General features: G+C 62.3%; 99 protein-coding genes (2 of these 99 running past the window's edge). 42 read left to right on the top strand and 57 right to left on the bottom strand.

Features of this window, described 5'->3' with window-relative positions:
* From ATH90_RS12580 to ATH90_RS12600, 5 genes are all read left to right on the top strand, one after another.
* Positions 1-450: the final stretch of an MdtB/MuxB family multidrug efflux RND transporter permease subunit gene (locus tag ATH90_RS12580; protein ID WP_034104734.1), read on the top strand. It extends 2,652 nt beyond the left edge of the window; only the last 450 of its 3,102 coding nucleotides appear in the window; its start codon lies off the left edge, out of view; the stop codon is at positions 448-450.
* The gene (locus ATH90_RS12585) at positions 447-3,554 is read left to right on the top strand and encodes an efflux RND transporter permease subunit (protein ID WP_098466389.1); all 3,108 of its coding nucleotides are present in this window, start codon (positions 447-449) and stop codon (positions 3,552-3,554) included. The genes ATH90_RS12580 and ATH90_RS12585 overlap by 4 nt, the downstream gene beginning before the upstream one ends.
* Entirely contained in the window at positions 3,551-5,020 is a 1,470-nt protein-coding gene (locus ATH90_RS12590; RefSeq protein ID WP_098466390.1) for an efflux transporter outer membrane subunit, read from the top strand. The genes ATH90_RS12585 and ATH90_RS12590 overlap by 4 nt, the downstream gene beginning before the upstream one ends.
* 280 nt (positions 5,021-5,300) lie before the next feature.
* On the top strand, positions 5,301-7,397 hold the full coding sequence (locus tag ATH90_RS12595) for a putative bifunctional diguanylate cyclase/phosphodiesterase (RefSeq protein ID WP_098466391.1): 2,097 nt from the start codon (positions 5,301-5,303) through the stop codon (positions 7,395-7,397).
* A gap of 54 nt (positions 7,398-7,451) precedes the next feature.
* A complete protein-coding gene (locus tag ATH90_RS12600) occupies positions 7,452-8,198 on the top strand; it encodes an SDR family oxidoreductase (protein ID WP_034104742.1) in 747 nt (248 codons plus the stop codon).
* 30 nt (positions 8,199-8,228) lie between these two features.
* Here ATH90_RS12600 and mapR read toward each other — a convergent pair whose 3' ends face one another.
* The 3 genes from mapR to ATH90_RS12615 form a co-directional block, all read right to left on the bottom strand.
* Positions 8,229-9,638, bottom strand: a complete 1,410-nt coding sequence (gene mapR, locus ATH90_RS12605; RefSeq protein ID WP_098467668.1) for a GntR family transcriptional regulator MpaR — start codon at positions 9,636-9,638, stop codon at positions 8,229-8,231.
* Positions 9,639-9,798: 160 nt separating this feature from the next.
* Positions 9,799-11,208, bottom strand: a complete 1,410-nt coding sequence (gene ccoG / locus ATH90_RS12610) for a cytochrome c oxidase accessory protein CcoG (protein WP_098466392.1) — start codon at positions 11,206-11,208, stop codon at positions 9,799-9,801.
* Positions 11,209-11,392: 184 nt separating this feature from the next.
* Entirely contained in the window at positions 11,393-11,632 is a 240-nt protein-coding gene (locus ATH90_RS12615; RefSeq protein WP_034104745.1) for a DUF3203 family protein, read from the bottom strand.
* 120 nt (positions 11,633-11,752) lie between these two features.
* On the opposite strand from ATH90_RS12615, the gene ATH90_RS12620 reads away from it, so the two are divergent.
* Entirely contained in the window at positions 11,753-12,244 is a 492-nt protein-coding gene (locus tag ATH90_RS12620; RefSeq protein WP_034104747.1) for an MgtC/SapB family protein, read from the top strand.
* Here ATH90_RS12620 and ATH90_RS29365 read toward each other — a convergent pair.
* Entirely contained in the window at positions 12,222-12,398 is a 177-nt protein-coding gene (locus tag ATH90_RS29365) for a hypothetical protein (RefSeq protein WP_164403582.1), read from the bottom strand. The genes ATH90_RS12620 and ATH90_RS29365 overlap by 23 nt on opposite strands.
* Before the next feature lie 205 nt (positions 12,399-12,603).
* Here ATH90_RS29365 and ATH90_RS12625 point away from each other — a divergent pair, with 205 nt between their 5' ends.
* From ATH90_RS12625 to ATH90_RS12640, 4 genes are all read left to right on the top strand, one after another.
* Entirely contained in the window at positions 12,604-14,598 is a 1,995-nt protein-coding gene (locus tag ATH90_RS12625) for an alpha-1,4-glucan--maltose-1-phosphate maltosyltransferase (protein ID WP_034104749.1), read from the top strand.
* 146 nt (positions 14,599-14,744) lie between these two features.
* Positions 14,745-18,092 carry a maltose alpha-D-glucosyltransferase gene (gene treS, locus ATH90_RS12630; protein WP_098466393.1) on the top strand — a complete coding sequence of 1,116 codons (3,348 nt, stop codon included), beginning with the start codon at positions 14,745-14,747 and terminating at the stop codon, positions 18,090-18,092.
* On the top strand, positions 18,089-20,326 hold the full coding sequence (glgB, locus tag ATH90_RS12635; protein WP_034104753.1) for a 1,4-alpha-glucan branching protein GlgB: 2,238 nt from the start codon (positions 18,089-18,091) through the stop codon (positions 20,324-20,326). The genes treS and glgB overlap by 4 nt, the downstream gene beginning before the upstream one ends.
* 90 nt (positions 20,327-20,416) lie before the next feature.
* A complete protein-coding gene (locus ATH90_RS12640) occupies positions 20,417-21,544 on the top strand; it encodes a GGDEF domain-containing protein (RefSeq protein ID WP_098466394.1) in 1,128 nt (375 codons plus the stop codon).
* A gap of 3 nt (positions 21,545-21,547) precedes the next feature.
* Here the strand turns inward: ATH90_RS12640 and ATH90_RS12645 are convergent, their stop codons facing one another.
* The 3 genes from ATH90_RS12645 to ATH90_RS12655 all read right to left on the bottom strand — a co-directional run bounded on the left by ATH90_RS12645 (position 21,548) and on the right by ATH90_RS12655 (position 26,029).
* Positions 21,548-23,728, bottom strand: coding sequence for a GAF domain-containing protein (locus tag ATH90_RS12645; protein WP_098466395.1), 2,181 nt, complete (start codon positions 23,726-23,728; stop codon positions 21,548-21,550).
* Between the two features lie 153 nt (positions 23,729-23,881).
* Complete coding sequence (locus ATH90_RS12650) at positions 23,882-24,733, bottom strand: CAP domain-containing protein (RefSeq protein ID WP_034104759.1); 852 nt, start codon at positions 24,731-24,733, stop codon at positions 23,882-23,884.
* An 81-nt stretch (positions 24,734-24,814) separates the two neighbouring features.
* Positions 24,815-26,029: an MFS transporter gene (locus tag ATH90_RS12655; RefSeq protein WP_098466396.1), complete on the bottom strand. Its 1,215-nt coding sequence runs from the start codon at positions 26,027-26,029 to the stop codon at positions 24,815-24,817.
* Between the two features lie 114 nt (positions 26,030-26,143).
* Here ATH90_RS12655 and ATH90_RS12660 point away from each other — a divergent pair, with 114 nt between their 5' ends.
* Together ATH90_RS12660 and ATH90_RS12665 are read left to right on the top strand one after the other, a co-directional pair.
* Positions 26,144-27,049 (top strand): LysR family transcriptional regulator, encoded by a 906-nt coding sequence (locus tag ATH90_RS12660; protein ID WP_098466397.1) that lies wholly within the window; start codon positions 26,144-26,146, stop codon positions 27,047-27,049.
* A 21-nt stretch (positions 27,050-27,070) separates the two neighbouring features.
* The gene (locus ATH90_RS12665) at positions 27,071-27,742 is read left to right on the top strand and encodes a GNAT family N-acetyltransferase (protein WP_098466398.1); all 672 of its coding nucleotides are present in this window, start codon (positions 27,071-27,073) and stop codon (positions 27,740-27,742) included.
* A gap of 64 nt (positions 27,743-27,806) precedes the next feature.
* Here the strand turns inward: ATH90_RS12665 and ATH90_RS12670 are convergent, their stop codons facing one another.
* Positions 27,807-28,400: a TetR/AcrR family transcriptional regulator gene (locus ATH90_RS12670; RefSeq protein ID WP_034104767.1), complete on the bottom strand. Its 594-nt coding sequence runs from the start codon at positions 28,398-28,400 to the stop codon at positions 27,807-27,809.
* Positions 28,401-28,469: 69 nt separating this feature from the next.
* Between ATH90_RS12670 and ATH90_RS12675 the strand changes: the two genes are divergently transcribed.
* Positions 28,470-29,069 carry an NAD(P)H-dependent oxidoreductase gene (locus ATH90_RS12675; protein WP_034104769.1) on the top strand — a complete coding sequence of 200 codons (600 nt, stop codon included), beginning with the start codon at positions 28,470-28,472 and terminating at the stop codon, positions 29,067-29,069.
* Position 29,070: 1 nt separating this feature from the next.
* On the opposite strand, the gene ATH90_RS12680 is transcribed toward ATH90_RS12675, so the two are convergent.
* The 4 genes from ATH90_RS12680 to ATH90_RS12695 form a co-directional block, all read right to left on the bottom strand.
* A complete protein-coding gene (locus ATH90_RS12680; RefSeq protein WP_034104772.1) occupies positions 29,071-29,460 on the bottom strand; it encodes a hypothetical protein in 390 nt (129 codons plus the stop codon).
* Between the two features lie 32 nt (positions 29,461-29,492).
* On the bottom strand, positions 29,493-30,749 hold the full coding sequence (locus ATH90_RS12685) for a 3-phosphoshikimate 1-carboxyvinyltransferase (protein ID WP_098466399.1): 1,257 nt from the start codon (positions 30,747-30,749) through the stop codon (positions 29,493-29,495).
* A gap of 294 nt (positions 30,750-31,043) precedes the next feature.
* Complete coding sequence (locus ATH90_RS12690; protein WP_034104774.1) at positions 31,044-31,598, bottom strand: UPF0149 family protein; 555 nt, start codon at positions 31,596-31,598, stop codon at positions 31,044-31,046.
* Positions 31,599-31,695: 97 nt separating this feature from the next.
* Positions 31,696-32,943 (bottom strand): chloride channel protein, encoded by a 1,248-nt coding sequence (locus tag ATH90_RS12695; protein WP_098466400.1) that lies wholly within the window; start codon positions 32,941-32,943, stop codon positions 31,696-31,698.
* Between the two features lie 192 nt (positions 32,944-33,135).
* Here ATH90_RS12695 and ATH90_RS12700 point away from each other — a divergent pair, with 192 nt between their 5' ends.
* Both ATH90_RS12700 and nudC read left to right on the top strand, forming a co-directional pair.
* Positions 33,136-33,948, top strand: a complete 813-nt coding sequence (locus ATH90_RS12700; protein ID WP_098466401.1) for a crotonase/enoyl-CoA hydratase family protein — start codon at positions 33,136-33,138, stop codon at positions 33,946-33,948.
* A 5-nt stretch (positions 33,949-33,953) separates the two neighbouring features.
* On the top strand, positions 33,954-34,787 hold the full coding sequence (nudC, locus tag ATH90_RS12705; protein WP_098466402.1) for an NAD(+) diphosphatase: 834 nt from the start codon (positions 33,954-33,956) through the stop codon (positions 34,785-34,787).
* On the opposite strand, the gene ATH90_RS12710 is transcribed toward nudC, so the two are convergent.
* The 3 genes from ATH90_RS12710 to ATH90_RS12720 form a co-directional block, all read right to left on the bottom strand.
* On the bottom strand, positions 34,755-35,534 hold the full coding sequence (locus ATH90_RS12710) for a TSUP family transporter (protein ID WP_034104782.1): 780 nt from the start codon (positions 35,532-35,534) through the stop codon (positions 34,755-34,757). The genes nudC and ATH90_RS12710 overlap by 33 nt on opposite strands.
* Before the next feature lie 115 nt (positions 35,535-35,649).
* Entirely contained in the window at positions 35,650-36,369 is a 720-nt protein-coding gene (gene pcsA, locus ATH90_RS12715) for a phosphatidylcholine synthase (RefSeq protein WP_034104783.1), read from the bottom strand.
* Positions 36,370-36,518: 149 nt separating this feature from the next.
* Positions 36,519-37,433: a class I SAM-dependent methyltransferase gene (locus tag ATH90_RS12720; protein ID WP_098466403.1), complete on the bottom strand. Its 915-nt coding sequence runs from the start codon at positions 37,431-37,433 to the stop codon at positions 36,519-36,521.
* A 191-nt stretch (positions 37,434-37,624) separates the two neighbouring features.
* Here ATH90_RS12720 and mdeB point away from each other — a divergent pair, with 191 nt between their 5' ends.
* Entirely contained in the window at positions 37,625-40,291 is a 2,667-nt protein-coding gene (mdeB, locus tag ATH90_RS12725) for an alpha-ketoglutarate dehydrogenase (protein WP_098466404.1), read from the top strand.
* Between the two features lie 67 nt (positions 40,292-40,358).
* Here the strand turns inward: mdeB and ATH90_RS12730 are convergent, their stop codons facing one another.
* Positions 40,359-40,847 (bottom strand): DUF1289 domain-containing protein, encoded by a 489-nt coding sequence (locus tag ATH90_RS12730; protein ID WP_034104790.1) that lies wholly within the window; start codon positions 40,845-40,847, stop codon positions 40,359-40,361.
* A 91-nt stretch (positions 40,848-40,938) separates the two neighbouring features.
* Complete coding sequence (locus ATH90_RS12735; protein ID WP_034108883.1) at positions 40,939-42,189, bottom strand: ribonucleotide-diphosphate reductase subunit beta; 1,251 nt, start codon at positions 42,187-42,189, stop codon at positions 40,939-40,941.
* Positions 42,190-42,510: 321 nt separating this feature from the next.
* Between ATH90_RS12735 and fae the strand changes: the two genes are divergently transcribed.
* The 4 genes from fae to ATH90_RS12755 all read left to right on the top strand — a co-directional run bounded on the left by fae (position 42,511) and on the right by ATH90_RS12755 (position 47,028).
* On the top strand, positions 42,511-43,023 hold the full coding sequence (gene fae / locus ATH90_RS12740; protein ID WP_098466405.1) for a formaldehyde-activating enzyme: 513 nt from the start codon (positions 42,511-42,513) through the stop codon (positions 43,021-43,023).
* A 10-nt stretch (positions 43,024-43,033) separates the two neighbouring features.
* A complete protein-coding gene (locus ATH90_RS12745) occupies positions 43,034-44,068 on the top strand; it encodes an aldo/keto reductase (protein WP_098466406.1) in 1,035 nt (344 codons plus the stop codon).
* Positions 44,065-45,498 (top strand): NAD-dependent succinate-semialdehyde dehydrogenase, encoded by a 1,434-nt coding sequence (locus ATH90_RS12750; protein ID WP_098466407.1) that lies wholly within the window; start codon positions 44,065-44,067, stop codon positions 45,496-45,498. Before ATH90_RS12745 ends, ATH90_RS12750 begins: the two co-directional genes overlap by 4 nt.
* A gap of 153 nt (positions 45,499-45,651) precedes the next feature.
* The gene (locus ATH90_RS12755) at positions 45,652-47,028 is read left to right on the top strand and encodes an MFS transporter (RefSeq protein ID WP_098466408.1); all 1,377 of its coding nucleotides are present in this window, start codon (positions 45,652-45,654) and stop codon (positions 47,026-47,028) included.
* Here the strand turns inward: ATH90_RS12755 and ATH90_RS12760 are convergent.
* The 8 genes from ATH90_RS12760 to ATH90_RS12795 all read right to left on the bottom strand — a co-directional run bounded on the left by ATH90_RS12760 (position 46,975) and on the right by ATH90_RS12795 (position 56,817).
* Positions 46,975-47,850 (bottom strand): LysR substrate-binding domain-containing protein, encoded by an 876-nt coding sequence (locus ATH90_RS12760; RefSeq protein ID WP_098466409.1) that lies wholly within the window; start codon positions 47,848-47,850, stop codon positions 46,975-46,977. The two genes, ATH90_RS12755 and ATH90_RS12760, sit on opposite strands and share 54 nt — an antisense overlap.
* A gap of 137 nt (positions 47,851-47,987) precedes the next feature.
* Positions 47,988-49,157 carry a hypothetical protein gene (locus tag ATH90_RS12765; protein WP_098466410.1) on the bottom strand — a complete coding sequence of 390 codons (1,170 nt, stop codon included), beginning with the start codon at positions 49,155-49,157 and terminating at the stop codon, positions 47,988-47,990.
* Between the two features lie 84 nt (positions 49,158-49,241).
* Positions 49,242-50,882 carry a dipeptide ABC transporter ATP-binding protein gene (locus ATH90_RS12770; protein ID WP_098466411.1) on the bottom strand — a complete coding sequence of 547 codons (1,641 nt, stop codon included), beginning with the start codon at positions 50,880-50,882 and terminating at the stop codon, positions 49,242-49,244.
* 2 nt (positions 50,883-50,884) lie between these two features.
* Positions 50,885-51,721 carry an ABC transporter permease gene (locus tag ATH90_RS12775; RefSeq protein ID WP_098466412.1) on the bottom strand — a complete coding sequence of 279 codons (837 nt, stop codon included), beginning with the start codon at positions 51,719-51,721 and terminating at the stop codon, positions 50,885-50,887.
* Complete coding sequence (locus ATH90_RS12780; RefSeq protein WP_098466413.1) at positions 51,718-52,671, bottom strand: ABC transporter permease; 954 nt, start codon at positions 52,669-52,671, stop codon at positions 51,718-51,720. Before ATH90_RS12780 ends, ATH90_RS12775 begins: the two co-directional genes overlap by 4 nt.
* A 57-nt stretch (positions 52,672-52,728) precedes the next feature.
* Complete coding sequence (locus ATH90_RS12785; RefSeq protein ID WP_098466414.1) at positions 52,729-54,363, bottom strand: ABC transporter substrate-binding protein; 1,635 nt, start codon at positions 54,361-54,363, stop codon at positions 52,729-52,731.
* A gap of 294 nt (positions 54,364-54,657) precedes the next feature.
* On the bottom strand, positions 54,658-55,884 hold the full coding sequence (locus tag ATH90_RS12790; protein WP_098466415.1) for a M24 family metallopeptidase: 1,227 nt from the start codon (positions 55,882-55,884) through the stop codon (positions 54,658-54,660).
* Between the two features lie 51 nt (positions 55,885-55,935).
* Positions 55,936-56,817, bottom strand: a complete 882-nt coding sequence (locus ATH90_RS12795) for a HalD/BesD family halogenase (RefSeq protein WP_098466416.1) — start codon at positions 56,815-56,817, stop codon at positions 55,936-55,938.
* A gap of 105 nt (positions 56,818-56,922) precedes the next feature.
* Here ATH90_RS12795 and ATH90_RS12800 point away from each other — a divergent pair, with 105 nt between their 5' ends.
* The gene (locus tag ATH90_RS12800; protein ID WP_098466417.1) at positions 56,923-57,837 is read left to right on the top strand and encodes a LysR family transcriptional regulator; all 915 of its coding nucleotides are present in this window, start codon (positions 56,923-56,925) and stop codon (positions 57,835-57,837) included.
* On the opposite strand, the gene ATH90_RS12805 is transcribed toward ATH90_RS12800, so the two are convergent.
* Positions 57,775-59,007 carry an MFS transporter gene (locus ATH90_RS12805; protein WP_098466418.1) on the bottom strand — a complete coding sequence of 411 codons (1,233 nt, stop codon included), beginning with the start codon at positions 59,005-59,007 and terminating at the stop codon, positions 57,775-57,777. The genes ATH90_RS12800 and ATH90_RS12805 overlap by 63 nt on opposite strands.
* A gap of 285 nt (positions 59,008-59,292) precedes the next feature.
* Here ATH90_RS12805 and ATH90_RS12810 point away from each other — a divergent pair, with 285 nt between their 5' ends.
* The 5 genes from ATH90_RS12810 to ATH90_RS12830 all read left to right on the top strand — a co-directional run bounded on the left by ATH90_RS12810 (position 59,293) and on the right by ATH90_RS12830 (position 66,104).
* On the top strand, positions 59,293-60,222 hold the full coding sequence (locus ATH90_RS12810) for a LysR substrate-binding domain-containing protein (RefSeq protein ID WP_098466419.1): 930 nt from the start codon (positions 59,293-59,295) through the stop codon (positions 60,220-60,222).
* 210 nt (positions 60,223-60,432) lie between these two features.
* Positions 60,433-61,857 carry an aldehyde dehydrogenase gene (gene aldA, locus ATH90_RS12815; RefSeq protein ID WP_098466420.1) on the top strand — a complete coding sequence of 475 codons (1,425 nt, stop codon included), beginning with the start codon at positions 60,433-60,435 and terminating at the stop codon, positions 61,855-61,857.
* Positions 61,858-61,933: 76 nt separating this feature from the next.
* On the top strand, positions 61,934-63,244 hold the full coding sequence (locus ATH90_RS12820) for an MFS transporter (protein WP_098467669.1): 1,311 nt from the start codon (positions 61,934-61,936) through the stop codon (positions 63,242-63,244).
* Between the two features lies 1 nt (position 63,245).
* A complete protein-coding gene (locus ATH90_RS12825; RefSeq protein ID WP_098466421.1) occupies positions 63,246-64,463 on the top strand; it encodes a mandelate racemase/muconate lactonizing enzyme family protein in 1,218 nt (405 codons plus the stop codon).
* A 27-nt stretch (positions 64,464-64,490) separates the two neighbouring features.
* Positions 64,491-66,104: a GMC family oxidoreductase gene (locus ATH90_RS12830; RefSeq protein ID WP_098466422.1), complete on the top strand. Its 1,614-nt coding sequence runs from the start codon at positions 64,491-64,493 to the stop codon at positions 66,102-66,104.
* A 120-nt stretch (positions 66,105-66,224) separates the two neighbouring features.
* Here the strand turns inward: ATH90_RS12830 and ATH90_RS12835 are convergent, their stop codons facing one another.
* On the bottom strand, positions 66,225-67,328 hold the full coding sequence (locus ATH90_RS12835) for a DSD1 family PLP-dependent enzyme (RefSeq protein WP_098466423.1): 1,104 nt from the start codon (positions 67,326-67,328) through the stop codon (positions 66,225-66,227).
* Positions 67,329-67,398: 70 nt separating this feature from the next.
* Between ATH90_RS12835 and ATH90_RS12840 the strand changes: the two genes are divergently transcribed.
* On the top strand, positions 67,399-68,025 hold the full coding sequence (locus tag ATH90_RS12840) for a helix-turn-helix transcriptional regulator (RefSeq protein WP_069023593.1): 627 nt from the start codon (positions 67,399-67,401) through the stop codon (positions 68,023-68,025).
* Here the strand turns inward: ATH90_RS12840 and ATH90_RS12845 are convergent.
* Both ATH90_RS12845 and ATH90_RS12850 read right to left on the bottom strand, forming a co-directional pair.
* Entirely contained in the window at positions 68,013-68,393 is a 381-nt protein-coding gene (locus tag ATH90_RS12845) for a RidA family protein (RefSeq protein WP_034108879.1), read from the bottom strand. The genes ATH90_RS12840 and ATH90_RS12845 overlap by 13 nt on opposite strands.
* Positions 68,390-69,355 carry a threo-3-hydroxy-L-aspartate ammonia-lyase gene (locus ATH90_RS12850; RefSeq protein ID WP_098466424.1) on the bottom strand — a complete coding sequence of 322 codons (966 nt, stop codon included), beginning with the start codon at positions 69,353-69,355 and terminating at the stop codon, positions 68,390-68,392. The genes ATH90_RS12845 and ATH90_RS12850 overlap by 4 nt, the downstream gene beginning before the upstream one ends.
* A gap of 113 nt (positions 69,356-69,468) precedes the next feature.
* On the opposite strand from ATH90_RS12850, the gene ATH90_RS12855 reads away from it, so the two are divergent.
* Positions 69,469-70,083, top strand: coding sequence for an LbetaH domain-containing protein (locus ATH90_RS12855; protein WP_098466425.1), 615 nt, complete (start codon positions 69,469-69,471; stop codon positions 70,081-70,083).
* On the opposite strand, the gene ATH90_RS12860 is transcribed toward ATH90_RS12855, so the two are convergent.
* The 9 genes from ATH90_RS12860 to ATH90_RS12900 all read right to left on the bottom strand — a co-directional run bounded on the left by ATH90_RS12860 (position 70,080) and on the right by ATH90_RS12900 (position 79,513).
* The gene (locus ATH90_RS12860) at positions 70,080-71,402 is read right to left on the bottom strand and encodes a carbohydrate porin (RefSeq protein WP_098466426.1); all 1,323 of its coding nucleotides are present in this window, start codon (positions 71,400-71,402) and stop codon (positions 70,080-70,082) included. The genes ATH90_RS12855 and ATH90_RS12860 overlap by 4 nt on opposite strands.
* 187 nt (positions 71,403-71,589) lie before the next feature.
* The gene (locus ATH90_RS12865) at positions 71,590-72,360 is read right to left on the bottom strand and encodes an L-rhamnose 1-dehydrogenase Lra1 (protein WP_034108871.1); all 771 of its coding nucleotides are present in this window, start codon (positions 72,358-72,360) and stop codon (positions 71,590-71,592) included.
* Between the two features lie 29 nt (positions 72,361-72,389).
* Positions 72,390-73,448, bottom strand: coding sequence for an L-rhamnose/proton symporter RhaT (rhaT, locus tag ATH90_RS12870; RefSeq protein ID WP_098466427.1), 1,059 nt, complete (start codon positions 73,446-73,448; stop codon positions 72,390-72,392).
* Between the two features lie 40 nt (positions 73,449-73,488).
* Positions 73,489-73,809, bottom strand: a complete 321-nt coding sequence (gene rhaM, locus ATH90_RS12875) for an L-rhamnose mutarotase (protein WP_174555856.1) — start codon at positions 73,807-73,809, stop codon at positions 73,489-73,491.
* The gene (locus ATH90_RS12880) at positions 73,809-74,690 is read right to left on the bottom strand and encodes an amidohydrolase family protein (protein ID WP_098466428.1); all 882 of its coding nucleotides are present in this window, start codon (positions 74,688-74,690) and stop codon (positions 73,809-73,811) included. Before ATH90_RS12880 ends, rhaM begins: the two co-directional genes overlap by 1 nt.
* Before the next feature lie 70 nt (positions 74,691-74,760).
* Positions 74,761-76,194 carry an aldehyde dehydrogenase gene (gene aldA / locus ATH90_RS12885; protein WP_098466429.1) on the bottom strand — a complete coding sequence of 478 codons (1,434 nt, stop codon included), beginning with the start codon at positions 76,192-76,194 and terminating at the stop codon, positions 74,761-74,763.
* Positions 76,195-76,205: 11 nt separating this feature from the next.
* On the bottom strand, positions 76,206-77,006 hold the full coding sequence (locus tag ATH90_RS12890) for an aldolase/citrate lyase family protein (RefSeq protein WP_098466430.1): 801 nt from the start codon (positions 77,004-77,006) through the stop codon (positions 76,206-76,208).
* Positions 77,007-77,016: 10 nt separating this feature from the next.
* Positions 77,017-78,201 carry an L-rhamnonate dehydratase gene (gene rhmD, locus ATH90_RS12895; protein ID WP_034108861.1) on the bottom strand — a complete coding sequence of 395 codons (1,185 nt, stop codon included), beginning with the start codon at positions 78,199-78,201 and terminating at the stop codon, positions 77,017-77,019.
* A gap of 16 nt (positions 78,202-78,217) precedes the next feature.
* Positions 78,218-79,513 (bottom strand): MFS transporter, encoded by a 1,296-nt coding sequence (locus tag ATH90_RS12900; protein ID WP_098466431.1) that lies wholly within the window; start codon positions 79,511-79,513, stop codon positions 78,218-78,220.
* Positions 79,514-79,629: 116 nt separating this feature from the next.
* On the opposite strand from ATH90_RS12900, the gene ATH90_RS12905 reads away from it, so the two are divergent.
* The 3 genes from ATH90_RS12905 to ATH90_RS12915 all read left to right on the top strand — a co-directional run bounded on the left by ATH90_RS12905 (position 79,630) and on the right by ATH90_RS12915 (position 82,104).
* The gene (locus ATH90_RS12905; protein WP_098466432.1) at positions 79,630-80,571 is read left to right on the top strand and encodes a LysR family transcriptional regulator; all 942 of its coding nucleotides are present in this window, start codon (positions 79,630-79,632) and stop codon (positions 80,569-80,571) included.
* Positions 80,572-80,662: 91 nt separating this feature from the next.
* Positions 80,663-81,181 (top strand): sigma-70 family RNA polymerase sigma factor, encoded by a 519-nt coding sequence (locus ATH90_RS12910; RefSeq protein WP_034108858.1) that lies wholly within the window; start codon positions 80,663-80,665, stop codon positions 81,179-81,181.
* Positions 81,178-82,104, top strand: a complete 927-nt coding sequence (locus ATH90_RS12915; RefSeq protein WP_098466433.1) for a FecR domain-containing protein — start codon at positions 81,178-81,180, stop codon at positions 82,102-82,104. Before ATH90_RS12910 ends, ATH90_RS12915 begins: the two co-directional genes overlap by 4 nt.
* A 33-nt stretch (positions 82,105-82,137) precedes the next feature.
* Here the strand turns inward: ATH90_RS12915 and ATH90_RS12920 are convergent, their stop codons facing one another.
* From ATH90_RS12920 to ATH90_RS12930, 3 genes are read right to left on the bottom strand one after another with little or no spacing between them, the layout of a single operon-like run.
* Positions 82,138-82,854, bottom strand: coding sequence for an ABC transporter ATP-binding protein (locus ATH90_RS12920; RefSeq protein ID WP_098466434.1), 717 nt, complete (start codon positions 82,852-82,854; stop codon positions 82,138-82,140).
* Positions 82,851-83,672 carry an ABC transporter permease gene (locus ATH90_RS12925; protein WP_069023566.1) on the bottom strand — a complete coding sequence of 274 codons (822 nt, stop codon included), beginning with the start codon at positions 83,670-83,672 and terminating at the stop codon, positions 82,851-82,853. Before ATH90_RS12925 ends, ATH90_RS12920 begins: the two co-directional genes overlap by 4 nt.
* A 10-nt stretch (positions 83,673-83,682) precedes the next feature.
* Positions 83,683-84,639: an aliphatic sulfonate ABC transporter substrate-binding protein gene (locus ATH90_RS12930; protein ID WP_098466435.1), complete on the bottom strand. Its 957-nt coding sequence runs from the start codon at positions 84,637-84,639 to the stop codon at positions 83,683-83,685.
* 317 nt (positions 84,640-84,956) lie between these two features.
* On the opposite strand from ATH90_RS12930, the gene ATH90_RS12935 reads away from it, so the two are divergent.
* Complete coding sequence (locus tag ATH90_RS12935; protein WP_003173733.1) at positions 84,957-85,172, top strand: TOBE domain-containing protein; 216 nt, start codon at positions 84,957-84,959, stop codon at positions 85,170-85,172.
* Between the two features lie 229 nt (positions 85,173-85,401).
* Here ATH90_RS12935 and ATH90_RS12940 read toward each other — a convergent pair whose 3' ends face one another.
* The 7 genes from ATH90_RS12940 to ATH90_RS12970 form a co-directional block, all read right to left on the bottom strand.
* Positions 85,402-86,553, bottom strand: coding sequence for a MalY/PatB family protein (locus ATH90_RS12940; protein WP_098466436.1), 1,152 nt, complete (start codon positions 86,551-86,553; stop codon positions 85,402-85,404).
* Positions 86,554-87,180: 627 nt separating this feature from the next.
* Positions 87,181-88,257, bottom strand: coding sequence for a nucleoside hydrolase (locus ATH90_RS12945; protein WP_098466437.1), 1,077 nt, complete (start codon positions 88,255-88,257; stop codon positions 87,181-87,183).
* A 28-nt stretch (positions 88,258-88,285) separates the two neighbouring features.
* Positions 88,286-89,596: an MFS transporter gene (locus ATH90_RS12950; protein ID WP_034108844.1), complete on the bottom strand. Its 1,311-nt coding sequence runs from the start codon at positions 89,594-89,596 to the stop codon at positions 88,286-88,288.
* A gap of 319 nt (positions 89,597-89,915) precedes the next feature.
* The gene (locus tag ATH90_RS12955; RefSeq protein WP_098466438.1) at positions 89,916-90,548 is read right to left on the bottom strand and encodes an N-carbamoylsarcosine amidohydrolase; all 633 of its coding nucleotides are present in this window, start codon (positions 90,546-90,548) and stop codon (positions 89,916-89,918) included.
* 13 nt (positions 90,549-90,561) lie between these two features.
* On the bottom strand, positions 90,562-91,314 hold the full coding sequence (locus ATH90_RS12960) for a maleate cis-trans isomerase family protein (protein ID WP_098467670.1): 753 nt from the start codon (positions 91,312-91,314) through the stop codon (positions 90,562-90,564).
* A 14-nt stretch (positions 91,315-91,328) separates the two neighbouring features.
* Positions 91,329-92,126, bottom strand: coding sequence for an alpha/beta fold hydrolase (locus ATH90_RS12965; RefSeq protein WP_098466439.1), 798 nt, complete (start codon positions 92,124-92,126; stop codon positions 91,329-91,331).
* Positions 92,123-93,256 (bottom strand): FAD-dependent monooxygenase, encoded by a 1,134-nt coding sequence (locus ATH90_RS12970; protein ID WP_034108836.1) that lies wholly within the window; start codon positions 93,254-93,256, stop codon positions 92,123-92,125. The genes ATH90_RS12965 and ATH90_RS12970 overlap by 4 nt, the downstream gene beginning before the upstream one ends.
* 307 nt (positions 93,257-93,563) lie before the next feature.
* Here ATH90_RS12970 and ATH90_RS12975 point away from each other — a divergent pair, with 307 nt between their 5' ends.
* The 4 genes from ATH90_RS12975 (at position 93,564) to ATH90_RS12990 (ending at position 99,398) form a co-directional block, all read left to right on the top strand.
* Positions 93,564-94,616 carry a 2,5-dihydroxypyridine 5,6-dioxygenase gene (locus ATH90_RS12975; RefSeq protein WP_098466440.1) on the top strand — a complete coding sequence of 351 codons (1,053 nt, stop codon included), beginning with the start codon at positions 93,564-93,566 and terminating at the stop codon, positions 94,614-94,616.
* Positions 94,617-94,805: 189 nt separating this feature from the next.
* The gene (locus ATH90_RS12980) at positions 94,806-95,240 is read left to right on the top strand and encodes a MarR family winged helix-turn-helix transcriptional regulator (RefSeq protein WP_034108832.1); all 435 of its coding nucleotides are present in this window, start codon (positions 94,806-94,808) and stop codon (positions 95,238-95,240) included.
* Positions 95,241-95,382: 142 nt separating this feature from the next.
* Entirely contained in the window at positions 95,383-95,865 is a 483-nt protein-coding gene (locus ATH90_RS12985) for a (2Fe-2S)-binding protein (RefSeq protein WP_034108830.1), read from the top strand.
* Positions 95,866-95,870: 5 nt separating this feature from the next.
* A complete protein-coding gene (locus ATH90_RS12990) occupies positions 95,871-99,398 on the top strand; it encodes a molybdopterin cofactor-binding domain-containing protein (RefSeq protein WP_098467671.1) in 3,528 nt (1,175 codons plus the stop codon).
* Positions 99,399-99,465: 67 nt separating this feature from the next.
* Here the strand turns inward: ATH90_RS12990 and ATH90_RS12995 are convergent, their stop codons facing one another.
* Positions 99,466-100,113 carry a TetR/AcrR family transcriptional regulator gene (locus ATH90_RS12995; protein ID WP_098466441.1) on the bottom strand — a complete coding sequence of 216 codons (648 nt, stop codon included), beginning with the start codon at positions 100,111-100,113 and terminating at the stop codon, positions 99,466-99,468.
* A gap of 160 nt (positions 100,114-100,273) precedes the next feature.
* On the opposite strand from ATH90_RS12995, the gene ggt reads away from it, so the two are divergent.
* Both ggt and xth read left to right on the top strand, forming a co-directional pair.
* Entirely contained in the window at positions 100,274-101,998 is a 1,725-nt protein-coding gene (ggt, locus tag ATH90_RS13000; RefSeq protein ID WP_098466442.1) for a gamma-glutamyltransferase, read from the top strand.
* 121 nt (positions 101,999-102,119) lie between these two features.
* The gene (gene xth, locus ATH90_RS13005; protein ID WP_098466443.1) at positions 102,120-102,914 is read left to right on the top strand and encodes an exodeoxyribonuclease III; all 795 of its coding nucleotides are present in this window, start codon (positions 102,120-102,122) and stop codon (positions 102,912-102,914) included.
* Here the strand turns inward: xth and ATH90_RS13010 are convergent.
* From ATH90_RS13010 to ATH90_RS13025, 4 genes are all read right to left on the bottom strand, one after another.
* A complete protein-coding gene (locus ATH90_RS13010) occupies positions 102,911-104,416 on the bottom strand; it encodes an FAD-dependent oxidoreductase (protein WP_098466444.1) in 1,506 nt (501 codons plus the stop codon). The genes xth and ATH90_RS13010 overlap by 4 nt on opposite strands.
* A gap of 69 nt (positions 104,417-104,485) precedes the next feature.
* Positions 104,486-105,007, bottom strand: a complete 522-nt coding sequence (locus ATH90_RS13015; RefSeq protein WP_098466445.1) for an AAA family ATPase — start codon at positions 105,005-105,007, stop codon at positions 104,486-104,488.
* Positions 105,004-105,567 carry a nicotinamide riboside transporter PnuC gene (gene pnuC, locus ATH90_RS13020; protein ID WP_034108819.1) on the bottom strand — a complete coding sequence of 188 codons (564 nt, stop codon included), beginning with the start codon at positions 105,565-105,567 and terminating at the stop codon, positions 105,004-105,006. The genes ATH90_RS13015 and pnuC overlap by 4 nt, the downstream gene beginning before the upstream one ends.
* Positions 105,568-105,713: 146 nt before the next feature.
* On the bottom strand, positions 105,714-107,348 hold the full coding sequence (locus ATH90_RS13025) for a methyl-accepting chemotaxis protein (protein ID WP_098466446.1): 1,635 nt from the start codon (positions 107,346-107,348) through the stop codon (positions 105,714-105,716).
* Positions 107,349-107,569: 221 nt separating this feature from the next.
* Here ATH90_RS13025 and ATH90_RS13030 point away from each other — a divergent pair, with 221 nt between their 5' ends.
* Together ATH90_RS13030 and ATH90_RS13035 are read left to right on the top strand one after the other, a co-directional pair.
* Positions 107,570-108,400: an undecaprenyl-diphosphate phosphatase gene (locus tag ATH90_RS13030; RefSeq protein WP_034109370.1), complete on the top strand. Its 831-nt coding sequence runs from the start codon at positions 107,570-107,572 to the stop codon at positions 108,398-108,400.
* Positions 108,397-108,780 (top strand): DUF1294 domain-containing protein, encoded by a 384-nt coding sequence (locus tag ATH90_RS13035; protein WP_098466447.1) that lies wholly within the window; start codon positions 108,397-108,399, stop codon positions 108,778-108,780. The genes ATH90_RS13030 and ATH90_RS13035 overlap by 4 nt, the downstream gene beginning before the upstream one ends.
* A gap of 496 nt (positions 108,781-109,276) precedes the next feature.
* Here ATH90_RS13035 and ATH90_RS13040 read toward each other — a convergent pair whose 3' ends face one another.
* The gene (locus tag ATH90_RS13040; RefSeq protein ID WP_034103560.1) at positions 109,277-109,633 is read right to left on the bottom strand and encodes an MmcQ/YjbR family DNA-binding protein; all 357 of its coding nucleotides are present in this window, start codon (positions 109,631-109,633) and stop codon (positions 109,277-109,279) included.
* Positions 109,630-110,538, bottom strand: coding sequence for a LysR substrate-binding domain-containing protein (locus tag ATH90_RS13045; protein WP_098466448.1), 909 nt, complete (start codon positions 110,536-110,538; stop codon positions 109,630-109,632). The genes ATH90_RS13040 and ATH90_RS13045 overlap by 4 nt, the downstream gene beginning before the upstream one ends.
* Before the next feature lie 192 nt (positions 110,539-110,730).
* Between ATH90_RS13045 and ATH90_RS13050 the strand changes: the two genes are divergently transcribed.
* Together ATH90_RS13050 and ATH90_RS13055 are read left to right on the top strand one after the other, a co-directional pair.
* Positions 110,731-111,342, top strand: coding sequence for an FMN-dependent NADH-azoreductase (locus tag ATH90_RS13050; RefSeq protein ID WP_034103549.1), 612 nt, complete (start codon positions 110,731-110,733; stop codon positions 111,340-111,342).
* 207 nt (positions 111,343-111,549) lie between these two features.
* Positions 111,550-112,587: an alpha/beta hydrolase family protein gene (locus ATH90_RS13055; protein ID WP_098466449.1), complete on the top strand. Its 1,038-nt coding sequence runs from the start codon at positions 111,550-111,552 to the stop codon at positions 112,585-112,587.
* Here the strand turns inward: ATH90_RS13055 and ATH90_RS13060 are convergent.
* Together ATH90_RS13060 and ATH90_RS13065 are read right to left on the bottom strand one after the other, a co-directional pair.
* Positions 112,581-113,756, bottom strand: a complete 1,176-nt coding sequence (locus tag ATH90_RS13060) for an MFS transporter (protein ID WP_069023934.1) — start codon at positions 113,754-113,756, stop codon at positions 112,581-112,583. The genes ATH90_RS13055 and ATH90_RS13060 overlap by 7 nt on opposite strands.
* Before the next feature lie 188 nt (positions 113,757-113,944).
* Positions 113,945-115,343, bottom strand: partial view of an ABC-F family ATPase gene (locus ATH90_RS13065; RefSeq protein WP_010210624.1) — the 3' portion only. Its footprint extends 188 nt past the window's final position; only the last 1,399 of its 1,587 coding nucleotides appear in the window; its start codon lies beyond the right edge, outside the window; the stop codon is at positions 113,945-113,947.

Consider the following 115,343-nt stretch of genomic DNA (forward strand, 5'->3'; position numbering starts at 1 on the left):
ACCATCCTCTCGACCTTGCCGTCGGCAGCGGTGGGGGCGTTGCTCGCCTTGCTGCTCAGTGGCAACGACCTGGGCATGATCGCGATCATCGGTATCATTCTGCTGATCGGTATCGTCAAGAAAAACGCGATCATGATGATCGACTTCGCCCTCGACGCCGAGCGCAACCAGGGCCTCGACCCGCAAACCGCTATCTACCAGGCGGCGTTGTTGCGTTTCCGGCCCATTCTGATGACCACCCTGGCCGCACTGTTCGGCGCGGTGCCGTTGATGCTGGCCACCGGTTCTGGCGCGGAATTGCGCCAACCGCTGGGCCTGGTGATGGTCGGCGGTTTGCTGGTGAGCCAGGTATTGACCCTGTTCACTACGCCGGTGATCTACCTGTACTTCGATCGCCTTGGTCGCCGCTGGCGCAAAGAGCCGCAAAGCCTGGAGCCGGTTGAGTCATGAACCTGTCCGGACCTTTCATTCGCCGGCCGGTCGCGACCATGCTGCTGAGCCTGGCGATCCTGTTGCTCGGCGGTGTCAGCTTCAATCTGCTGCCGGTGTCGCCGCTGCCGCAGATCGACTTCCCGGTGATCGTGGTGTCGGCCAGCTTGCCCGGCGCCAGCCCGGAGGTGATGGCATCTACCGTGGCCACGCCCCTGGAGCGCTCGTTCGGCGCGATTGCCGGCATTACCACCATGAGCAGTTCGTCGAGCCAGGGGTCTACCCGGGTGATCCTCGCGTTCGACTCCGACCGCGATATCAACGGCGCGGCGCGGGAGGTGCAGGCGGCGATCAACGCCTCGCGTAACCTGCTGCCCAGCGGTATGCGCAGCATGCCCACCTACAAGAAGATCAACCCGTCCCAGGCGCCGATCATGGTGCTGTCGTTGACCTCGGACGTGTTGCAGAAGGGCCAGCTGTACGACCTGGCCTCGACCATTCTGTCGCAAAGCCTCTCGCAAGTGCCCGGTGTGGGCGAAGTGCAAATCGGCGGCAGTTCCCTGCCAGCGGTGCGCATCGAGCTGGAGCCCAAGGCCCTCGACCAGTACGGTGTGGCCCTCGACGATGTGCGCAACACCATCGCCAACGCCAACCAGCGCCGGCCCAAAGGCTCCCTGGAAGACAGCCAGCGCAACTGGCAGATCCAGGCCAATGACCAGTTGGAGAAAGCCAAGGACTACGAGCCACTGCTGATTCGCTACCAGAATGGCGCCGCCCTGCGGTTGGGCGACGTCGCCCGGATCAGCGACGGCGTGGAAGACCGTTACAACAGCGGCTTCTTCAACAACGAACCGGCCGTGCTGCTGGTGATCAACCGCCAGTCCGGCGCGAACATCATCGAGACCGTCCGGCAGATCAAGGCCCAGTTGCCGGCGTTGCAGGCGGTGCTGCCGTCCAGCGTCAAGCTGAGCCTGGCCATGGACCGCTCGCCGGTGATCACCGCCACCTTGCACGAAGCCGAGATGACCTTGCTGATCGCGGTGGGGCTGGTGATCCTGGTGGTGTACCTGTTCCTGGGGAATTTCCGTGCTTCGCTGATCCCGACACTGGCGGTGCCGGTGTCGCTGGTGGGCACCTTCGCGGTGATGTACCTGTACGGGTTCTCGCTGAACAACTTTTCGCTGATGGCATTGATCCTGGCCACCGGCCTGGTGGTGGACGATGCCATCGTGGTGCTGGAGAACATTTCCCGGCACATCGACGAAGGTGTACCGCCGATGAAGGCGGCCTACCTGGGCGCCCAGGAGGTCGGCTTTACCTTGCTGTCGATGAACGTATCGCTGGTGGCGGTGTTCCTGTCCATCCTGTTCATGGGCGGGATTGTCACCAACCTGTTCCGCGAGTTCTCCATCACCTTGTCGGCCGCGATCATCGTGTCGCTGATTGTCTCGCTGACCCTGACCCCGATGCTTTGCGCGCGCTGGCTCAAGCCCCATGTCAAAGACCAGATGACCGGCTTGCAGCGCTGGAGCCAGAAGATCAACGACCGTATGGTCGCCGGCTATGCCACCAGCCTGGACTGGGTGTTGCGCCATCGTCGCCTGACCCTGCTCAGCCTCTTGCTGACCATCGGCATGAACGTGGCGCTGTACGTGGTGGTGCCGAAAACCTTCATGCCCCAGCAGGATACCGGCCAATTGATCGGCTTTGTGCGAGGCGATGACGGCCTGTCCTTCAGCGTGATGCAGCCGAAGATGGAAACCTTCCGCAAGGCGGTGCTCAAGGACCCTGCGGTGCTCAGCGTGGCCGGCTTCATCGGCGGCAACAACGGCACCAACAATGCGGTCATGCTGGTGCGCCTCAAGCCCATCAGCGAGCGCAAGTTTTCCGCCCAGGCGGTCATCGAGCGCCTGCGCAAGGACGTACCGCTGGTGCCGGGCGGGCGGTTGTTCCTGATGGCCGACCAGGACCTGCAGTTCGGCGGCAGCCGCGACCAGACCAGCGCACAGTATTCCTACATCCTGCAAAGCGGCGACCTGGCGGCACTGCGCCTGTGGTACCCGAAAGTGGTGGCGGCCTTGCGTGAGCTGCCGGAACTTACTGCTATCGACGCCCGCGAGGGACGGGGCGCGGCGCAGGTTACGCTGGTGGTCGACCGCGACCAGGCCAAGCGCCTGGGCATCGACATGGACATGGTCACGGCGGTGCTTAACAACGCCTACAGCCAGCGGCAGATTTCCACTATCTACGACAGCCTCAACCAGTACCAGGTGGTGATGGAGGTCAACCCCAAATACGCCCAGGACCCGATCACGCTCAACCAGATGCAGGTGATCACCGCCGAGGGTGCACGGGTGCCGTTGTCGACCATTGCCCATTACGAGAACAGCCTGGCAGACGATCGCGTCAGCCACGAAGGTCAGTTTGCCTCGGAAAACATCGCCTTCGACATGTCGCCGGGCGTGACGGTGGAGCAGGGCACGGCCGCCATCGAGCGGGCAATTGCCAAGGTCGGCTTGCCAGAGGACGTGATCGCCAAGATGGCCGGCACGGCCGACGCCTTTGCGGCCACGCAGAAAGGCCAGCCGTTCATGATCCTCGGCGCGCTGGTGGCGGTGTACCTGGTGCTGGGCATTCTCTATGAAAGCTACATCCACCCGCTGACGATCCTCTCGACCCTGCCGTCGGCGGGCGTTGGCGCCATGCTCGCCATCTACCTGACGGGAGGCGAGTTCAGCCTGATCTCCTTGCTGGGCCTGTTCCTGCTGATCGGGGTGGTGAAGAAGAACGCGATCCTGATGATCGACCTGGCCTTGCAACTGGAGCGTAACGACGGCCTGGGCCCGCAGGAGTCGATCCGCAGTGCTTGCCTGCTGCGCTTGCGGCCGATCCTGATGACCACGCTGGCGGCGATCCTCGGTGCGTTGCCCTTGCTGCTGGGCACGGGCGATGGCGCGGAAATGCGTCGTCCCCTGGGCCTGACCATTATCGGCGGCCTGGTGTTCAGCCAGATCCTGACCCTCTACACCACCCCGGTGGTTTACCTTTATCTCGACCGCGCGCGCCATCGCTTCAACGCCTGGCGCGGCGTGCGTACCGATGCTGCCCTGGACACTGCGCTATGACCGATTCAACCTTTGCCCGATTGGCCCTGTTCCGCGGTTCCCGCGTGGCGAGCCTGGTGCTCTGCGGCGCGCTGCTCAGCGCCTGCGCCGTCGGCCCCGACTACCAGCGCCCGGAAGTCGTGGAGCCGGCGCAGTTCAAGGAAGCCCAGGGTTGGCGCCAGGCAACGCCCAGCGATTCACTGGCCCGTGGCGCCTGGTGGGAGTTGTACGGCGACCGCCAGCTCAACGACCTGGTACTGCGCTTGAACTCATCCAACCAGACCGTGGCCCAGGCCGAAGCGCGTTTTCGCCAGGCCCAGGCGCTCGTGCGCAGTTCCCGCGGTGCGTTTTACCCCACCGTCGACCTGAGCGCCGGGAAAACCCGCGCCAGCCAGGGCACCGGCAGCAGCAGCGCCAGCCTCAGCAGTTCCAGCAGCGGCATCCGCGACACCCTCAATGCGCAGTTGGGCGTGAGTTGGGAAGCGGACATCTGGGGCAAGTTGCGCCGGGGCCTCGAAGCCAACGAGGCCAGCGCCGAAGCCAGCTCGGCGGACCTGGCGGCGATGCGCCTGAGCCAACAGTCGGAACTGGTGCAAAGCTACCTGCAACTGCGGGTCATGGATGAACAGACACGCCTGCTGCAAGCCACGCTGGAAACCTATCAGCGTTCCTTGCAAATGACCGAAAACCAGTACCGAGCCGGGGTGTCCGGCAAGGATGCGGTGGCCCAGGCGCAAACCCAACTGAAAACCACCCAGGCCAGCCTGATCGACCTGATCTGGCAGCGCGCCCAACTGGAAAACGCGATTGCCGTGTTGATCGGCGAGGCGCCAGCCAACTTCAACCTGGCGGTGAGCCGGGACATCCCGGCGCTGCCGCAGATTCCAGTGAGCCTACCCTCGCAACTGCTGGAGCGTCGCCCGGACATCGCATCGGCTGAACGCTCGGTGATCGCCGCCAACGCCAATATTGGCGTGGCCAAGGCCGCCTACTACCCGGACCTGAGCCTGAGCCTGGCCGGTGGCTACTCCAGCAGCACCTACGCCAACTGGATCAGCTTGCCGAACCGGTTCTGGTCGGTGGGGCCGAAGCTGGCCATGACCCTGTTCGATGGTGGCCAGCGTTCGGCGGAAGTCGACCGCACCGTGGCCTCCTATCACGAGACCGTCGCCAAGTACCGCCAGACCGTGCTGGATGGTTTCCGCGAAGTGGAAAACTACATGGTGCAGCTCAAGGTGTTGGAAGACGAGGCAGTGGTCAGCAATGAAGCGCTGGAGGCGGCGCGTGAATCGCTGCGCCTGACCCAGAACCAGTACAAGGCCGGGCTGATTGCCTACCTGGACGTAGTCACCGTGCAAGCCACGGCCTTGAACAACGAGCGCACGGTGCTGACGTTGCTGCAGACGCGCCTGGTCGCCAGTGTGCAACTGATCGCCGCACTGGGCGGTGGCTGGGATGGGCAGACACCGATCGCCGACAAACGGTAAAGCCGAACGCGTTCCAATGTGGGCGCGGGCGTGCCCGCGAATGTGGAGTGTCAGCCACTGACGATGTGACGGACTCACCGCCTTCGCAAGCAAGCACGCTCCCACATTTGGCTGCAACCGACCCCCGGTTTCGAATCGTCCCTGAGCCAGACGATTGGCGTCAAAATGCCACTAATGGCCCTCTGATAATTAATCAACTGCTCAAGAATTATTCTCGCTACAATCGCCCGCTTTGCCATTTGGCACGGGCCTCTCGGGCCCGCTGCGCACGAGAAGTCCCATGCTCATCGGTAGTTATTCACCCTCACTGGTCGTGATCTCGCTGTTTGTCGCGATTCTGGCTTCCTACACCGCGCTGGACCTGTCCGGCCGCATTGCCACGGCCAAGGGCCGCGCTGTCTATGTATGGATAGCCGGTGGCGCCATGGCGATGGGGGTGGGGGTGTGGTCGATGCACTTCATTGGCATGCTGGCGTTGCGTTTGCCGTTTGCCCTGGGCTTCGACCTGGGGATCACGGCGCTGTCGCTGTTGATCGCGGTGCTGTCCAGCGGCTTTGCGTTGTGGCTGGTGAACCAGCCGCGCTTGCCTGCATGGCAGTTGGCGTTCGGCGCATTGATCATGGGCGCGGGCATCGCCAGCATGCATTACACCGGGATGGCCGCGATGCGCATGACGCCGGGCATCGACTACGACCCGACCTTGTTTGGCGCCTCACTGGTGATCGCGGTTGTGGCGTCCGGCGCGGCGCTGTGGATCGCGTTCAATTTGCGGCGTAACACACCTTACGTGCGCCTGGCGCGCGGTGGCGCGGCGGTGGTAATGGGGTTTGCCATCGTCGGCATGCATTACACCGGCATGGCGGCGGCGCAGTTTGCCGATGAGAGTTTCTGTGGGGCGGCACTGACCGGCTTGAGCGGCAAGGGCCTGGACAACCTGGTGCTGGTGACCACCCTGGCGGTGTTGGCCATCGCTCTGCTGACGTCGCTGCTCGATGCGCGCCTGGAAGCCCGCACGGCGGTGCTGGCCAACTCCCTGACCCAAGCGAACCAGGAACTGACCCACCTGGCGCTGCACGACATGCTCACCGGGCTGCCCAACCGCACGTTGCTCGCCGACCGCATCCAGCAAGCCATCCAGGCAGTAAAAGAGCAGGGCGGCTGCTTTGCGCTGATGTTTATCGACCTGGACGGCTTCAAGCCCGTCAACGACGCGTTTGGCCACCACATGGGGGACCAATTGCTGCGCGAAGTCGGCCTGCGGCTGCGCGAAGATTTGCGCAGCCATGACACCCTGGCGCGCATCGGCGGGGATGAATTTGTTTTGCTGGTGCAATTGACCCAGCCGGATGACGCCCTTGGCCTGGCCGAGCGCCAGGTGTTGCTGATCAACCGGGCCTTCCAGGTGGCCGAGCATGAATTGAAGATCTCCGCCAGCGTCGGTATCGCCATGTTCCCGGGCAGCGGCAACACACCCCAGGAACTGCTGATGAACGCCGACGCCGCGATGTACCACGCCAAGGGCATGGGCAAGAACGGCTACAGCTTCTTTGACGCGTCGATGAACACCAACGCGCGCAAGCAACTGCAGTTGTTGCAGGACCTGCGCAATGCGCTGGAACACGAGCAATTCCGCCTCTACTACCAGCCCAAGTTTGACGCTGTCAGCGGTATTCCGGTGGGGGCCGAAGCGCTGCTGCGCTGGGAGCATCCACAACAGGGCTTGTTGCTGCCGGCGACATTTATCGAGTTGGCGGAAAAGACCGGGCTGATCATTCCCATCGGCGAATGGGTGCTCAATGAAGCCTGCCGTCAAATGAGCCTGTGGTACGCCCAGGGGTACGAAGACTGGCGCATCGCCGTGAACCTCTCCGCGTTGCAGTTCTGCCACGCCGGGCTGGTCAAGAGCGTGGCTGCGGCCTTGGAGCGGCATCAGTTGCCGGCCAACAGCCTGACCCTGGAAATCACCGAGACCACTGCCATGAGTGACGCCGATGCCAGCATGACGGTGTTGCAGCAGTTGTCGGACATGGGCGTCGACTTGTCCATCGACGACTTTGGTACCGGCTACTCCAGCCTGATGTACCTCAAGCGGCTGCCCGCCAACGAACTCAAGATTGACCGCGGCTTCGTGCGTGATCTCGAGCACGACAGCGACGATGCAGCGATTGTCTCGGCCATCGTCGCCCTCGGCCAGGCCCTGGGGCTGCGCATCGTCGCCGAAGGCGTGGAAACCGACGTGCAGCAAAATTTCCTCACGCGGTTGGGGTGTAATTCCCTGCAGGGCTACCTGCTCGGTCATCCGTTGCCAGCGGAGGGGTTCATGGCAGACATCCAGCGCGCCGAAGACGCGGTAGCGCCTGACAAAAGCCGTGCGTGATGGGTATTCTTGGATCCATCCCTTAACATCAGGCTGAATCAGGAGACCGCACGCATGGACAAAGTCCTCATCATTACCGGGGGCAGTCGCGGAATTGGCGCCGAGACGGCATTGCTGGCCGCTCGCGAGGGCTATCGCATCTGCATCAACTACCAGTCCGACGAAGAGGCGGCCCACCGTGTGCTCGAACAGGTGCGTGCGCTGGGTGCCCAGGCCATTGCCGTGCGTGCGGATGTGAGCATCGAAGATGAGGTGATCGCCCTGTTCGCCCGGGCGGACGCCGAACTCGGCCGTGTCACCGCACTGGTCAATAATGCCGGCACGGTGGGGCATAAATCCCGCGTCGATGAGATGTCCGAGTTTCGCATCCTGAAAGTCATGAAGACCAACGTGCTCGGGCCCATCCTGTGCGCCAAGCACGCTGTGCTGCGCATGTCGCCCCGGCATGGCGGGCAGGGCGGCAGCATCGTCAACGTGTCGTCGGTGGCGGCGCGGCTGGGGTCGCCCGGTGAGTATGTCGACTATGCCGCCTCCAAAGGCGCGCTCGACACGTTCACCCTGGGTTTATCGAAGGAAGTGGCAGGCGAAGGCATTCGCGTCAACGCGGTTCGCCCTGGCTATATCTACACCGATTTCCATGCCCTGAGCGGCGACCCGGACCGCGTCAGCAAGCTCGAATCCGGTATCCCCATGGCCAGGGGCGGGCGCCCGGATGAAGTGGCGGAAGCGATTATCTGGTTGCTGTCGGATAAGGCCTCGTATGCCACCGGCACGTTCCTGGACCTGGGAGGCGGTCGTTGACCGACTGACGCCAGCGCAGGCGACCCTTGTTCAGAACGACCGCACTATCCGCCCCAACGTCTCCATGGCTTTTTCCGACGCTTCGGTCCATGGGCTGCCGTAGTTCAGGCGAATGCAGTTGCGAAAGCGCTGGGTCGCCGAGAAGATCGGCCCCGGCGCAATGCTGATGCCCTGCGCCAGCGCCATCTGGAACAGCTTCAACGAATCCGTTGGTTCCGGCAGTTCCAGCCACAGAAAGTACCCGCCAGCCGGTTGGCTGACGCGCGTCTGCGCCGGGAAATAGCGGGCGATGGCGGCCAGCATGGCGCTTTGCTGTTCCTCCAGGGCATAGCGCAGCTTGCGCAGGTGCCGGTCGTAGCCGCCGTGCTGCAGGTAATCGGCAATGGCTGCCTGGGCCGGCATCGACGGGCATAGCGAGGTCATCAGTTTCAAGCGCTCGACCTTCTGCGCAAAGCGCCCGGCCGCAACCCAGCCCACGCGATAGCCGGGGGCGAGGCTCTTGGCGAAGGAACCGCAATGCATCACCAGGCCTTCGGTGTCGAAGGCCTTGGCCGGTTTGGGGGCCTGTTGCCCGTAGTACAGCTCGGCGTACACATCGTCTTCGATCAGCGGCACCTGATGGCCACGCAGCAGTTCAACCAACGCCTGTTTCTTCGGTTCCGGCAGGGTCGCACCCATGGGGTTCTGGAAGCTAGTCATGGTCCAGCAGGCCTTGATCGGGTAGCGCTCCAGGGCTTGCGCCAGGGCGTTGAGGTCGATGCCATCGCGCGGGTGCACGGGAATTTCCACCGCCTTGAGCTTCAAGCGTTCCAGTACTTGCAGGCACGCATAGAACGCAGGGGCTTCGATGGCCACCAGGTCACCCGGTTCGGTGACCGCTTGCAGGCACAGGTTCAGTGCCTCCAGGGCGCCGTTGGTGATCAGCAGTTCCTCCATGGGCAACATCAGCCCGCCGACCATATAACGCAGGGCAATTTGCCGGCGCAGTTGCGGGTTGCCCGGCGACATGTCGGTGACCACCAGGCGCGGGTCCATTTCGCGGCTGGCGCTGGCCAGGGAGCGGGCCAGGCGCGGCAGCGGGAACAGCATGGGGCTGGGGAACGCCGAGCCGAAGGGCACGGTGTTGGGGTCCTTGATCGAGTCGAGTACCGAGAACACCAGCTCGCTCACATCCACCTCGGTGGACTCGTGCACCTGCTCACTCACCACCGGCTCGGGAAATGGACTGGGCGCATGGGCATTGACGAAGTAGCCGGAGCGCGGCCGCGCGCGGATCAATCCCCGGCGTTCCAGCAGGTAGTAGGCCTGGAACACGGTGGAGGGGCTGACGCCGTACGTTTGGCTGGCATAGCGTACCGACGGCACCCGCTGGCCGGGACCAAGCACACCCGTGCGAATCAGTTCTGCGATGTCGTCGGCAAATTTTTCGTAGCGTTTCATGGCGGCCTTGAACAAATGTTTCAGTATGTGCAGGGAGTAAACGGTGGGAGCGGGCTCGCCCGCGAATACGGTGTATCAGTCGCCTCATTTATAAACTGACCCACCGTATTTGCGAGTAAGTCCGCTCCCACATGTGAATCTCTACAGGTCTGGATAGATCTCAGCGATTCAGCGGCGCCACGAAGCGGCTGTCGGCTGCACTGTAGATCCAAGGTTCATCCACATCCGTCACCTTGAAACGCAGCGTCTGCGAACTGCTCGCCGGTTTATCCGCCAGCAGCGCCACCGATACCGGCACGTCGCTGATTTCCCCCGCGGCCAGGCTGATCTCGGTCTTGCCTTGCAACTGGAAACCCTCGGCGTCCACCAGTTCCAGGCGGTAGTCCTGGCGCTGCTGGGTCTTGTTGATCACCTTGAGGCTGTAGATGTTTTCGATCAGGCCCTGGGCGTTCTCGCGGAACATGCCACGGTCCTTGGTCACGTCCAGCGACACCATCGGCCGTTCTACCAGCGCCACCACCAGGGCTGCGATCATCACCAGTAGCACGGCACTGTAGCCGATCAGGCGTGGCCGTAGCAGGTGGGTCTTGCCACCTTGCAGTTGGTGTTCGCTGGTGTAGCTCACCAAACCACGCTCGTAGCCCATCTTGTCCATGATCGAATCGCAGGCGTCGATGCAGGCCGCACAGCCGATGCATTCCATTTGCAGGCCGTCGCGAATGTCGATGCCGGTGGGGCACACTTGCACGCACAGTTGGCAGTCGATGCAGTCGCCCAGGCCGACATCGGCGGGGTTGACGTCACGTTTGCGCGGGCCACGGTATTCGCCGCGCGCCACGTCGTAGGAAATGGTCAGGGTGTCTTTGTCGAACATCACGCTCTGGAACCGCGCATACGGGCACATGTGCATGCACACCGCTTCGCGCAGCCAACCGGCATTGATGTAGGTGGCTCCGGTGAAGAAAAGCACCCAGAACAGGCTGACACCGCCCATTTGCCAAGTCAGCAGTTCGACGGCAAGGGGGCGGATCGGCGTGAAGTAGCCAACAAAGGTCAGCCCGGTCAGCAAGCTGATACCCAGCCACAACGTGTGCTTGGCCGAGCGTCGCGCCAGTTTGTTCAGGCTCCAGGGTGCGGCGTGCAACTTGATGCGCTGGTTGCGTTCGCCTTCGGTGACTTTCTCGCACCACATGAACAGCCAGGTGAATGAGCTTTGTGGGCAGGTGTAGCCGCACCATACCCGGCCAGCAAACACGGTGATGGCAAACAGGCCGAAGGCGCAGATGATCAACAGCGCCGACAGCAGGATGAAATCCTGCGGCCAGAACGTCGCGCCAAAAATGTGGAATTTGCTTTCAGCCAAGTCCCAGAGCACGGCTTGGCGACCACCCCAGTTCAGCCACACGGTGCCGAAAAAAGCCAGGAACAGGAAGCCGGCTCCGCCCACGCGCAAGGTACGGAACAGGCCGGTGAAGCTGCGGGTATGAATCAGGTTGTCGCTCGAATTGGCCTTCACCTTCTTTGGGTGTATAGGCTCAAAGGTGTCCACGGTTTGGATTCTTTCGCTCATGGTCGTTCGCTCATCAGCCTCCATCAGGCGGATGAACTATGCGCGTCGTACTGTTTGCATAACAGACTCAGCTAAGGCGATAAAAAGCGGATCAGATGAGGGGCTGGCGAGGGGCTGCGACATTGTGCTGCACCCCGTGGCCAGTGGGGTGCAGCGTTATCCAGGATGTGCTGATACAGATCAATTAAATCAGCGAACCAGGTTCGTCGGCCTTTACATGCTGGCGCCCATCGTGGGCCCCGGCGACTGTCAGGGCGTCGGCCTCGGCTTCAGTGATATAGATGCGTTCGGCGGCCAACTCCACGTAGGACATGGATTTGTCGGTGTCAGTCACGATATTGACCCGGGTCGCTGGCACGCTCTGCTCTTGGCCATTGTCATCGAGCATGAAGTAGCACAGCTGGTTTTCGATACGTATGGGCATGCCGTTCTCCTTTTCCATGGGCTATGAAGGTTAGGGGGCAGCGATCTCTATGGGTTCAAGGCAACTGACTGGCGGTCGCCGCTGTCCATCCCTTACCGATAATGACAAAGGACAGCGCCGATGGACGCCTGGTGGCTTGAAGTGTGGCAAACCCTGCGGGCCGAATTCGCCGATATCGGCGATGCCAAGCAACTCACCCAAATCACGGTGCGCTTGCTGATCGCCGCGATCCTGGGGGGCATCCTCGGTTTTGAACGCGAGAGCAAGGGCAAGGCTGCCGGGGTACGCACCCATATGCTGGTGGCCTTGGGCGCGGCCCTGTTTGTAATGGTGCCACAGATGTCCGGTAATCAAGCGGATGCGATGAGCCGGGTGGTGCAAGGCGTTATTGCCGGTATCGGCTTCCTCGGAGCAGGCACGATTATCAAGGGCAAGGACGACGAAGAAGGTCACGTCAAAGGCCTGACCACCGCAGCCGGCCTGTGGATGACCGCTGCGATTGGGGTCTCGGCCGGATTGGGCCGGGAATCGACAGCGGTGCTGAGTACCCTGCTGGCCTTGGCGGTCTTCAGCGTGATGCCGAAGATCGTCAAGCGTTTCGAGAAGGACTGACGATCACCGGTGGCATGGTCGTCGGCGGCTCCTCCACGGGCGGCGGCTGGTGTTCTGGCGGTTCCTTTTCCGGAATCGGCTCAGGCTCGGTGGGCGGCAATGTCGGGTTATCGATGTTGGGGTCCGGTGTTTCAGCGGGAATCGGGATATTCATCTTTGTGGCCTCCTTTGTGCTTTGCTCTATCGGTGGACATCCGCCAAGGCGAATTGATTCCCCGCCCAATGGCGGCACATCCACCTGAACTTTTAACTGGCGCGCAGGCTCGGACCTATGACGGCCCTGTTCAGGGAGAGCGCGGCCGTAATCGAATTTCGGATCAAGCAAAGAGCGTCCACAGGGCGTAAGGGGAAGATGCTCGATGACTGCTGAAACACTGGTTCCAGACCAATCCTTGTTGCCGTTGTCCCAGGCGCTGTTGCTGCCCAGGATCGCTATCGAAAGCACTACCCCCGTGATCGACGGCGGCGAATTCGCCGTCAAGGCCGTGGTGGGCCAGCGGGTCAACGTCACCAGTAAGGTGTTCGCCGACGGCCATGACAAACTTGCCGTGCTGATTCGCTGGCGCCCGCTGCAGGACGAAAGCTGGCACAGCGTGGTGATGACCGATGTGGGCAACAATGGCTGGGAGGGCGCGTTTACCGTCAACCAGCAGGGCCCACACGAATACTGCATCGAAGCCTGGATCGATACCTTCGCCAGCTTCTGTTATGAGTTGCGCAAGAAGCACGAGGCTGGCGTACCGGTCAGCCTGGAACTGCAGGAAGGCCGCAGCCTGGTGCTGCAAGCTGCCGAACGCAGTGACAACGAGCTGCGTGATCGCTTGATGCTGTTGCACCATGAACTGTCCGGCCTGCTGGAAACCGAGCAGGTTGCGCAGTTCCTGCACGAAGACAGTGCACACCTGATGACCCAGGCTGACCACCGCGCCTATCTGAGCGTCAGCAGCGTGTACCCCATCGATGTGGAGCGTGAAGCGGCGTTGTTTGCCAGCTGGTACGAGCTGTTTCCCCGTTCGATCACCGACGATCCTGCACGGCACGGCACCTTCAACGATGTGCACTCACGGCTGTCGATGATCCATGACATGGGCTTCGATGTGCTGTACTTCCCGCCGATCCACCCGATCGGGCGCAGCCACCGTAAAGGCAAGAACAACTCGCTGACCGCCGGCCCGGACGATCCGGGCAGCCCGTACGCGATTGGCAGCGAGGAGGGCGGCCACGAGGCCATTCACCCGCAACTCGGCAGCCGCGATGACTTCCGTCGCCTGGTCCAGGCCGCCGCCGAGCACGGCCTGGAAATCGCCCTGGATTTCGCCATCCAGTGTTCCCAGGACCACCCATGGCTCAAGGAGCATCCGGGCTGGTTCAACTGGCGCCCGGACGGCACGATCAAATACGCTGAAAACCCGCCAAAAAAGTATCAGGACATCGTCAACGTCGACTTCTACGCTGCGGATGCCATTCCGGGCCTGTGGACCGAACTGCGCGATATCGTGGTGGGCTGGGTGGAAGAGGGCGTGAAGACCTTTCGCGTCGACAACCCCCACACCAAGCCGCTGCCGTTCTGGCAATGGCTGATCAGCGACGTGCGCTCCAAGCACCCTGACGTGATCTTCCTGGCCGAAGCCTTTACCACGCCGGCGATGATGGCGCGCCTGGGCAAGGTCGGCTATTCACAGAGCTACACCTATTTCACCTGGCGCAATACCAAGGCCGAGTTGAGCGAATACCTGACGCAGTTGAACGAATCGCCGTGGCGCGAGTGCTACCGGCCGAATTTCTTCGTCAACACACCGGACATCAACCCGGGCTTCTTGCACGAGTCCGGTCGCCCGGGCTTCTTGATCCGTGCCGCCCTGGCGACCATGGGGTCGGGCCTGTGGGGCATGTACTCAGGTTTCGAGCTGTGCGAAGCGGCCCCAGTGCCCGGCAAAGAGGAATACCTGGACTCGGAGAAGTACGAGATCCGCCCGCGGGACTTCACGGCTCCCGGCAATATCATCGCCGAGATCGCCCAGCTCAACCGCATCCGCCGGCAAAACCCGGCATTGCAGACGCACTTGGGGCTGAAGCTCTACAACGCCTGGAACGACAACATCCTGTATTTCGGCAAGCGCAGTGAGGATGGCAGCAACTTCATCCTGGTGGCCGTGAACCTTGACCCGTTCAACGCCCAGGAAGCCCATTTCGAGTTGCCGCTCTGGGAGTTGGGCCTGCCGGACGATGCCCAGACCCAGGGCGAAGACTTGATGAACGGCCATCGCTGGACCTGGTATGGCAAAAGCCAGTGGACGCGACTGGACCCACAGATGCCCTTTGGAATCTGGCGCATCACGACTTCTCAAGCCTAGTGGAAATCAACTGTGGGAGCAGGCTTGCCTGTGAAGCGGTATGTCAGCAGCCAATTGTTAGCTGATGTACCGCCATTGCAGGCAAGCCAGCCCGCACATCAACCGTGTTTCTCCAGACGGTTTTTTCAAAATTTCAGGAGTTTCCAATGGCGAAGAAACCCAACGCTGCCACCTTTATCAAAGACCCGCTCTGGTACAAGGACGCGGTGATCTACCAGGTTCACGTCAAATCCTACTTCGACTCCAACAACGATGGCATTGGTGACTTCCCCGGGCTGATCGCCAAGCTCGACTACATCGCCGACCTGGGTGTCAACACCATCTGGCTGCTGCCGTTCTACCCCTCGCCACGCCGCGACGATGGCTACGACATCGCCGAATACCGTGGCGTGCACAGCGACTACGGCACCATGGCCGACGCCAAGCGCTTCATTGCCGAAGCGCATAAGCGCGGGCTGCGTGTGATTACCGAACTGGTGATCAACCACACCTCCGATCAGCACCCATGGTTCCAGCGGGCGCGCAAGGCCAAGCCCGGCTCGGCGGCTCGGGACTTCTACGTGTGGTCGGACGACGACCAGAAATACGACGGCACGCGCATCATCTTTCTCGACACCGAGAAGTCCAACTGGACCTGGGACCCGGTCGCCGGCCAGTATTTCTGGCACCGTTTCTATTCCCACCAGCCGGACCTCAACTTCGACAACCCGCAGGTGATGAAGGCCGTGCTGTCGGTGATGCGCTATTGGCTGGACATGGGCATTGATGGCCTGCGCCTGGACGCCATTCCGTACCTGATCGAACGCGATGGCACCAATAACGAAAACCTCCCCGAAACCCACGACGTGCTCAAGCAGATCCGCGCCGAAATCGACGCCCATTACCCCGACCGCATGCTGCTCGCCGAGGCCAACCAGTGGCCGGAAGACACGCAGTTGTATTTCGGTGACAAAAAGGGCGACGACGGCGATGAATGCCACATGGCCTTCCATTTCCCCCTGATGCCGCGCATGTACATGGCGCTGGCCCAGGAAGATCGCTTCCCGATCACCGACATCCTGCGCCAGACCCCGGAGATTCCCGCCAATTGCCAGTGGGCAATCTTCCTGCGCAACCACGATGAACTGACCCTGGAAATGGTCACCGACAAAGAGCGCGACTACCTGTGGAACTACTACGCCGCTGACCGTCGCGCGCGCATCAACCTCGGCATTCGCCGGCGCCTGGCGCCGTTGATGGAGCGTGACCGCCGGCGTGTCGAGCTGCTCAATAGCCTATTGCTGTCGATGCCCGGTACACCGACCCTGTATTACGGCGATGAAATCGGCATGGGCGATAACATCTACCTCGGCGACCGTGATGGCGTGCGTACGCCGATGCAATGGTCCATCGACCGCAATGGTGGTTTCTCCCGCGCCGACCCGGCCAGCCTGGTGCTGCCGCCGATCATGGACCCGCAATATGGCTACCAGTCGGTGAATGTGGAGACCCAGGCCCAAGACCCGCATTCCTTGCTGAACTGGACCCGGCGCATGCTGGCGGTGCGCAAGCAATCCAAGGCGTTTGGTCGCGGTAGCCTGAAAATGCTCTCGCCGAGCAACCGTCGCATCCTGGCCTATACCCGTGAGTACACCGGTGAAGACGGGCGCAACGAGATCATCCTCTGCGTGGCCAACGTGTCCCGCAGCGCCCAGGCGGCCGAGCTGGACCTGTCGGCGTTTGCCGGCATGGTGCCGGTGGAGATGCTTGGCGGTAACGCCTTCCCGCCCATCGGCCAGCTGAATTTCCTGCTGACCCTGGCGCCCTATGGCTTCTACTGGTTCGTGCTCGCGCCGGAAAACCAGATGCCCAGCTGGCATGTGGAACCGGCCCAGAGCATGCCGGACTTCACCACGTTGGTACTGAAAAAGCGTATGGAAGAATTGCTGGAAGAACCGTGTCGAGCGTCCCTGGAACAGACGGCACTGCCGGCCTGGTTGCCCAAGCGACGCTGGTTCGCGGGCAAGGACACGGCGATCGACAGCGTGCGCATTGCCTACGGTGTGCGCTTTGGCGACCCGCAGCACCCGGTATTGCTCAGCGAACTGGAAGTGACGGCCGGTGGACAGGTCAGCCGTTATCAGCTGCCGTTCGGTTTCCTCGGTGAAGACCAATTCACCAGTGCCTTGCCCCAGCAACTGGCCCTGGCCCGCGTACGGCGCGTGCGTCAGGTGGGGCTGGTGACCGACGCCTTCAGTCTCGAGCACTTTATCCGCGCCGTGATCCAGGGTTTGCAGGCGGGCACGGTGCTCAACGCCAGCGACGGCGAGCTGCGCTTTGCAGCGACGCCGCACCTGGCCAAGCTGCAACTGACGGATGAGTCCGAAGTGCGCTACTTGTCGGCCGAGCAGTCCAACAGCTCGGTAGTGGTGGGCGAGAGCCTGGTGCTCAAGCTGATCCGCAAGGTCGCCTCCGGCGTGCACCCGGAACTGGAGATGAGCGCCTACCTGACCGAGGCCGGCTACCCGAATATCTCGCCGCTGCTGGGCTCGATGATTCGCCACGACGCCGAGGGCCAGGACAACCTGCTGATGATTGCCCAGGGTTACCTGAGCAACCAGGGCGACGCCTGGGGCTGGACCCAGAACAACCTGGAACGTGCGATCCGTGACGAACTGGCCGAAGCCATGTCCGAACAGGAACAGCACTACAACGCCCTCGGCGAGCTGGCCGACTTTGCCGGACTGCTCGGCCAACGCCTGGGTGAAATGCACGTGGTGCTCGGCGCGAAAACCACCAATAAGGACTTCAAGCCAGAGGTCACCACCGCCAAGGACACCCAGGCCTGGGCCAAGGATGTCGGCGCACAGCTGGACCGTGCGTTGCACTTGCTCAAACTGCATCAAACCCAGTTGAACCCTGCGGATCAAGCGCTGGTCAGTGATTTGCTGGCGCAGAAAAAGGCCATTGCCAGCCATGTGCACGCCCTGGCGAAAGCCACGGCAGGCGGGTTGCGTATTCGGGTCCACGGTGATTTGCACCTGGGCCAGGTGCTGGTGGTCAAGGGCGATGCCTATCTGATCGACTTTGAAGGAGAGCCGGCGCGACCGCTGCACGAGCGACGCGGCAAGCACAGCCCGTACAAAGACGTGAGCGGCGTCTTGCGCTCCTTCGATTACGCGGCGGCCATGGCGCTGAATGTACAAGGGGTGGACCATTCGCCCGAGGCGGACGTGGCACGCAAACGCGTGACTGACCGTTACCTGAAAGAAGCACGCCAGGCCTTTATCCAGGCTTACCAGTCCGCTACGTCTACACTGGCGCATGACTGGCAGGACGCCAAAGGCCAGGACGCAGCGCTGACGTTATTCAGCCTGGAGAAGGCCGCGTACGAAGTGGCCTACGAAGCGGAAAACCGCCCAACCTGGTTGCCGGTGCCCCTGCAAGGGTTGCACGGACTGTTGAGCGGGCTTGCACCTATATCGAAAACTGCACGCGGTGGGGAGTCGTCATGAGCTTTACAAATAAAGAACCGCTGCAACCGAAGTTGACTGCATTGCCGGCGTCCAAGGACGTCGAAGCGCTGGTACGCGCCGAGCACCATGACCCGTTCTCGATTCTCGGGCCACACGAAGATGACCACGACGGCCAGTTCATCCGCGCATTCCTGCCGGAGGCGTTGAGCGTCCAGGTGCTGGCACGCGACAGCGGCGAGCCGCTCGGCAGCCTCGACGCGAGCCACGTGCCGGGCTTGTTTGTCGGGCACTTCGCTACGCGCCAGCCGTACCTGTTGAAAATCCAGTGGGCCGGCGGCGAGCAAGTGACCGAAGACCCTTACAGCTTCCAGCAACTGTTGCTGGGTGAAATGGACCTGTACCTGTTCGCCGAAGGCAATCACCGCGACCTCGGCAGTTGCCTGGGGGCCCAGGTGACCAGCGTCGATGGTGTGCAGGGCGTGCGCTTTGCCGTCTGGGCGCCGAATGCGCGGCGGGTGTCGGTGGTGGGCGATTTCAACATCTGGGACGGTCGCCGTCACCCGATGCGCCTGCGCCATCCATCCGGCGTGTGGGAGATCTTTATCCCGCGCCTGCAGCCAGGGGCGGCCTACAAATACGAAATTCTCGGCGCCAACGGGATCCTGCCGCTCAAGGCCGATCCTATGGCACTGGCGACCCAGTTGCCGCCGGACACTGCGTCCAAGGTTGCCCAGCCTTTGCAAGTAGACTGGCAAGACCACGACTGGATGCAGTCGCGCGTCGAAAAACAGAAGGCCACGGCGCCGCTGTCGATCTATGAGCTGCATGTGGGCTCCTGGCAGTGCGAGTTGGACGAGGCGGGCGAGGTGGCCCGGCAGTACAACTGGCGTGAACTGGCCGAGCGGCTGATTCCCTATGTGCAGCAACTGGGCTTCACCCATGTCGAGCTGATGCCGATCATGGAGCACCCGTTTGGTGGCTCCTGGGGCTACCAGGCGTTGTCACAATTCGCGCCGACAGCACGATTCGGCTCGCCAGAAGATTTTGCGTATTTCGTCAACGCCCTGCACCAGGCCGACATCGGCGTGATCCTCGATTGGGTGCCGGCGCATTTTCCTACCGATACCCACGGCTTGGCACAGTTCGACGGCACCGCGCTGTACGAATACGCCAACCCACTCGAAGGCTTCCACCAGGATTGGGACACGCTGATCTACAACCTGGGCCGCACCGAGGTGCATGGCTTCATGCTCGCCTCGGCGCTGCATTGGCTCAAGCACTTCCACATCGACGGGCTGCGCGTGGATGCGGTGGCATCGATGCTCTACCGCGATTATTCGCGCAAGGCCGGCGAATGGGTGCCCAACCGCCATGGTGGCCGCGAGAATCTGGAGGCTATCGACTTCCTCCGCCATTTGAACGACGTGGTGGCCCTGGAAGCCCCTGGCGCGCTAGTGATCGCCGAGGAATCGACCGCCTGGCCCGGCGTGAGCCAGCCCACCCAACAGGGCGGCCTGGGTTTCAACTACAAATGGAACATGGGCTGGATGCACGATTCCCTGCACTACATCCAGCAGGACCCGGTGTACCGCGCCCATCACCATAACGAGCTGAGTTTCGGCCTGGTCTATGCCTGGTCCGAGCGCTTTATCCTGCCGATCTCCCATGACGAAGTGGTGCACGGCAAGCATTCGTTGATCGACAAGATGCCCGGCGACCGCTGGCAGAAGTTTGCCAACCTGCGCGCGTACCTGGCGTTCATGTGGATGCACCCGGGCAAGAAACTGTTGTTCATGGGCTGCGAATTCGGCCAATGGCGCGAGTGGAACCACGACCAGCAACTGGACTGGTACCTGTTGCAGTACGCCGAACACAAAGGGGTGCAAAAGCTGGTGGGCGACTTGAACCGGCTGTACCGCGAAGAACCGGCCTTGCACGAGCAGGACGACGCGCCCCAGGGCTTCCAGTGGCTGATCGGGGATGACGCGATCAACAGCGTCTACGCGTGGCTGCGCTGGAGCAAGGACGGCAAGCCGGTGCTGGTGGTGGCCAACTTCACGCCAGTGCCGCGTGAGGCTTACAAAGTCGGCGTACCCTTTGGCGGGCGCTGGAGTGAAGTGATCAACAGTGACGCCGATATGTACGCAGGCTCCAATTACGGTAACGGAGGTGAGGTATTCACCCAGGATGAGCCCAATCATGGACAAGCGGTGTCACTGTCGTTGAATCTGCCGCCACTGGGTGTGCTGATTTTGCGGCCGGAACCGCTTTAAAGGCTCTAGCGTGCTGGATTCTGTTGTCCGCATTGGTGGCAGGGTGCCACAATGGCACCTTTGTCGTGGTAGTCGAATCAGGCGGATGTCATGAATGGCCTTGGGCGTGGGCAGGACCAGGATTGCTTTATAGAGGAGCAGGTGCGGACTGACCGTTTGCATCAACTGTTCAGGCAATCATTCGCTGCGATTTTTGGCAGTTACCTGGCCGCCGTGATGCTCTGTTGGCTCTGTTGGGATCGGTTTGACCACCAGGTCATCCTGGTCTGGCTGGTGGCACTGGCCGTGTCGTCGCTGCTGCGCGTCAAGATGTTCATGGCGTGGTTCCGCTGCCCCAACGCCGAGCGTACGCCGGACCGTTGGGAGCGACGCTACTGGCTCACGCTGGCGCTGTCGGCGGGGGTCTGGGGGGCTGGTGCCTTGGCGGTGATGCCCACCGATGACCGGCTCTCCCAGGCTCTGGTGATGCTGTTCACTGTGGGCATGTCGGTCAGCGCGGTCTCGTGTTATTCGGCTTACCGCTACATGACCCTGGCCTCCATGGCCCTGGTACTGCTGCCGTGCACGCTATGGTTGCTGTTCCAGCCGTCCACCATGCAAGTCGGCGTCGCCATCGCGGTGCTGGTGTTTTCCACCTTTGTGGTCAGTGCCACGCGCAAGCTGTCGGATGCCCTGGAAAAAGCCTTTCGCCTGACGCGGCAAATGGAACGGGCTCACAATATTTCCACCCGCGCCGCCCAGACCGATGAGCTCACTGGCCTGATGAACCGCCGCGCGTTCTTCGAACATGCCCAGGTGCTGTACGAACACTGCCGTCACAACCGCCAACCGCTGTGTGCGTTGATGATGGATATGGATCACTTCAAGGAAATCAACGACACCTACGGCCATCAGGCCGGCGACCAAGTGTTGCGTCAGATAGGTGGAGTCATCAGCGCTTCGTTTCGCCAAGCCGATGTGTATGGTCGACTGGGCGGCGAGGAGTTTGCGGTGTTGCTGCCCAATACGTCACTGGATACCGCGCGGGCGATCGCCGAGCAACTGATCAAGGCGATCTCGGGCCTGGCCTCCGAGCCCGTGCAGGGGTTGTCCGCAAGCCTTGGGGTGGCTTCCACCCACACCCTGGATCAAGACCTGCACGGCCTGATGAATACCGCTGACAAGGCGTTGTACCGCGCCAAGGCCCAGGGCCGTAACCAGGTCGCGGTGGCGGAGTAGGGTTCAGTGCATCGCCTTGGTCAGCGCCCGTGCGACCTGGTCGGCTGAGTAGGGCTTGGCCAGGAACTCGAACCCGTCGTAGCCACTGTCGGCCAGCTCTTCGCTGTAACCGGAGGTCAGTACCACTGGCAAGTCCGGGCGCCGTTGGCGCAGCACCTTGGCCATGGCCACGCCGGTCATGCCGGGCATCACCACATCCGAGAAAATCCCATCGAACGCCAGGGCATCCGCACCGGCCAGCGTGAGTGCCTGTTCGGCGTTGGTGGCCCACGTGGTCTGGTAACCCAGGTCCTGGAGGATCTGGTTGGCGAAGCGGCCCACTTCCAGGTTGTCTTCCACGACGAGAATATGGCGTTGTGCTGTGTCCGCGATCGGCGGATGGCTTTCGGCTGTGTGCGAGCACTCTGCCGGCGGTGGCGCCACTTCGGGCAGGTACAGGGTAAATACCGTGCCTTGTCCTGCGTGGGTTGCTACGTCAACGTTACCGCCGGATTGCTTGGCAAACCCGAATACCTGGGACAACCCCAGCCCGGTGCCTTTGCCGACAGGCTTGGTGGTAAAGAACGGCTCGAAAATGCGCTCGAAGGTGTCGGCACTGATACCGCTACCGGTGTCGGCCAGGGAAATGGTCACGAACGGTTGGTGCACTTCCTGGTCACCACGCACGCGTGGCATCGCGTCCACCGGGGCCACCCGCAAGGTGAGCGTGCCTTTGCCGTCCATCGCATCCCGGGCGTTCAGGGCGATGTTGATCAAGGCGGTTTCGAACTGGCTGGCGTCGACGCGCACATGGCATAGCCGCTCGGGCAGTTGCACTTGCACCTGGATGCGCGCACCGGTGACGCTTTCGAGCATCTCACCGATGTTCTTGACCCGTTGGCCTGCATCGAAAACTTCAGGGTTCAGTGGTTGGCGGCGGGCGAAGGCGAGCAGTTGGCTGGTGAGCTTGCTGGCCCGCTCCACGGTGTCGGAGACCGCGCCCATATAGCGTTGGCGCCGCTCTTCGGAGAGCCCGGGTTGACGCAGGAAATCCACCGACGAACGAATGATGGTCAACAGGTTGTTGAAGTCGTGGGCCACGCCGCCGGTCAATTGCCCGATGGCTTCCAGTTTCTGCGATTGGCGCAGCGCGGCTTCGGCCTCGGTCAGGGCGGTGGTGCGCTCCCGCACCCGCTGTTCCAGGGTGGCATTGAGCTCAGTAAAGGCTGCCAGGCCGTCGCGCACCGCGGCGTCGGCGCGTACCCGCTCGATATGCGCCCAGGAGCGTTCGGTGACTTCGCGTACCAGGGCCAGGTCGTAGGGTGACCAGACTCGCGCCGACTTGTCATGCACGGCCATCAAGGCGGTCAGGCGGCCTTCCTTGATCAGTGGGAAGCACACTGTCGCCAGGACGCCGAGGGCCTGATAGCTGGCGGCTTCCTCCGGCGCAAATTCAACACGGTTATCCACCACCACCAGTGGCTCACCCGCACGCAACTGGCGAACCGCCCGCGCGCCGAATGAGGCGAGGCTGTAGCGCCCGACGATGCTTGGCGAGCCCGGCGCCGCCCAATTACCGCGAATAGTGAAACCGTCTTCGTCGGCATCCATGTCTGCATAGGCGCAATTGGATACCTGCAGGTGCTCGGCCAGCAGGCGCGTGGTGGTGGACATGATGCTCTCGGCGTCAGTGGCGGTGGCCACTGCGCTGCCGACGGCGTCCAGCACGGCCAGGCGACGGGCGAGGAATACGGTTGTCGTGGTTTCGGTGACCGTGTCGAGCATACCGACGACCTTGCCCTGGGGGTCGCGGATCGGGCTGTAGCAAAAAGTGAAGTAAGCCTGCTCCGGGCCGCTGCCGCGTTCGATCAGCAGGGGAAAGTTCTCGATAAAGGTTGCATGCCCTTCGAATGCCGCCTTGGCGATAGGACCGATGTCTGCCCAGACCTCATGCCACACCTCGCTGAACGGGCGGCCGAGTGCGTAGGGCTTATCCCCCAGGATCGGAATGAAGGCGTCGTTGTACAACATGGTCAGCTGCGGTCCCCAAATGATGGATTGGGGGAAGCTCGACGCAAAGCACAGCGCCACGGTGGTCTTGAGCACATCTGGCCACTGCTCCAGCGGCCCCAGGGGCGTATTTGCCCAATCATGCTGGCGAACGCGCTCAGCCATGTCGCTGCTGCTTTGCAGCCAATTTATCATCGGGAGAACACCTTGTTTGCCGGGGTCCGTCCAACCCCTGAAAGGGTCAGTTCAACAAGCTACAGACCGGCATGACCACTGCCAAGTTCAGCGGCATTATCCATGAGATGGCAATTTGATGCTTCATCCGTTTGGATAGATCTGCCAACACGCTTATTGCGCCCCGAAAACCCCTGTCCAATAGATGCCTGCGTCGCTCTTGGGGTCCATGGCATACGCCGCACCCAGCTCGCGGAACTGCGGGTTCATCAAGTTGGCGCAATGCCCCGGGCTGGCCAGCCAGCCGTCCACGACTTTGCGTGGCGTGTCCAGGCCGGCGGCAATGTTCTCGCCGATGTTCTTCGCGATATACCCGGCCAATTCGGCGCGGTCACCGGGCGTGCGGCCATCGTGGTCAAGGTGGTCGAAGAAATTGCCGTTGGCCATGTTGCGCGTATGGCTGTTAGCGGCGCCGGCCAGGTCTTCGTTCCAGGACAATGGGGTCGTCGCGGTAAAGGCCTGCGTGCCGCACTGGCGCGCCTGGGAACGCGCGGTGTTGATCAGGGTGAGCAGTTGCTTGCCCTCGGTCTGCCAATCGCCCAGGCCACTGGTGAGTAACGGGCGGGCGAGCACGATGCGCCAGTCCTGGCCGCTGTTGCTCACGCCGATATCAACGAATTGCGGGTCGAGCACCACGCGGCAGAAGCTCTCGCGCACGGCCTTCATGGCAGCCTGGGCATCCTTTGGCCCGGACAAGCTGATGGCTTGCACGTTGACCATTGGGTACGCGGCCCGCGCCAGCGCTTGCTGCAGGTCGCCCACATTGGTGGCCGGCAGCACCAGCCGCGTATCGCTGGCCAGTGGCGGCAGTTCCTGGGAACCCTGGTCGCCGCAGCGTTGCACCTGGCTGCGGTATTGGTTGATCTGTTGCACTAACTGACTTTCTTCATTCGCCATCGCGCTGGCGCAGAACACCGTACTGGCGGCCAGCGTCGTAAGACCCATCATCAATGACAGAACGCGCATGGACGTTACCCTTGAGCTTGAAAGTGCCCATGATGCGCGATGTAACCCGGTCTGGCGCAACGCCTTTTTTGTTTTTTTGCCTCAATGGGTGTTCTGGAGGCCGTCGAGGGTGCCGAAGCGGCGCCATGCCATCACACTGGCCAGCAGGATCAAGCCCAGTCCCACGCCGAACGTTGCGTGCAGGCCATAGGCCACGGACTGCGGGACGGCGCGGGTGACATCCGGGCAGGCCCAGGCAAACACTGCACCCAGTACTGAAGCGCCGAAGATCAGCCCGAGGTTGCGTGACAGGTTCAGCAACCCGGAGACAGTGCCTCGACGTGCTCCTTGCACGTCGCTCATCACGGCGGTGTTATTGGCGGCCTGGAACAGGCTGTAGCCCGCCGTCAGAATCACCAGCGAGGCCAGATAGGCCGGCAACCCAGACGCCAGCGACAACAGCAGCGCGCCACACGCCAGCGCACCGAGGCCGGCGAGTGTCATGCGCTGGCTGCCGAATCGGTCGGTGAGGCGGCCTGCCGGTACCCCCGTAAGGGCCGCGACGCCAGGGCCGACGGCCATGGCCAGGCCCATCCACTGGGGCGGCAGGCCCAGGCCCTGGGACAAGTAGAACGGCCCGACCACAAAGGTGGCCATGATGACGGCCGCCACCAACGCACTCATGGCCAGGGCGACGCGCAGCGAGGAGGCCGCCAACGCGAGTCGCAAGCTTGAGCCTGCCGGCGAGGGTGCGTAAGGGCGATCAACCGGCAAATAGCGACAGGCGAGGGCGGCGGCTGTCAGCCCCAGCGGCACACCGACCAGGAAGGTCGCACGCCAGCCCCACACGCTCAGCAACACACCGCCAACGCTCGGCCCCATGGCGGTGCCGACGGCCGACATTGTGCCCAGCAAGCCCATCGCGCGGCCAGTGCGCTCCTGGGGGACCGTGTCACCGACCATGCCCAGTGCCATGGCCATCATGGCTGCCGCGCCGAGGCCTTGCAGGATGCGCGCGGCTACCAGCCCTTGCAGCGTGGTCGCCAAGCCGCAAAGTCCGCACGCCATGGAGAACAGCAGCAACCCCGCGAGCAATAACCGTCGACGGCCCAGGCGGTCCCCCAGGCGCCCGGCGTTGACAATGACCGCCGTGATCGCCAGCAGGTAAGCCAGCACCACCCACTGCACGGCATGAAATGACGCGTCAAACGCCCGTGCGAGGCTGGGCAGGCTGACATTGGCAATGCTGGTGCCGAGGGACGCCAGCAACATGGACAGGGAGAGGCTGACGAGGCTGCCGCGTGAGGCGTTGTGCATGGGAAGAATCCTTGAGTGAAGGCAACTGTCACAAATCTACGACGTGCCCTAACATGGCGGAAGGCGCATGGGTTGCAATGAATACATGCGTCTAACGCCTTATGAGGAGCGCCAATGCCCGATCTCAACTTGCTGGTCACGCTGGATGTACTGCTCGCCGAAGGCAGCGTTGCCCGCGCTGCCAAGCGCCTGCGCCTGAGTCCCTCGGCCATGAGTCGTGCCTTGGCGCGTTTGCGTGAAACCACCGGCGATCCGTTGTTGGTACGTGCCGGTCGCGGCCTGGTGCCCACACCGAGGGCAGTGGAACTGCGCGAACAGGTCAGCCGACTGGTGCAGGACGCCAGCGCCGTGTTGCGCCCGGTGCAGGCGCTGGATATGTCTAGGGTCGAGCGCACCTTTACCCTGCGTACCAGCGAAGAGTTCGTCGAGCAATTCGGGCCGGCGCTGCTGGCGCGTAGTGCTCGGGAGGCACCCGGTGTGCGCCTGCGGTTCGTCAACAAGACCGACAAGGACAGCGCGCTGCTGCGCGACGGCCGCGTCGACCTGGAAACCGGCGTGGTCGACCCCACCGCCAGCCCGGAAGTGCTCACCCAGGCGCTGTTCCGTGACCGCCTGGTTGGCGTGGTACGCAAGGGGCATCCTCTCTGCCAGGGCGACGTCAGCGTCCGGCGTTATGCCGAGGGCCAGCACGTCTATGTGTCTCGCCGTGGCCAGGACCGTGGCCAGATTGACGATGTCCTTGAAGCCCAGGGCCTCACGCGACAGATCACGACGGTCGTCGCCGGTTTCGCCACGGCAATCGCCTTGGCCCGCGACACCGACCTGATCGCCAGCGTACCCGAGCGCTATACCACCCACCCGCGTGATGGGCTGCACAGCTTTGCACTGCCGCTGACGCTACCGGTCTTCACTGTAGCGATGCTCTGGCACCCGAGGCTGGATGCCGACCTGGCCCACCGCTGGTTGCGCGGGTGTTTGCGCGAGGTGTGCGCCGAGCAGGTACAATCGGGGCTGCCTTGACGCTGAACCCCAGGAATTTGCATGTACAGCCTTACCCGCTACACCACGCCATGCCCGGAGCCTATCAACGGCCAGATCCTGCAGATGGTGGTGGACAACCTCACCGACATCAGCAGCGTGGCGCTGCCGCCGAGCAACCTGTTGTACAACATCTACCAGTACGCCATTGGCTTTGAGGTGCACCTGTACCTGGAAGCGCTGGACGGCACCAAGGGCATTGCCGTCGAGTTGGTCGTGGCGATGGAAGCGGAAAAACTCATCGGCTTTTGCCTGTACCTGCCCGTGAAGGACGACCCAGACGCCTGCGGCATTGCGTTCATGGCCGTGCAAGTCGGCTATCGGCGCCAGGGCGTGGCACGCGCAATGATGCGCGACGTGTTGAGTCGCTATCCCCACGCGGAACTGGCGTGCTCGGTGGAGAAAGTGCCTGCGTTTGAAGGCATGGGCTTCCAGGTACGCGGTGCACGGGGCACGCAGGTGCTGATGAATACGCGGGAATACGGCACTGATGGCCTGATGGGCGTGCTGGACGTGGCGTCGATCTACCGCTCACTGGAAGTGCAGCAGATCCATACCTACCTGCTGCAAAAGCACGGCAAGCGCGCCATGATCGATGCAGAGAAACAACGCGACCGTCACCTTGATCAACTGGCGCGCAAGGTGCAACGCTTCATACAAGGCAACCCTCTGTAGGCGCGGCCTTGCCGGCGATTAAACACCCGTCGCTGCGGTTTATTCCCCACCTGCCAGCCATTATTTAGTCGCGGCCGCGATTGACCATCGCCAGGATGATCGCGAGCAATTCCTGCTGCGCTTCTTCACGGCTGATCTCGCCGCTGGCCGCTGCCTGGGACAACGCCTCTGCGGCCCCCAGCATTGCCCTCAAACCCGCTTGGTTGATGCGGCCAAAGGGCGACAGCGCGTCGCGGCACTTGTCGAGGAAGATCGCCTCGTACTGACGCTTGAGGGCTTCCAGTTCCGGTGAGCTGCTGAGCGCGGCTATCACCCCCGGAATTTCCCGGCCCTGCAATAACACGCAGTCCACATAGGCCTCGGCGATCACCCAGGCACGGTCTTCAAGGGTGGCGTTGCTGGCTGCGATGGCGTTGGCGAAGACTTGATCCTGCCGGGCATCAAAGTCCTCGTACAACGCGGCCAGCAAGCCGCCGCGCGAAACGAAGTGATCATAGACCACCGGCTTGGTCACGCCCGCCAGTTCCGCCAGGCGGCCGAGGGTCAGGGCTTCGGTGCCTTCCTCGCGCACCAGTTGCCAGGCCACCTCCAACAATTGGCGCAGGCGATCTTCACGGGACAGGCGACGACGTGGGGCAGGGGATTCACTGCTTGACATGCTTATATACCAAAAGTAACTTACTAATCGTAACTTACGCCTAGGCTAACCCCAAAGGGAGTCAATGTCATGCACGCACTCATCGTCGTGGCTCATCACGACCCGCAATCCCTCACCCACAGCGTGGCGACGCAGGTGGCCGCCGGCCTCGCTGCCGCTGGCCATACCTTCGAAGTCGCCGACATTGCCGCCGAAGGCTTCGACCCGCGCTACACCGCCGCCGACCACGCGGTGCATCGCACCCGCGCCACGCCACCGGCCGACGTGCTGGCCGAGCAGGCCCGCATCGACCGCGCCGATGCGCTGGTGCTGGCGTTCCCGATTTACTGGTGGTCGCTGCCGGGCCTGCTCAAGGGCTGGATCGATCGCGTTTTCATCAACGGTTGGGCCATCGATTACGGCCCGGATACGCCGGTGGTGAAAAAATTGCAGCACTTGCAGGTGCATCTGCTGGCCCTGGGTGCGGCGGATGACGATGCGTTTGATCGACACGGCTATGCCAAGGCGATGCGCACGCAGATCGACTACGGGATCTTCGATTACTGCGGCGCGCAGGTGCTGACGTCGGCGTTGTTGCTGGAAACCGAAAGCGGCGGGGCACAGGCGCATCTGGACAAGGCCAGGGCGCTGGGCGAAGGCTTGTTCGAGACGCAGGCAGTCGCGGGTTGATTCAACCGTCGCGGAACAGGTCGTGGGCGTCCAACAGGCGGTAGGCGATTTCCGGACGTTTCTCCATGCCCCGGCGGATGGCTGCCGGTATGGACTGGCGGGTCTTGCGGCACATGCCCGGCAGCTCGTCGATCACGATCTGGATGCCGCGCATGCTCTTGACCTCGGTGTGGCCGGGGGCGACATGCACGCGGATGCCCAATAGCTCGTACATCCGCTGCTGCATGTGCTCCAGGTCTTGCAGGCTCTTGAGGTCTTCAAGCCGGTCGAGCAGTTTCTTCTCTTCCTGGCGCGTCAGGTTGAGGATGCGCAGGTCGGCACCGGGTGCTTGCAACAGTTGCTCACGGTCGCAGACGCACGCGCCGGGTGGGCAGGGTTGGCGAATTGTCATGTGCAGTGCCTCCCCATTCCGACGCCGATCCTTTAATAGGTCAACTGAACCCCGAGACTGCCCAAGGCCTTCCAGTATTCAGGATAGGTCTTGGCCACGCAGTCAGGGTCCTGAATGCGGATCCCCGCGACTTTCAGCCCCGCCAGCGCAAAGCACATGGCGATGCGATGGTCGGCGTGGGTGTCGATCAGCGCGTTGCACACGGTACCCGCCAGGGCCGGATCGCTGGCCACCAGCAGGTCGTCGCCTTCGATGGTCGCCAGGCCGGGACGTATCTCGTTCAGGCCATCATGCAGGGCCTGGACGCGGTCACACTCCTTGACCCGCAGGTTGGCCAGCTCGGTGAAGCGCACCGGGGTGTTGTTGAACGCGGCGAGCACCGCCAAGGTCGGGATGGCGTCCTGCATCTGCGAGCCTACGACTGTGGCTTGCATGTTCGGGAACTGCGCGATCACCGCCTGGGCCTTGGCGTCCGGCTGGGTGAAGTCTTGCGCGGCCACGCCGATATCGATTCGACCACCGGTCAGCACTTCGGCGGCCCACAGGTAGGTGGCGGCAGAGGCATCTGGCTCGATCAAGTAATCATGGGCGGTGTAGCCGGTCGGGGCGACGCGCCAGGTGGTGTCGTTGACGGCTTCAACCTGGGCGCCGAAGGCACGCATGCAATCGAGTGTCAGGTCGACATAGCCACGGGCACCGATGTCCTTGCCGGTCAGCGCCACTTCGATCGGCGCTTCGCCGCAGGCCGCGAGCATCAGCAGGGCCGACACGTATTGGCTGGACAAGCCGCCGTCGATCTCGAAGCGCTTGGCTTTGATCTTGCCCACGCCGTTCACGGTGACCGGTGGGCAACCGGTGGGGCTGGCGACCTGGATACCGTTCTGGCCGAGTGTTTCGAGCAGCGGCCCGATCGGGCGTTTTTGCATGTAGTCATCGCCGTCCAGCACCACGGTGCCTTCAACGGTGGCCACGGCGGCGGTGAGGAAGCGCATGGCGGTGCCGGCATTGCCGAGGAACAGTGGCTGCGCCGGCAGGTGCAGTTTGCCGTGGCCGGTGACCACGAAGGTGGTGTCGTCGGGTTCGTCGATGGTCACGCCCATTTGGCGCAGGGCCACCGACATATGGCGTGTATCATCGCTCTTCAGGGCGCCGCTGAGACGGCTGGTGCCCTTGGCCAGGGCTGCCAGCAACAGGGCGCGGTTGGTAATGGATTTGGAGCCGGGGGGCGCGACCTTGCCATTGAGGGGGAAGTTGGGCGGTGTAACGGTCACGGTTTTCTGCGAACTCAAGGTACAAGGCTCCTGATTCAAGGCAAGGTGGGACGGAGTGGCCGACGGGCGGACTTGAATAATCGGGTATAGACGCTGTGCTTGTCGAGCTTGGGGGCGTTGTCGCTGATATTTATTGGGTGTACGTCGATCTGACGGTGGGCGCTGGCTTGCCTGCGATGGCGGTCTTCGGGTCGCTGTCGAATTCCGGCCAGCGTGTTTGTTTGATGGGGCGCCTCAGATCAAGATCTACAGCACTCAGGTCTGACAGCCGGCCTGAGTGGTTCGGGCAAAAGCCGGGACGTCCTGCAGCCTTTATCGCTTTGCCAACCAATAATCATGCAGCGCCCGCGCTGCCGGTTCGAGTTCGCTGACGCGCTGCTGGTGTGCTTGCACGTCCAGGTTGGCGGGCAGTTCGAAGTTGTCCTGCTCGGCGCACCAGGAGATTTTTTCCAGAAGCGCCGCCTGTTCTGCCGGCAGTTCCGGCCAGCTGCCGATGGCTGCGCCGCGGATGTAGCCAAAGCACCATTCTTCGGCCAGGGTGACGGTCTGGCCCTGATGTTCGGTTTCGTCGAAACGAGCCTTGAAGCCTTGGGCGTTGGTGGCCAGTTGGCTTGCCACGGTGTTGAGGTGGCGCACGCACAGTTCGAGGAAACTTTGTGCTTCGTCCATGTTGTCCCACTCCGGGTTCTGGCCGCCCCAGATCGCCGGGAACCACTCAGCCACGTCCACCTGGGCCGGGCTGGACACCAGTGCGGTGAAGTAGCCGTCGAGTTCGGCCAGGTTCAGCACCGAGTGGTCGTCGCCGTACTTGAGCAGGGTGTTTTCGATGAATTCGAATTCGGCCGGGGTGAGGGGCTGGGCGTGCATGGGCATATCCTTTAAACGTCGAGCGCCGCGAAAGGGGCGGCTTAAAGCGCGAAGGATGGCGTGTGTGCAGGGTTTAATCCAGCTTTTTGCGGCGTTTTTACGTGCTCCGCTGGCACAGCTTGCTGACGCAGGCTGAACCCACTACCGCAAGGATGATCGGCACCAGGAAGTCATGGTCGATGCGCGTGAATTCCGCCACCAGCACAATTGCGGTCAGCGGCATGCTCATGCTGGCGGCAAGGAAGGCCGCGGCGCCGATGATCGCAAACGCGCCGAGGGGTACACCTGGCCATGCCAGGCTCCAGGCGCCACCCAGGATGATTGCCAGCAGCGCACCGATGGCCAGGCCGGGGGTGAGCAGTCCGCCTTCGGCGCCGGCACGCAGGCTGCTGGTGGTGATCAGCACCTTGACCACCAACAGCAGCGCGGCCAGGCCAATCGTCAGTTCACTGTCGAAACCCAGTTGCGCCGGGCCTTTGCCATTGCCGAGGATTTGCGGCAACAGCATCGCCAGGCCGCCGATGAACGTGAAGTTGATCAACGCCAGCACCGGCAGGCGCCAGCCGCGTGCGGCGCGTGCCCTCGCAGCGCCGGCCAGGCGAGTAAAACCATAGGCGGCCAGCCCAAACACAGGGCCGCACACCACCGCCCAGGTGATCAGCGCCGGGCTCAGCACAAAATGCGGCACTGCGTATTGCGACTCCGCCCCCAGACCGATCCACGCCACCGCCGCGCCAATCGCCGAGGTGGCCAACGCTATCAGCGCCGCCGGCCAACTGAACGCGCCCACCAGCACCTCCAGCACGAACACCGCGCCGCCCAACGGCACGTTGTAGACCGCCGCGAGGCCCGCGCCGGCACCACAAGCGACGATCAACCGGTGGTGGTCCGGGGTCAACCGTGCGCGCTGGGACAGCCAGCTGCCGGCCAGCGCGCCAACTTCCCGTGGCGCCACTTCGCGGCCCAGGGGCGAGCCAAGGGCCACGGTGATGATCTGCAGCAAGGCGTGGGCGAGGGTGGTCTTGGGCGGCATGATCGGCGTCTCTTCGGACACTGCCTGCTTGATGCTCACCAGCGGCCGGCCGTAGCGGTAAAGCGCCCACCAGCCAAGGCCGGCTAACAATCCGCACACCACCAGCACCGCCAAGCGCCGTTCGGGCGCGGCGGCCGTCACCCCCCATAGAAAGGTTTCATGGCTGACCAGGCTGTCGAGGCTGTAGCCATACGCCAGGTGCTGGACGCCATGCAGCAGCAGCGCCAGCAGCATGCCGCCGAGGCCGGCGCCAATGCCGGTGAGCACGACCACCAGGGCCAGAATCAATGATGAACGGAACGTGGACGGCATAAACGGCTCCAGGCTGTGGCCCAGAGTGTATAACCGATAATCCGGGGCTCCTGGATGAAATGTATCGGCCTGCCCCGAACCACGCGCTCATACCATCGCGTTACTGTTGCCCGTCCCGTTTTTGGCCGATGTGCCGTTGCGCTCCCTTGTTATAGTTCGGGCCTTATCACTCGCCAGTCAGGGATCACTGCCATGTCCGAATACCAAGCTTTCGTCGTCGAACTCGCCGGCAACGTTGCCCATGTGCAGATCAACCGCCCGGAAAAGATCAACGCGATGAACGCGGCGTTCTGGACCGAAATCATCGACATCTTCCAATGGGTCGAAGACACCGACGCTGTCCGCGCCGTGGTCCTCAGCGGGGCCGGCAAGCATTTCTCCTCTGGCATCGACCTGATGATGCTGGCCTCGGTGGCCAATGAGTTTGGCAAGGACGTCGGCCGCAATGCGCGCCTGCTGCGTCGCAAGATTCTTGAGCTGCAAGCCTCGTTCAATGCCGTCGACAACTGCCGCAAGCCGGTGCTGGCGGCGATCCAGGGTTACTGCATCGGCGGTGCCATCGACCTGATCAGCGCCTGTGACATGCGCTACGCCGCTGAAGGCGCACAGTTCTCGATCAAGGAAATCGACATCGGCATGGCCGCCGATGTTGGCACCCTGCAGCGCCTGCCGCGCATCATCGGTGACGGCATGCTGCGTGAACTGGCCTACACCGGTCGCCAGTTCGGCGCCGACGAAGCGCGCAGCATTGGCCTGGTCAATCGTGTCTATCCCGATCAGGACAGCCTGTTGGCCGGCGTGATGGAAATCGCCCACGACATCGCCGCCAAATCGCCGATTGCGGTGACCGGCACCAAGGCCATGATCAGCTACATGCGTGACCATACAGTCAATGATGGCTTGGAATACGTTGCCACCTGGAACTCGGCTATGTTGCAATCCAACGACCTGCGCGTGGCCATCGCGGCCCACATGAGCAAGCAGAAACCCGAATTCGTGGATTGACCGACATGACCCCAGGCTGGATTACTACAACGCTGCTGGACAACGAAACCCCCGGCGGCTGGGCCGTTGCCCGTAGCCGCGACGGCTTTTTGCATGACACCAATGGCCCGCTGTTCCCCCGGGAATGGCTCAAGCGCCAAGACCTGTCGGTGTTTGCCGAACACGGTATCGGCCACCTCGACGGTGAGCCGGTGTACCTGCTGGAACTCGACTCCGCCGGTGAGGTGCCAGGCTGCAGTTGGCAAGGCCTGCGGGGCTTCATGCTGCAAGGCGATCACACCCTGTACAAAGTGCTGGGTTACGCCGCGCAGATTGGCACCTGGGCACGGGAGCATCGGTTTTGCGGCAGTTGCGGCCAGGCCATGGTCCAGGTGCCACGTGAACGCGCGATGTATTGCCAGGCCTGTGACCTGCGCAGCTACCCACGAATCTCGCCGAGCATGATCGTGCTGGTGACCCGTGGCGACGAGATCCTGCTCGCGCGTTCGCCACGCTTTGTCACGGGGGTGTACAGCACGCTGGCAGGGTTTGCAGAGCCGGGTGAGTCGGCCGAAGACTGCCTGATCCGCGAGGTACGCGAGGAGGTGCAAGTGGAGGTCAAGAACATCCAGTACATGGGCAGCCAGTGCTGGCCGTTCCCTCATTCGATGATGCTCGGCTTCCATGCCGAGTACGCCGGTGGCGACATCGTGCCCCAGGCCGACGAGATCGAGGACGCGCAGTGGTTCAACATCCACGACCTGCCGCCATTGCCGGCGCCACGCTCGATTGCGCGTTACCTGATCGATCTCTACCTGGCCCGTCGATTAGGCCACGCTGAACCAGTGTTGCCAGGCTAGGCGCACCGTCAGGCCGAGGACCACGGTGATGAATACCGGGCGAATGAATTTGGCGCCGCCGCTGATCGCGCTGCGTGCGCCGAAGAACGCGCCACACATCACTGACACGCCCATGGCCAGGCCGACGATCCAGTCCACCGAACCGTTGAAGATAAACACCGACAGCGCCGCCGCGTTGCTGACGAAGTTCATGCTGCGCGCCACGCCGCTGGCCTTGACCAGGTCGATAGGGTGCAGCAGCATCGTGCTGACGGTCCAGAACGCCCCAGTGCCAGGCCCCGCCACGCCATCGTAGAAGCCCAGGCCGAAGCCCTGGGTGGATTGCCACTTCTTCTTGATCGGTGCATCGGCATCCAGCGGCGCCTTGGGCGTGCCACCGAACAGCAGGTACACGCCGCAGGCGAACACGATCACCGGCAGCATCTTGTTCAGGGTTTCAGCCGGCAGGTAGTGCGCGACCACCGCGCCAGCCAGTGCGCCCACCAGCGTACCGACGATGGCGTGCACCCACTGGCGCGGGTGGAACAGCTTGCGGCGATAGAAGGTAAAACTGGCCGTGGCCGAACCGAAGGTGGAACTGAGCTTGTTGGTACCCAGTACCAGGTGCGGCGGCATGCCGGCGGTGAGCAAGGCGGGGGTGGTGAGCAGGCCGCCGCCACCGGCGATGGCGTCGATGAAACCGGCGATAAAGGCGACAACCGCCAGGATGGCAAGGGTGGTGAGGTCTACGCTGAGTTCGAAGGGCATTGGCTGGGCTTATTATTGGCAGGGCGCTAAGCGAAAGGCCGCCATCTTACTCGTCCGCTATACGCAAATCCAAATGTGGGAGCGGGCAAGCCCGCTCCCACAGGGTTAACCGCGATCAGCCGTGACGTTTTTCCAGCCACTCCAGCGCCGTGCGCCAGATACAGATCCCCAGGAAGTACGCCGACATCAGCGACCACAACCCAAACGTCCAGGGGTTGGTATTCGGGTGGTCCACCACCATCAAGAAACTGCACAGCAACCAGATGGTGGTCACGGCGATGTTGATTGGCATAAAGCGCTTCACCCGGAACGGATGCAGGAACTTCATCGGCGTCACGGTCAGCAGCGCCAGGCCAATCACGGTGAGCAAGGTGACCCAGGCTTCCGGCTGGATGATATAGACGCACAGCGCAACCACGTTCCACGCGGCGGGGAAACCGACGAAGTAGTTGTCCTTGCTCTTCATGTTCACGTTGCAGAAGCAAAACAGTGACGACACCAGGATCACCGAGACGGTAAACAGGTGGGTGAAGTCCGGCAGATCGATATAGCGATAGATGAACAGTGCCGGAATAAACACGTAGGTGAGGTAATCGATCACCAGGTCCAGCACCGAGCCATCGAAGCTCGGCAATACCGTGCTGACATTCACCCGTCGCGCCAGCGAGCCATCGACACCGTCCACCACCAGCGCCAGGCCCAGCCACAGCAGGCAGGCCTTGGGTGAGTTTTCCAGCAGCGCCAGGGTGGCCAGGAAGGCCAAGACCACGCCGGTGGCGGTAAAGCCGTGGGCGCCCCAGGCTTTGAGTCTGGCTACATGCAGGGTCGATATCACGGGCGGTTCTCCAAAAGGTGAAACAGGGCAGCCGACAACGTGACGCCGTCGAGTCTGGCCGAGGAATGCAGGTATCGACCGGGAAGAGGGTAAGAAGGTTCACCACCCCGGTGTATCACTTAGCGTAGCAAGCGTAGGACGTTTCGGCATCAACCCTGGCGGAACACCAATGCCTTTAAGCCACTTTGTGCGTCGATATCCGGAAATTCCGGTGGGTTTTCCAAGCGCTCCACGAAGCGCAGGCCGGGTGCTTCGCGGGTGACGCCGTCGATCAGGAAATCTTCGCCGAAGGCCGGGTCGTTCATGCAGGCCAGCACGGTGCCCCGTGGCGTGAGCAGATCCGGCAGGCGGCGCAGCACCCGCTGGTAGTCCTTTGTCAGCAGGAAGCTGCCTTTCTGAAAGGACGGCGGGTCGATGATCACCAGGTCGTAGGGGCCGCTGTTGGTTACCTTGGCCCAGGACTTGAACAGGTCGTGGCCCAGGAAACTGACCTTGCCCAGGTCATGACCATTGAGGCGATGGTTGTCGCGGCCACGACTCAGGGCGCCGCGGGCCATGTCCAGGTTCACCACATGGTCGGCGCCGCCTTCGATGGCCGCCACGGAAAAGCCGCAGGTGTAGGCAAACAGGTTGAGCACCCGCTGGCCCTTTGCCTGGTCGCGCACCCAGTTGCGCCCGTAGCGCATGTCGAGGAACAGCCCGCTGTTCTGTTTTTTACCCAAGTCGATCAGGTAGCGCAGGCCGCCTTCGGTGATCGTCAGCTCGTCGACGGGCTCGCCCACCAGCCACTCGGTGGTGCTTTGCGGCAGGTAGCGATGTTGCAGGGCGACGGTGTAACTGCCGAACTGGGTGTGCAACAGCTGTTTCAAGGCTTGCAGCTGCGCAGCGTCGGGCTCCTTGAACAACGACACCAGCAGCACGCCTTGCAACCAGTCCACTGTGAGTTGCTCCAGGCCTGGCCAGCAACGGCCACGGCCATGGAACAAGCGCCGGGTTTCAGCTGGTGGGGTAGCCAGGGCGGTCAGCAAGTGGGTATGCAGGGTGGCGAGTGCGTCTGGGGTCATCGTTAAACGTCAGTCATTGAGCGGGCGGCATTTTAAACACAATTGCGAGAGCAGCGGGTGCTTGAGCACAACGTGCTGGGAAAAGACCGATTGGCAGTGATTCATGCTCAAAATTCAGTATTCGGCGCCTGATAACAGGCAAAAAATCCTTCAGTGCCGACATAAACTGGAAAAAAAGCCCGGAGGTGCCCATGAACGGTTTCACACATGCAGTGACTGACCAGCAAGAACTGGATGAATGGCGCGATGCCCTCGCTTCGCTGGTCGCCAACGCCGGCCCCGAGCGGGCGCGACAGATCCTCGACCTGCTGGCCGAGGACGCCAGCGCTGCGCACATCGACTGGAAACCGCGCCACGGCACGCCTTATATCAATAGCATCAGCGTGGCGCAGCAACCGGCGTTCCCCGGCGACCTCGCCACCGAAGAGCGCCTGGCCTCATTGGTCCGCTGGAACGCGCTGGCGATGGTGGTGCGTGCCAATCAGGCCTACGGCGAACTCGGCGGCCATATCGCCAGTTACGCCAGTGCGGCGGACTTGTTCGAAGTGGGTTTCAACCACTTTTTTCGCGCCCGCAACCCAGGGTTTGGCGGCGACCTGGTGTTCTACCAGCCGCATTCAGCCCCCGGTATTTATGCCCGTGCGTTCCTTGAGGGGCGCTTGAGTGAAAACGATCTGGGCCACTATCGGCAGGAGATCGGCGGGCCGGCCGTTGGCGCACGCGGGCTGTCCAGCTACCCGCACCCGTGGTTGATGCCCGATTTCTGGCAATTCCCCACCGGTTCCATGGGTATCGGCCCGATCAGCTCGATTTTCCAGGCGCGCTTCATGCGCTATCTGCAGCACCGCGGCTTGCAGGACACCACCGACCGCCATGTCTGGGGCGTATTCGGCGACGGCGAGATGGATGAACCGGAAAGCATGTCGGCCCTGACCCTGGCCGCCCGCGAAGGCCTGGACAACCTCACGTGGGTGGTCAACTGCAACCTGCAACGCCTCGACGGCCCGGTGCGCGGCAATGGCCGTATCATCGATGAACTGGAAGCGTTGTTTGCCGGCGCCGGCTGGAATGTCATCAAGCTGGTGTGGGGCTCGGACTGGGATGCCTTGCTGGCCAACGACACGGACGGTGCGCTGGTCCATACCTTGTCCAACACCGTCGACGGGCAGTTCCAGACCTTCGCCGCCAAGGACGGTGCCTACAACCGAGCGCACTTTTTCGGTCAGAGTGAATCACTGGCCCGACTGGTCGAGGGCATGAGTGATGAGCAGATCGACCGCCTCAAGCGTGGCGGCCACGACATGGTCAAGATCCACGCGGCCTACCACGCGGCACGTCGGAGCAAGGGCAAGCCCACGGTGATCCTGGCGCAAACCAAAAAGGGCTTCGGGATGGGCGAAGCCGGGCAGGGCAAGATGACTACCCACCAGCAGAAGAAACTCGACCGCGAGGCATTGATCGCATTCCGCAACCGCTTCCAGTTGCCGCTGACCGATGAGCAGGCCGAGTCCCTGAGCTTCTTCAAACCCGCGCCGGACAGCCTGGAATCACGTTACTTGCATCAGCGCCGCCAGGCGTTGGGCGGCTACGTGCCCAGTCGCGGCCAAACCGCGGCCCCCGTCGCCGTGCCGGCCGTGTCGGGCTACGCCGGATTCGCCACGGCCGCCGACGGCAAGGAAATGTCCACCACCATGGCCTTCGTGCGCATGCTCACCCACTTGCTCAAGGACAACGCCCTGGGCCCGCGCATCGTGCCCATCGTTGCCGATGAAGCGCGCACGTTCGGCATGGCCAACCTGTTCAAGCAGATCGGTATTTATTCCAGTGTCGGCCAGCGCTACGAGCCAGAGGACATTGGTTCGATCCTCAGCTACCGCGAAGCCACCGACGGGCAAATCCTCGAGGAGGGCATCAGCGAAGCCAGCGCTATCAGCTCCTGGGTCGCGGCGGCCACCAGCTACTCGGTGCATGGCCTGCGCATGTTGCCGTTCTACATTTATTACTCGATGTTCGGGTTCCAGCGCGTGGGCGACCTGATCTGGGCCGCCGCCGACCAGCGTGCCCGTGGTTTCCTGCTGGGTGCTACGGCCGGGCGCACCACCCTGGGTGGCGAAGGCTTGCAACATCAGGACGGCAGCAGCCATCTCACGGCCGCCACCGTGCCCAACTGCCGCGCCTACGACCCGGCGTTCGCCGGGGAATTCGCGGTGATCCTCGACCACGGCATGCGCCAGATGTTGGAGCACGATGTGGACGAGTTCTACTACGTGACCCTGATGAACGAAAACTACCCGCAGCCCAGCCTGCCCGATGGCGTTGAAGCGGCGATCATCAAGGGCATGTACCGCCTGCAGGGCGCGACCGGCGCGCGCGTGCGCCTGTTGGGTTCCGGCACGCTGGTGCGCGAAGCCCAGGCGGCGGCACATTTGCTGGCGCAGGATTGGCAGGTGGCGAGCGAGGTGTTCAGCGTGACCAGTTTCAGCGAACTGGCGCGGGACGCGCGGGAGGTGGAGCGGTGGAATCGCTTGCATCCGCAGGCTGCTGCACGGGTCAGCCATGTGAATGATTGCTTGCCCAACGGCGCGCCGGTGATCGCAGTGTCCGACTATGTGCGGGCAGTGCCACAGATGATCGCGTCGTACCTGGACTCTCCCTACACCGTGCTCGGCACTGACGGCTTTGGCCGCAGTGATACACGGGCGGCGTTGCGGGATTTTTTCGAGGTGGATCGCCATCATCTCGTGCTGGCAGCGCTGACGGCGTTGGTGGAGCAGGGCAGCCTGGAGCCGCTGGTGTGCCAACAGGCCATTGAGCGGTATGGCCTGCAGGCGGAACGCGAAGCGTCCTGGAACACTTGAACCGGTCGGCGCGCGGCTTGCCGGTGATGGCGATCTTACAGACGTCATCGCCGGCAAGCCGGGCCGGCTAAAGGGTGGCGATCAGGGCGGGGCCGAATGCTTCCTTCAGAAAACCTGGGGCGATGTACCGCTCGTAATGGGCCTCGGACAGCAGGAAAAACTCCCGGTCAATCGCGTCGCGCAAGTCCGCCAGGCTGCGTTCGCGAAACTCCGGCAGCAATGCCAGCCCATACGCATCCAGCTTGGAAATCACCCGCGCACCCCGGGCAATCAGCTGGTACGCCCAGCAGTACGGCGATTGGTGCGGCATGAAACGAATCTTGCGATTTTCCAGTTGCTGGCGCAGCAGGTGCGCATCAAACACCTCAAGCTTGCTGGTCATCACTTGCACCAGCAACTGCTCAAGGCGCAGCCACACCGCCTGCTTTTCCTCGGCGTTGTAGCCGTTCCACTGGATCACTTCGTGGTGGTAACGCTTGCAGCCCCGGCAGACCAGGTCCCCGTAAACGGTGGAGCACAGGCCGACACAAGGCGTCTTGATGGGTTGATTGGGCATAAGAAGGCAATGTGCAAAATCTGTAGAACACCACGGACCCAATGTGGAAGCGAGCAAGCCCGCCCCCACATTTCCAGATCCACGTCGTGGGTTAGTCCCAGCTCAGCGCGCCGCCGGTCTGGTACTCGATCACACGGGTCTCGAAGAAGTTTTTCTCTTTCTTCAAGTCCATGATCTCGCTCATCCACGGGAACGGGTTGGTGGTGCCTGGATACTCTTCCTTCAAGCCAATCTGCGACAGGCGACGGTTGGCGATGAACTTGAGGTAATCCTCCATCATCGCCGCGTTCATGCCCAACACGCCGCGCGGCATGGTGTCACGTGCGTATTCGATCTCCAGTTGCGTCCCCTGCAGGATCATCTGGGTGGCTTCTTCCTTCATCTCGGCATCCCACAGGTGTGGGTTTTCGATTTTGATCTGGTTGATCACGTCGATACCGAAGTTCAAGTGCATCGACTCATCGCGCAGGATGTACTGGAACTGCTCGGCGACGCCGGTCATCTTGTTGCGGCGGCCCATGGACAGGATCTGGGTGAAGCCGCAGTAGAAGAAGATGCCTTCCAGGACGCAGTAGTAGGCGACCAGGTTGCGCAGCAGTTCCTTGTCGGTCTCGACGGTGCCGGTTTCGAACTTCGGATCGGAGATCGAGCGGGTGTACTTCAGGCCCCAGGCTGCCTTTTTGGCGACCGATGGAATCTCGTGGTACATGTTGAAGATCTCGCCTTCATCCATGGCCAACGATTCGATGCAGTACTGGTAGGCGTGGGTGTGGATCGCTTCTTCGAAGGCCTGGCGCAGGATGTACTGGCGGCACTCGGGGTTGGTGATCAGGCGGTACACGGCCAGCACCAGGTTGTTCGCGACCAGGGAGTCGGCGGTGGAGAAGAAGCCGAGGTTGCGCATGACGATGCGACGTTCGTCGTCGGTCAGGCCTTCGGGGTTTTTCCACAGGGCGATGTCGGCGGTCATGTTGACCTCTTGCGGCATCCAGTGGTTGGCGCAGCCGTCGAGGTACTTCTGCCAGGCCCAGTCGTATTTGAAGGGCACGAGTTGGTTGAGGTCGGCGCGGCAGTTGATCATGCGCTTTTCGTCAACGGCGACGCGGGCGGCGGAGCCTTCGAGTTCAGCGAGGCCTTCGGCGACGTCGAGTTTGTCCAGCGCAGCCTTGGCGCGCACGATGGCGGCGGAGTCGTTGGCAGTCACGTTGCGGGCTTCCAGCGCGGCAGCGGCACCGGCGCCGTCAAGGCGATCCATGTTGGCTTCGCTGGCATGGCCGGCGTTGGCGCCCTTGATCACCGCTGCACCGGTGTCTTCGTTGTCGACTTCATCCCAACTCAGCATTGAAATACTCCTTCCTGATCCGTTCTGACGGTGTGTGAACCCGTCCAAAAATATGCAATTTGCAGGCTACTAGGCATTGAAATACTGCGCATAGTGTGGTCGATAAATACGCATGCTGCACACTATGTAGTGGTCTGTTCTGTTTGTGGGCACACTATATGGTGTGTAGTAACGATGGTCAACGACACAAGCCGGCATCGATCGTCGCAGGGGTATGAGCAAAACTCACAGCCCCATGACTTTTAATGGTTACGGCCACTTTCACCGCCAGTGCTAAAAAATCGCCAACCAGCTCCCATAACAACAATGAGCGTTTGCGCAATGAAAACACTGGATCTCTACATCGGCGAAGGTTTCGAAGGCCCGGGTGTCAACGCGGCCCACATCAACATCCTGATCGGCCCCCGCAACGGCCCGGCCGGCCAGGCATTTGCCAACAGCCTGGCCTCCCCAAGCCAGGGACACTGCCCCTTCATGGTGATTGCCCAGCCGAATATCCCGGTCAAGCCCATGACCCTGTACGTCAACAAGGCCGAAATCAGCAGCGACCTACACGGCAACGCCACCTGGGGTGCCTCCCAGGCCGGCATCGCCAAGGCGGTGCTCGAAGCCTTGCTCGACGGCACCTTGCCACCCGAAGCCGAAGACGAATGGGCCATCGTCACCGCCAACTGGGTCAACCCGGCCTGCGATGACCTGGATGCGGTCTACCTGAACAACTATAACGCCTGCCGCACGGCGATCCGTGCCGCCTTGACCGGGACGCCGTACACCGCGCAGTTGGCTGACGTGGTCAACCACATCAGCAACCCTTTCTACACGCCAAAGGCTTGAGGAGACTCCCATGCAATACATCCGTTTGGGCAACTCCGGCCTGCAAGTCTCGCGCCTATGCCTGGGCACCATGAACATGGGCACCCCGGACTGGAAACCATGGATCTTCGACGAAAAGCAAAGCGAGCCCATCGTCGCCCACGCCTTGGACAATGGCGTCAACTTCATCGACCTGGCTGACTTCTACTCCGCTGGCGTCGGCGAGGAAGTAGTGGGGCGCATCCTCAAGCGCGTGGCGCGGCGCGAGGACATCGTGGTCACCACCAAAGTCGGCTACGGCACCCGCAGTGGCATCAACGCCAGCGGTCACTCGCGCAAGCACATCATGGACAGCATCGACGCCTCCCTAAGTCGCCTGGGCATGGATTACGTCGACGTGTTCATGCTGCATTACTTCGACGTGAACACCCCGGTGGAAGAAACCATGAACGCGCTGAACGACATCGTGCGTGCCGGCAAGGCGCGCTACATCGGCGTATCCACCATGCTCACCGGCCAACTGGCGAAGATCCTCATGGCCTGCGAGCGTAATGGCTGGGTCAAGCCGATTAACATGCAACTGCAACTGAACTGCGCCTACCGCGAGGAAGAGCGCGAGATGATTCCGTTCTGCCGCGACCAGGGACTGGGCGTCTCGGTGTTCAGCCCGCTGGCCCGTGGCCTGCTCACCGGTGAGGTGCAATCGACGCGCAACCAGACCGATTTCTTCACCCAGCAGATGTACAGCGACCAAGCGTCGTTCGACATCGCCCATTCGGTACAACGTGTGGCCCGCGCCCGTGGTGTGTCCAACGCACAGATCGCCCAGGCCTGGGTCGCCCACCATCCAGGCGTCGATGTGATGCTGGTCGGCGCCGACACCACCGAGCAATTCGACAGCGCACTGGCAGCCCTCGATACCCAGCTGGATGCCGAGGAACTCCACGAGCTCGAACGCAACTACACCCCGTGCGATGTGATCAACGACTACACCGCCGGCAAGCGCATCCTGCGTGCGGCCCGTCCGGGCCTGGACCGTTTCAACCTGATCGAGGCCGTGGCATGAACCCGCTGATCCGTACCGGCAACTACATCGACGGCCAATGGTCCAGTGGCGGCCCGACCTACCCGGTAGTCAACCCGGCCAATGGCGCGCTGATTACTGATGTACAGCGCGCCGCTGCCGAAGAAACGAACCTGGCTATCGACGCCGCCGAACGTGCGCTGCCTGCCTGGCGCAAGCTGACTGCCAAGGAACGCAGCCAGCGCCTCAAGCGCTGGAGCGAACTGATGCTCAGCAACCAGCAGGACCTGGCCCGTTTGCTGAGCCTGGAACAGGGCAAGCCCCTGGCCGAAGCCATGGGCGAAGTGGTCTACGCCGCGAGCTTCCTGGAGTGGTTCGGCGAAGAAGCCAAGCGCGCCTATGGTGATGTGATCCCGAGCCACAAGGCGGATGCGCGCATCATCGTGGTCAAGGAGGCTATCGGTGTAGTCGCGGCGATCACGCCGTGGAACTTCCCCCTGGCCATGGTCACTCGCAAGGTCGGCCCGGCGCTGGCGGCGGGGTGCACCATGATCCTCAAGCCATCGGAGGAGACGCCCTTGTCGGCATTTGCCCTGGCGGTATTGGCCGAGCAGGCGGGGATTCCGGCCGGCGTGTTCAACATCGTCTCCGGCGATGCCGTGGCGATTGGCGGTGCGCTGCAAGCTTCCAGCGTGGTGCGCAAGCTGTCGTTCACCGGCTCCACGCGCACCGGCAAACTGCTGATGCGCCAGGCGGCGGATACGCTTAAAAAGGTCTCGCTGGAACTGGGCGGCAACGCGCCGTTTATCGTGTTTGACGACGCCGACCTCGACGCCGCCGTCAAAGGTGCCATGGCTTCCAAGTTCCGCAACACCGGGCAGACCTGCGTGTGCGTCAACCGCTTCTTTATCCAGGACGGCGTGTACGACGCCTTCACCCGCAAGCTGGCCGAGGCCGTCAGCGCCATGCGTGTCGGCAGCGCGCTGGACGGCGAAACCGAACAAGGCCCACTGATCAACGCTGCCGCCCTGGCCAAGGTCGAAGCCCATGTGGGTGACGCATTGGAGAAGGGCGCCAGGCTGCTGTGCGGGGGCCGTCGCCATGCCTTGGGCGGCACTTTCTTCGAGCCGACCATCCTCACCGAAGCCCACGGCGATATGCTTATCGCCCAGGAAGAAACCTTCGGTCCCGTAGCTGCGTGCTTGCGTTTCAACGATGAGGCCGAAGTGCTGCAACGCGCCAACGACACGCCGTTCGGTTTGTCCGCGTACTTCTACAGCCGTGACATCGGCCGCGTGTGGCGCATGGCCGAAGGCCTGGAAGCCGGCATGGTCGGCATCAATGAAGGGATTATTTCTACGGAAGTCGCGCCATTCGGCGGCATCAAGGAATCAGGTCTGGGCCGTGAAGGCTCCAAGTACGGCCTGGATGACTACCTGGAGATCAAATACCTGTTGATGGGCGGTCTCTGAACCACCGCCGATTCCCTGTAGGCGCTGGCTTGCCGGCGATGAGGGTGGGTCAGCTTGCCTATGGGCTACTGATACACCGCAATCGCCGGTAAGCCAGCGCGTACAAGGGCTTCCCGTCGTTACTCCGTCAAGAACAACAATAGGGAGAACACCATGACTGCTCAATCCGTCAAAATCGACGATCTGCCAATCGGCCGCTTTCACCTGAAAATTGCCGGCCTGACCTTCGGCGCGCATTTTACCGACGGCTATATCCTCGGCCTGATCGGCATTGCCTTCACCCTGCTTAGCCCACAAATGCAACTGGATGCCTTCTGGCAAGGCCTGATCGGTGCTTCGGCCCTGATCGGTCTGTTTCTGGGCAGCCTGTTTTTCGGCTGGATATCCGACACCCTCGGCCGGCAGAAAATTTTCCTGGTCAGCTTTGTGCTGATCACCGTGGCCTCGGTGATGCAGTTCTATGCCGAGACGGCCATGGGGCTGTTGCTGTGCCGGATCCTGATTGGCATAGGCCTGGGCGGCGACTTCAGTGTCGGGCACGCCATGCTCGCCGAGTTTTCACCGAAGAAACATCGCGGCGTATTGCTCGGGTCGTTCAGCGTGATCTGGACCTTCGGCTACGTGGCCGCGACCTTTGTCGGCACCGCGATGCTCAGCCTGGGCGACGATGCCTGGCGCTGGATGCTGGCATCGTCGGCGATTCCCGCCGGCTTGATCCTGATCGCGCGCATTGGCACCCCGGAATCGCCACGCTGGCTGGTCAACCGTGGACGCATTGCCGAAGCCCGCGCCATCGTCAAGAAACACCTGGGCGAGCACGTGGTGCTGGACGAAGAACCGTCCGCGCAGACCCGCTCTGGCTACGGGGTGCTGTTCAGCCGTGAATACCGCAAGCGCACAGCGTTCAATTGCCTGTTCTTTGTGTGCATCGTGATGCCGTATTTCGCGATCTATACCTTCCTGCCGTCGATCCTGCAGAAGATGGGCCTGTCCCAAGGCTTTGGCACCGAGCTGCTGCTTAACCTGCTGCTGATTGTCGGCGCCCTGATCGGAATAGGGTGCACAGTGAAGTTTTCGCGCCGGGGATTTTTGATCAATTCGTTCATCATCCTCGCGGCGGCGCTGTTTCTCTTGGCGGTGTTGCCGGGAAGCATGGCGTGGTTGATGGTGCTGACCTTCGGCGTATTCACCTTGGTACTGTCAGCGGTGAGCAACCTGGTGGGTGTGTTCCCCGCAGAAAGCTTCCCCACCGAAGTGCGCGCCAGCGGTATCGGCCTGGCCACAGCGGTCAGCCGTCTGGGGTCGGCGATCAGTACCTTCCTGTTGCCGGTGAGCGTGGCCGGAATCGGCTTGAGCCCGACCATGGGCATTCTCGCGGCGATCCTGGTGTTTGGTGCAATCATCTCCTGGGCCTGGGCCCCGGAAACCAAGGCGTTGACCTTGAGCCAAGCGTGCAAGGCCGAGGCGCCGCCGGTGTCAGGGGTTGCTGACTTGCCCCAGCCACTGCGTAAACAACCGAACCTTGGATAAACCCTGTTTTTCCGTCGCCACATCCAGCCAATAGCCATAAGGACCGATCACTTCCACGGGGGTGATCGGCAACAGGCTGCCGTTGGCCAGTTCACGTTCGATCATCTGCCGATCGATCACCGCTAAGCCACCGCCTGCCAGGGCGGTATGGATCACTTGGTCGAGGGTGCTGAATTCCAGGCCCTGGTCCGCATCAATATCGTCTCGGCCCATGGCCGCCAGCCAGTTCTCCCAGACTCTCAAGCGTTTGCCGTCGTGCAGGATATGCAGCAGTGGGTAGCGCCGCAGGTCTGGCGGCTGGCCGTTGCTGAACAACTCGGGGCTGGCCACGGCGATGTGACGTTCCATCACCAACAGTTCGCTGCTGCAATGGGCCGCCGGATCCAGGCCGAAGCGGATCTGGCAGTCGATTTCCGCCAGGCTGTCGTGGGTCGCCTGGTGCGTGACACTGAGGTTGATATCCGGGTAGCGCTCGCAGAAACGCCGCAAATGCGCGGACAACCAACGCGTCGCCCAGGTCGGCGGCGCGACAATGCGCAGGCGCTGGCGCAGGTTGGGCACGCGCACGGCTTGCAGGGCGCGCTCGATATGGTCGAAGGCGTCGCTCAGGTGCGGGGACAGGGCGAAGCCGACTTCGGTGAGTGACAGCCCCTGGGGAGTGCGGATGAAGAGGGCGACGCCGAGGTAGTCTTCCAGTTGCTTGATCTGGCGGCTCACCGCGCCTTGGGTCACGTTGAGGCCCACGGCAGCTTGGCTGAAGCTGCGGTGGCGGGCGACTTCTTCGAAGATGCGGAGCATGTTGAGGGAAGGCAGTTGGCGCATGGGGTATTCCACACATTGTTTTTAGAGTGTTTGTGCTGGCCTTATCGGGGGCAAGCCCCCTCCCACAGTTTGACCGCACCGCCGATCAAGTGTGGGAGCTGGCTTGCCTGCGATCGCGCCAGTACGGGCACTTTCTATTAGAAGTAATACCCGATGTTCATGTACAGCTGGTTTTCCCATTGATTGCTACCCCCAGCGCCCAAGCTCTGGGTATAGCTGCTGCCCCCAATGTAAGGATCGTTCTTGCCAATCAACCACTCGGTGGCGATCCACAACTTGCTGAACGAAAACGACGTGCCCAGGATCACCCGCTGCGACGTCTTGAACTCATCGGCGGATTTATCAAAGGCGCTGTAGTTGGCATACAGCTTCACACCGCTGACCTGATCCCACAGGTATTTGCCGCCTACGTCGTAGCTCAAGTCGGCCACATAAAGGTTGCCGCGACTGGCAACGTTGAAGGTGCCGTCATAGCCGCCCAGGGTTACCACTTCGTCAGTGCCGGCGTTGCGCGGTGACATCTGTTGGCGTGCCGCCTGCAATTGCAGGCCCCACGGGCCATTCTTGCCCAGGTAGTGAACGGCGACCGCGTTGCGGCGGCCATCGTTGCCGGTGTCTTTGTTTTCCAGGGTCGAGGTGAGGCCCGACAGGCCCACTTCGGACTTCCAGTCGCCCAGCTCCAGGGCCTTGGCCACGCGCAGCACAACGGTGTTGCGTTCCTGGTTGTCGCTGCCGTCGGCCACGTAGCTGTCGGCGCCGGAGACCACGCTGGAATAGGTCACGCCCTTGCTGGTGCCCTTGCCTTGCCACGCCGGTCGCAGGTAATAGCCGGCCTGGATGTTCCAGTCGCCGCTTTGTTGCACGTACTTGGCGCCGACCTGCTGCACATCTTCCAGCCCGATCACGTTGCCCAGGGTTTCGTAGAAGGTACTGCCAAAGTACGGCTGCAAGCCAAATGGCACGGTATTCAGGCCCACCTGCACTTGCTGCTCGGGGTTGAATTTGTAGCCGACCCAGGCGAACTTGGCGAACTGGATATCACCGTAGTTCTTGGTGTACTGGTAGGGGTACGAACGCCCGTAGAAGCGGTACTGCGCCTCGCCGATCCAACTGTCGGAGTTGTACTTGGCGCTGAGGAACACGGTGTCCAGGCCGAACTTCTGGATGTCGCGGTCCGGGTCGTAGTCCCAGCGCGCACGGATGGCGCCGCCGAGGTCGAGGTTGTCGGTGACCTGCACGGCCATGGCCGGGCTCGCCAAGGCGCCGAGCACGGGGATCAGGGTGAAGTAGCGCATTGTTGGTCGCATGGTTTTACTCTCGTTTTTAGTTTTTTTGGGCAACAGCAGCCCGTTGCCGCAGCGAACGCTGCGACGCGGGCGAAAGGGTTGAACTCAGTGAGCGGCGGGGCGGATCAACCGCAATGGCGGCCCGGCAGCGGGCAGTTCGGACGCGCCCGGCGCAGCGGCCAGCAGTGCCTGGGTGTAGGCATTTTGCGGACGCAGCAGCACCTGCTCGGCAGTGCCGTACTCCACCACTTCGCCCTGGCGCATCACCGCAATGTGATCGCTGATCTGCGCGGCCACGCGCAGGTCATGGGTGATGAACAGGATGCTCAGGTTCAGTTGCTTCTGCAGGCTGGCGAGCAACTCCAGCACTTGCTTCTGCACCGACACATCCAGCGCCGATACGCTCTCATCGGCAATCAGCACTTCCGGGCGCATCGCCAGCGCACGGGCAATACCGATGCGCTGGCGCTGGCCACCGGAAAACTGCCGGGGCTTGCGCTGCAAGGCGTCGCGCTTGAGGCCGACTTGCTCAAGCAAGTCGCCGGCCTCGGCCCAGGCGTCCTTGGCCGACAACCCACGCAGTTGTGCGGCGCGGGCAATGATGTCGCCGATGCGGTGGCGTGGGTTCAATGAACCGTACGGGTCCTGGAAGATCATCTGGATACGCCGCCGATTGGCCGCCAACGCGGAACCGCTGAGGGCGAGGAAGTCGGTGTCGCCAACCCACACATGTCCGCTGTCGCTGTCCACCAGGCGGATCGCCGCCTTCACCAAGGTGCTCTTGCCCGAGCCGGACTCACCAACGATTGCCAGGGTCTTGCCCCGTGGCAGGTTCAGCGACACATTGCGCAACGCCGCTACCGAGCTGCCGCCGACGGTGTAGGTCTTGGTCAAGTGCTCGATGCGCAAGGCCATTTCGCCATCCACGCTTGGCGCATGCAGTTCCGGGTGCAGTGCTGGTACCGCGGCGATGAGTTTGCGGGTGTAGGCATGGGCCGGCGCATTCAACACCTGGTCACGCTCGCCGATCTCCACCAGGCGTCCGCCTTCCATCACTGCAATACGGTCGGCAATCTGGGCCACCACGCCAAAGTCGTGAGTGATGAAGAGGATGCCGTGCTGGCCGCGTCCGCGCAGGTCACGCACCAGCTTCAGCACCTGGGCCTGGGTGGTCACGTCGAGGGCGGTGGTGGGCTCGTCGGCAATCAGCAAGTCCGGGTTCATCGCCAAGGCCATGGCGATCACCACTCGTTGGCACTGGCCGCCGGACAGTTGATGGGGAAAGCTGTTGGCGATGCGTGGCGGGTCTGGCAGTTGGGTGGACTCCAGCAACGCGAGCATGCGTTCACGGCGTTCGGTAGCGGACATCTGCGGGGCGTGGATGTCGAAGATTTCCTCGACTTGTTTGCCAATCCGAATTGCCGGGTTCAGCGCCGCCATGGGCTCCTGGAAGATCATCGCGATGCGGTTGCCACGCAGGGCGCGCAAGCGGGCGTCGTTCAGGGTGCAGATATCATCGCCAAGGAAGTCGATCACCCCCCCGGCATGCCGCAGGCCTTTGGCGTAGTCGCCCATGATCGCCGCCGACAGCACGGATTTGCCCGAGCCCGACTCGCCGATCACACACAGGATTTCACCCTTGCGCACGTCCAGGCTGATGCCCTGAACGGCGTGGCTGCGGTCGGCGCCCTTAGGCAGTTCGACCGAGAGGTTATCGACCCGTAATACCGTTTGATGGCTGCTCATGCTCAACTCCTTGCGCCTTGCTGCGCGTGTTCATCCAGACCGTCCGCCAGCAGGCTCAAGCCCAGCATCAGGGTGGAGATGGCAATGCATGGGAAAATCACCAGGTGCGGGAAGGCGATGGCCATGGCGCGGCCATCGTTGATCATGCCGCCCCAGTCCGGGGTGGGCGGTGGCAGGCCCAGGCCGAGGAAGCCCAGTGCACCGATCATGATCGCGGTGTAGCCGATACGCAGGCAGAAATCGACGATCAGCGGCCCGCCGCAGTTGGGCAGGATCTCCACCAGCATGATGCGTAGCGAGCCTTCGCCCTGGGTAATGGCGCTGAGCACGTAGTCGCGGGAGCGAATATCGATGGTCAACGCGCGCATGATGCGAAAGATCGCCGGGGCGCTGGTGAAGGTCACCGCGATCAGGATGTTCAGCGCCGACGCACCCAGGGCGATGATGATCACGATGTACAGCACCAGCACCGGGAACGACAGCACGGTGTCGGCTACATAGGACAGCACCGCATCGACCCAGCCGTTGAAGTATCCGGCGCACAGGCCCATGGCGATGCCTACTGCGAACGCGGTGAGGGTGGCGAGGATCGACCAGAACAGCACGGTGCGCGTGCCCCAGATCAGGCGCGAAAGGATGTCGCGGCCGATCATGTCGGTACCGAGCAGAAAGCTGGCGCCGTCATCGCCTGCGGTCATGGGCGACAGCAGCGGGGTGAAGCTTTCCAGCGGATCATGGGGCGCCAGCCAGGGCGCACAGAGGGCGACCAGCACCCAACCGCCGACCAGCAGCAAGCCAAGCAGGGCCAGGGGATGCTTGAAGGATGTGAGCAGGTTCATTGGCGACCTCCGCCGAGACTGCGCAAGGTAATGCGCGGGTTGAGCCAGGTGTAGGCCAGGTCCGAGAAGATCTTGCTGATGCCCACCACCACGCCGCTGATCATCGCGCACGCTTCGATCAGGTAGACGTCGTGGTTCAGTGACGCGGTGTAGAGCAGCGAGCCGAAGCCCTTGTAGGCGAAAAACACCTCCACCACGATCACGTTCGATAGCAGCCACGGGATGTACAGCATGATCACCGTGACCGGTGCGATCAGTACATTACGCAGCGCATGGCGCAATACGATGCGCGTGGTCGAGGCCCCCTTGAGCCGTGCGGTGCGGATGTACGGGGCCTGCATCACTTCGACCATCGAGGCGCGGGTAATGCGCGCCAGGTAGCCGATGCCGAACAGGCACAGCACCATCAGCGGCAGCACCAGCTCCACAACGCTGAAACCGTCGCTCATGCTGCTGACACCAGGCAGCCAGTTAAGCCAGAACACAAAGATCGCCGAGACGAACACTGCACTGGCGAAGTCCGGAATCGAGGTGGTGACAATCGACAGGAACGACACCAGCCGGTCGATCGGCGAGCCCTGGCGAATCCCCGCGAGGACGCCCAGGGTCAGTGCTACCGGGACCATCACCAGCAAGGCCAGGCCGGCCAGGGTCAGGGTTTGCCACAGGTTGGGCAGCAACAGGTTGAGCACCGGTTCACGGAAGTACACCGAGGTGCCCCAGTCGCCGGTCACAAAATCCTTGAGCCATACCAGGTAGCGCCACACGAACGGTTGGTTGTAGCCGTGTTCCAGCAGCCACGCCGCTCGCTGATCAGCGGCGGAGTAGGGGCCGAGGACGTTGATTGCCACGTCCTCGATGTTCAGTTCCAGGGCCAGGAACACAATCAGCGACACCGACAGCAAGGTCGCCACCAGCATCAGCAGTTTTCGCAATAGAAAATGAGCCATCAGGGGCATGCTCCGACAGGGAAAGGGTGTCGCGCTTCAGCGTCTTGATTCAGACGCTCAGGCGCTCAGCCAGACATTGCCCATGGGGTAGAAGTCGGAAGGGTGCACCTGGAAGCCCTGCACCTTTTTGCTCACGGCGGTGAACTTGTCGCCCCAGAACGGCTGCACGATCACGCACGCGTCCTGCAGGATCTGCTCGACGTTTTGCATGGCCACGGCGCGCTGCTTCGGATCGATGATGCCCATGGCCTTGTCCAGTGCGGCATCGAAGGCCGGGTCGCTGTAGTGGCTTTCGTTCCAGGCGCCGCCGCCGCGATAGGCCAGTTCCAAGGACATCACCCCGAGCGGGCGATGGGCCCAGTAGGTCAGGCTGAACGCGGCCTTGTCCCAGATCGGCCAGTATTGCGCGGCGGGGATGACTTTGAGGTTGATACGGATGCCCGCTTCCAGGCAGTTTTGCTGCAGGATCTGCGCGCAGTCCTGCTCATAGCGCCCCTGTGTGTTGCCGACGATCAAGTCGATGTCCAGGCCGTTGGCAAAGCCGGCTTCGGCCAAGAGTTTTTTCGCTGTTGCCACATCGCGCCCGCGCTTGGGCAGCGGAAAGTATTCGGGGTGGGAGGGGGCCACGTGGTGGTCTTCACCCAGCGTGCCCATGCCACGATAGGCGACCTTGAGCATCTGTTCGTTGTCGGCGCAGAGCACCACGGCTTTGCGCACCCGCACATCGGTAAACGGCTTCTGGTCGCAGGCCATGCGCATCACCACGGTCTGCGCGGATTTGCAGGTGAGCAACTGTGCACCGGGCAGGCGTTTGGCCAGGTCCAGTTCGGCCACGGTCACGCGGTACAGCACGTCAACCTGTCCGGCTTGCAGGGCGGCGAGGTGGGTCGACACGTCGGTGCCCATGTCGATGTAGCGCAGTTCGTCGAGGTTGGCCGGTTTGCCCCAGTAATCGGCGCGCTTGGCGAACGTGGCCTGCTTGTTCACTGCAAACGACACCAGCTTGAACGGACCGGTGGCCAGCGGGTTCTTGGCCCAGTCATCCCCAGCCTTGAAGCTGCGGTGCACGATGGCGCAGGTGAAGGCGTTGAGCATCTCCGGGATCGCCAGGATCGGCCGCTTGAGGTGGAGGCGGAACTGGTGGTCGCTGACTTTCTCGAAGGCCTTGATGTCCTGGAAGGCGGTGCGGTTGACTGATTTCGAATCGGCGGCGATCCAACGCTGGATATTGTGCTGCACGTCGTCGACGTTGAAGCTGTCGCCGTTGCTCCACTTTACGTCCTGGCGCAGGTTGAAGGTCCAGGTGGTGAGGTCGTCGGACGGGCTCCAGCTTTCGGCGAGGTACGGGTGGGTGATGTTATCCGCGTCGACCCAAGTCAGGTATTCCAGCGAGTTGCGCAGCAGGTTCGAGGCTTCGATCCAGGTGATCAGCATCGGGTCCTGGATTTCCTGGATGGCGCAGGCGAAGCGCAGGCTGCCACCTTGGCGGGCAGGTGTGCCGTCGGCAGCCTGGGCGTCGCTGCCCAGCAAGGCTGAGCCAATAAAACTGCTGGCGCTGGCTGCGGTAATGCCCAGCAGGGCGGCGGTGCGCAGGAATTGGCGGCGGTTGATCTCGCCGCTGATAACGTGGGCACACAGGTCGTTTACGGCGGGATGCGGCTGGGCGCCGTCCAGGGTAGTCAACTCTTTCATAAGCCTCTCCGGTACTTGCGAATATGCGTTTTTGTTGAACCGCAAAGGGTCAGTGGCAAGCGCCGGCAAGGCGCAGCACGGACCGCTGTGAAACCGGCAGACGAACAAGGCACAACGAAGTCAGGAGGCGGGCAATGGGATAGGACATAGGGCAGCTCTCATGTTGTTTTTATTAGAGATGCCCGCAGTTTTGTCATTTGCGCAAAGATCGACAAACGACAAATTTTGCGCAGTAACCTTCTATAAATGCATGTTACAGGTCGTTCCCAAGGCCGCCTTCGGTGTTAGACGCCTTCAGCGTGGCAACAGGCGTGGGTCGAAGGGGTAATCGGAGAGCAACTCGATGCCGTGTTCGTGGATGTAGATCTGTTCTTCGAGCTTCACGCCTTCGCCGCCGTCGTCGTGGCCGATGTAGCTTTCCACGCAGATGGTCATGCCGGCCTCGAACACGCCGTCATAGCCCAGCGCGTCAATGTCTTCGCGGTGCACCACATAAGGGTATTCGCCGGTCATGCCAACGCCATGCACCAAAGCGAAGTAGCGGTTGTTTTTGTAATGTTCGGGAATCTTCCAGGCCATCTCGGCGTATTCCTTGAAGCTGCGCCCGGCCTTGAGCATTTGCACATTGGTCTGCACCTGCTCATAGGCAAGTTTGTACAGCTCTTGCTGCTTGGCGGTGGCGGCCTGGTCGCCGCACAGGAAGGTGCGCGAAAAGTCGGCGTAATAACCGAAGCGCCCGACCACATCCGTGTCCAGGGCCACCAGGTCGCCGGCCTCGATCGGCCGCGTGCTGCATTCCTGGAACCACGGGTTGGTGCGCGGGCCGGAGGAGAGCAGGCGGGTCTCGACGTAGTCGCCGTCGGTGGCGATCACATGCTGGTGCAGGTGCGACCACAATTGGTTTTCGGTAATGCCGGGGATGAGTTTGCTTTCCATCAGGCGCACCCCGGCCTCGGTGGCCCGCAGGCTGGCGCGGATCATCTTGAGCTCGTTGGGCACCTTGATGCAGCGCGCGCGCTCCAGCGGTTCCTGGGCATCGAATACCTGGTAGCCGAGCTTTTGCAATTCAAACGCTGCCGCCGAAGTGGCGCTCTCAATGGCGATACGTTTGCCCCCACCGCATTTGCGTACCAGTTCATCGATCTCGGCAGCCCAGTCGGCGGTGACATTACCCAGGAAGCTTTCGCAGAAGTAATAGGAGATTGCTTTGGCCGGGCGCACTTCATCCACAGTGTTAAGGGGCTCGGCCAGGTGCAGGCAGCCGCCGAACTCGAAGATCACCACCGGGCCTTCTGCGGGGATAAAGGCGTACCGCGCCGGGTTGCGCGCTGAATACACCTGCATATTGCGCGAGCCGGTGGCGTAGCGCATGTGGGTGGGGTCGAACAGCACACAGGCGGCGTAGTCGCGTTTCTTCAGCTCGTTGCGCACCCGTTGCAGACGGTCCAGCTGGATTTGCTGAATCTCGTCATCGGTGGGTTCGCAGTCGGCAGGATTTCGGTTCGGGCCGGACAGACTCATGGGGTGTTCCTCGCAGGGCAAATACGGTGTTTGAGAGTTGGGCGGTGTGAATCAGTCGAGCAACTGGTCGCTGCGAACCAGGTTGCGCTCGGCTTGCAGATGGGCTTCGGACAGGCGCCCGTAAAGCTGCTTGGTGCGTTGCGCACGGCCGATGATTCCGGGCTTTTCCGAGTAGGCAAAGATGGCCGTGTTGCGCTCGGTAGCACCTTCCACGCGGGTGACCCGATGCACCGAGAAGCGGCCCTTGAAGATTTGCAGGTCACCGGGGTTGAGATCCAGTTCCTGCACCCGTGAGCGGTCTTCGCCGCGCACCACTTTGCCCACTGCGCCGAGGTTTTCCTGGTTGCGCGAGCGGATCATCGGTGCGTACTCGAACAGGCCGCCCGCTTCGGGCTTCTGGGTCATCATGCTGACGATGAATTCGTTGGTGTCGAAGTGCCAAGGCTGCTCGGTGCCCGCGGGCATTACGTTGATCACCAGCCCGGCAAACGGGTCGGCGTATTCGAAAATCTCGGGTTCATCGAGGCAGGCGCCGATAAAGCGTTTCATCATCGGTGAGACGTATAGACGGTGGATGATTGCGTCGGGAGCGATCATGTCGCGGGTCACAAAGCCGCTGGTGCGCTCCATGAATGTGCGGCGCGGGTCATCCTGGGGCAGGCTGGCGTCGTCTTCGGTGAAATAGGCGTTGACCTTGCGCACCGAATAAAACGTCTTGCCCGACAACGCCTGGCCTTCCTGTCGCGCTTGTTCCAGTGCTGCCGGGCGCAGAAAGTTCTTCAACAGGCAGCAACCGTCCTCGGCCAGTTCGGCACGGGCATGTTCTATCAGTGCCTGTAATTGAACATGGCCCGAATCATGTATGGGGTACAGCTCGGTATTAATGATGTCGCTGATATCACCGGTTTCGGCATCGGCAAGTTTAAGACTCATACACGGCTCCTGAAGTCGGTTGTGGTGTTGAATCGATAGTTGCGTAAAGCAACGTGAAGTGGAAATTACAAGTTGTGATCGAATCCATCGGCAAGGGCGATAGTGATGTCAGGCGAACTGGATGGCGGCTTACTTAAAGTGTTTGTGGCAATTATCGAGTGCCAGGGGTTTTCGGCCGCTGCCGAGCGCTTGCACAAAACCCAGTCCACCGTCAGCCAGAGTTTGCAGCGGCTTGAGGAGGTTGTTGGTACGCCACTGATTCACCGCACCAGCCGCTCCATTGGCTTGACCCCAAGTGGCGAGACCTTCCTGATTTATGCCCGGCAGATTCTCAAACTGCACCACGAGGCCGTCAGTGCCGCGCAACTGCCCAATGAGCAGGTGTGCATCCACGTGGGTATGCCCGAGGACTACGCCGACTACTGCCTGGGCGGGATACTCAAGGATTTCCAGGCGCAGTTTGCTCAGGTCCGCCCGGACATCTGCTGTGAGATGTCAACTGCGCTGGTCAGCCGTTTGCACCGCGGCGAGTTGGACCTTGTGCTGGGCGTAGAGCATGTCGGCCTGCAATCTGGGGAATACCTGTGTGACGAGCCGCTGGTGTGGGTGGCGGCGCCGAGTTGGAGTTGCGTGGGGCGCCAGTCGGTGCCGCTGGCGGTGTACGCCGAGGGCTGTGCATTCCGCGCCAATGCCGTGCAGGCGCTGGCCCAGGCCGGGCGCTCATGGCAGGTGGTGTACACCAGCCAGAGCCCGCGGGGAATCGCAGTGGCAATTGAGCAGGGCTTATCGGTCGGGGTGATGGCGCGACGCTTGGTGCCGGCCGGCTGGCAGATCCTGGATGAGCGCCAGGGTTTTCCACCGATTGCGCCAGCGCGCCTGATGTTTTGGCGATCCGCTGGTTGCCAGGTGCCGGAGGTCGAGGCACTGGTGGAGATTTTGCAGCGCCAGCTGGGGCGCTCAGGGTATTTGGACCGGCAACGCCTCCAAGGCGTGTCGACGAGCCATGCGCTTGAGCAGTAACAGACTGGCGAACACCCAGCCGGCGATCCAGGCATGCACCCCGGCAAATTCGCCGCTGACCTGCAGCAACCAGCCACACACCCCATTGGCCGTGGCGCTGGCCAGGCCATAGCTGACCATGCTCAGGCTCACCACTTGCAGGCTTGCCACCGCGCTGAGGCGTGCGCTGAGGTAGGCCGCCATCAAGCCCCACGACGGAAAATAGAACACCGCGAATAACCCGGCGGCCAGCCAGCTCAGGAGCAGGCTGGGGTGGGCCAGCAGGCCGAGCATGGCCAGTCCGAATGCGCCGATGCTCAGCGCCAGCACCCGCAGCGCGCCCCAGCGATCTGCCAGCGTGCCCAATAGCAGCCCGCCGATGGCGCCGCCAATGCCGATCAGTGTCCATATCGAGCCCGTCATCGCCACCCCGGCGTGCAGTCGATCGCTGACAAATGCCGACAAAAAGTTGAGAAAAGGCCCACTGATCGCGCCGATAAAGCCGCTGAGCAAGACCATCTGCAACGCCACCGGTTGTTCCAGGCACAGGCGCAGCCATTGCCTCAATACCTGGTTGAATGTGGGCGGCTGGGTAGCGCGGGGCGTCTGCTCGGCGTGCGGGGCCAAGGCCCACAGGGTCAGCAGCGCGACCAGCAACGTCAGGCCTGCGCAGATCAACCAGAACTGGCGCAACGACAAGCCCTGCAGCAACGCAATCAACAGCCCATTCAAGCAGATTGCAAAGGCGGCGCCCGATGAGGACAACCCCAACACGCGACTGCGGTGGCTGGGTGGGATGACCTCGCGCGCCAGTGCGGCAATCGCATTCCAGTTCGACACCGCGCATGCCGACACCAGTGCCAGGCACAGGGCAAACGGCATTACCCAAGGGGTGGCAACGGCCAGCGCCAGCAGGGCCGGGCTCAAGACGATGGTCAAGCGCACCATGTTGCGTGGGCTGACCCATGCCGCAGCAATACCGCTCGCCATCGAGGCGCCCATATAAAACAGCTGCAGCAGCGCCGCAATCAGCGCTGCCTGGCTGTAACTGAGTTCAAACGCCTGGCGAATCTGCGGTAATAGCGCGGAATACAGGAACATACTGAAACCGTGAGTCGTGGCATTGCAGGCCGTAAAGACAAGTGCCAAAAGGCCAATATTTCGCCGCGATAAGACAGGTGTGTTCGACATGGTTCTGGCCTAATTTAATTGCGGCGAAACGCAGGAGTTAGTTGTCGCGAAGACTAACTTTTGTGGGGCGCCAGCGACCAATGCTTAATTGTCTTAGTGTGCATGCGTAATACGCGTGCTATTTATTCGTGAGCGACGCAACCCGGCAAAAAACGACGTGCCCAGCCACGGCGGTGTCTTGTGTTCCGTTGCAGAGGGCGCTACCCCTGGCCTAATACAAAAAGGTATGTTGATGGGGAAATTGGTTGCCTAATCTTCCTTCTCCGCCGCTGTCGAGTGCCCACCATGAAACGCAAAATGCCCGGTCTCAATGCCCTCAAAGCCTTCGAAGTCGCCGGCAGCACCGGCAGCTTCACCCGGGCTGCGGAGCTTCTGAACGTGACCCAGAGTGCGGTCAGCCGCCAGGTCCGGCAGTTGGAAGAGCAACTGGGCGAGAACTTGCTGGAACGGCGCCACCACCATCTGGAACTGACCAGCGCCGGCCGCGTATTACTGCGTGCGCTGCACCAATCGTTCGACAAGATCGAGCTGACGGTGCGCAGCATCCAGCAGAAAACCCACTCCAACCGCCTGCACATCAATGCACCGCCGACCTTTACCAGCCGCTGGTTGATGCCGCGCCTGGGGCGCCTGCGCGAGGCTCATCCCGAACTGGAGCTGAGCATTACCACATGCTTGCAGGACAGCCTGGCGCAGACCAGTACGCTGGATTGCGCCATTCGGTTTGGCAATGGAGAGTGGGATGGGTTGGACAGTTCGCTGTTGATTCAGGAGCGGCACATTGCGGTATGTGCACCGTCGCTGTATGCCCGCGAATGCAGTGATGGCGTGGACCTGAATCGCATGACCTTGCTGCATGTGTTGGCCAGTGAGGATCAGCGTTACCTCACGTGGAAGCATTGGCTGGATGCGGCGCGGATCCACGGTGTGGATACCCAGGGCGGGTATGAGTTCGACTTGCTGGACCTGGCGATCCGGGCAGCCACCGACGGACTGGGGATTACCATTGCCGACTGGCATATGGTAGCCGCGGAGTTGGCCTCCGGGCAGTTGACCCAGGTGCTCAATGTGCACGTGGAGGGGCATCAGTCTTATTGGCTGGTGACTCGACCGGAGCAGACGGATATGCCTCAGCTGCAGGTATTTGGGCGCTGGTTGCAGGAGGAGATCTGGTTGGCCCAGCGGCAGTTGGAGCCCTCGACTGCTGCGGGTTGAGTGGGGTTGTGATGGTGTGCATGTCCGTTATTTGAGTAATGGCCGCCTGGGGTTCCGCTATCCCCCAAATAACGGATGTGTCCCCACCCCCCCTAACACCACTAACCTGCATTTTTCTCACGTTAGCCCACCCAATAAGTCGTTTGCACACCCCCCAAGCAAATACAAAACTGCATGTCACTCGCAAAACAACAACGTTGGGCAAACCACATGCAACTCGAGCGAAATTTCTACAACGGCCAATTCGTCGAACCCGCCAGCGACGCACTGATCGCCGTCTACAACCCTGCCACCGAAACCCTCGTCGGCCACGTCAGCGCTGCCACGGCCGACGAAGCCATCGCCGCCGTCGACGCTGCTGCCATCGCCCAGAAGACCTGGGGCAAACTCACCAGTATCGAACGCGCCGAACACCTGCGGGCTTTCGCCGATGCCCTGGACACTCAGGCCGAAGCCATCGGCGCCGCCCTGGCCAGCGAATCTGGCAAGAGCCACAGCGACGCGAGCAACGAAGCGCGCTACGCCGCACAAATCACCCGCTACCACGCCGAATGGGCGAGGCGTATCGAAGGCGAAATTATTCCCAGCGATACCCCGGACGAAAACCTGTTCCTGCAACGCGAGCCGATCGGTGTCGTGGCCTGCCTGATCCCGTTCAACTACCCGGTCTACACCCTCCTGCGCAAGATCGCCCCGGCGTTGATTGCCGGTAACACCGTGGTGGTGCGGCCGAGCAACAACACGCCGCTGTCGGCGTTTGAAATCGCCAAGGCCGTGGTCAAGGCCGGTATTCCGGCCGGTGTGATCAATATCCTCACCATGGACCACGCCACCGCCGCCAGCGTCTGTACCCACAAGGCCGTCGGCCTGATCACCCTCACCGGTAGCGTGAACGCCGGGCGCATCGTGCTCGATTACTGCAAGGCCAATATCGCCAAGCCATCCCTGGAACTGGGTGGCAAGACCCCGGCGATCATCGAGGCCGATGCCGACCTGGAAAAAGCCGCCAGCGCCATTATTGCCTCCAAGACCACCCACTGCGGTCAGCTGTGCACGGCGGTGGAGCGTGTGTATGTGCATGAAAGCGTCTACGAACAATTCCTCGCGCTGCTGAAAGCGAAGATCAGCGCGGTGAAATTCGGTGACCGGGCCAAAGACGAAAGCCTGATGGGCCCGCTGGTCAACGCCAGTTCGCAAAAGAATGTCCACGCCATGGTCGAGCGCGCCGTGGCCGCCGGTGCTGTACTGGAGACAGGCGGTGTGCTGCCCGAAGGCCCGGGCCATTTCTACCCGCCGACCCTGCTCAGCGGCTGCCGCCAGGACATGGAAATCATCCAGGAAGAAATCTTCGGCCCGGTGCTGCCGGTGCTCAAGTACCGCGACATCGATGATGCGCTGGCCATGGCCAACGACCACCAGTTCGGCCTGTCGTCGGTGCTCTACACCGAGAATTACCGCACGGCGATGAAGGTGGCGAATGCCATCGAGGCCGGCGAGTTGTACGTCAATCGCACTCCGGCGGACCCTTACCAGGGTTTCCACGCGGGCTGGAAGCGCTCGGGGCTGGGCGGCGACGACGGTAAGCACGGGATGCTTGAGTTCACCCAGACCCGCCTGGTGGTCATGAAGTACTGATCCACGAATACCCGCAGCACCTTTAATAAAAACAATTATTGGGGCACCCACGCATCGGGTGCCTGAGGTTCGAATGATGTCCAAGCCTGCCCCCGTTGCCCAGGTTTCCGTTGCCGTGCCCGCTGCCAACAGCGACACCGCCAGTCGCTACTTCCAATTGATGTTGCTGGTGCTCGCAGCAGGGGCGATCTATCCGATCCTCTACCTGCGCCAGGTCTACCAGACCACCATGCTCGAGGTGTTCCACATCAACCACAGCGAGTTGGGCTACCTGTACTCCATGCTGGGTACGGTCTTCCTGCTCAGTTACCTGCCCAGCGGTTGGCTGGCGGACCGTTTGCCTCCGCGTTTCCTGATCTTCTTTTCGCTGGTCGCCACCGGAGCGCTGGGCCTGTGGTATTCCACCGTACCGTCGATGACCGGCCTGATGATCATCTTCGGTTGCTGGGGCCTGACTACCGGCCTGACGTTCTGGGCTTCGGTGCTCAAGCGCGTGAAAATGATCGCTCACCACAGCGAGCAAGGCCGGTTCTTTGGCATCCTCGATGGCGGCCGCGGACTGGTCGAAGCCTTGCTGGCGACCGTCGCCCTGGGCCTGTTCGCCTATGCCACCGAGACACGCAGCCAATCGGCGGCCGAAGGCTTCAAGCACGTGGTGTACCTGTATTCTTTCGTGTGTATCGCCATTGGCTGCATCCTGGTGCTACTCAAGGATCCCAAATCCATGGCCGAGACTGCGGCGGTGGAGAAGGGCAAGTTCAACCTGATTGCCGACCTGACCACTCTGGTGAAAATCCCCGAGCTGTGGCTGGTGACCGCTATCGTGTTCTGCGGTTATCACATGTTCTGGGCCACCTACAGTTTCTCCGACTACTTGCAAGGCAGCGGCATGACCGCCGTGATGGCCGGCACCATCACCACCATCAAGCTGTGGATGCGCCCCATCGGCGGCATCGGTGGCGGCTGGCTGGGGGACAAGTTCTCGAACATCTCGGTACTGATCGTTGCCCTGGCCCTGGTGACCCTGGCCATGGCCGGGCTGATCGTGTTCCCGGCACTCAACAGCCTGGGCCTGCTGATCGGCACCGTGATCTTCATCGGCCTGATGACCTACGCGATCCGTGGCCTGTACTGGGCGATCCTCGACAGCTGTGACATTCCGCTGCGTATCACCGGCCTGGCCATCGGCATTGTCTCGGTGGTGGGGTACCTGCCCGACACCTTTATCCCGCTGATCAATGGCTATCTGACCGAGACCTACCCAGGCAAGGCCGGCTACAACCTGTATTTCGGCTACATCGCCTTCATCGGCGTGCTCGGCACCCTTGCGGCCTTGACCCTGCGCGCCCGAATCAATCGTAAAAAATTCAACCAGACAGGTGCCTGAGATGAAAATCGTCGCCCTTGAAACCCATATCGTTGCCGTCCCGCCGCCGCACATCGGTGGCATGTACTGGCTGTTCGTCAAACTCAAGACCGACTGCGGCATCGAAGGCGTCGGCGAGATCTACGCGGCCACCTTTGGTCCCAAGGCCATGCTGCCGATCATCGAGGACGTGTTCGAGCGCTACCTGCTCAACCATGACCCGCACCATATCGAGCGTTTCTTCCGCCAGGCGTATTCGAGCGGTTTCACCCAGCGCCCGGACCTGACCATGATGGGCGTGGTCAGTGGCCTGGAAATGGCCTGCTGGGACATCATTGGCAAGGCCGCCAACAAGCCGGTCTACGAGTTGCTGGGCGGCAAGGTCAACGAGCGCCTGCGCTCCTACACCTACCTGTACCCGGTCAATAGCAAAGGCGAGTACGACTACGACGACCCGGACCTGGCCGCCGAATGCGCCATCGAGAACATGAACAAAGGCTTCACCGCCTTGAAGTTCGACCCGGCAGGCCCTTACACCGCGTACTCCGGCCACCAGATTTCGCTGGAAGTGTTGGAACGCTGCGAGACGTTCTGCCGCAAGATCCGCGAAGCGGTGGGCGACAAGTGCGACCTGCTGTTCGGCACCCATGGGCAGATGGTGCCGTCATCGGCGATCCGCCTGGCCAAGCGCCTGGAGAAATACGATCCGCTGTGGTTCGAAGAGCCGGTGCCGCCCGGGCAGGAAGACGCCATGGCCCAGGTCGCAGCCAAGACCAGTATTCCGATTGCCACCGGCGAGCGCCTGACCACCAAGTACGAATTCTTCAAACTGCTGCAGGCGGGTGCAGCGTCGATCCTGCAGATGAACGTGGCGCGCTGCGGCGGGCTGCTGGAGGCGAAGAAAATCGCGAGCATGGCCGAGGCCTACTACGCGCAAATTGCACCGCACCTCTACAACGGGCCGATTGGCGCAGCGGCCAGTTTCCAGTTGGCCACTTGCACACCGAACTTCCTGATCCAGGAAAGCATCATGACCTGGGGCGGTTTCCATGCCGAAGTGCTGACCAAGCCGCTGCAATGGGAGGACGGCTACATCATCCCGTCCACCGAGCCGGGCCTGGGCGTGGAGCTGAACATGGACGTGGTGCGCAAGCACACGCCATACACCGGTGAGCGCCTGCACCTGCAGATGGCGCCGACCCCGGCCGACGTGAAAGACACTTCGCCCGCCAAGGGCTAAAAAAAACGACTGATGCGGTAACCGTGAATGACATATGACTACATCATCGCCGGCGCTGGCGCCGCAGGTTGCATCCTCGCCAACCGGTTGTCCGCCTCGGGCGAACACTCCGTGTTGCTGTTGGAAGCCGGTGGCAAGGACAGTTCCTGGTGGTTCAAGATCCCGGTCGGTTTCGCCAAGATGTATTACAACCCGACCTTCAACTGGATGTACTACAGCCAGCCGCAAAAGCAACTGGCTGGCCGTGAAATCTACGCGCCACGCGGCAAAGTGCAGGGCGGCTCGGGCTCGATCAACGCGATGATCTACGTGCGTGGCCAGGCCCATGACTTCAATGACTGGGCCGCCAACGGCAACGACGGCTGGGGATTCAAGGACGTGCTGCCGTACTTCCGCAAGCTGGAAAACCACCCGCTGGGCGACACCGAGTACCACGGCGGCAGCGGCCCCATCAGCATCACGCCGATGAAGGGCCAGACCCACCCGATCTGCGACGTGTTCCTCAAGGGCTGCGAACAGTTGGGCTATGCCCACAGCGACGACTTCAACGGACCGAACTTCGAGGGAGCGGGGCTGTATGACGTCAACACTCGCAATGGCGAACGCTGTTCCAGCAGCTTTGCGCACCTGCACCCGGCACTGGGGCGCCCGAACCTGACCGTGGAGCTGCATGCCCTGGTGGACCGCGTGCTGTTTGACGACCAGCAGCGCGCTACCGGTATCGCCGTTACCCAGCACGGCGTGGCGCGCACCTTCAGCGCGCGCAAGGAAGTGATCCTGTGCGCCGGCGCGGTGGACACGCCGAAGATCCTGCAACTGTCCGGGGTGGCCGACCAGGGACTCTTGGCAGAGCACAATATCCCGCTGGTCAAGCACCTGCCGGCCGTGGGTGAAAACCTCCAGGACCACCTGTGCGCCAGTTACTACTACAAGGCCAATATCCCGACGCTGAACGATGAGCTCAGTTCGCTGTTCGGCCAATTGAAACTCGGCCTCAAGTACCTGTTGACCCGCAAGGGCGCACTGGCGATGAGCGTCAACCAGGCCGGTGGTTTCTTTCGCGGCAGCGATGAACAGAAGGACCCGAACCTGCAGTTGTACTTCAACCCGCTGTCGTACCAGATCCCGAAAAACAACAAGGCCAGCCTAAAGCCCGAGCCGTATTCCGGTTTCTTGCTGTGCTTCAACCCGTGCCGGCCGACCAGCCGCGGCACCATCCGTATCGCCTCGAAAAACCCACGGGACGCGGCCTTAATCGACCCCAACTACTTGAGCACCCAGAAGGACATCGACGAGGTGATCCAGGGCAGCCGGTTGATGCGCAAGATCATGCAGGCACCGGCGCTCAAGAGCATCACGGTCGATGAGGTGTTGCCCGGCAAGGCGGTGCAAACCGATGAGCAGATGCTGCAATATTTCCGCGAAAACAGCGGCTCGATCTACCACCTGTGCGGCTCCTGCGCTATGGGCTCGGACCCGCAGGTCTCGGTGGTGGATAAGCGCCTGAAGGTGCATGGGCTGGAGGGGTTGCGCATCGTCGATGCGTCGATCTTCCCGAACGTGACCTCCGGCAATACCCACGCGGCGGTGTTGATGGTGGCGGAGAAGGGCGCCGACTTGATCCTCGAAGACGCCTGCTGAACCTGTAGGTGCGCGGCTGGCCGGCGAAAAACTCAAGGCCGCCGCGTTTGTCCTCGTTTGTCCTGGTTCCCGCGTCATTGTTGGCGACCATCGCCGGCAAGCCGGGGTCCTACCGGTGCGTTACCAGCCGCGCAGGCGCCCCCATACCTGTAGCTCGCCATTCTCCAGTACAGCGTTATAACTGCCGAATTGGGTTCCGGTGGCGCAGGCGTGGTTCGGCAGGATGCGCAGCCGAGTACCCAAGGGGAATTGCGCGACCACATCCACATCCACGCCCTGGACGTGCACCACGCCATGCTCCTGATTAGCGGCGCTCAACAGCAACCCGTCGATCGGCGTACCGCGCTCATCACAGACCTGGCCGTAGCCAAAGTCCTTTTTCTGCGATTGCGTGCCGCGATCCCGGCTCATGGCCATCCAGCCGGCATCCGTGATGATCCAGCCTTTTTCCGCCTGATGGCCGATCACCGTGGTCAGTACGCTCAAGGCCAGTTCATCGGTGCGGCATACGCCGATGTTGTGCATCACCAGGTCGAAGAACGCGTAGACCCCGGCGCGCAGTTCGGTCACACCCTCCAGGTTGACGGCCGAGAGTGCGGTCGGGGTAGACCCGACGCTGACCTGGGCACAGGGCAGGCCGGCGGCACGAATCCGCGCGGCCGCCTCGACGCAACGGGCGCGTTCCTGTTCGGCGATGGCTTGCAGGGCTTCAGGCGTATCCAGGCCGTAGCTTTCACCCGCGTGGGTTAGCACGCCGGTGAGGGTGTCGCCGAGCAGTCGGGCGATGTCCAGCAGCAAAGGGTCGTGCGGCTTGACCCCTGAGCGGTGGCCGTCGCAATCGATCTCGATCATCACTGCAAAGGTTTCGTCGTGCTGGTGGCCAAAATCGATAATCGCCTGGGCACCGGCCAAGCTGTCGGTGATCAACGTCAAGCCGCAGCCCCGGCGACGCAGCGTCAGGGCCTGGGGCAGTTTGTGCGGGGCCATGGCCACCGCGTAGAGGATGTCGTGGATGCCCAGTGCGAAAAAATACTCGGCCTCTTTCAACGTCGACACCGTGATGCCGCTGGCGCCCGCTGCGATTTGTGCGGCCACCACTTCGGCGCACTTGTGGGTTTTGACATGGGGGCGCAACTGCACGCCCAGGGCGTTGGCGCGTTGCTGCATGCGCTGGATATTGCGCTGCATTTTCACGCTGTCGATCAAGGCGGCAGGGGTCTCCATGGTGCGGGCTCCACAATGAGGGGCAGGGTGTAAATTGACGCCCTGTCCAGGACTGGATATGTTGTCTTGCATGAAAAACATCTCTCCCAATGACACTCACCTGATCAGCCAGCTCGAACAGATCGCCGAAGGCTTGAGCAAGACCTTCAGCCCGTTCTGCGAAGTGGTGCTGCACGACTTGCGCGACCCGCAGCACTCGATCCTGGCGATCCATAACAACCTGTCCGGACGCGCGCCGGGCGACCCGACCACCGAGCTGGGCCTTGCGCGCATTGCCGACCCCGAGTACCCGCAAGTCATCGCCAATTACCAGAACCAGTTCAGCGACGGCCGCCAGGTCAAGAGTACGTCGATCGGCATCAAGGGCGCCGGCGGCGAGTACGTTGCGGCGTTGTGCATGAATGTCGATCTCTCGTTGTTCCGTGGCTTGCAGGGCATGCTCGAGCAATTCGGCTCGGTCAGTGGCGACAAGCTCATCGAGTCCCTGGACCCGTCGGGCGCCGACGTCATCCGCGCGCGTATCGACCAGTTCGCTGCACGCCTGGCGACGACCCCGCGCGCACTGAAAGCCGCGGACCGGCGTGTGCTCATGCAGGAGTTGAAAGACTCCGGCTGCCTGGATATTCGCCGGGCCATGGAAACCGTGGCCTCGCACCTGGGTGTCTCGCGCGCGGCGGTCTACACCTACGCCAAGTAACGCGCTATCGCTTCAATCTCGACGAGATAGCCGTGATGCAATTCGGGCACCGGCACCACTGCGCGGGCGGGGCGGTGCTCACCCAGTGCGGCGGCATAGACCCTGTCGAATGCGGGCCAGTGCTCAACGCCGGCCACATACACGGTGACCTTCACCAGATCCGCCGGCGTTCCACCGGCGGCGTTCAGGATTTCCAATAGATTGTTCAAGGCGATCCGAGCCTGCTCGGCAAATGTCGCCGACAGGTTATGCCGACCCTCCGGGCTGACCGGCAATTGCCCGGAGATATACAGCGTGTCGCCGTGGGCGATAGCCTGGGCGTAATGCCCGGCAGGCGGGGAAGCCGTGGAAGTGTGGATGCTGTTCATGAGGCCTCACTGAGCAGGGCCGCGTACGTCTCGATATCGACATTGCCGCCGGTGACGATAAGGCCTACCCGCTGGCCCTTGAAACGGCCTGCGTCGTTGAGCAAGGCCGCCAGGCCCAGGCAGCCAGTGGGCTCGACCACCATTTTCATGCGCTGCATGAAGAACTTCATCGCCCGTACCAACTCGGCATCCGACACGGTGAGGATGTCGTTGACGTTGTCACGGATGATGGGAAAGGTGTAATTGCCCAGGTGCTGGGTCTGGGCGCCGTCGGCAATGGTCTTCGGCGTGTCGATATGCACGATGCTGCCGCTGCGAAACGAGCGCTGGCCGTCATTGCCGGCTTCCGGTTCCACGCCATACAGCAGGCAATCTGGCGACAAGGCACGAGTCGACAGTGCTGTACCCGAGAGCATGCCACCGCCGCCAAGGCCAACGAACAAGGCGTCCAGCGGCCCCGTGGACTCCAGCAGTTCCTTGGCAGCCGTGCCTTGCCCGGCGAGGATGTGCGGATGGTCGTAGGGCGGGATCAGGGTCAGGCCGTGTTCAGTGGCCAGGTTGCGGCCGATCTGCTCGCGGTCTTCAGTGAAGCGGTCGTACAGCACTACGCTGGCGCCATATTCACGGGTGGCGGCGACCTTGGCGGCCGGTGCATCGGTGGGCATCACGATGGTCGCCGGGATGCCCAGCAGTTGCGCCGCCAGGGCAATGCCCTGGGCGTGGTTGCCGGATGAAAACGCCACCACGCCGGCTTTGCGCTGCCGTGGGTCAAACTGCGACAGGGCATTGAACGCGCCGCGAAACTTGAACGAGCCGGTGCGTTGCAGGTGTTCACACTTGATGAATACCTGCGCACCGGTCAGCGCGTCGAGGGTGCGCGAGGTGAACACCGGCGTCGCGTGCGCAACGCCTTCCAGGCGTTGCGCGGCGTCGATGACGTCTTGGTAAGTGGGCGATGGCATGGGTGGACCTCGTTGTCTTGTTCTGGATAAAATATCCATAAAAAGACAAATAGTAAAGTTTCGTGTGTCCATGCTAGCGTTTCGAACTTCTCCGACCGTTAGAGGATTCGACGTTGATTCGACTCACCGACTACATCGCCCAGTTCTCCCGATCCACCCTTGCGCCTTGGGCAGACCTTACACCCTGGGCACTGGCAACCCAGGCGCCTGCGGTCGTTCGCCAGTTGTTGGCCAGACTCCCGGCCGACGAGTACATCATCCAGGATGAAATCGCCATCCACCGTACCGCCATCGTCGAGGCTGGCGCTTTGCTCAAGCCGCCCGTGATCATCGGCGCCCACTGCTTTATCGCCAGTGGTTCACTGCTACGTGGCGGGTGCTGGCTGGATGAGCATTGCATCATCGGCCCCGGTGCCGAGTTGAAGACCTCGTTCATGTTCAGTGGCAGCAAGCTGGCGCACTTCAATTTTGTCGGCGATTCGGTATTGGGGCATGGGGTTAACCTGGAGGCGGGGAGCATCGTTGCCAACTACCGCAACGAGCGCGATGACAAGGACGTGCTGGTGCGGGTTGACGGGACCTTGCAGCGCACGGGTTGCGACAAGTTTGGCGCGTTGCTCGGTGACCAGTGCCGCATCGGCGCCAATGCGGTATTGGCGCCGGGTGCAGTGCTCAAGCCTGCCAGCGTGGTGGGACGCGGGCAGGTATTGGATGACGAGCAAGACTAGAAGTCGGCAATGAACTGCACGCCGCCGACCACCGCGCCGTTGGTTTGCGTGAGCCCACCGGGGTATTTCACATATTGCAGGTTGGGCCGCACCATCAGCCACTTCGTGGCTTGCACGCCGTAGTTGATCTCGTAACTGTATTCGCGACGCTGCTCGGGCACGTACAGCGGGTCGTCGATTGCACTCACGCCATTGGCCGTGTTGAGCAGTTGCGTATTGCGGGTGTAGCGGTCACTGACCTGCAGTTTCGACGCGCCGATGCCAAAGGTGTCATCCGGGCGTGAATCGAACGGGCCACGGTAGATCAGGCCAACCTGGATCAGGTTTTTGATCACGCTCTTGTCCGGGTCATTCATCGTCAGGTTGGCGAATACAGTGAGGCCACGCTTGCTGTTGCCATCGACGGTAGTCAATTGCTGTTGGCCCGACAGCCACCAGCCGTCGTTGCTGGAGTACATCCGATACGGCTTTTGCGAGCTGGCGGCATAGTTGCCGTCGGCGTCCTTGAGCATGTCCTTGGTATCGGCGTTGGTGTAGTAGTACCCGGCGTGGTACTCGGCATTCAGCCCGGCAACCTGGCTCTTCCAAATGGCCTCGATGGGGAAGCTGGTGCCTTGGGAGCCACTGATAAACGGTTTGAAACCATTGCTGGCCTCGGCGTTGCCGGGGTTCTTGTCGTAGGCACCGACCTGCACCGCGAGCTCTTCGGTGAACTGGTACTTGGCGCGCACCGCCCACTGGCTGATGGGGAAGCTGTTCCACACGCCGTTCCAGTTGCCTTCCTGGGAGCCACACAGGGTCACGTTCTGGAATTCGCAGGGGAACTGGTCGAAGTCTTCGCCGTGGCCGAAGCGGCCGAGTTTGAGTGCGAATTTGCGTTCGAAGAATTTTTGCTCGTACCAGAACTGCGAAAGTCGCCAGGCATTGCCGCCGCCGAACACTTCCATGGTGGAGGTCAGGCCGGTGGCGTCAGGCTGGTGTACGCGGTCGTTGGTGATGTCCTTGCCATGACGCTCGCCGATACCGATGCGAAAGGTCGCGTCCTGCCAACCCATAAGCTTTTGCAGGTCCATGTTCACGCCGAGGATCAACTGATCGCTCCAGCGCGCGGTAGTGTGCGAGTCGTAGCCACCGCCGAGGTTGGAGCCGACTTCGCCGACATATTTGAGCGTGAAGTCATACCCTTGCTCGGCAAGTTGCGGGCGCAGGCCGTTCCAATCGCCGAGCATGGCAGGTGAGGCAGGGTCGAGCAGGCCGGCGCTGAGGGCGCAGGTGGACATGGCGCTGCAGAACAGGGCCAGGGGGAGGGTAGTGCGCATGGGAGGTTCCTTGGATTGTTGTTTTTATGGGGTGCAGCGCAAAACTCAGGCACACAGGAGCCCCCTGTGGGAGCGGGCTTGCTCGCGAACGCGGTGGTTCAGGCATGAGTCGGTTGACTGACGCCCTGCATTCGCGAGCAGGCCCGCTCCCACGTTGGCACTGTGGTGTTTGTGTGGGCGGGGGTTGTTACTGCAGGTTAACGAACAACCCGCCATCCACCAGCAACGACGCGCCGGTGACATAACGCGCCATGTCCGAGGCGAGGAATACGATTGGCCCGGCCACATCGTCCGGTTCGCCCAGGCGCCCCAGCGGCGTGCGCGAGGTCATGTAGGCGAGCTTTTCCTCGTCGGCCAGGTCGTCCTTGTTGATGTCGGTGGCGATGGTGCCCGGCAGTACCGAGTTGCAACGAATGCCGTAAGGCCCCAGGGCAATGGCGCAGGATTGCATCAACGAATGCAGCCCGGCCTTGGTCGGCGTGTAGTGGGTTTGCATGCCGCCGCCCACCAGCGCACTGATGGAGCTGACGGCGATGATCGCGCCGCCACGCCCCTGGTTCTTCATCTGGTTGGCGGCCGCCTGTACGGCGAAGTAGGCGCCGTTCAGGTTGGTGTTGACGGTTTTCAGGTAGACCTCGCGAGGCATGTCGAGGAACGAGTGGAACGGGCAGATGCCGGCATTATTGACGAACACATCCACGCTGCCGAAGGCCTTCACGGCTCCCGCCACCAGTTTGTCGCCCGTGTCCGGGTCGGCCGCGTCGCCACCGACTTCAATGGCCTGGCCGCCGAAGGCCTTGATCTCTTCGATCAACGAGTACGCGGCCTCGGTACCCTGGCCGCTGCCACTGTGGCCGATCACCACGCGGGCGCCCTGGCGCGCGCATTCACGAGCGGCGGCGCGGCCGATGCCACGGGAGGCACCGGTGATGATCACGGTTTTGTCTGCAAGCAACATAAAGACTCTCCTTCAGAAAATAAGCGGCATCAGCCGAGGTAATTGCCGTAGCCGACCATGGCGATCGCGCCGAGGATCACAGCGATACCGGCTACCAGCACGCCTTTATTGGCGGCGCTGGTGCCGTGCCATTCGCGGAAGTACAGGCCCCAGCAGTTGGACACGATGATGATGAAAGACATGTGCAGCACCCAGGAACTGGCGTCGTTCTGCAGGCGGCTTTCGCCCATGCCGTAGAAGAAAAATTGCAGGAACCACAGGGTGCCAGCGATGGCCACCAGCAAGTAGTTACCCAGCAGCGGGGTGCTGCGGTCGGTGTAGTTATGGAAGGTGCGGTTGCGCCAGTTCAGCCACAGGCACCAGATGCCATTGGTGGTCAGGCCGCCCCACATGATCACCATGAAGGTCACGTTGTTCTGGAACAGGCTGTTCGCGCCATGCTCCACAGCCGCTGCAGCCAGTGGCCGACCTGCGGAAATGCCGTAGCTGAAACAAGCGCTCAGCACCCCGGAGATCACCGCCACCAGCATGCCCTTGGCCAGGGAGAACTCGCTGACACTGGCGAACTTCACCGCCTGGGAGACTTCGCGTTCCTTGATCAGCCCGGCCTTGCCGCACACCGCGATGCCGATCAGCGACACGGCCACGCCCCACAGCACCCAATGCCCACCTTGAGAGGCCAGCATCGAGGTCAGCGTGCCTTCGGTTTGCGTGGTAAACAGGTCGCGGTACAGCGCCGGCATCAAGGCGCCAAGGGCTGAGGTAAGGCCCATGATCAGCGACATGCCCAGGGACAAGCCAAGGTAGCGCATGGTCAGCCCGAACGTCAGCCCGCCGATACCCCACAACACGCCGAACAGGTAAGTCCAGAGCAGGGTGCTGGTGTCGGCATTGCGCAGGATCTGCGCCCAGCCGGGCACCGTCAGCTGCGCGGCGATGAGCGGCACGATCAACCAGGACACCAGGCCGCCAGTGATCCAGTAGCTTTCCCAGGCCCAGCCGCGGACTTTTTTGTAGGGGATGTAGAAACTGCCGGAAGCGAAGCCGCCGATAAAGTGCAGAATCACACCAAGGAGAATGATTTCCACGTAGTCGAATCCTTTTTATTGTTGTTGTGCGTCGGTTGGATCAGGGGCGTGTCAGTTGGAACATCGGCAGCAAGTCGACACTGACCGGCGAGGCGTCCGCATGGCTGGGCATGATGTCCTGCATGTACGTCCACCAGCGCTGCATCAGCGCCGTGCCGGGCAGTTCATCCAGGCCGTGGACGTCCTCGTGGGTCAGCACGGCGAACAGCGCGTTGGTGGGTTCGTCGAGGAAAATCCGGTAATCCACCACGCCCGCTTCCAGCAGTGCCTGGGCCAGTTCCGGCCAGAGGTCGTCGTGACGTCGCTGGTACTCGATGGCCTGCCCCGGGTTGAGGTTCATGCGAAAGGCACGGGTTTGCATCAGTGGTCTCCATGGGGTGGCGTCGGCGTGTAGATGCGCACTGCGTTGTGCAGGAAGAACTTGGCTTGCTTCGCCTCGGGCTTGCCGGCCATGCAGCGCTTGACCAGCCCCAATGTGGTGGCGAAATCCGCCAGGTGATCGCTATTGGGCCAGTCGCTGCCGAAGAAGCAGCGGTCTTCACCAAAGGCTTCCCACAGCACGGCCAGGCGGTCGTTGTAGAACGCCGTGTCGGTGATCAAGCCCTGGGGGCCGAGCTGCGGGATTTCCGCGAGCTTGGCGAATACATTCGGGCGCTCGGCGAGGCGCAGCAGGTCGGCGTTAAACGCAGCTTCTTGAGCCGCAGGGACTTGGGCGTTGGGCAGGTGGTCGACGATAATGCGCAGCTCTGGCAGCGCATCGCTCAGGTGCAGCAGGCCCTTGATCAGTCGCGGGTCCGGGTTGGCGCTGTCCAGGCTTCGCCCTGTGGCGGCGAGCTGGCGCAGGCCGTCGAGAAACCCAGGGCGGGTCTGGTCCAACAGCAGGTCACGGTCCCACAGGTTGCCGTAGCGCAGGCCAAGGAACAGTGGCTCGCCTGCCAGGGCATCAAGGTCGTTGGCAAAGCTTGCGTGCAGGGGGTCGAGGTTGCCGACGAAGCCCAGCATGCGCGGGTCGCTGCGCAGGGCGTCGAGCAGCCAGCGGTTGTCGTCGCGCCACGGGCTGGCTTCAACGGCGATAGCCCCGACCACGTTGTGTTGGCCCGCCACGGCCCAGTAATCTGCCGGCAGGTGCGCGGCGTACAGTCGATTACCCGGCTCGGGCCATGGAATGCCCTGGGGGCGGTGCGGGTCGAACAGGTGCAAATGACTGTCGATGATCGGGCCGCTATAGGGAGTCAGGGGCATGACGCCGTCCTTATCAAAAGCAAATTCGGAAGGGCCGGCACGCTAGCGTGCCCAGCCCCGTTTAACCCGCTCAGCTTTGCATGTACACCACATGTGTGTGGGTGTACTCGTACAGGCCGTGCTTGCCGTCGGCGCCGCCGATGCCGGATTTGCGCACACCCGCATGGAAGCCTTGCATGGCCTCGAAGTTTTCTCGGTTCACGTAGGTTTCGCCGAAGTCGATCTCGCGCACCGCGTGCATGGCCTTGCCCAGGTCACGGGTGTAGATCGACGATGTCAGGCCGTATTCGCAGTCATTGGCCAGGGCGATGGCTTCTTCGAGGTCGTCGACAATCTGGATCGGCAGCACCGGGCCGAAGATCTCTTCGCGCATGATCTCCATGTCGGCGCGGCAGCCGGCCAATACCGTCGGCTGGAAGTGGAAGCCGGTGCCCAGGTCGGCAATTTGCCCGCCGCTGATCAGACTCGCGCCCTGGCTCAGGGCCTTGCGGACCTTGCGGTTGACGCTGTCCAGGCCCTGGCGATTGATCAGCGGGCCCATTTCCACGTCGGCCTGGGCGATGGGGTCGCCGTAGCGGGTGGCGGACATGGCTGCGCTGATGCGCTCAATGAATGAGTCGGCGACCTTGCGCTCCACGTACACCCTCTCGGCGCAGTTGCACACCTGGCCGGTGTTGATGATGCGCGAGTCGCGGATGGCCTTGACCGCCAGCTCCAGGTCGGCATCCGCCAGCACGATGGCCGGTGCCTTGCCGCCCAATTCGAGGTTGAGCTTGGTGATGTTCGGTGCGGCGGCCGCCATGATCCGCGAACCGGTGGCGACGCTGCCGGTGAAGCTGATCATGTCTACGCCCTTGTGCGCCGTCAGCGCGCCGCCGACCTGGCCGTCACCGCACACAACGTTGAACACGCCGGCCGGCAGGTCGGTCTCGGCGACGAGCTTGGCAAACTCAAAACAGTTGTTCGGGGTTTCTTCGCTGGGCTTGATCACGATGGTGTTGCCGGTGAGCAACGCCGGGGCCATTTTGCGCGCGATCAGGAAGAACGGGAAATTCCACGGCAGGATGCCCGCCACCACGCCCAAGGGCTTGCGGAACAGGAAGATATTTTCGTTGGCGCGGTCGCTGGTAATGATCTCGCCTTCGATGCGCCGGGCCCACTCGGCCATATAGTCGAGGTAGTCGGCGGTGAAGTTCACTTCCACCTCCGCCAAGCCGCTGACTTTGCCTTGTTCGAGGGTAATGGTACGCGCCAGGTGCGCGACGTTCTCGCGCAGCTTGGCGGCGATGCGGCGCAGGTGCCCGGCACGCTCGATGGCGGGTTTGCGCGCCCAGGCCTTGTGCGCCTGGCGCGCGGCGGCAAGGGCCTGGTCGACCTCGGCGGCGCTGGACGCCGGCACCTTGGACAGCAGCGCGCCAGTCGCCGGGTTGAGCACGTCGATGTGCGCTTCGCTTGGGGTGAAGCGGCCATTGATGAAATTTTGGTAAACGGGAACGGATGACATGGGCAGGTTCCTCAGTAAGTGCGCGAAGGCGCTTGGGTGTCGGCAGCCGGTCGATAGCGGGCGAGGGTGGCCAGGGCGCTCTGGCGCAGCAGGCTGATGTCGATGGCCACCGCGATGAAGCGGCACCCCCAGGCCTGGTAGCGGCGTGCGTCGTCTTCGTTGGGCGCCAGGATGCCGCTGACCTTGCCGGCGGCCAGTGTGGCGTCGACCGCGTGCTTGATGCGTTCCTGCACGTCGGGATGGCCGGGATTGCCAGCATGCCCGAGGCCGATGGAGAGGTCGGCGGGGCCGATGAACACGGCGTCGACACCTTCCACGGCGGCAATCGCAGCGACGTTTTCGACGCCAAGGCGCGATTCCACCTGCACGATCAGGCACAGCTGCTCATGGGCGGTGTTCAGGTAGTCGTGCACACCGTCCCAGCGTGTGGCGCGGGTCAAACCGCCGCCGACCCCTCGGATGCCATGGGGTGGATAACGCATGGCGCGCACCAGGGCCTGGGCTTGCTCGGCGGTTTCCACCATGGGGATCATCAAGGTCTGGGCACCGACATCGAGCAGCTGCTTGATCAGGCTGGCGTCACCGTTGACCGCGCGCACCACCGGCGCGGTGGTGTAGGGCGCTACCGCCTGCAATTGGTTGAGCACGCTGGGCACGGTATTGGGCGCGTGTTCGCCGTCTATCAGCATCCAGTCATAGCCGAAGCTGGCAACGATCTCGGCGGCGTAGCCGGTGGCGAAACCGGCCCAGATACCATAGTGGGTGGCGTCCTTGGCGAGGGCCGCCTTGAAGCCATTGCGGGGCATGTTCATGGCGGTTTCCTCAGCGGTTGTACGGGCGGTGCAGCTGGCAGTCGGGGTTCAGGTCTACGCCGAAGCCGGGTTTATCCAACGCCGACAAACGCATGCGGCCATTGACTGGCACCGGCTCGCCCAGCAGCTGCGGGTGGAACATTGGCACCACTTCATCCGCCTTGGGCGCCATCATCAGGAACTCGGCGAACGGGCTGTTGTGGCGGGTGGCGACAAAATGGTAGCTGTACACCGACGAACCGTGGGGGACCACCAGCGCGTTATGGGCGTCGGCCAGTGCCGAGATTTTCACCAGTTCGGTAAGGCCGCCGCACCAGCCGACATCGGGCTGGATGATGTCGCAGCAGCCCATTTCCAGCAGCATGCGAAAGCCCCAGCGGGTGGCTTCGTGTTCGCCGGTGGTGACCAGCATGCCCTTGGGCACGTTGTCGCGCAGTGCGGCATAGCCCCAGTAGTCGTCCGGTGACAGCGCTTCCTCGATCCACTTCAACCCGTGCTCATGGGCGCCGATCGCCAGTTTGGTGGCGTAGTTCAGGTCCAGGCTCATCCAGCAATCGAGCATCAGCCAGAAGTCCGGCCCGACGCGTTCGCGCATGGTTGCCAACTGTTCGAGGTTCTTGCGCAGGCCTTCCTCACCCTCACTGGGACCGTGATGCAGGGGCATTTTGCCGCCGATGAAACCCATTTTCTGCGCGAGGTCCGGACGGGCGCCGGTGGCATAGAACTGCAACTCGTCACGCACCGCGCCGCCCAGCAGTTGGTGCACAGGCTCCTGGCGGACTTTGCCGAGCAGGTCCCACAGCGCCAGGTCGACACCGGAAATCGTGTTGATCACCAGGCCCTTGCGCCCGTAATAGAGGGTGGACTGGTACATCTGGTCCCAGATTTTTTCGAGGTCGGTGACGCGGGCACCTTCGATAAAACGTGCCAGGTGCTTCTCGACGATGTAGGCGGCCGGTTCGCCGCCGGTGGTCACGGCGAAACCAACGGTGCCGTCGCTGGCCTCGATCTCCACCACCAGGGTGCCAAGCACGTTGATACCGAAGCTACGACGGCTCTGACGGTACTCGGGGTACTTGCTCATGGGCGTGGCGATATGGTCGTCGATCCAATGGCCATCGGCCTGGTCGTGGTAATCGGCGCCGCCGCCTCGCAGTACAAAGGCGCGGACATGTTTGATGGTGAGATGACCCATGGTATGACTCCTGGCGTTAAACAGCGGCCGGCGTTTTTGACACGCTGCGACCGGGTGAATGGATGCCCAGCACCAGCAACGCAGCCAGTACCGTGGTGGCGGACAGCAGGTACAGGCCGGCTGCCGGGGAATCGAAGGCGCCTTCGGCCCAGTGCTTGATGACCGGGGCGATAAAGCCACCGAGTGCACCGAAGGAGTTGATCAGCGCAATACCCGCTGCGGCGGCGCTGCCCGCCAGGTAGCTGGACGGGAAGGTCCAGAACACCGGTTGCACGGCGATAAAGCCTGAGGCGGCGAAACACAGGGCGAGCATGCCCAGCAGCGGGTTGGCGAAGGTCACCGAGCAGGCAATGCCGGCGGCGGCCATCAACAGGGTCAGGCAGGCGGTCTGGCGACGCAGGCCGGTGCGGTCGGAATAGGCGGGGATCCACCAAGCGGCGAACAACGCGCAGAGCCAGGGGATGGCCGAGACCAGCCCGACCAGCAACCCGACCTTGGTGCCGAGCAGGTCACCCACCTGGGTCGGCAGGTAAAACACCACACCGTATACGCTGGCCTGGATCAGCAGGTACACCAGGCACAGGTACAACACCGAGGGTTGGCACAGCACAGTGAGCAGGCTGCGGCCGTGGGAGGTTTTGTGCTGGTCTTCTTGATCCAGCAGGCGCTGCACCTGCTCGCGCTCTGCCGCGGTCAGCCACCTGGCGTCGGCGGGGCGGTTGTCCAGGTACCAATAGGCCCAGATGCCCACCGCCGTTGCCATCAGGCCTTCCACCGCGAACAGCCATTGCCAGCCGTGTATGCCGCCGAAGCCATCCAGCTCCAACAGCAACCCGGACAACGGGCTGCCGAAGATGAACGCCAGGGGCGCGCCAAAGTAGAAGAAGCCCATGGCCTTGCCGCGTACGGCCTGGGGGAACCAATAGGTGAGGTAGAGGATGACGCCGGGGAAGAACCCGGCTTCGGCAACGCCGAGTAAAAAGCGCAGGACATAGAAGCTGGTTTCGTTATGGGCAAATACCATGGCGGCAGAAATCAGGCCCCAACTGACCATGATGCGACACATCCACAGGCGGGCACCGACGCGGTGCAGGATCAGGTTGCTGGGCACTTCCAGCAGCGCGTAACCCACAAAGAACACGCCTGCGCCGAACGCGAAGGCGGCGTCGCTCAAACCGGTATCGGCCTGGAAGGCTTGCTTGGCGAACCCGACGTTGGCGCGGTCGAGAAAGGCCATGATGTACATCAACAGCAGGAAGGGCAGGAGCCGCCAGGAAATCTTGGCGAGCAGGGGCGCGGGCAGGGTGTTCATAGTGGCGTCCGTTGTTTTGTTCTTATGGGACGGACTGTACGGCGGCCGAGCAATGCGCTACAAATCGAATCTCGCTTACAAGTGATAACCTCAGGGTATCGGTTTCGAGGAAAAAAATGCGTAGTCCCGCGATCTCTCCCAGCCTGTTCAACCGCCTGCGCTACAAGCATCTGCACATGCTCGTAGCGCTGAGTTCCAGCCAGAACCTGCACCGCGCGTCCCAGGCGCTGAACATGTCGCAACCAGCGGCTACGCGCATGCTGCGCGAGATCGAGGACATGTTCGCCTGCGACCTCTTCGAACGTTTGCCGAGGGGCATGCGCCCTACGGCCCTTGGCCAGGAATTGATCCGCTTCGCCGAATCGGCCTTGAGTGGCCTGGACCGTTGCGCCGAAGACTTGGTGGCGCGCCAGCAGGGCGGTTACGGCTACCTGTCGATCGGCACCATCATGGGCGCCGCGCCGGACTTGGTGATGGACTGCATCGCGCAGATCAAGTCGCTGAACCCGCAATTGCGTATCCGCATCATGGGCGATACCAGCGACCAGGTGATTCAGTTGCTTGAGCAGGGACGCATCGACCTGGCGATCTCGCGGCGCAACGCGGCCACCGATAGCGAGCACTACAGCTTCGAACCCCTGGGCAACGAACGCTTGCTGGTGGTCGTGCATGCAGGCCATCCGCTGGCCCAGCGTGAGCACTTGCCGCTGGATGAACTGGTGCGTGACTGGCCGTGGATCCTGCAACCGCAAACCAGCCCGGCACGCATCGGTTTCGACCAGGCCCTGCAGGATCTCGCGCTGCCGAGCCCGGCCGACATCATCGAATGCAGCTCGGTGTATTCCATGCAGCAGTTGATCCAGCTCACCGATGCCGTGATGGTGCTGTCGGAAAGTGCCCTGCGCGACTACCTGAAAATGGGTCTGGTGGTGGCGCTGCCGGTGGCCCTGGAGGTGCGGCTGGCACCGTTTGGCATCTTGTTGCGCAAAGGCGAAGGGGTCAGCCGCGAGTTGGGGTTGTTTATCGACTTGCTGCGACAGAAGGCGGCGATGCTGTGAACGAGATGTGTAAAGGGCATGGTGTGTCGACGCGATATTAAATAGAATGAATCTCATTTGAGACTCACTCGCGCCGCGCAGGTCGCTAGCCATGAATGATGCTGTTGTTCCGACCCACGCCCCCGAACTGACCTTGTCGAACCTGTACCGCGACCACCGCAGTTGGCTGGAAAGCTGGCTGCGTCGGCGCCTGGGCAATGCCTGGGATGCAGCGGACCTGAGCCAGGATACGTTCTTGCGCGTACTCGCCAGCGCTCAGCCGATCGCGCAGATGCAGGAGCCTCGGGCCTATCTGGTGACGGTCGGCAAGCGGCTACTGGTGAATTTCCATCAGCGTCGCAGTCTTGAACAGGCTTATCTGAATGCCTTGGCCAGCCTGCCGGAAGCCTGCGTGCCGTCACCCGAACAACGCTGGCTGGTGCTGGAAACCCTGCAAGCCCTGGATGAGTTGCTCGATGGCTTGCCGGTGCTGGTGCGTCGCGCGTTTCTATGGAGCCAGTTGGAGGGCCTGGGTTATCGGGAAATCGCCGAGCGCCTCGACGTCTGCGAGCGCACCGTCAAACGATACATGGCCCAGGCCTACGAACACTGCTTGCTGGTGGACCTGTGAGTCGCGACGTTGCCCGTGCGGCCGCGCAGTGGCTGGCGCTGCTGGAGTCCGGCGCGGCCACCGAGCGTGATCACGCCGCGTTGCAGCACTGGCGTGACAGCCATCCCCAGCATGAACAGACCTGGCAAAAGGCCCAGGCCCTGCGCCAGCGTTTCAGCGACTTGCCCCACGCCCTGGCAATGGCCAGCCTCGACCGCCCGCAACCTGGGCGCCGCGCCGTGCTCAAGCGCGCCCTTGGAATTGCAGCATTGGTACCGACCGCCTGGCTGGTCAGCCGTCAACTGCCCATCGAGGCTTGGCGTGCCGACCTGCACACCGCCACCGGCGAGCGCAAGCGCATGCCGTTGGCCGACGGCGGTAGCTTGCAGCTCAATACCGCGACGGCGGTCGACGTGGACCTGGCGCAGCGACGCATCACGTTGGTGGACGGCGAGTTGGCGTTGAATGTACCCGGCGCAGCGGCGATGACCGTCCGTACGCGTTACGGCGAGTTGAGCGTCAGCCAGGCCGACGTGTGCGTACGGCAGCAGGCCAGCGGTTGTCTGGTGTCGGTGCTCAAGGGCTCAGTCCCGGTGCGGGACCTGAGCGGCCAAATGACGACCCTGCAGGGGGGGCAGCAAGCGTCGCTCAAAGCCAGCGGGCTGGGGGCCTGGGGCCCGTTCGATGTATTGCAGCTGGGCTGGCGCGACGGTGTGCTGACGGCGCAGAACCAGGCGCTGGGCGACTTCCTGCGGGACCTCGAGCGTTATCGGCCAGGCGTGTTGCGTTGGGAGCCGAGCCTGGAAACGTTGCGGGTTACCGGCAGTTTTCGCCTGGACGACACCGACCGCATCCTCAACCTGCTGGCCTCGACGTTGGGGCTGGAGCTGCACGCACGCACGCGGTATTGGGTCACCCTCACACCGCGCAAATCCCTGACCTGACACCTCCCTTCAAGGGGGGCAAAAAAGGCGATATCAGATAACGTGGGCGCGTTGCAGTTCGGTCAAGGACAGTGCCTTGAGTTGCGCCAGTACCGGATCACGCCGGTCCCTGGGGTGCGGCAAGTCCACGGCGAGTTCCTGGCGAATGCTGCTCGGACGATTGTCCATCACCAGCACACGGTCACTCAGGTACAGCGCCTCGTCCACATCATGGGTCACCAGCAGCAAGGCGATTTCGTGGTGTTTGGCCAGTTGCAACAGCAGGTCCTGCAGCTTCATGCGGGTGAATGCATCCACCGCACTGAAGGGTTCGTCCAGCAGCAACACCTGCGGGCGTGAGTACAGGCCTCGTGCAATCGCCACCCGTTGCGCCATGCCACCGGACAATGCCTTGGGCAACGCCTGGGCAAATCCCTTGAGGCCGACTTCTTCGATCAGTTGCGTGACCCAGGCCTTGTCGTAGTGCTTGTCATCACTGAAACCGATGTTCTGTTCCACCGTGAGCCAGGGCATCAGCCGGGGTTCCTGGAACACAAAGGCGACTTCGCCATCGGGGCTGCGCAGTTCGCCCTGGAAGTTCTTTTCCAGGCCGGCAACGATTCGCAGCAGGGTGCTTTTGCCACAACCGCTGGGGCCCAGCAGGCTCACGGCCTCCCGAGGTTGCAGGGCCAGGCGCACGTCTTTGAGCACGGTGGTGCTGGCGAAGCTTTTACGCGCTACGTGAATGTCCAACAGTGGCTGCACGCTCATTGTTCTGCTCCCTGGAACGTATCGCGCCAGGCCAGGCAGCGCTTTTCCAGCGCGGCGAGCAGGCCATCGCTGACCTTGCCCAGCAACGCCAACACGATGATTGCCGCCAACACGATATCCGGCCGCGAGGTCTCGCGCCCGTCGCTGAGCAAGTAACCCAGGCCCTTGGTGGCCGCGATCAGTTCGGCCGCCACCAGAAACATCCATGCCAGGCTCAAACCACTGCGCAACCCGGTGAACAGGCCGGGCAGGGCGGCCGGCAACAGGATGCGACGCACCAGGCGCCACCGACCGAAGCCGTACATTTGCCCGACTTCTACCAGCTTGCGATCGATGTCGCGGATGGCGGCGACACCATTGAGGTACACCGGGAAGAACGCGCCGATGGCGATCAGCACGATCTTCGAGGTCTCGTCGATGCCCAGCCAAAGCAGCAACAGCGGCACCCAGGCCAGGCTCGGGATCGAGCGCAGCCCGGCGAAAGTCGGTTCCAGGTAGGCTTCGGCCTCACGGCTCAAGCCCACCCAGGCGGCAAACACCAGTGCCAGGCTGGCGCCGATGGCAAAGCCCAGCAGCACCCGGCCGAGGCTGGCACTGATGTGTTTCCACAGTGAGCCTTCGGCGAGGTCCGTGAGGGTCACGGCGATCTCGCTGGGCGCCGGCATCTGGTACGACGGCAACCAACCCACTCGAACCACCACCTCCAGCACCAGCAGGATCAGCACCGGCAACACCAGGCCCTTGAGTCGCCTCGGCCAGGCACTGCGATTGATCGCCACCGGCTCGACCAGGGGCAATGCTTGGGTTTTGCTGGTCATCACGCGCTCCTTAGTGGCCGAACGAGGTGTCGATCAACTGGTCGATCACCTGGTCCACGTTCACGCCTTTGCGCACCAACTCTTCAGACACCAGGATCGGTGCCGCCGCCTTTGACGACACCACGTCCTTGCTGCTCAGGAACGGTGTGCTCAGGTCGGTACGCGACAGTTGCAGCTTGGCCACTTCCAACGGCAGGCCGGACTCGTCGGCGAGCAGCTTGGCGAATTCATCCGGGTGCTTCACCGCCCAATCGCGGGCCTTTTCATACGCGCCGAGTACTTTGGTGATGGTCTGCGGATGCGCCTTGGCGAACTGCTCGGTGACGCTGACCACGCCATAGCTGTTGAAGTCCTTGTTGCGGTACAGCAGGCGCGAACCGGCCTGGATTTCACTGGCGGCCATGTGCGGGTCGAGGCCGGCCCAGGCGTCCACGTCACCTTTTTCCAGGGCGGTACGACCGTCCGGGTGTTGCAGGTGCACCAGTTCCACATCGTCCTTTTTCAGCCCGGCCTTTTGCAGGCTGCGCAGGGTGAACAGGTACGGGTCGGTGCCCTTGGTGGCGGCGATTTTCTTGCCTTTCAGGTCGGTGACGCTCTTGAACGGCGAATCCTTGCGGACCACCAGGGCGGTCCATTCGGCGCGGCTATAGACGTACACCGACTTGATCGGGCTGCCATTGGCGCGACTGAGCACGGCAGACAGGCTGGCGGAGGAGGCGAAATCCACGCCGCCACTGTTGAGGTATTCCAGCGAACGGTTGCTGCCCTGGCTCAATACCCAGCCCACCTTGGCGTGCGGCAAGGCCTGTTCCAGCCAACCGAAATGCTTGAGCACCAGGCTGACGGGCGAGTAATAGGCGTAGTCGAGATTGACTTCGGCGGGGTCGGTTTCAGCGGCATGGACCAGTGGTTGCAGGCACAGGGCGAGGGCGCATGCGCCGAGTAAGCGTTGGGTGAAGGGTTTCATGGAACAGCTCCGGCAAGGCATTGAGAGAAGGCTTTTCTTATATTCAGAAAATTAAATGGCATGTTCCGTCATGCTTTTCAGGAATATGCAGTCTCTGTGCCATCTGGCTCGGGCGTGTGTTTTCGGGGGTTTAGGCAAATAAAGCTGTAGCAGGAGAGGGCAAACTGTTGATCAGCTGTCGGTGGTGCAACAGCTTGCATATATCTATAAAGAATAAATAAAGAGTTATATATTCCTTTTAATGTCTTTGTGGATGGCGCATTTTGGGGGCCTGCGCATTCGTGCGGATTGACCCAACAGCCAAAAGGAAAGCCGACATGACCATTAAAGCGATCAACGTGCGCAACCAGTTCAAGGGCGTGATCAAGGAGATTCTGCTAGGGGAAGTGGTGTCGGAAATCGATGTGCAGACCGCGTCTGGCATCGTCACTTCGGTGATCACCACCCGTTCGGTGCGCGATCTGGAATTGAAAGTGGGCAGTGAAGTGATTGCCTTCGTGAAATCGACGGAAGTGTCCATCGCCAAGTTGTGAGCACACCTTGATAGGCGCAAGCCTTGGACTTTTTCCGACCTGAGCCCCCGGGTGGGTGAAGGCTCGGGTGTGTCCTGCAGCCAGGCCGCCGCCGGCCAGGTGTCGGATTTCTGTGCGGCCGTGCTCGGCGCCCCCGGGTCGCACATTGGCGCGCCTGCTGTTGCTGGTTATGGCGATCAGCAAGAACAGTAACAGCAGGGTTTCGGCACTCGTTGCGAGACGTAGTGAGTCAGGCCTGGCGGTTGCGCAGGGCGCGTTCCATGCGTTGCAGGCCTTCTTCCAGCATCGACCGTGGGCAGCCGAAGTTCAGGCGCACGAACTGCTGGCTGTCATCACCGAACTCGATACCGGCGCTCAACCCGACCTTGGCCTGTTCCAGGAAAAACTGCTGCGGATCGTCCAGGCCCAGGGCGCTGCAATCCAGCCAGGCCAGGTAAGTGCCTTGTGGCGCATGCATGACGACACCGGGCAGGCGGGTCTGCACGGCATCGAGCAGGTAGTCACGGTTGTCTTGCAGGTACTGCACCAGCGCATCGAGCCATTCGCCGCACTGGCTGTAGGCGGCGCGGGTGGCTTCCAGGCCCAGGGGGCTGACGCTGTCCACCATGCCGCAACGCGCATGGTTGAAGCGTTCGCGGATCTCGGCGTTCTGTACCACGGCGAAGCAGGTCTTCAGGCCGGCCACGTTATAGGCCTTGCTCGCCGACATCAGGGTGATGGTGCGTTGGGCGATCTCGGGGCTGAGGCTGGCGGTGGGGATATGGCGGCGGCCGTCGAAGCACAGTTCGGCGTGGATTTCGTCGGAGATGATCAGCGTGCCGTTTTCCAGGCAGGCATTGGCCACGGCCAGCAGTTCTTCCCGGGGGAAGACTTTGCCCACGGGGTTGTGCGGGTTGCTCAGCAGCAGCGCGCCGGCGCCGCTGAGTGCCTGGCGCATGGCCGGCATGGGCGTGAGGTATTCACCGTCGACCCGATCGAAGGGGACCTCGATGCGCGGCAGGTTCCAGTGCCCGGGCGCCAGGCGAATCGGCCGGTAGTTGGGGGTTTGCAGCACCACCGCCTGACCCGGCTGCACAAACGCATGCAGCGCCATGTTGAAACCCGGCTCGACGCCAGGCAGGAACAGCAATTCATCCGGCTGCACGCGCCAGGCGTACTTGTTCCACAGATCGGCAATGATCGCCTCGCGTACATCCGGGCCGGCGACGCTGTAGCCCAGCACCTGCTGGTCCAGGCGTGCATGCAAGGCCTGCAGCACGGCGGGTGGGGCGGCGATGTCCATGTCGGCGATCCACATCGGCAACACGTCGCGAGGGTAACGGTTCCACTTGGTGCTGCCGGTGCCGAGGCGTGGGTGGATCGTGTCGAAATCAAAGCTCATGGGGGGCTCGTATCAGGGTGTCAGACGCAGGAATGGCGCTGATTCTAGCGCTATTATTTTTATAGGCCAGAGCTGATTGAGGCCGACAGTTGCCGAGGCGCCTGAGATCAACAGCACAAGCGGATCAAAAGCAGCTTCGTCTGATGGATAGAGAACCCACTGTGGGAGATTGACAGTAAGAAACCGGTCAGCTCCAAGGCCACCGTGCTTGGTGGAGAGATCAATCACCTGCCTGCTTTTCTGTGGGAGCTGGCTTGCCTGCGATGCAGGCGACTCGGTCCATCAGGTACACCGGGTTGATGCTATCGCAGGCAAGCCAGCTCCCACCTTTGAACCGAGATCGATGCTAAGAAATCGGTCGGCACTGAGGCCGCCGTGCTTTTGATTTTGATCTCAGCCGCCGTGCGCCATGGATGGCGGGCGGCGGCGGCTCCACAAATCACTGTCGGATTATGGGCACACCGAGCCTGAAGCGAGGTGCCGAGTGTTGTGGCAAGAGCGTGTTGGTTACTTTTTGCGCTGTTCAAAAGTGACCCGTCGTAAGGGCGGAACCAACCCCATTCTCCACACTCATCCAACCCCACAAGCAATAGGCCATCTATTCAGGCGCTGGTAGCGCTCCGCCGGTCAGCGCTTGACCGGCGTCGGCAGGGTCACGAGGTTGACGTAGCCATCCCAGAATTTCTTCTGGTCCACGCCGAACACCACCTTGGCCTTCTGCGTGCCTACCGGCGCGCCTTTCTGGTAGCCCAGTGCGCGGCCGTAGTCGGCGCCAAACGTGGCGTCTACATCCACCCACAAATCGCGGGATTGCGTGACGATCTGCGGGTCGACCAGGTACAGCGCCGGCAAGCTGTCCCAGGTGAAGCTGTGGTAGCTCGGGTCCTTGTCGAACAAGGGCCCGAATTCATGCGTGTACAGGTCGGCAATCGCGCCTTTCTGGGCGATCACGCGCTGGTACACCGACTTGTCGAAGGTGACTTTCTCGCACACATCATTGGGGAAGATCACGTGTTCGATGGGTGAGCGCAACACGATCTTCGCTGCCTCCGGGTCGAACCACCAGTTGAACTCCGCCGCTGGGGTGGTGTTGCCCGGAATCTCCAAGGCGCCCCCCATGTACACGATGCGCTTGATCAACGGCACGATGTCCGGCGCCGAGCGTATCGCCAGGGCGACGTTGGTCAGCGGGCCGACGGCGAGGATCGTCACCTGGTGCGGGTTGGCGCGCACGCTGTCGACAATGAACTGCGCGGCGGTCTCCTTGCGCAGTTTCGTGTGTGTGGCAAGGCCGTCCGGTGGCGCGACCAATTGTGAGGCTGATGTGGGGCGGGGGTTTTTGAACGCCCCCGGCCAGCCGGAGCCGAACAGGGCTTTTTCTGCCTCGTAGGTGGCGTAGTCATGCAGCAGTGGGTAGGCGGCGCCGGAGTAGACGCCCACCTCTTTCTCCACGCCCATGCGTTCCACGGCCTTGAGGGCGTCGACCTGTTCCTGGTCGACCCAGGCGTTGCCGCTGACCAGGGTCATGCCCAGCAGTTCGATGCGTTTTTGCGCATGCAACTGGGCGAGCATGATGAAGGCCTGGCCGTCATCGTTGAGCACATTGAAGTCGGTATCGAAGATGACCTTTTCCGCCGCCTGCGCGGTGCCGGCACACAGGCCGACCGCGACAAGCAACGCACAGCGTTTCAAGAAGCCTTGCATGGTGATTCATCCGAATAAATTGTTGTTATCAACGGTTCACCAGTTTCGCCGGCAAGGCGATGACCAGGAAGCTGCTGAGAATCAGGCAGCCAGCAAAAAACCACAAGGCGCCAGCGCTGCTACCTGTGACGTCGATCGCAACGCCCATCAACGAGTTGCTCACCAGCCCGGCGATATTCGCCAGCGAGCAGGCCAGGGCAAAGCCGGTGGCCGCCGCGGTGCCTTTTAGGAAGGTCGCCGGCAGGCTGAAGAACACGGGCACCGCGCCGATGATTGCCGCCGAGGCAATCGCGAACAGCGCCACGGTGGCCGCCACGTTGTGGGTAAAGAAAGTGCTGGTGGCCATGGCTGCCGCGCCGATGAAGAACGGCACGATGATGTGCCAGCGGCGCTCGCGGTGTTTGTCGGAGCTGGCGCCGATCAGCAGCATGCCAAGCAGTGCGGCGACACTGGGCAGCGCGGTGAGCACGCCGATGTGGAAGGTGTCGGTCACTCCGGCATTGCGGATGAAAGTCGGCATCCAGAAGCCCATGGCGTAGGCGCTGAGCAGGATCGAAAAGTCGATACCGCCGAGCATCCAGACCTTGAGGTTGAAGAAACCGTCGCGAAAGCTGTGCTTGCTGCCGGTGCCGTCGGCGTCATCCTTGCGCAATTCGTTTTCCAGCAGGGCCTTTTCCTCGTCCGAGAGCCACTTGGCTTGCTGGTAGGTGTTGGGCAGTGCCCAGAAGGTCAGCACGCCCAGTAACACGCTGGGCACCGCTTCGATCAGGAACAGCCATTGCCAGCCGCGCAGCCCACCCATGTGGTCGAAGTGCCCCATGATCCAGCCGGACAGCGGGCCACCGATCACACTGGACAGCGGCAGGCCGATCATGAACAGCGCGATGATGCGCCCGCGTCGGTGAGTGGGGAACCAGGTGGTCAGGTAATACAGGACACCCGGCAGAAAGCCTGCCTCAGCCGCGCCGAGCAGAAAACGCAGGATGTAGAACTGGGTGGTGGAGGTGACCAGCATGGTGCAGGCCGAAAGCAGGCCCCAGGTGATCATGATGCGCGCGATCCAGATCTTTGCGCCGACCCGTTCCAACACCAGGTTGCTGGGGACTTCGAAGAGGATGTAGCCGACAAAGAACAGGCCGGCACCCAGGCCGAACGCGGTTTCGCTGAACTGCAATTGGTCGAGCATCTGCAGTTTGGCGAAGCCGATGTTGATGCGGTCGAGGTAGGCGGCCAGGTAGCAGAAGCACAGGAACGGAATCAGCTTCCAGGTAATCTTGTGGTAGAGCGTGTTGACCGGGTCGGCGACGGTGGTCGCGGGCGCTGCATTCGCAATGGGCATTGGGTGTCTCCTGGCGGTGACTTATGGTTTTTATACAGCCGCTGTGTTCCAGCACTTCGGAGTGCTGTAGAAGCGACTTCCAAAGGCAGTGTCAGAAGACTGAGGGCGGCGGTTGGACACGGTCCATGTGGACACCGGGTTTATGTGGGAGCTGGCTTGCCTGCGATAACATCAGCGCGGTGTCACTGTTACATCGCAGCGTCTGCATCGCGGGCAAGCCCGGCTCCCACAGGGATCGGTTCCCACAGTGGAATGTGTTCCAAGGCCGGGCCTCAGTTTGTTCAAGACCGCGCTCTATGGCGCGGTTCTCAGTCGCGTCTTATTGCTCCCTGAATTTGCGCATCGCCTCCTGCTTGCTCACCACGTCGCCATACTTGCTGTCGATATCGAACAAGTTGGCTTCATGGGGGGCCGGGTGCCGGTCGCCGACGCATTCGCGCACGACGATGGTGCGAAACCCGTGTTGCACCGCATCCACCGCCGTGGCGCGGATGCAGCCGCTGGTGGAACAACCGGCCAGTACCACGGTGTCGATGCCCTGTGCATGCAGCATCGGCGCCAGGCTGCTACCAAAGAATGCGCTGGCGTATTGTTTGGTGATCACCACTTCATCGACCTGGGGCAACATTTCGGCACAGAACGCGGCCAGTGGATTGCCTTCGACCATGTCTTTCATCACCGGGGCCTTTTTCACCCAGATCCCACCATCCGCGAAGTGGCCGGGATGGTAGCGGATATTGGTGTGGACGACCGCAATCCCGTGCTTGCGGGCAGTGGCCAGCAGCTCCACGCTTTCAGCCACGGCCGTGACCACGCCCGGCGCGAACAGCGGCGCGCCTTTGGTGGTGTAGCCCTGCATGAAGTCGATCATCAGCAGCGCGGCCTTCTTGCCAAAGCCGATGCGGTTGCCCCATACGCCCTGGTAGTTGGCGTCGGCGGATTGTTCGCTCATCGTCTCACTCCCCTCAGTAGGCGCCGGAAAGCAGGGCGCCAGCGCCCGGAACGATGGGTTCCAGGTCCAGGGCCTTGAGCATGGCGTAGGTGGTGGCGATGGCGGCGGTGAGCACCGGTTTGCCGGTTTGCGCCTCGACCTTGGCTACCACGGGCAGCGACTGCATCTGCACGCAGGCGGACAGCACGATCACATCGACGCCCTCCAGGTTCATCCCGGCGACGATGGCCGGCAGGTTGGCCGGGTCGTGACGGGCCACCTCGAGGTTGTCGGGGATCTCGAGGGCGCGCCAGTCCACCACCTCGAAGCCCTCTTCGCGGATGTAGTTCACCACCAGTTCGGTCAGCGGTTTCATGTACGGCGCGACAATCGCGATGCGCTTGGCGCCCATGACGTTCAGGCCTTCGATCAAGGCGCCCGCACTGGTGATCACCGGGGCGTTGGCATCGTTGTCGGCGGTGGCTTTGCGCAAGCGTTGTTCGGAGTTGCGGTGATAACCCAGCCCCATGGCCATGATCGCCACCAGGCACGCATAGCCCAGTACATCGACCTTGGCGTCGGACAGTTCGACGGCGCAACGGTCGGACTCGCCGTCCATGGCCGCCAGTTCTTCCTTGCGCACCTGCTTCATGCGCATGCGGCTGGAGTGAAAGGTAAAGCGCTCGGGGCGGATCGACTGGCGTGCGGTGAGCATCGCCGGGATCTCGGTTTCCATGGTGGTGTTGGAACTCGGCACGATCTGGCCGATACGGTAGGGCTTCTGCATGGTGGTCTCCATGATTATTGTTCGAGGAAGTCGCCGAGGGCGTGGAAGAAACCGTCGAGGTCATCCCACGGAATCATGTGCCCGGCATTCGGCACGCGCGCGACCTGGATGCCCGGTTGCAGGTCCTGGATCTCGGCAATGTCTTCATCGAGGATCACGCCGCCGCGCCCGGCCACCACCAACAGGGCAGGGGCCTTGAGGTGGGGCAGGTCCTGGTGGAAGTCCACCGTGTGGAAGTCATTGAAGGCGCGCACGATGGCGGGCTCATAGCAGGTGTGCAGCCATTCGGCGCGCAGTTGCAGTTGCTCTGTGGTCCAGGTGGCGCAGAAGGCGCGCATCGCCTCGGCGTCCATGCCGACCTGGGATTGACGGATCGAGTCGACGTACCAGGGCAGTTTGCTCGGGTATTCGCGGCGGCCTGGGCCGGACACCGGCGGGTCGATCAGCACTACGCGGTTGACGCCCTGGGGATGCAGCACGGCGCTGCGCACGGCAAAGCGTGCGCCCATGGAGTGGCCGACCAGGTGGTAGCGTTGCAAATTCAGCGCATCGGCAAACGCGCCAATGTCTTCGGCGCAGGTGTCCGCACTGTAATCGAGCTCGGGGCCGGTCGATGACAGGCCGCGACCGCGCACATCCAGCACATAGGTATCGAACTGCGCGCCAAGGCGCTCGGCCACGAAGCCCCAGGTGATCGCCGGGCTGGTGATGCCGGGGATCAGGATCAGTGCGGGGCCCTTGCCGCCGTAACGCAGGTAATGTTGGCGAATGCCATTGGCCTGCACGTTGCCGCCGTAGAGGAAGGTGCTCACGCGGCCACCCCCGATTTCAGTTCCTGGGCATACAGGTCATAACCGTAGACCCAGGCCGGGTCTTCCTGGGTGCGCAACCAGGTGTTGGCGTTGGACACTGCCTGTACGCGGGACGCACGTTCCTTGCGGTTGGCCTCATACAACTGGAATGCGGTGCGATAGTCGCTGATGCCGGTTTCCTGCAGGCAGCGGGTGAGCATTGCCGCGTCTTCGATGGCCATGCCGGCGCCCTGGGCCATGTGGGGTTTCATTGGGTGGCAGGCGTCACCGAGCAACACCAGGCGGCCTCGGCTCCACAGCGGCAACGGGTTGCGGTTGCGCAGCGGCCATTTGGTCACGCTTTCGGTGGACTCGATCAGGGCCTGGACGGTGGGGTGGTAGCCCTTGAAGGCGTCGAACATCTCTTCGCGGCTGCTGTCGACGAACGCGCCCTGGAAGTCCCATTCGGCATGGGGCACGCCGGTGACGTAGTAGTACTCGTCGCGCTTGCCGGTGGTGTAGTAGACCATCATGTGGCGGTCTTCGGTCCACCACTTGATGCAGTCCTCGAACTTCAGGTCGTACTTGGCCAACTGGTCGCCGCGGATCAATGCGCGGTGCGCGACCCAGCCGCTGTACAGCGGTTTTTCCACGCCCAGCAGTTCTTCGCGGATCTTGGAGTTGATGCCGTCGGCGCCGATCACGATGTCGGCATAGGTGACCATGCCGTCTGCGAAGGTCAGGCGCACCTGGGTGTCGGTTTCTTCGAGGGTTTCCAGGCGCTTGTTGAAGTGCAGGGTGCCCGGCTTGAGGGTCGACATCTGCAGCGCGTGCAGGTCGCCACGGTGCACGGTGATATAGGACGCGCCGTAGCCAGTAAGCGGGATGCGCGAGAGGTAGTCGCCGGTTTCACCGCACCGGCTGAACCAGTGCTCGGGGTGCGAGCCCATCAGGTCAAGCTGCTTTTCGATGCCCATGCGGCGGAAGATTTTCATGATGTTGGGGCCCATGTGGATCCCCGCACCCAGCCGTGAGAACGCCGGCGCCTGCTCATAGACATCCACGTCGAAACCAGCTTGTTGCAACAGCGTGGCAGCGGCGGCGCCGCCGAGGCCGGCACCGACGATGGCGATTTTCTGAGTGCTTCCCATGGGGCGTGTTCCTCTCTCTTTTTGATTTTCGGCGGCGTCTGTCCGCAAGGTTTTTAAAGTGTATACGCTCATTTTTTCAAATGGGAAGCCCGTGAGCATAAATTTATTTTTTGGCCATATTTATCCCGTGTAACGTGATGTAGCCAATAAATACGAGGTTTGTTTCGATAGGTAACGTTTTGGCGCGCCGCTTGCAGTCTGCCTGCAATTCGGGTCTTATCATTATTAAATGGCGTATACGCTATAAAAATGCACTAGAGTGAAGCGCAGTGCTTGAACTTGGTGCAGGCCCACAGGAGACAGGAAAATGCCGGTAAGCGATTGCGAACTGACCCAGATGTTTGAACACGTGTTGACGCTGTCCAAGGTCGACCCGACCCAGAGCGTTGCCGTGCTCAAGAGCCATTACTCCGACCCACGCACCGTGCGGGCCGCGATGGATGCCGCACAGCGCCTGGGGGCCAAGGTGTATGCGGTGGAGTTGCCGTCGTTTAACCATCCGCGGGCGATGGGCAATGACATGACCGCCTACTGCGGCGACACTGCGCTGACCGGCAACATCGCGGCCCAGCGCGCCCTGGAGGCCGCCGACCTGATCGTCGACACCATGATGCTGCTGCACTCCCCGGAGCAGGAGCAGATCCTCAAGACCGGCACGCGCATCCTGCTGGCCGTCGAGCCACCGGAAGTGCTGGCGCGCATGCTGCCCACCGAAGAAGACAAGGTGCGCGTGCTGGCGGCAGAACAGTTATTGAAAAAAGCGCGCTCGATCCATGTGAAGTCCCGTGCCGGCAGCGACTTCCGTGCCGCGCTAGGGCAATACCCGTCGGTGACCGAGTACGGGTTTGCCGATGAACCGGGGCGCTGGGACCATTGGCCGAGTGGTTTCCTGTTCTCCTGGCCTAACGAAGAAACCGCCGAAGGCGTGCTGGTGTTGGACATCGGCGACATCCTGCTGCCGTTCAAGACCTACACCCGGGAGAAGATCACCCTGGAGATTGAGAAGGGCTTTATCACCAGCATCCATGGCGGTTTCGAGGCCGAGTACCTGCGTGACTACATGAAGTACTTCAACGACTCCGAGGTGTACGGCATCTCTCATATCGGCTGGGGCCTGCAGCCACGGGCGCAATGGACCGCCATGGGCCTGCACGACAAGAACGATGGCATGTGCATGGACGCGCGGGCGTTCTATGGCAACTTCCTGTTCTCCACCGGGCCGAATACCGAAGTGGGCGGGACGCGCAAGACGCCGTGCCACATGGACATTCCGCTGCGTAATTGCGATGTGTACCTGGATGATGAAGCGGTGGTCATTGCTGGCGATGTGGTCGCCCCAGCGGCGTCCCGGGCACGCTGAATAACCCCGGTGGGCGCTGGCTTGCCTGCGATGAGGGCGTATCAGCCAGAGCAGTGGTTGCTGATATACCGCTATCGCAGGCAAACCAGCACCCACCGATTGACCGTGCTTTTTCAGTGAGAAACTTGAGTCCGTTCCCTAAGCCCGCCATCATGCTTCCCCATCGCTAGCCACCCACCGAGCTTCGCCGTGCCTGATTCCTACGTCTTTTCTGAACAAGTTGGCCACCTGCTGCGCAAGGCGTACCAGCGCCACCTGGCGATCTTTCAGCAGAATGTCGGCGACTCCCAGCTCACCGCCGTGCAGTTCGTGACCCTGTGTGCGCTGCGCGATCACGGTGCAAGTTCGCTGACTGAGCTGGTCAAGGCGACGGCGGTGGACCAGGCGACCATTCGCGGGATTGTCGAGCGGCTCAAGGCCAAGGAGCTGATCAGCCTCGAACCGGACCCGCAGGACAAGCGCAAAGTGGTGGTGGACCTGTCCCCCGAAGGTGCCGAGCTGGTTGCCCAGACCGCGCCGCGCGCCGCGCAGATCAGCGAATTGACCATGAGCAACCTCAACCCCGCCGAACGGGTCGCGGTGCTGTTCCTGTTGCGCAAGATGATCGACGATCCGCAGGAATAAGCGCGACTGGCACCGATTTTGCTCTGATTTGATGTAGTAGGCACTTCACTCGTCAAGTGTGTCGTGAGACCCCAGGTCCGCGACGCTTTTTTTTGACTGTTTCATGTAGTGTCCACTTCACCAACTGTTACGGGCGAAGCGAATGATCAGCCAGCACATCACGGTAGCGCTTGAAGTCAACGGGCATGTCAGCGACGTCAGCGCCATGGCGGACACGCCGCTGCTGCTGGTGCTGCGCAATGACCTGCAACTCAATGGCCCCAAGTACGGCTGCGGCCTGGGGGAGTGCGGTGCGTGCACCGTGATCATCGATGGGGTGGCTGCACGCTCCTGTGTCTTTCCACTGTCGGGTGCGGTGGGACGCGAAATCGTCACGCTCGAAGGCCTGGGTACGCGACAAGCGCCGCATCCCGTGCAACAAGCCTTTATCGATGAGCAGGCTGCGCAATGCGGCTATTGCCTCAACGGCATGATCATGACCACCAAGGCCTTGCTCGACCGTAACCCCAACCCCAGCGAAGCCGAGGTGCGCAACGAGCTGTCGGGCAACCTCTGCCGTTGCGGCACCCATATCGAAATCCTGCGCGCCGTGCTGCGTGCCGCCCGCCTGATGACCGTGGATTGATGACCATGACAGACACACCGCTTTCTCGTGATCAGTGGCTGGCCAAGGCCGGCGTCCTGTTGATCGTCGATGACGTGCTGCCGCCTTCGGGGCCGGTGGCCAAGGGCGGTACGCCCACTGTAAAACCCAAGGAACTGGGGCTGTTCATTGCGGTGAATGATGACGGGCTGGTGTATGCGTTCAACGGCCATGTGGACCTGGGCACCGGCATTCGTACCGCGTTGGCGCAAATCGTGGCCGAAGAGCTGGACCTGGCGATGGATCAGGTGAAGATGGTGCTCGGCGACACCGAGCGCGTGCCGAACCAGGGCGCGACTATCGCCAGCGCCACGTTGCAGATTTCCGCGGTGCCCCTGCGCAATGCGGCAGCCGAGGCGCGGCGGTTTCTACTGGCGCGGGCAGCGGGGCGCTGGGGTGTGAGCACCGCCAGTCTGACGGTGGATGCCGGTGTGATTCAGGCGGCGGACGGGCGCACCACCACCTACTGTGAGCTGGTCAGCGGCCAGCACGACCAATTGCGCATCAGCGGTGACGCGCCGTTGAAGGCCGTCGAGGACTATCGCCTGGTGGGCAAGGGCGCAGCACGGGTGGACATCCCCGGCAAAGCCACCGGTGAGCTGACCTATGTGCATGACATGCGCGTGCCGGGCATGCTCCATGGTCGGGTGATTCGCCCACCCTATGCCGGGCTCGATTGCGGGGATTTTGTCGGTAATAGCCTGCTGAGCGTGGACGAATCCTCTATCGCGCACATCCCCGGCGTGGTCGCGGTGGTGGTGATCCGTGACTTCGTGGGCGTGGTGGCGTTGCGTGAGGAGCAGGCAATCAAGGCCGCACAAGCCTTGCAGGTGCACTGGAAGCCCTGGAATAACGCCTTGCCGGACATGAGCGATGTCGAGCAAGCCATCCGCGACAACCCCCGTGTGCGCCGCACCGTTCTCGATCAGGGCACTGTCGATGAGGCCCTGGCCAATGCCAGCCAGCGCATGCCACGCAGTTACCTGTGGCCGTACCAGATGCATGGCTCGATCGGCCCTTCCTGTGGCGTGGCGGAGTACTCGCCGGCCGGCAGCCGGGTGTGGTCGGGCAGCCAGAACCCGCACCTGCTGCGCGCCGACCTGGCGTGGCTGCTGGAGTGCGAAGAAGGCCAGATCGATGTGATCCGCATGGAGGCTGCTGGCTGTTACGGGCGCAATTGCGCCGACGATGTGTGCGCCGATGCCTTGCTGTTGTCCCGTGCGGTCGGCAAGCCGGTGCGCGTGCAACTGACCCGCGAGCAGGAACACCTGTGGGAACCCAAGGGCACCGCGCAATTGATGGAGGTGGACGGCGGCCTCAACGCCGATGGCAGCATTGCCGCCTACGACTTTGAAACCAGCTACCCCTCCAACGGCGCGCCGACCCTGGCGCTGTTGCTCACCGGGCGCGTCGAGCCGGTGGCGGCGATGTTCGAGATGGGCGACCGCACCTCGATCCCGCCCTACGACATCGACAATATGCGCGTGACCATCAACGACATGGCGCCCATTGTGCGCGCCTCGTGGATGCGCGGCGTATCGGCCTTGCCCAACACCTTTGCCCACGAGTCCTATATCGACGAACTGGCCTTCGCTGCCGGCGTCGACCCGGTGGAATACCGCCTGCGCTACCTCAAGGACCCGCGGGCCATCGACCTGGTGAAGTCCACCGCCGAACGCGCCAACTGGGCACCGCGCACCGCGCCGATGCAAACCGCCAACGAAGGCCCGCTGCTGCGTGGCCGCGGCTTTGCCTACGCGCGTTATATCCACAGCAAGTTCCCCGGTTTCGGCGCGGCTTGGGCGGCCTGGGTGGCGGACGTGGCCATCGACAGGCAGACCGGCGATGTGTCGGTAACGCGCGTGGTGATCGGCCATGATTCGGGAATGATGATCAACCCGACCGGGGTGCAGCACCAGATCCACGGCAATGTGATCCAGTCCACCAGCCGTGTGCTGAAGGAGCGGGTAACGTTTGAAGAGTCGACGGTGGCGAGCAAGGAGTGGGGCGGCTATCCGATCCTGACCTTCCCCGAAGTACCGAAGATCGACGTGATGATGATGCCGCGCCAGGACCAACCGCCCATGGGCGCCGGCGAGTCGGCCTCAGTACCCAGCGCGGCGGCGATCGCCAATGCGATCTATGACGCCACCGGCATTCGTTTTCGCGAGTTGCCGATTACCCCGGAGCGGGTGCTGGCGGCGCTGAATGCCGCGACGCTGGGTGAGCCTGCCAAGTCGCCGCAAAAGCGCCGCAAGTGGTGGTTCGGCGCGCTGTTCGCCACCTTGGGCGCGGTGCTGGCGACGGCCTGGCCGTTTCACAATGAGATCGCACCCATTGCACCGCCCAGCGCCGGCACCTGGTCCAAGGCCACCCTGGAACGCGGGCGTTTGCTCGCAGCGGTGGGGGATTGCGCGGTATGCCACACCGCGCCCGGTGGCGCGACCAATGCCGGTGGGTTGGCCATGGAAACGCCGTTCGGCACGCTGTACAGCAGCAATATTACCCCGGACGTGAAGACCGGGATCGGCGCCTGGTCGTACCCAGCCTTCGAGCGGGCGATGCGCGACGGTATTGGCCGTGACGGGCGCAACCTGTACCCGGCGTTTCCCTACACGGCGTTTCGCAATATCAATGAGGCGGATATGCAGGCGCTGTATGCCTACCTGATGTCCCAGGCGCCAGTGAGCCAAGCGCCGACGCCGAATGCCATGCGTTTTCCGTTCTCTATCCGGCCGTTGATGGCGGGGTGGAATGCGCTGAATTTGCGCCGCGGTGAAATTACGCTGCAGCCTGAGCGCGGCGAGCAGTGGAACCGTGGCAATTATCTGGTCAACGGCCTGGGCCACTGCGCTGCGTGCCATTCACCGCGCAACTTGATGGGGGCGGAGAAGGGTGGAACGTCTTTCCTGGCGGGCGGGACAGTCGATGGCTGGGAGGCGCCGGCGCTGACTGGATTGTCCAAGGCGCCGACGCCGTGGACCGAAGACCAGTTGTTCACCTACCTAAGCACCGGCTATTCCGACGCCCACGGCGTGGCCGCAGGTCCGATGGGGCCGGTGGTCAGCGAGTTGTCGAAGCTGGCCAAGGCAGACATCCGCGCCATGGCGGTGTACCTGGCCTCGTTGAAGGGCGATGCGGCGGCCGAGGCCCAGGTGGCCGCCGCCGTTAGCGTGCCGAACCCCAATGGCCGGCGGGTGTTCGAAGGGGCGTGCAAGGCCTGCCATGCCGACGGCCTGGGGCCGAAGTTGTTGGGTGTGAGCCCGTCGTTGGCGACCAATACCAACGTGCACAGCGATCAGCCGGATAATTTGATCAAGGTGATTCTGCAGGGCATCAATACGCCGGCGACCAAGGATCTTGGGTATATGCCAGGGTTCAGGGACAGTTTGTCGAATAGCCAGGTGGCGGATCTGGTTGCGTATCTACGCGGGCAATTTGCGCCGAATGCGCCGCAGTGGAACGGCTTGGAACAGAAGGTCGCCCACCTGCGCGCCAACCCCGGCACGCACTGATCGTTCAAGGCCTATGAGGACCAGATGTGGGAGCTGGCAAGCCAGCTCCCACAATGTGATCCGGTTTCTATAGTGGGATCGGTGTTACACCCCGCACCACCAAATCACTGATAAACCCCAGCCAATCCTGCTGCTGACCCTTGCCCGCCAGGTCTTCACCGAGGAACGAGCTGAGGGTGTGGCGGTTGGAGTTATAGAAGTAGCACAGCGAGGCAATCATCAAGTACACATGCTTGAGGTCCACATCCAGGCGGAAAATCCCCTGGGCCTGGCCGGCTTCGATGATCGGCTTCAGCACGCCCACCGCTTCTCCCGACAACCTGCGCATCTCGCCGGATTGTTGCGCGTGCTTGCCCTGGTGCAGGTTCTCGATGCTCAAGATCGCCACGAACTCCGGGTGCTTGACGTAGTAATTCCAGATGAACGCGACAAGGTCGCGCAAGGCCTGCTCCGGAGCTTCCAGGTTCAGCTTTAGCGTGCTTTCGGCTTTATTGAATTGCTCGTAGGTGTGTTCCAGCACGCAGACGAACAGGTGTTCCTTGCTGCCGAAATAGTAATAGAGCATGCGGTCGTTGGAGTCGGCTTCCTTGGAGATGGCGTCGACGCGCCCGCCGGAATAGCCGTCGCGGGTGAACACCTTGACGGCGGCCTGGAGGATGCGCGCTCGGGTCTGGTCGGCCTGTTGGGCGCGGATGCCGGTCTTCTTGATCGCCATATCAAAGTGCCTTGCAGGACAGTCAGGGCGCGAAATATAGCATGGGCTTTTTTCGGGCCGTTCTGTGACCGACAAGTTCTGTAACAAAAACGCCATCGCGCTGGGGATTGATTCCGTGACGGGCTATTTTGGTGCGTCTCAATAACTAGAGTAGCCATGGATGAAATACCAACCCTTCAGCCGTACCTTGATTGCCACAGCCCTGGTGTTGATGGTCAGTGGTGTGCAAGCCGCTTCCCAGGCCCCGGTGGCCGGTGAAAATGGCATGGTGGTGACGGCCCAGCATTTGGCAACTCATGTGGGTGTGGATGTGCTCAAGGCCGGTGGCAATGCGGTCGATGCGGCCGTAGCCGTGGGCTATGCGCTGGCGGTGGTGTATCCGGCTGCGGGCAACCTGGGCGGCGGCGGATTCATGACCGTGCAACTGGCGGACGGTCGCAAGACCTTCCTCGACTTCCGCGAAAAAGCCCCGCTGGCGGCCACCGCCAATATGTACCTGGATAAAGAGGGCAACGTCATCGAAGGCTTGAGCGCCAAGGGGCACCTGGCCGTCGGCGTACCTGGCACAGTGTCGGGGATGGAACTGGCCCTGAGCAAATACGGCACCCTCAAGCGCGCCCAGGTGATTGCCCCGGCGATCAAGCTGGCGGAAAACGGCTTTGCCCTGGAGCAGGGCGATATCGACCTGCTGCACACCGCCACCGGCGAGTTTGAAAAAGACAAGGACATGCGCGGGATCTTCCTGCACAACGGCCAGCCCATGCAGGTGGGCCAGAAGCTGGTGCAGAAAGACCTGGCCAAGACCCTCAAGGAAATCTCGGCCAAGGGCAGCGACGGCTTCTATAAAGGTTGGGTCGCCAAGGCCCTGGTGGACTCCAGCCAGGCTGGCAAAGGCATCATCACCCAGGCTGACCTCGACAAGTACAAGACCCGCGAGCTGGCGCCCATCGAGTGCGACTACCGTGGCTACCACGTGGTCTCGGCACCGCCTCCGAGCTCCGGCGGCGTGGTGATCTGCCAGATCATGAACATCCTCGAAGGCTACCCGATGGCCGACCTCGGCTACCATTCGGCCCAGGGCCTGCACTACCAGATCGAGGCCATGCGCCACGCCTACGTGGACCGCAACAGCTACCTCGGCGACCCGGATTTCGTGAAGAACCCGATCGAGCACCTGCTGGATAAAAACTACGCGGCGAAATTGCGTGACGCGATCGAGCCGCAGAAGGCCGGCGATTCCCAGGCGATCAAGCCGGGCGTGTCGCCCCATGAAGGCAACAACACCACCCACTACTCCATCGTCGACAAGTGGGGCAACGCGGTATCGGTCACCTACACCCTCAACGACTGGTTTGGTGCGGGCGTGATGGCGAGCAAGACCGGGGTGATCCTCAACGATGAAATGGACGACTTCACCGTCAAGGTCGGCGTGCCGAACATGTACGGCCTGGTCCAGGGTGAAGCCAACGCCATTGCGCCGGGCAAGGCGCCGCTGTCGTCGATGAGCCCGACCATCGTGACCAAGGACGGCAAGGCCGTGATGGTGGTGGGGACACCGGGTGGCAGCCGTATCATCACCGCCACCTTGCTGACGATCCTGAATGTCATCGACTACAAGATGAACATCCAGGAGGCTGTGGACGCGCCGCGCTTCCACCAGCAGTGGATGCCGGAAACCACTAACCTTGAGACCTTCGCGGTCAGCCCGGACACCCAGAAGATCCTCGAAAGCTGGGGCCACAAGTTTGCAGGCCCGCAAGATGCCAACCACTTGGCGGCGATCCTGGTTGGCGCGCCGTCCCTGGGCGGCAAGCCGGTGGGTAACAACCGCTTCTATGGCGCGAATGACCCGCGTCGCAACACGGGGCTGTCATTGGGCTACTGAGGCCTGATGCGCTACAAAATGCCGGCGCGGGCAAGTCCGCGCCCGCATCTGGAGGTGTGTGGGATTGAACATCCGCGCCTCTCCAAGGCTCTACCCCAAGAGCCCCGGCAGGACACCGCCCATGAAAGCGCTGAAAATCGCCACCTTCAACATCAACGGCATTCGTGCCCGGTTGCCGAACCTGCTGGAATGGCTGGCGCGGGAACAACCCGACGTGGTGTGTCTGCAGGAGCTCAAGGCCCCGGAAAGCCTGTTCCCCTACGCCGATCTCGACACGGCCGGTTATGGCGCGATCTGCCTGGGGCAAGCGTCGTGGAACGGGGTGGCGATCCTGGCCCGGGATGCCCAGCCACTGGAGAGCCGGCGCGGTTTGCCCGGCGATGACGGCGACACGCAAAGCCGCTATATCGAAGCCGCCGTGCATGGCGTATTGGTCGGCTGCCTGTATTTGCCCAATGGCAACCCGCAGCCCGGGCCGAAGTTCGCGTACAAACTGGCCTGGTTCGAGCGGCTGATCGCCTATGCGAAGGCGCTGCAAGCCAGTGAACATCCGGTGTTGCTGGCCGGGGACTTCAACGTGGTGCCCACTGACCAGGATATCTACAACCCACGCTCCTGGCTCAAGGATGCATTGCTGCAACCGCAAGGCCGCGAGGCCTACCAGCGCCTGCTTGACCAGGGCTGGACCGACGCCGTGCGCCATTTGTACCCCGATGAGCGCGTCTATACCTTCTGGGATTACTGGCGCCAGCATTGGCAGAAAAATGCCGGCCTGCGCATCGATCACCTGTTGCTCAACCCGGCGCTCGCGCCTTACTTGAAAGAGGCGGGCGTGGATGCCTGGGTGCGCAACGAGCCTCACCCCAGCGACCATGCGCCGACGTGGATTCAACTGGGGACGCGCAAAACGCGTTAACGGCTGCGGATCAGTTCAAGGGCTTTGGCCTTATCCAACGGGTGTTGCATACGTTGTGACAGGCGCGCCACCGCTTGTTGATGCTCGCAGGCGATCACTGCTTCGACCTGATCGCCATGGCAGAGCAGGGCGATGAAATCATGCTGTTGCAGGTCGCCTTCCAGGTGCAACCGGTTCCAGTGCTGCGGGTGGCCGAGGACTTCGAAAGTCTTGTCGAAGTGGTAGGTCCAGAAGAACGGCACGTCGGCGTACGCCAGGGCTTCACCCAGCATGTTGCGCGCCGCCAGCACGCCGAGCTGCTGGGCCACGCGCCAGTGTTCGATGCGCGTGGGCTGGTGTTGCCATGGGAACGTCACGTTGTCGCCGGCGGCCCACAGTCCCGGTGCTGCCAGCAGGCAATCATCGACGACCAGCGAGTGATCCTCGGCTTTCGTGACGCCTTCGACAAAGGCGGTGGCGGGTGTGACGCCGACGCCCACCAGCACCAGGTCGGCTGCCAGGCGATTGCCATTTTTTAACAGTACGGTACTGACGGCGCCATGCCCGTCCAGGCGCTCCGGCTCGGTGTTGCTGTGGAATATGACCCCGTTGGCCTCGTGCAATTGGCGCAAGGCGGCACCGATGCGCTTGCCCAGTTGCGCCGCCAGCGGGATGGCGTGGCGGCTGACCACTTGCACCACCAGGCCACGTTGACGCAAGGCCGACGCCGCTTCCAGGCCGATGAAACTGTCACCGATGATCACCGCGCAGGTGGCCGATTCTGCGCTGGCGCTGATGCGCGCGGCGTCTTCGCGGCTGCGCAATACGAACACGTTGTTCAGTGCGGCGCCGGGAATATCCAGGGGCTGGGCTTGGCCACCGGTGGCGACCAGCGCGGCGTCGTAGTGGTAATGGCGACCGTCAGCCAACTCGATGCGTTTGGCGACGCCGTCCAGGCGTTGCACTTGGCCGTGAACATTCACCGCTTCGTCCAGCAGTGACGGGGTGTCATCGGCCGCCATTTCGCCGGCAATCACGAATTTGCTCAGGGCGGTGCGGTCGTAGGCCGGCCGCTGTTCGCGGTCGATCCACAGCAAGCGCCCGGCAAACCCGTGGCGCTTCAAGGCAGCCACGGCGGCGGCACCCGCGGCACCGGCGCCGATCACGGCAAAACAGCGACCGTCTGCAGGGGGGGTTACTGACTCGGCAGTGAGGGGTTCGTCGCCGACGCTCACCACGCCATCGTGAACGTGCACCGGGTATTGCTTGAGCCCGACCAGTGCCAGTGGTTCGCGCACGGCCCCGCTGTCCACGGCAAACGCTGCCTTATGCCAGGGGCACACGATGTGACCTTTACAGATGACGCCTTCTTCCAGCGGCGCACCCGCGTGCGGGCAGTCCGCCTGGAAAGCCCGTACCTGGTCGCCGACGCGTACCAGCAGCAGGGGATGCGCTGCGGTCTGGACGCGAACACCCCGGTTTTCAGGCAAATTGATCAGGCGAGCAACGATGCGCACATTCATGGGCCAGTCTCCTTTAGAAGGTTGACTGGCGAGCAGGGCGATGGACTGCGTTGGCCCGATGGTCGGTCGCTAGGCGAGCAACCTCGCAACGGCGGCGAAGGCCGTGGCGCGGCGCTGTGCCCAATCCCCGCCTATCACCACCAGCGGTTGCCGGTGCTGCTGCATCCAGTCCAGGCTGGCCTGGAAAAACGCCTGGCGATCCGCCAGTTCCGGTTGGCAGCGCTGGCCGTCGGCGGTCCACTCCACATCATCCGGCGACAGCAGCAGGTGCAGGTCGTAGTGGCGTGCCAGCAGTTCACTGTCGAGCCAGGCCGGGTAGTCGCCGAACAGGGTCTGACTCCAGAGTTTGTTGGTCAGCAGGTGTGTGTCGAGGATCAACAGCCGTGGCTGTCTGGCGCGGGCGGCGTCTTCCCAGGCCAGTTGGCCATGGGCGATGTCCGGGATGTCCGCCAGGCGGGTGTCGCGTTGATGGTGATCGATGAAATAGCGCACATATTCACCCACCATCAACCCGCCGAAATGCGTTTGCAGTTCTGCCGCCAGCCAGCTTTTGCCGCTGGATTCGGGGCCGGCCAGTACCACCACCTTCATGCGTGCAACGCCGGGTCGGCACGCCATTCACGCCAGCCCTGCACGGCGATCACGGTGAACAGCGCGTAAAGCGCAGCGGTGAGGTAGAGGCCTTTGTAGAGGAACAGCCCGACGAAGATCACATCCACGGCAATCCACAGGGGCCAGCATTGCACGCGCTTTTGCGCCATCCACATTTGTGCCACCAGGCTGAACCCGGTCAGGGCGGCATCCAGCCAGGGCTGGGCGGCGTCGGTCCAGTGCGCCATGGCGGCGCCGAGCAGCAGGCTGCCGATTGCGCCCACCGCCAGGCTGGCAATGATGGCTGGCACGCCCAGGCTGGTCACCTGCCGACCCTGCTTGACCTCGCCGGCACGGGTCCACTGCCACCACCCGTAGACTTGCAGGGCGGCGTAGACCACCTGCAAGAGCATGTCGGAATAGAGCTTCACGTCGAAGAACACCCAGGTGTAGAGCAACACCATCACCAACCCGATGGGCCAGCACCAGGGGTTCTGCTTGACCGTCAGCCACACGGCGATCACCCCCAGGGCGGCAGCGAACAGTTCAAGCCCGGACATGGTGGTTCCTTGGGAGAGTGGAAGAGGGCGGGGATTGTAACCAAAGATGATCCTTTGTAGGAGCTGGCTTGCCGGCGATGGCGGCCTTGAGTGTTGCGCCGCTCTCAAGGGCTTCATCGCCGGCAAGCCGGCTGCTAAGGGGGGTATCAGACTTTGAATGGGCGGAGGAGCTCATCAAGTTGTTCGCTCAGGCCGCGCAAATGCGCACTGGCTACGCTCGACTGCTCCGCCGCTAGCGCGGTGCTGTGTGACAGGCCCGCGGCCTGGGTGACGTTCTGGTTGATGTCTTCGACCACATGGGCCTGTTGCAGGGTGGCGCTGGCAATCGAGGCGTTCAGGCCGTTGAGGTTGCGCAGGGCCTGGCCGATGGCAGTCAGGCTGGCGCCGGCCTGGCCCGCCTGTTCAATGGTCAGTTGCGACGCACTGTGGCTGTCGCTGATCACCTTGACCGCTGCTTCCGAGTGGCCTTGCAGGCGCTCGATCATGCCCTGGATCTCGGCGGTGGATTTTTGTGTACGCTGGGCCAGCAACCGTACTTCGTCGGCCACCACGGCAAAGCCACGGCCTTGCTCACCCGCACGCGCCGCTTCAATCGCGGCGTTGAGGGCCAGCAGGTTGGTCTGGTCGGCGATGGAGCGGATCACTTCGAGCACGCTGCCGATCTGGGTGCTTTCAGCCGACAGGGTGCGGATCACCTCCACCGCCTGGCTGATGGTGCCGGAGAGCTGGTCAATCTGCTGCAGGCTGCCGTCGATATTCACTTGGCCCTGTTGTGCCTGGGCCTGTGCGTCGCGCATTTCGCTGGCGGCGTGTTCGGCGTTCTTGGCCACATCCTGCACACCGTAGGTCACTTCATTGATGGCGGTCGCCACCAGTTCCATCTGCTGCGACTGTTGCTGGCTGCGGTCATGGGCCTGGGTTGCGTTGTTGCCCAGCTCCTGTGAAGACTGGCCCAGGGCATTGGCGCATACCTGCAATTGGCTCACCACCTGGCGCAGCTGGGCGGTAAAGCTGTTGAAGTGTCGGGACAGTTGGGTGACCTCGTCATGGCCATGAGTGTCGAGGCTGCGGGTCAGGTCGCTTTCGCCGCTGGCGATGTTGCCCATGGCGTTCACCGCCTCCTGCAACGGCCGCACGATGCTGCGTGCGATCAACGAGACCAGCAATGCCATGATCGCCGCGATACCCAGGCCGATGAACGAGGCTTTCCACACCTGGCCGTTGAACTCGGCCTGCACGTCATCCACATACACGCCGGAGCCGATAATCCAGCCCCAGGGTTCGAACAGCTGGATATACGAGGTCTTGGCCACCGGCGCTTCGGCTCCGGGCTTGGGCCAGCGATAGTTGACGATGCCGGCGCCCTTGGCCTTGGCCAGGGCCACGAACTCGTTGAACACGGCAAACCCGTCAGGATCACGGATAGCCGACAGGTTCTGGCCGTCGAGCTTGGGGTTGGCCGGGTGCATGATCATCACGGGTGTAAGGTCGTTGATCCAGAAATAGTCGTCATGGTCGTAGCGCAAGCCGCGCACCGCGCTCAAGGCTTGTTTCTGGGCGGCCTCGCGGGTCATCACGCCCGTGGTTTCGAGGCCGTGATAAAACGTCAGGATCCCGCTGGCAGTCTGGACCACATGCTGGGTCTGTTGGCGCTTGGCCTGGTACAGGTCGTCGTGAATCTGCTTGAGCATCAGCAAACCCAGGGCCAGCAGCATCAGCACGGCGACTATCAGGATCAGCCAGAGGCGCCGGCTGATCGACATATTGCGCAAACTGTTCATCGTCCTGTCACTCCGTGCTTTTTATAATTGTGGGGGCTGCATCGACTTTTCCGCCTTGTCTGATAGGCTTTCGGCCTGCAATCGCAAAACCTGAGTACTGCCTGATTTTTCACGCAATTTTTGCAGGCCGGGGTTGAAACTCAACACCGGTGCCTTGTCGTCAGTGAACCACTAAAAAAGATTAACGAGGCATGCCGTTGAGCATGACCTTTGGGGGAAACATGGATTTTTGGACCGCCATTCAGGCATTGATTCTTGGCGTCGTGGAGGGGCTTACGGAGTTCCTGCCGATTTCAAGCACCGGCCACCAGATCATCGTCGCCGACTTGCTCGACTTTACCGGCGACCGTTTCAACGCGTTCAACATCATCATCCAGCTGGGCGCGATCCTGGCGGTGGTGTGGGAATTTCGCGGCAAGATTTTCGAAGTGGTCAGTGGCCTGCCGACCCAGCGCAAGGCCCAGCGGTTCACCGTCAACCTGCTGATCGCCTTTCTGCCGGCGGTGGTGCTGGGGGTGATTTTCGCCGACCTGATTCACCACTACCTGTTCAACCCGATCACTGTCGCCACGGCGTTGGTGGTGGGCGGCATCATCATGTTGTGGGCCGAGCGCCGCGAGCACGAAGTGCACGCCGAAACCGTCGACGACATCACTTGGAAAGACGCGCTCAAGGTTGGCCTGGCCCAGTGCCTGGCGATGATTCCGGGCACCTCGCGTTCGGGTTCGACCATTATCGGCGGGCTGCTCTTCGGGCTGTCACGCAAGACCGCCACCGAGTTCTCGTTCTTCCTGGCGATGCCGACCATGGTCGGTGCAGCGGTGTATTCGGGCTACAAGTACCGTGACCTGTTCCAGCCTTCGGACCTGCCGGTGTTCGCCATCGGCTTCGTGACGTCGTTCATCTTCGCGATGATTGCGGTCAAGGGTTTGCTCAAGTTCATCGCCAGCCACAGCTATGCCGCGTTTGCCTGGTACCGCATCGCATTCGGCCTGCTGATCCTGGCAACCTGGCAGTTCGGCTGGATCGACTGGGCGGCGGCCAAGGCATGATGATCCAGTACCCGCGCCTGAAGGCGGCGCTCTTTGTGTTGCTATGCGCAGCGCCGTTGTTGGGTTCGGTATTGGTGTGGCAGCGTGGCGAGACGGTGATCCCGCTGGCAGCCTATGGCGTGGTCAGCGTGATCGCGTTCTTCCTTTACTGGAGCGACAAGCGCAAGGCGCGCACCGACAGCTGGCGCACCCCGGAAAACATTTTGCACGCCGTCGAGCTGGCGGGCGGCTGGCCGGGAGCGCTGATCGCCCAGCAAGTGTTCCGGCACAAGACGCGCAAAGTGTCTTACCAGGTGCTGTTCTGGGTGATCGTGCTGCTGCACCAAGTGTTCTGGCTGGACCAGTTGTTCCTGGGCGGCACGTTATGGTCAGTCCTCTAGGCATAATTACCTACACAACTTTGTACCCCCCCTAACCACGATGCGAAGCGAGCTGCTCTTGCTCTGGCTCTCGCTCCAGCTTTTGATCCTAGGCGCCCCATCAAACACGCTGGCCGGAATTCGACAGGGATTTGGGGGGTAAACCGGCAGGGATGCCGGTTTAGCTGCCCCGCGCCATGGAGGGCGCGTGGCGGCGGCCCCCCAAATCACTGTCGGATTACGAGCACACCGAGCGTGAGCGAGGTGCCGAGTGTTGGGGCAAGAGCCCTTTTGGTGACTTTGGGGCTCTTTTCCAAAGTGACCCGCTGTAAGAGCGGAAACCATAGCAGCCGTTGCCTAAATAACGGATATGTACGCGGTCTGATCCAATCTCCTGGTCGGCTGTCAGGCCGCCTTCGCGAGCAAGCCCGCTTCCACAGTTGGGTCGCGGGGTGACGGTTAGACAGTGGTTGGCTGTCGGGCCACCGGCGTGACAAAGCGCCCTCGGCACCGATACCTATGTCTCTAGAAGCAGGCCAACCTGAGTGCGCTTGGGCAGCTTGCTCACCACCAATTGGTGGGAGCGCTGCAACAGCCCACGCAGTTCCTCGGCACCCAGCGGGTAGGGCGTGTTCATGATGACCCACTGCGCCCGCGCCAGGTAAGGCGCAGGGTGGATGCCCGGGCGATCGACATGCCCCAGAAACAGCTCTTTGTCGACCTTGAACGCCAGAGAATCACCGCGCAGGTTCTGCAGGGCAAACATCTTGTTGCCCGCAATGGAAAACACGCGCACGCCACCCCATTTGTAGTCTTCCCGTGCGCCGGGCAGGCTGAGGCAGAAGGTCGCGACTTGGGCTTCGGTCATCGTCATAGCAGGCGGTCTCCACAGCCTTTGAAGCCTTCTTCGAGGTAATCGATCCAGGCGCGAATGGCCGGCAATACACCACGGCGATGCGGGTACACCGCTTGCAGCCAGCCGCCCGGCAAAGACCATTCCGGCAGCAGTTGCACCAACCGGCCGCTGGCCAATTCTTCTTCACAGTACATCATCGGCAGCACGGTAAAGCCCAGGCCCATGATGGCGCTGGCTTTGCGTACGATGAAATCATCAATGCCGAGCCGGGCTTCCATCGCCAGGTCGTGGGCGTTGCCCTGGGGGTCGAGAATGCGCTGATGCACCAGGCGATCCGCCTCGAGCGCACCCAGGATCGGCAACTGCTTGAGGTCATCCAAGGTCGCCACCTGGCGCCCGAGCATGAGGGCAGGGCTGGCCACCAGCACAGTCTGGGCCTGACGCAGGCGCTTGGTGACCAGCAGCGGGTCCTCGTCGCCGAATTCACGCACCCGCAGGGCCACATCGATGCCTTCGGCTACCAGGTCGACGCGGCGGTTGACCAGGGTCATCTCCAACTGCACCTGAGGATGGGCTGCGAGGAAGCCGGCGACCAGCTCCGGCAGGATGTGCTGGGCCATACCCACCGGGCAGCTCACCCGCAGTCGCCCACGGGGTTCACTCGACATGCTGGCCACGGCCTCATCGGCCATTTCCGCCTCCAGCAGCATGGCCTGGCAGTGCCGCAGGTAGCGTTCGCCGACAGCGGTGAGGGTCAATTGGCGCGTAGTGCGTTGCAGCAGACGTGCGCCGAGGCGTTCTTCCAGCTCGGCAATGCGCCGTGACAGCCGCGACTTGGGTATTCCCAGCAGCCGTCCGGCTGCAGCGAAGCCACCAGCTTCCACAACTTTAACGAAATAATAGAGGTCGTTGAGGTCCTGCATGGTCAACCTATTGTCCTGTCAATGGAACGAACTATCCGCGCCTGGCGCTTGCAAATCCATCAAAAAAGCCAGCACATCGTCTCACCAGTGGGACAAACAATCGCATTTAAACCCTCTAATCGTTTATTCGGATCATCTGTAGGATTAACTCCACTTGATCGCCACGTCGCGATCCTCACTTGGAGATCCCGCATGAAACTGTTGCATATCGATTCCAGCATCCTCGGCGACAACTCGGCTTCCCGTCAGCTCAGCGCTAGCGTGGTCAAGGCCTGGCAAGCGGCGGAGCCGGGTGTGGAAGTGACTTACCGTGACCTGGCCAGCGAAGGCATCAACCACTTCTCTGGCGCGACCCTGGGCGCCTTGGGTACCGCCGCTGAACTGCGTGATGCCGCGCAACAGCACGAAGCCGAGCTGAGTGCCTCGTCGCTGGCTGAGTTCCTCGCCGCCGATGCGGTTGTCGTGGGTGCGCCGATGTACAACTTCACCATTGCGACCCAATTGAAAGCCTGGATCGACCGCATCGCCGTCGCCGGCCAGACGTTCCGCTACACCGAAGCGGGTCCGGAAGGCCTGTGTGGCAACAAGAAGGTCATTATCGTCTCCACCGCGGGTGGCCTGCACGCCGGGCAAGCCTCCGGTGCCGCCCATGAAGGCTATCTGAAGTTGCTGTTCGGCTTCCTCGGTATCACCGATATCGAAATCGTGCGTGCCGAAGGCCTGGCCTATGGTGACGAAGTGCGCAGCAAAGCCCTGAGCGACGCCAACGCACTGATCAACGAACAATTGTTCGCCGCCGCGTAAGGCTTGTGTAAATTTCGCCTCTCCTCGGTTTCAATCTGAAGCCGGGCGCCTAAACTCTGTATTCTGCTCGCCTCAAAACGACCGGAGTACGGAGTTTTTTCGTTTGACCGCTGTCATTACTTTGGCCCAGGTTGTGCAAGCATGGGTTTAACAACCTGGACGTTTCTTCGATATGTCGGTTATCACGCAGCAAAGGTGGACATCCCCATGATGCGTCTTTGTGCTGTTATGGTTCTTTCCCTGCTCGGCGGCCTGATTTCAGTGCACGCCGCTCCTGCGCCTCACCCCCATTGGAGTGTGGGCTTCCATCGCATGACGTTTCTTGATCCGCTGGATCTGCAGCCGATGAAAGCGGTGGCCTTCTACCCCTCCACCGGCCTTGAGCACACCACGCAGCTGGGTGCTTACCACGTCGCTGCCACCGAAGACTCCAAGATCGCCATCGGCCGTTTCCCGATGTTGATGTTGTCCCATGGCAACACCGGCACGCCCCTGGCGCTGCATGACCTCGCCACCTCCTTGGCACGCAAAGGCTTTGTGGTGGTAGCGGTGCTGCACCCAGGCGACAACTACAAGGATCACAGTCGACTGGGAACGGTGAGCAACCTGTATGGCCGGCCGATCCAGATTTCCGAGGCGATCACCGCCACCCTGGGTGACCCGATGCTGTCGCCGTTCGTCAACGTCGACCAGGTAGGGGTGATCGGTTATTCAGCCGGCGGCGAGACTGCATTGATCCTGGCCGGTGCCAAGCCGGATTTCGACCGGCTGCGCCGTTATTGCCAGGAACGCCCGGAAGACCGCGACGCCTGTAACACCAAGGGCGAACTGGTGGTGGACCGCGACGACCTGCAACCGCAATCCGACCCGCGCATTCATGCGTTGATGCTGATGGCGCCGCTGAGCCTGATGTTCGGCCGTCATACCCTGGCGGACGTGCACGTGCCGGTGCTGCTCTACAGCGGCGATGGCGACAAGCTGGTGGCGGTAGACAAGAATGCTGCCGCCCTGGCGCGCAAACTGCCAGAGCCGCCAGACTTCAAGCTACTGGCCGGGGCAGGGCACTTCGTGTTCATGGCGCCGTGCGACAGCGACCAGTTGGCCGCGATGCCGGCGATTTGCACCGACGCTGACGGCGTCGACCGCGAAGGTATTCACCGTGACCTGATTTCCGAGGCGGGGCGTTTCTTCACTCACACCCTCGGGCAATCCACCCGTGCGGGTATGCAGACGGCCGATCAGTAAGCGCGACGCTTGAGCAGCAGGGTCAAGCCCAGGGCTGTGACCGATAGCAGGGCGGCGCAGAAGAAGATCCAGCCGTAGCCCAGGTTAAGGGCCACGGCGCCCATCAACGGTCCGGCGATCGCCAGGGCCAGGTCAAAGAACACTGCATACGCGCTGAGCCCCGCGCCACGGCTGCTGTTGGGTACCTGCTTGATCGCCTCCACACCCAGCGCCGGGTACACCAGCGACAAGCCAAAGCCGGTCAGCCCGGCGCCAATCAAGGCCACGCCCGTGGAAGGGGCCAGCCACAGCAGGGCCAGGCCCAGGGTCTCGATGGTCATGCAGGCAATCGCCGCCCTGAAGCCGCCAAAGCGACTGATGGCCGAGATGAACACCAGCCGCGACAGGATAAAGCACACGCCGAATACCGTCAGGCAATACGCCGCGCCGACCCAGCCGCGATTGAGGTAGTACAGGGTGATAAAGGTGGTGAGGGTGCCGTAGCCAATCGAGGCCAGGCACAGGCTGGCGCCAAACGGCGCTATGCGCCCGAACACCGCCCAGAACGGTAACCGCTCGCCGCGCACCACCGGCACCGACGGCTTGTTGCGGATCAGCACCAGGCCCAGTGCGGACAACACCGCCAGCGCGATACCGAGGCTGTTGTAGCCATACTCGGCCACCATCACCACGCCAAGGGGCGCACCAATGGCGATCGCACCGTAGGACGCGATGCCGTTCCACGAAATTGACCGCGCCGTGTGCTCTGCGCCGACGGCGCCCATGCACCAACTGATGGTGCCCACGCCGATCAGCCCCTGCGCCACGCCCAGCAATAACCGGGCGACGACCAGGATGCCCAGGCTCAACGACGGCAGGCTGTCCACCAGCGTGGCAAAAAACGTCAGCACGCCACTCACGAGGATCCCGGCCAGCCCCAGCACAATCGCCCGCTTGGTGCCGACGGTGTCGGACATGCGCCCCGCCATGGGACGGCTGAGCAGGGTGGCCAGGTATTGGGAGCCGATCGTGATCCCGGCCACCACCGCGCTGAACCCCAGTTGTTCATGCACATAGCCAGGGATGACCGCGATGGGCAGGCCGATGCAGATAAACGCGATGAAGGTGTAGAAGACGATGGAGACGATCTGCAGGGTGATCGACAGGGAGCTGGGGGTGGCGGCAGGCATGGGCACTCGTTCGCGGGCGGGCGGTGAATGCATGATGGCATAACCCGTCTTTCTGTAGGAGCGAGCTTGCGCGCGAAATCGTCAACGATATCGCGGGGTCGCCTCGCTCCGTAGTTGAAAGCAAAAAGCCCCGTCGCAATGGACGGGGCTTCTTCTTGCAGCTTGCAGGTTGGCGCTAAAAGCTGCTGTTAAAACACGACGCCTTGGCTGCGCAGGTAGTCGTCATAGGTGCCGCTGAAGTCGATCACGCCGGTGGCGCTCAACTCGATGATGCGGGTGGCCAGGGACGATACGAACTCGCGGTCGTGGCTGACGAAGATCAACGTGCCCGGGTAGTTCTCCAGCGCCAGGTTGAGTGCTTCGATGGACTCCATGTCCAAGTGGTTGGTTGGTTCGTCCATGATCAGCACGTTCGGCTTTTGCAGGATCAGCTTGCCGAACAACATGCGGCCTTGCTCACCACCGGAGATCACTTTGACCGACTTCTGGATCTCGTCGTTGGAGAACAGCATGCGACCCAGGGTGCCACGGATCATTTGCTCGCCTTGCGTCCACTGGCCCATCCAGTCGAACAACGTGACGTCGTCTTCGAAGTCATGCGCATGGTCCTGGGCGTAGTAGCCCAGTTCCGCAGCGTCGGTCCACTTGATGCTACCGGCGTCCGGGGTCAGTTCGTTGACCAGCGTGCGCAGCAGGGTGGTCTTGCCGATACCGTTCGGGCCGATGATCGCCACGCGCTCGCCGGCCTCAACCTGGAAGCTGAAGTCCTTGAACAGCGGCTTGCCGTCGAAACCTTTGGCCATGCGCTCGACGATGACCGCCTGGCGGTGCAGTTTCTTGTTCTGTTCGAAACGGATGAACGGGCTCACACGGCTCGAAGGCTTGACCTCGGCCAGCTGGATCTTGTCGATCGCCTTGGCGCGGGAGGTGGCCTGCTTGGCTTTCGAGGCGTTGGCCGAGAAGCGGCTGACGAACGATTGCAGTTCGGAGATCTGCGCTTTTTTCTTGGCGTTGTCCGACAGCAATTGCTCGCGGGACTGGGTCGCCACGGTCATGTACTCGTCGTAGTTGCCCGGGAACAGGCGCAGCTCGCCGTAGTCCAGGTCAGCCATGTGGGTGCACACGCTGTTCAGGAAGTGACGGTCGTGAGAGATGATGATCATCAGGCTGGAGCGCTGGGTCAGGATGTTTTCCAGCCAGCGGATGGTGTTGATGTCCAAGTGGTTGGTCGGTTCGTCGAGCAACAGCACTTCAGGGTCGGAGAACAGCGCCTGGGCCAGCAATACACGCAGCTTCCAGCCTGGCGACACTTCGCTCATCGGGCCGAAATGCTGTTCCAGGGGAATGCCCAGGCCCAGCAGCAGTTCACCGGCACGGGATTCAGCGGTGTAGCCGTCCATCTCGGCGAACTCGGTTTCCAGCTCGGCCACTGCCATGCCGTCTTCTTCGCTCATTTCCGGCAGCGAGTAGATGCGGTCGCGCTCGGCCTTGACCTTCCACAGTTCTTCGTGGCCCATGATCACGGTGTCGAGCACGGTGAATTCTTCGTAGGCGAACTGGTCCTGGCGCAGTTTACCCAGGCGTACG

The organism is Pseudomonas lurida (assembly GCF_002563895.1).
Classification (GTDB): domain Bacteria; phylum Pseudomonadota; class Gammaproteobacteria; order Pseudomonadales; family Pseudomonadaceae; genus Aquipseudomonas; species Aquipseudomonas lurida.

Bases quoted from the DNA above. Each gene is read 5' to 3' on its own strand.
- ATH90_RS12655 (WP_098466396.1), bottom strand. From the start codon at position 26,029: ATGCACAACGCCTCACGCGGCAGCCTCGTCAGCCTCTCCCTGTCCATG.
- ATH90_RS12760 (WP_098466409.1), bottom strand. From the start codon at position 47,850: ATGCGCCAACTGCCTTCCCTCAACATGCTCCGCATCTTCGAAGAAGTC.
- ATH90_RS12665 (WP_098466398.1), top strand. From the start codon at position 27,071: ATGTACAGCCTTACCCGCTACACCACGCCATGCCCGGAGCCTATCAAC.
- ATH90_RS12995 (WP_098466441.1), bottom strand. From the start codon at position 100,113: ATGGCGATCAAGAAGACCGGCATCCGCGCCCAACAGGCCGACCAGACC.
- ATH90_RS12700 (WP_098466401.1), top strand. From the start codon at position 33,136: ATGTCCGAATACCAAGCTTTCGTCGTCGAACTCGCCGGCAACGTTGCC.
- ATH90_RS12765 (WP_098466410.1), bottom strand. From the start codon at position 49,157: ATGCGACCAACAATGCGCTACTTCACCCTGATCCCCGTGCTCGGCGCC.
- ATH90_RS13025 (WP_098466446.1), bottom strand. From the start codon at position 107,348: ATGAACAGTTTGCGCAATATGTCGATCAGCCGGCGCCTCTGGCTGATC.
- ATH90_RS12825 (WP_098466421.1), top strand. From the start codon at position 63,246: ATGAAAATCGTCGCCCTTGAAACCCATATCGTTGCCGTCCCGCCGCCG.
- ATH90_RS12955 (WP_098466438.1), bottom strand. From the start codon at position 90,548: ATGAGCGAACAATCCGCCGACGCCAACTACCAGGGCGTATGGGGCAAC.
- ATH90_RS12910 (WP_034108858.1), top strand. From the start codon at position 80,663: ATGAATGATGCTGTTGTTCCGACCCACGCCCCCGAACTGACCTTGTCG.
- ATH90_RS12615 (WP_034104745.1), bottom strand. From the start codon at position 11,632: ATGCCCATACGTATCGAAAACCAGCTGTGCTACTTCATGCTCGATGAC.
- ATH90_RS12810 (WP_098466419.1), top strand. From the start codon at position 59,293: ATGAAACGCAAAATGCCCGGTCTCAATGCCCTCAAAGCCTTCGAAGTC.
- mapR (WP_098467668.1), bottom strand. From the start codon at position 9,638: ATGAAACGCTACGAAAAATTTGCCGACGACATCGCAGAACTGATTCGC.
- ATH90_RS12600 (WP_034104742.1), top strand. From the start codon at position 7,452: ATGGACAAAGTCCTCATCATTACCGGGGGCAGTCGCGGAATTGGCGCC.
- nudC (WP_098466402.1), top strand. From the start codon at position 33,954: ATGACCCCAGGCTGGATTACTACAACGCTGCTGGACAACGAAACCCCC.
- ATH90_RS13040 (WP_034103560.1), bottom strand. From the start codon at position 109,633: ATGACGATGACCGAAGCCCAAGTCGCGACCTTCTGCCTCAGCCTGCCC.
- ATH90_RS12755 (WP_098466408.1), top strand. From the start codon at position 45,652: ATGACTGCTCAATCCGTCAAAATCGACGATCTGCCAATCGGCCGCTTT.
- ATH90_RS12820 (WP_098467669.1), top strand. From the start codon at position 61,934: ATGTCCAAGCCTGCCCCCGTTGCCCAGGTTTCCGTTGCCGTGCCCGCT.
- ATH90_RS12900 (WP_098466431.1), bottom strand. From the start codon at position 79,513: ATGAACACCCTGCCCGCGCCCCTGCTCGCCAAGATTTCCTGGCGGCTC.
- rhmD (WP_034108861.1), bottom strand. From the start codon at position 78,201: ATGGGTCATCTCACCATCAAACATGTCCGCGCCTTTGTACTGCGAGGC.
- ATH90_RS12670 (WP_034104767.1), bottom strand. From the start codon at position 28,400: ATGTCAAGCAGTGAATCCCCTGCCCCACGTCGTCGCCTGTCCCGTGAA.
- ATH90_RS12770 (WP_098466411.1), bottom strand. From the start codon at position 50,882: ATGAGCAGCCATCAAACGGTATTACGGGTCGATAACCTCTCGGTCGAA.
- ATH90_RS12945 (WP_098466437.1), bottom strand. From the start codon at position 88,257: ATGCAAGGCTTCTTGAAACGCTGTGCGTTGCTTGTCGCGGTCGGCCTG.
- xth (WP_098466443.1), top strand. From the start codon at position 102,120: ATGAAAGCGCTGAAAATCGCCACCTTCAACATCAACGGCATTCGTGCC.
- ATH90_RS12970 (WP_034108836.1), bottom strand. From the start codon at position 93,256: ATGGGAAGCACTCAGAAAATCGCCATCGTCGGTGCCGGCCTCGGCGGC.
- ATH90_RS12840 (WP_069023593.1), top strand. From the start codon at position 67,399: ATGAAAAACATCTCTCCCAATGACACTCACCTGATCAGCCAGCTCGAA.
- ATH90_RS12950 (WP_034108844.1), bottom strand. From the start codon at position 89,596: ATGCCCATTGCGAATGCAGCGCCCGCGACCACCGTCGCCGACCCGGTC.
- aldA (WP_098466429.1), bottom strand. From the start codon at position 76,194: ATGTCATCCGTTCCCGTTTACCAAAATTTCATCAATGGCCGCTTCACC.
- ATH90_RS12985 (WP_034108830.1), top strand. From the start codon at position 95,383: ATGATCAGCCAGCACATCACGGTAGCGCTTGAAGTCAACGGGCATGTC.
- ATH90_RS12835 (WP_098466423.1), bottom strand. From the start codon at position 67,328: ATGGAGACCCCTGCCGCCTTGATCGACAGCGTGAAAATGCAGCGCAAT.
- ATH90_RS13015 (WP_098466445.1), bottom strand. From the start codon at position 105,007: ATGAAGGTGGTGGTACTGGCCGGCCCCGAATCCAGCGGCAAAAGCTGG.
- ATH90_RS12660 (WP_098466397.1), top strand. From the start codon at position 26,144: ATGCCCGATCTCAACTTGCTGGTCACGCTGGATGTACTGCTCGCCGAA.
- ATH90_RS12595 (WP_098466391.1), top strand. From the start codon at position 5,301: ATGCTCATCGGTAGTTATTCACCCTCACTGGTCGTGATCTCGCTGTTT.
- ATH90_RS12800 (WP_098466417.1), top strand. From the start codon at position 56,923: ATGTCAGGCGAACTGGATGGCGGCTTACTTAAAGTGTTTGTGGCAATT.
- ATH90_RS12850 (WP_098466424.1), bottom strand. From the start codon at position 69,355: ATGCCATCGCCCACTTACCAAGACGTCATCGACGCCGCGCAACGCCTG.
- ATH90_RS12625 (WP_034104749.1), top strand. From the start codon at position 12,604: ATGACTGCTGAAACACTGGTTCCAGACCAATCCTTGTTGCCGTTGTCC.
- ATH90_RS12920 (WP_098466434.1), bottom strand. From the start codon at position 82,854: ATGAGCGTGCAGCCACTGTTGGACATTCACGTAGCGCGTAAAAGCTTC.
- ATH90_RS12620 (WP_034104747.1), top strand. From the start codon at position 11,753: ATGGACGCCTGGTGGCTTGAAGTGTGGCAAACCCTGCGGGCCGAATTC.
- ATH90_RS12730 (WP_034104790.1), bottom strand. From the start codon at position 40,847: ATGCCCAATCAACCCATCAAGACGCCTTGTGTCGGCCTGTGCTCCACC.
- ATH90_RS12650 (WP_034104759.1), bottom strand. From the start codon at position 24,733: ATGCGCGTTCTGTCATTGATGATGGGTCTTACGACGCTGGCCGCCAGT.
- ATH90_RS12860 (WP_098466426.1), bottom strand. From the start codon at position 71,402: ATGCGCACTACCCTCCCCCTGGCCCTGTTCTGCAGCGCCATGTCCACC.
- ATH90_RS12795 (WP_098466416.1), bottom strand. From the start codon at position 56,817: ATGAGTCTTAAACTTGCCGATGCCGAAACCGGTGATATCAGCGACATC.
- ATH90_RS12890 (WP_098466430.1), bottom strand. From the start codon at position 77,006: ATGAACATGCCCCGCAATGGCTTCAAGGCGGCCCTCGCCAAGGACGCC.
- ATH90_RS12975 (WP_098466440.1), top strand. From the start codon at position 93,564: ATGCCGGTAAGCGATTGCGAACTGACCCAGATGTTTGAACACGTGTTG.
- ATH90_RS12905 (WP_098466432.1), top strand. From the start codon at position 79,630: ATGCGTAGTCCCGCGATCTCTCCCAGCCTGTTCAACCGCCTGCGCTAC.
- ATH90_RS12990 (WP_098467671.1), top strand. From the start codon at position 95,871: ATGACAGACACACCGCTTTCTCGTGATCAGTGGCTGGCCAAGGCCGGC.
- ATH90_RS12680 (WP_034104772.1), bottom strand. From the start codon at position 29,460: ATGACAATTCGCCAACCCTGCCCACCCGGCGCGTGCGTCTGCGACCGT.
- rhaM (WP_174555856.1), bottom strand. From the start codon at position 73,809: ATGCAAACCCGTGCCTTTCGCATGAACCTCAACCCGGGGCAGGCCATC.
- ATH90_RS12645 (WP_098466395.1), bottom strand. From the start codon at position 23,728: ATGATAAATTGGCTGCAAAGCAGCAGCGACATGGCTGAGCGCGTTCGC.
- ATH90_RS12720 (WP_098466403.1), bottom strand. From the start codon at position 37,433: ATGACCCCAGACGCACTCGCCACCCTGCATACCCACTTGCTGACCGCC.
- ATH90_RS12590 (WP_098466390.1), top strand. From the start codon at position 3,551: ATGACCGATTCAACCTTTGCCCGATTGGCCCTGTTCCGCGGTTCCCGC.
- ATH90_RS12675 (WP_034104769.1), top strand. From the start codon at position 28,470: ATGCACGCACTCATCGTCGTGGCTCATCACGACCCGCAATCCCTCACC.
- ATH90_RS12780 (WP_098466413.1), bottom strand. From the start codon at position 52,671: ATGGCTCATTTTCTATTGCGAAAACTGCTGATGCTGGTGGCGACCTTG.
- treS (WP_098466393.1), top strand. From the start codon at position 14,745: ATGGCGAAGAAACCCAACGCTGCCACCTTTATCAAAGACCCGCTCTGG.
- ATH90_RS29365 (WP_164403582.1), bottom strand. From the start codon at position 12,398: ATGAATATCCCGATTCCCGCTGAAACACCGGACCCCAACATCGATAAC.
- ATH90_RS12785 (WP_098466414.1), bottom strand. From the start codon at position 54,363: ATGAAAGAGTTGACTACCCTGGACGGCGCCCAGCCGCATCCCGCCGTA.
- ATH90_RS12845 (WP_034108879.1), bottom strand. From the start codon at position 68,393: ATGAACAGCATCCACACTTCCACGGCTTCCCCGCCTGCCGGGCATTAC.
- ATH90_RS12585 (WP_098466389.1), top strand. From the start codon at position 447: ATGAACCTGTCCGGACCTTTCATTCGCCGGCCGGTCGCGACCATGCTG.
- ATH90_RS13050 (WP_034103549.1), top strand. From the start codon at position 110,731: ATGAAACTGTTGCATATCGATTCCAGCATCCTCGGCGACAACTCGGCT.
- ATH90_RS12790 (WP_098466415.1), bottom strand. From the start codon at position 55,884: ATGAGTCTGTCCGGCCCGAACCGAAATCCTGCCGACTGCGAACCCACC.
- ccoG (WP_098466392.1), bottom strand. From the start codon at position 11,208: ATGAGCGAAAGAATCCAAACCGTGGACACCTTTGAGCCTATACACCCA.
- ATH90_RS12960 (WP_098467670.1), bottom strand. From the start codon at position 91,314: ATGCAGAAGCCCTACCGTATCGGCCAGATCGTGCCGAGTTCCAACACC.
- ggt (WP_098466442.1), top strand. From the start codon at position 100,274: ATGAAATACCAACCCTTCAGCCGTACCTTGATTGCCACAGCCCTGGTG.
- ATH90_RS12830 (WP_098466422.1), top strand. From the start codon at position 64,491: ATGACATATGACTACATCATCGCCGGCGCTGGCGCCGCAGGTTGCATC.
- ATH90_RS12735 (WP_034108883.1), bottom strand. From the start codon at position 42,189: ATGCTGAGTTGGGATGAAGTCGACAACGAAGACACCGGTGCAGCGGTG.
- ATH90_RS12930 (WP_098466435.1), bottom strand. From the start codon at position 84,639: ATGAAACCCTTCACCCAACGCTTACTCGGCGCATGCGCCCTCGCCCTG.
- ATH90_RS13045 (WP_098466448.1), bottom strand. From the start codon at position 110,538: ATGCAGGACCTCAACGACCTCTATTATTTCGTTAAAGTTGTGGAAGCT.
- ATH90_RS12935 (WP_003173733.1), top strand. From the start codon at position 84,957: ATGACCATTAAAGCGATCAACGTGCGCAACCAGTTCAAGGGCGTGATC.
- ATH90_RS12775 (WP_098466412.1), bottom strand. From the start codon at position 51,721: ATGAACCTGCTCACATCCTTCAAGCATCCCCTGGCCCTGCTTGGCTTG.
- ATH90_RS12745 (WP_098466406.1), top strand. From the start codon at position 43,034: ATGCAATACATCCGTTTGGGCAACTCCGGCCTGCAAGTCTCGCGCCTA.
- glgB (WP_034104753.1), top strand. From the start codon at position 18,089: ATGAGCTTTACAAATAAAGAACCGCTGCAACCGAAGTTGACTGCATTG.
- ATH90_RS12695 (WP_098466400.1), bottom strand. From the start codon at position 32,943: ATGCCGTCCACGTTCCGTTCATCATTGATTCTGGCCCTGGTGGTCGTG.
- pnuC (WP_034108819.1), bottom strand. From the start codon at position 105,567: ATGTCCGGGCTTGAACTGTTCGCTGCCGCCCTGGGGGTGATCGCCGTG.
- ATH90_RS13010 (WP_098466444.1), bottom strand. From the start codon at position 104,416: ATGAATGTGCGCATCGTTGCTCGCCTGATCAATTTGCCTGAAAACCGG.
- ATH90_RS13055 (WP_098466449.1), top strand. From the start codon at position 111,550: ATGATGCGTCTTTGTGCTGTTATGGTTCTTTCCCTGCTCGGCGGCCTG.
- ATH90_RS12880 (WP_098466428.1), bottom strand. From the start codon at position 74,690: ATGCCCCTGACTCCCTATAGCGGCCCGATCATCGACAGTCATTTGCAC.
- ATH90_RS12690 (WP_034104774.1), bottom strand. From the start codon at position 31,598: ATGCACGCCCAGCCCCTCACCCCGGCCGAATTCGAATTCATCGAAAAC.
- ATH90_RS12865 (WP_034108871.1), bottom strand. From the start codon at position 72,360: ATGTTGCTTGCAGACAAAACCGTGATCATCACCGGTGCCTCCCGTGGC.
- ATH90_RS12925 (WP_069023566.1), bottom strand. From the start codon at position 83,672: ATGACCAGCAAAACCCAAGCATTGCCCCTGGTCGAGCCGGTGGCGATC.
- ATH90_RS12640 (WP_098466394.1), top strand. From the start codon at position 20,417: ATGAATGGCCTTGGGCGTGGGCAGGACCAGGATTGCTTTATAGAGGAG.
- ATH90_RS12750 (WP_098466407.1), top strand. From the start codon at position 44,065: ATGAACCCGCTGATCCGTACCGGCAACTACATCGACGGCCAATGGTCC.
- fae (WP_098466405.1), top strand. From the start codon at position 42,511: ATGAAAACACTGGATCTCTACATCGGCGAAGGTTTCGAAGGCCCGGGT.
- ATH90_RS12710 (WP_034104782.1), bottom strand. From the start codon at position 35,534: ATGCCCTTCGAACTCAGCGTAGACCTCACCACCCTTGCCATCCTGGCG.
- ATH90_RS12940 (WP_098466436.1), bottom strand. From the start codon at position 86,553: ATGAGCTTTGATTTCGACACGATCCACCCACGCCTCGGCACCGGCAGC.
- mdeB (WP_098466404.1), top strand. From the start codon at position 37,625: ATGAACGGTTTCACACATGCAGTGACTGACCAGCAAGAACTGGATGAA.
- ATH90_RS13030 (WP_034109370.1), top strand. From the start codon at position 107,570: ATGGATTTTTGGACCGCCATTCAGGCATTGATTCTTGGCGTCGTGGAG.
- ATH90_RS13035 (WP_098466447.1), top strand. From the start codon at position 108,397: ATGATGATCCAGTACCCGCGCCTGAAGGCGGCGCTCTTTGTGTTGCTA.
- aldA (WP_098466420.1), top strand. From the start codon at position 60,433: ATGCAACTCGAGCGAAATTTCTACAACGGCCAATTCGTCGAACCCGCC.
- ATH90_RS13060 (WP_069023934.1), bottom strand. From the start codon at position 113,756: ATGCCTGCCGCCACCCCCAGCTCCCTGTCGATCACCCTGCAGATCGTC.
- ATH90_RS12805 (WP_098466418.1), bottom strand. From the start codon at position 59,007: ATGTCGAACACACCTGTCTTATCGCGGCGAAATATTGGCCTTTTGGCA.